This is a genomic window from Vibrio phycocola (assembly GCF_053850235.1).
In genome coordinates this window covers 230,687-346,029 of record NZ_JBSQDJ010000002.1, presented here as the reverse complement: position 1 = coordinate 346,029, position 115,343 = coordinate 230,687, and the positions used below count along the sequence as shown (strand labels likewise).

General features: G+C 40.2%; 105 protein-coding genes and 3 tRNA genes (1 of these 108 cut by a window edge). 54 read left to right on the top strand and 54 right to left on the bottom strand.

Going from position 1 to position 115,343, the window contains the following annotated elements:
- A protein-coding gene (gene rnb, locus ACWU4D_RS04885) for an exoribonuclease II (protein ID WP_456050273.1) crosses the window boundary here: on the top strand, positions 1-1,625 show its 3' portion. Its footprint begins 376 nt before the window's first position; 1,625 of the gene's 2,001 nt are visible here — the last part of the coding sequence; its start codon lies off the left edge, out of view; it ends in the stop codon at positions 1,623-1,625.
- Positions 1,626-1,707: 82 nt separating this feature from the next.
- On the opposite strand, the gene ACWU4D_RS04880 is transcribed toward rnb, so the two are convergent.
- Positions 1,708-2,052, bottom strand: coding sequence for a DUF3024 domain-containing protein (locus ACWU4D_RS04880; RefSeq protein ID WP_456050272.1), 345 nt, complete (start codon positions 2,050-2,052; stop codon positions 1,708-1,710).
- 311 nt (positions 2,053-2,363) lie between these two features.
- On the opposite strand from ACWU4D_RS04880, the gene ACWU4D_RS04875 reads away from it, so the two are divergent.
- A complete protein-coding gene (locus ACWU4D_RS04875) occupies positions 2,364-3,650 on the top strand; it encodes a hypothetical protein (RefSeq protein ID WP_456050271.1) in 1,287 nt (428 codons plus the stop codon).
- A 112-nt stretch (positions 3,651-3,762) separates the two neighbouring features.
- Here ACWU4D_RS04875 and yghU read toward each other — a convergent pair whose 3' ends face one another.
- Together yghU and ACWU4D_RS04865 are read right to left on the bottom strand one after the other, a co-directional pair.
- Positions 3,763-4,623, bottom strand: a complete 861-nt coding sequence (gene yghU, locus ACWU4D_RS04870) for a glutathione-dependent disulfide-bond oxidoreductase (protein ID WP_456050270.1) — start codon at positions 4,621-4,623, stop codon at positions 3,763-3,765.
- A 213-nt stretch (positions 4,624-4,836) separates the two neighbouring features.
- A complete protein-coding gene (locus ACWU4D_RS04865) occupies positions 4,837-5,517 on the bottom strand; it encodes a MaoC family dehydratase (RefSeq protein ID WP_456050269.1) in 681 nt (226 codons plus the stop codon).
- Between the two features lie 330 nt (positions 5,518-5,847).
- Here ACWU4D_RS04865 and ACWU4D_RS04860 point away from each other — a divergent pair.
- The 8 genes from ACWU4D_RS04860 (at position 5,848) to ACWU4D_RS04825 (ending at position 11,962) form a co-directional block, all read left to right on the top strand.
- A tRNA-Ser gene (locus ACWU4D_RS04860) sits at positions 5,848-5,935 on the top strand.
- Positions 5,936-6,339: 404 nt separating this feature from the next.
- Complete coding sequence (locus ACWU4D_RS04855) at positions 6,340-6,627, top strand: hypothetical protein (protein ID WP_456050268.1); 288 nt, start codon at positions 6,340-6,342, stop codon at positions 6,625-6,627.
- A 388-nt stretch (positions 6,628-7,015) separates the two neighbouring features.
- A complete protein-coding gene (locus ACWU4D_RS04850) occupies positions 7,016-7,738 on the top strand; it encodes an NYN domain-containing protein (protein ID WP_456050267.1) in 723 nt (240 codons plus the stop codon).
- A gap of 178 nt (positions 7,739-7,916) precedes the next feature.
- On the top strand, positions 7,917-8,447 hold the full coding sequence (locus tag ACWU4D_RS04845; RefSeq protein WP_456050266.1) for a hypothetical protein: 531 nt from the start codon (positions 7,917-7,919) through the stop codon (positions 8,445-8,447).
- Between the two features lie 39 nt (positions 8,448-8,486).
- Positions 8,487-8,768, top strand: a complete 282-nt coding sequence (locus ACWU4D_RS04840; protein WP_456050265.1) for a hypothetical protein — start codon at positions 8,487-8,489, stop codon at positions 8,766-8,768.
- Between the two features lie 306 nt (positions 8,769-9,074).
- Positions 9,075-10,112, top strand: coding sequence for a hypothetical protein (locus tag ACWU4D_RS04835; protein ID WP_456050264.1), 1,038 nt, complete (start codon positions 9,075-9,077; stop codon positions 10,110-10,112).
- The gene (locus ACWU4D_RS04830; RefSeq protein WP_456050263.1) at positions 10,105-11,316 is read left to right on the top strand and encodes a hypothetical protein; all 1,212 of its coding nucleotides are present in this window, start codon (positions 10,105-10,107) and stop codon (positions 11,314-11,316) included. The genes ACWU4D_RS04835 and ACWU4D_RS04830 overlap by 8 nt, the downstream gene beginning before the upstream one ends.
- Entirely contained in the window at positions 11,309-11,962 is a 654-nt protein-coding gene (locus ACWU4D_RS04825; protein WP_456050262.1) for a hypothetical protein, read from the top strand. The genes ACWU4D_RS04830 and ACWU4D_RS04825 overlap by 8 nt, the downstream gene beginning before the upstream one ends.
- A gap of 315 nt (positions 11,963-12,277) precedes the next feature.
- Here ACWU4D_RS04825 and ACWU4D_RS04820 read toward each other — a convergent pair whose 3' ends face one another.
- From ACWU4D_RS04820 to ACWU4D_RS04810, 3 genes are all read right to left on the bottom strand, one after another.
- The gene (locus tag ACWU4D_RS04820; RefSeq protein ID WP_456050261.1) at positions 12,278-12,898 is read right to left on the bottom strand and encodes an NADAR family protein; all 621 of its coding nucleotides are present in this window, start codon (positions 12,896-12,898) and stop codon (positions 12,278-12,280) included.
- 2 nt (positions 12,899-12,900) lie between these two features.
- On the bottom strand, positions 12,901-13,911 hold the full coding sequence (locus ACWU4D_RS04815) for a phosphoribosyltransferase-like protein (protein WP_456050260.1): 1,011 nt from the start codon (positions 13,909-13,911) through the stop codon (positions 12,901-12,903).
- Between the two features lie 1,064 nt (positions 13,912-14,975).
- Positions 14,976-15,719: a DUF4931 domain-containing protein gene (locus ACWU4D_RS04810; protein ID WP_456050259.1), complete on the bottom strand. Its 744-nt coding sequence runs from the start codon at positions 15,717-15,719 to the stop codon at positions 14,976-14,978.
- A gap of 207 nt (positions 15,720-15,926) precedes the next feature.
- Between ACWU4D_RS04810 and ACWU4D_RS04805 the strand changes: the two genes are divergently transcribed.
- Genes ACWU4D_RS04805 through ACWU4D_RS04795 form a run of 3 tightly spaced genes read left to right on the top strand, consistent with a single transcriptional unit; the run spans position 15,927 to position 17,371 of the window.
- On the top strand, positions 15,927-16,328 hold the full coding sequence (locus ACWU4D_RS04805) for an MbcA/ParS/Xre antitoxin family protein (RefSeq protein WP_456050258.1): 402 nt from the start codon (positions 15,927-15,929) through the stop codon (positions 16,326-16,328).
- A gap of 5 nt (positions 16,329-16,333) precedes the next feature.
- Positions 16,334-16,990, top strand: coding sequence for an RES family NAD+ phosphorylase (locus ACWU4D_RS04800; protein ID WP_456050257.1), 657 nt, complete (start codon positions 16,334-16,336; stop codon positions 16,988-16,990).
- Positions 16,991-17,020: 30 nt separating this feature from the next.
- A complete protein-coding gene (locus ACWU4D_RS04795; RefSeq protein WP_456050256.1) occupies positions 17,021-17,371 on the top strand; it encodes a hypothetical protein in 351 nt (116 codons plus the stop codon).
- A 110-nt stretch (positions 17,372-17,481) separates the two neighbouring features.
- Here ACWU4D_RS04795 and ACWU4D_RS04790 read toward each other — a convergent pair whose 3' ends face one another.
- Together ACWU4D_RS04790 and hisC are read right to left on the bottom strand one after the other, a co-directional pair.
- Complete coding sequence (locus ACWU4D_RS04790; protein WP_456050255.1) at positions 17,482-18,465, bottom strand: NAD(P)-dependent oxidoreductase; 984 nt, start codon at positions 18,463-18,465, stop codon at positions 17,482-17,484.
- Positions 18,462-19,538, bottom strand: coding sequence for a histidinol-phosphate transaminase (gene hisC, locus ACWU4D_RS04785; protein ID WP_456050254.1), 1,077 nt, complete (start codon positions 19,536-19,538; stop codon positions 18,462-18,464). Before hisC ends, ACWU4D_RS04790 begins: the two co-directional genes overlap by 4 nt.
- 607 nt (positions 19,539-20,145) lie before the next feature.
- Here hisC and ACWU4D_RS04780 point away from each other — a divergent pair.
- The 6 genes from ACWU4D_RS04780 (at position 20,146) to ACWU4D_RS04755 (ending at position 26,141) form a co-directional block, all read left to right on the top strand.
- Positions 20,146-20,643, top strand: coding sequence for a MarR family winged helix-turn-helix transcriptional regulator (locus tag ACWU4D_RS04780; RefSeq protein ID WP_456050253.1), 498 nt, complete (start codon positions 20,146-20,148; stop codon positions 20,641-20,643).
- A 62-nt stretch (positions 20,644-20,705) separates the two neighbouring features.
- Complete coding sequence (locus ACWU4D_RS04775) at positions 20,706-21,653, top strand: tripartite tricarboxylate transporter substrate binding protein (protein WP_456050252.1); 948 nt, start codon at positions 20,706-20,708, stop codon at positions 21,651-21,653.
- A 62-nt stretch (positions 21,654-21,715) separates the two neighbouring features.
- Entirely contained in the window at positions 21,716-22,135 is a 420-nt protein-coding gene (locus ACWU4D_RS04770; protein WP_456050251.1) for a tripartite tricarboxylate transporter TctB family protein, read from the top strand.
- 9 nt (positions 22,136-22,144) lie between these two features.
- Positions 22,145-23,638, top strand: coding sequence for a tripartite tricarboxylate transporter permease (locus ACWU4D_RS04765; protein ID WP_456050250.1), 1,494 nt, complete (start codon positions 22,145-22,147; stop codon positions 23,636-23,638).
- 13 nt (positions 23,639-23,651) lie between these two features.
- Positions 23,652-24,794 (top strand): acetylornithine deacetylase, encoded by a 1,143-nt coding sequence (gene argE, locus ACWU4D_RS04760; protein WP_456050249.1) that lies wholly within the window; start codon positions 23,652-23,654, stop codon positions 24,792-24,794.
- A 153-nt stretch (positions 24,795-24,947) separates the two neighbouring features.
- Positions 24,948-26,141, top strand: coding sequence for a multidrug effflux MFS transporter (locus ACWU4D_RS04755; RefSeq protein ID WP_456050248.1), 1,194 nt, complete (start codon positions 24,948-24,950; stop codon positions 26,139-26,141).
- Positions 26,142-26,164: 23 nt separating this feature from the next.
- Here ACWU4D_RS04755 and pdxR read toward each other — a convergent pair whose 3' ends face one another.
- A complete protein-coding gene (gene pdxR / locus ACWU4D_RS04750; protein ID WP_456050247.1) occupies positions 26,165-27,586 on the bottom strand; it encodes a MocR-like pyridoxine biosynthesis transcription factor PdxR in 1,422 nt (473 codons plus the stop codon).
- 126 nt (positions 27,587-27,712) lie between these two features.
- Between pdxR and ACWU4D_RS04745 the strand changes: the two genes are divergently transcribed.
- Together ACWU4D_RS04745 and ACWU4D_RS04740 are read left to right on the top strand one after the other, a co-directional pair.
- Positions 27,713-28,372 carry a pyridoxamine 5'-phosphate oxidase family protein gene (locus tag ACWU4D_RS04745; RefSeq protein WP_456050246.1) on the top strand — a complete coding sequence of 220 codons (660 nt, stop codon included), beginning with the start codon at positions 27,713-27,715 and terminating at the stop codon, positions 28,370-28,372.
- A 332-nt stretch (positions 28,373-28,704) separates the two neighbouring features.
- Positions 28,705-30,564, top strand: a complete 1,860-nt coding sequence (locus tag ACWU4D_RS04740) for a methyl-accepting chemotaxis protein (protein ID WP_456050245.1) — start codon at positions 28,705-28,707, stop codon at positions 30,562-30,564.
- Positions 30,565-30,968: 404 nt separating this feature from the next.
- Here the strand turns inward: ACWU4D_RS04740 and ACWU4D_RS04735 are convergent, their stop codons facing one another.
- Together ACWU4D_RS04735 and ACWU4D_RS04730 are read right to left on the bottom strand one after the other, a co-directional pair.
- The gene (locus ACWU4D_RS04735) at positions 30,969-33,797 is read right to left on the bottom strand and encodes a bifunctional diguanylate cyclase/phosphodiesterase (RefSeq protein WP_456050244.1); all 2,829 of its coding nucleotides are present in this window, start codon (positions 33,795-33,797) and stop codon (positions 30,969-30,971) included.
- Positions 33,798-33,811: 14 nt separating this feature from the next.
- Entirely contained in the window at positions 33,812-34,834 is a 1,023-nt protein-coding gene (locus ACWU4D_RS04730; RefSeq protein ID WP_456050243.1) for a polyamine ABC transporter substrate-binding protein, read from the bottom strand.
- Positions 34,835-35,059: 225 nt separating this feature from the next.
- Here ACWU4D_RS04730 and ACWU4D_RS04725 point away from each other — a divergent pair, with 225 nt between their 5' ends.
- Positions 35,060-36,214, top strand: a complete 1,155-nt coding sequence (locus ACWU4D_RS04725) for a winged helix-turn-helix domain-containing protein (protein ID WP_456050242.1) — start codon at positions 35,060-35,062, stop codon at positions 36,212-36,214.
- Positions 36,215-36,281: 67 nt separating this feature from the next.
- Here ACWU4D_RS04725 and ACWU4D_RS04720 read toward each other — a convergent pair whose 3' ends face one another.
- From ACWU4D_RS04720 to ACWU4D_RS04680, 9 genes are all read right to left on the bottom strand, one after another.
- A complete protein-coding gene (locus ACWU4D_RS04720) occupies positions 36,282-36,773 on the bottom strand; it encodes a cupin domain-containing protein (protein WP_456050241.1) in 492 nt (163 codons plus the stop codon).
- Between the two features lie 224 nt (positions 36,774-36,997).
- Complete coding sequence (locus tag ACWU4D_RS04715; RefSeq protein WP_456050240.1) at positions 36,998-38,533, bottom strand: methyl-accepting chemotaxis protein; 1,536 nt, start codon at positions 38,531-38,533, stop codon at positions 36,998-37,000.
- 191 nt (positions 38,534-38,724) lie between these two features.
- Positions 38,725-38,910 carry a hypothetical protein gene (locus ACWU4D_RS04710; protein ID WP_456050239.1) on the bottom strand — a complete coding sequence of 62 codons (186 nt, stop codon included), beginning with the start codon at positions 38,908-38,910 and terminating at the stop codon, positions 38,725-38,727.
- A 32-nt stretch (positions 38,911-38,942) separates the two neighbouring features.
- Entirely contained in the window at positions 38,943-39,311 is a 369-nt protein-coding gene (locus ACWU4D_RS04705; RefSeq protein WP_456050238.1) for a DUF1304 domain-containing protein, read from the bottom strand.
- Positions 39,312-39,354: 43 nt separating this feature from the next.
- On the bottom strand, positions 39,355-40,074 hold the full coding sequence (locus ACWU4D_RS04700; RefSeq protein WP_456050237.1) for a hypothetical protein: 720 nt from the start codon (positions 40,072-40,074) through the stop codon (positions 39,355-39,357).
- Positions 40,075-40,113: 39 nt separating this feature from the next.
- Positions 40,114-40,569 (bottom strand): BLUF domain-containing protein, encoded by a 456-nt coding sequence (locus ACWU4D_RS04695; RefSeq protein ID WP_456050236.1) that lies wholly within the window; start codon positions 40,567-40,569, stop codon positions 40,114-40,116.
- 281 nt (positions 40,570-40,850) lie between these two features.
- On the bottom strand, positions 40,851-41,024 hold the full coding sequence (locus ACWU4D_RS04690; RefSeq protein WP_456050235.1) for a FeoB-associated Cys-rich membrane protein: 174 nt from the start codon (positions 41,022-41,024) through the stop codon (positions 40,851-40,853).
- Positions 41,025-41,033: 9 nt separating this feature from the next.
- Complete coding sequence (gene feoB / locus ACWU4D_RS04685) at positions 41,034-43,040, bottom strand: ferrous iron transporter B (RefSeq protein WP_456050234.1); 2,007 nt, start codon at positions 43,038-43,040, stop codon at positions 41,034-41,036.
- 63 nt (positions 43,041-43,103) lie between these two features.
- Positions 43,104-43,409 (bottom strand): FeoA family protein, encoded by a 306-nt coding sequence (locus tag ACWU4D_RS04680; protein WP_456050233.1) that lies wholly within the window; start codon positions 43,407-43,409, stop codon positions 43,104-43,106.
- A 372-nt stretch (positions 43,410-43,781) separates the two neighbouring features.
- Between ACWU4D_RS04680 and ACWU4D_RS04675 the strand changes: the two genes are divergently transcribed.
- Together ACWU4D_RS04675 and ACWU4D_RS04670 are read left to right on the top strand one after the other, a co-directional pair.
- On the top strand, positions 43,782-44,051 hold the full coding sequence (locus tag ACWU4D_RS04675; protein ID WP_456050232.1) for a hypothetical protein: 270 nt from the start codon (positions 43,782-43,784) through the stop codon (positions 44,049-44,051).
- Between the two features lie 565 nt (positions 44,052-44,616).
- Positions 44,617-46,296 (top strand): diguanylate cyclase domain-containing protein, encoded by a 1,680-nt coding sequence (locus ACWU4D_RS04670; protein WP_456050231.1) that lies wholly within the window; start codon positions 44,617-44,619, stop codon positions 46,294-46,296.
- A 134-nt stretch (positions 46,297-46,430) separates the two neighbouring features.
- On the opposite strand, the gene ACWU4D_RS04665 is transcribed toward ACWU4D_RS04670, so the two are convergent.
- The 6 genes from ACWU4D_RS04665 to ACWU4D_RS04640 form a co-directional block, all read right to left on the bottom strand.
- Positions 46,431-48,107 (bottom strand): methyl-accepting chemotaxis protein, encoded by a 1,677-nt coding sequence (locus ACWU4D_RS04665; protein ID WP_456050230.1) that lies wholly within the window; start codon positions 48,105-48,107, stop codon positions 46,431-46,433.
- 411 nt (positions 48,108-48,518) lie between these two features.
- The gene (locus ACWU4D_RS04660) at positions 48,519-49,196 is read right to left on the bottom strand and encodes a GntR family transcriptional regulator (protein ID WP_456050229.1); all 678 of its coding nucleotides are present in this window, start codon (positions 49,194-49,196) and stop codon (positions 48,519-48,521) included.
- Positions 49,197-49,361: 165 nt separating this feature from the next.
- A complete protein-coding gene (locus tag ACWU4D_RS04655) occupies positions 49,362-50,894 on the bottom strand; it encodes a malonate--CoA ligase (RefSeq protein WP_456050228.1) in 1,533 nt (510 codons plus the stop codon).
- A 5-nt stretch (positions 50,895-50,899) separates the two neighbouring features.
- A complete protein-coding gene (locus tag ACWU4D_RS04650; RefSeq protein ID WP_456050227.1) occupies positions 50,900-52,207 on the bottom strand; it encodes a malonyl-CoA decarboxylase domain-containing protein in 1,308 nt (435 codons plus the stop codon).
- Between the two features lie 244 nt (positions 52,208-52,451).
- Positions 52,452-54,212, bottom strand: a complete 1,761-nt coding sequence (locus tag ACWU4D_RS04645; protein ID WP_456050226.1) for a sensor domain-containing diguanylate cyclase — start codon at positions 54,210-54,212, stop codon at positions 52,452-52,454.
- A 159-nt stretch (positions 54,213-54,371) separates the two neighbouring features.
- On the bottom strand, positions 54,372-56,279 hold the full coding sequence (locus tag ACWU4D_RS04640) for a methyl-accepting chemotaxis protein (RefSeq protein ID WP_456050225.1): 1,908 nt from the start codon (positions 56,277-56,279) through the stop codon (positions 54,372-54,374).
- A gap of 450 nt (positions 56,280-56,729) precedes the next feature.
- Between ACWU4D_RS04640 and ACWU4D_RS04635 the strand changes: the two genes are divergently transcribed.
- Positions 56,730-57,932 carry a putative manganese transporter gene (locus ACWU4D_RS04635; protein WP_456050224.1) on the top strand — a complete coding sequence of 401 codons (1,203 nt, stop codon included), beginning with the start codon at positions 56,730-56,732 and terminating at the stop codon, positions 57,930-57,932.
- A gap of 61 nt (positions 57,933-57,993) precedes the next feature.
- Here ACWU4D_RS04635 and ACWU4D_RS04630 read toward each other — a convergent pair whose 3' ends face one another.
- From ACWU4D_RS04630 to ACWU4D_RS04610, 5 genes are all read right to left on the bottom strand, one after another.
- Positions 57,994-59,592 carry a diguanylate cyclase domain-containing protein gene (locus ACWU4D_RS04630; protein ID WP_456050223.1) on the bottom strand — a complete coding sequence of 533 codons (1,599 nt, stop codon included), beginning with the start codon at positions 59,590-59,592 and terminating at the stop codon, positions 57,994-57,996.
- 212 nt (positions 59,593-59,804) lie between these two features.
- The gene (locus ACWU4D_RS04625) at positions 59,805-60,599 is read right to left on the bottom strand and encodes a sterol desaturase family protein (RefSeq protein ID WP_456050222.1); all 795 of its coding nucleotides are present in this window, start codon (positions 60,597-60,599) and stop codon (positions 59,805-59,807) included.
- Complete coding sequence (locus ACWU4D_RS04620) at positions 60,596-61,219, bottom strand: CDP-alcohol phosphatidyltransferase family protein (RefSeq protein WP_456050221.1); 624 nt, start codon at positions 61,217-61,219, stop codon at positions 60,596-60,598. The genes ACWU4D_RS04625 and ACWU4D_RS04620 overlap by 4 nt, the downstream gene beginning before the upstream one ends.
- Before the next feature lie 201 nt (positions 61,220-61,420).
- The gene (locus ACWU4D_RS04615) at positions 61,421-62,188 is read right to left on the bottom strand and encodes a DUF547 domain-containing protein (protein WP_456050220.1); all 768 of its coding nucleotides are present in this window, start codon (positions 62,186-62,188) and stop codon (positions 61,421-61,423) included.
- Positions 62,189-62,190: 2 nt separating this feature from the next.
- A complete protein-coding gene (locus ACWU4D_RS04610) occupies positions 62,191-64,344 on the bottom strand; it encodes an FAD-dependent oxidoreductase (protein ID WP_456050219.1) in 2,154 nt (717 codons plus the stop codon).
- Positions 64,345-64,694: 350 nt separating this feature from the next.
- Between ACWU4D_RS04610 and ACWU4D_RS04605 the strand changes: the two genes are divergently transcribed.
- The 5 genes from ACWU4D_RS04605 (at position 64,695) to ACWU4D_RS04585 (ending at position 71,428) form a co-directional block, all read left to right on the top strand.
- Positions 64,695-65,846, top strand: a complete 1,152-nt coding sequence (locus tag ACWU4D_RS04605; protein WP_456050218.1) for an alanine racemase — start codon at positions 64,695-64,697, stop codon at positions 65,844-65,846.
- Positions 65,847-66,142: 296 nt separating this feature from the next.
- Entirely contained in the window at positions 66,143-67,324 is a 1,182-nt protein-coding gene (locus ACWU4D_RS04600) for an efflux RND transporter periplasmic adaptor subunit (protein ID WP_456050217.1), read from the top strand.
- 3 nt (positions 67,325-67,327) lie between these two features.
- Positions 67,328-69,274 carry a MacB family efflux pump subunit gene (locus ACWU4D_RS04595; protein WP_456050216.1) on the top strand — a complete coding sequence of 649 codons (1,947 nt, stop codon included), beginning with the start codon at positions 67,328-67,330 and terminating at the stop codon, positions 69,272-69,274.
- Between the two features lie 3 nt (positions 69,275-69,277).
- Positions 69,278-70,675, top strand: coding sequence for an efflux transporter outer membrane subunit (locus tag ACWU4D_RS04590; protein WP_456050215.1), 1,398 nt, complete (start codon positions 69,278-69,280; stop codon positions 70,673-70,675).
- Positions 70,676-70,795: 120 nt separating this feature from the next.
- The gene (locus ACWU4D_RS04585) at positions 70,796-71,428 is read left to right on the top strand and encodes a LysE family translocator (RefSeq protein ID WP_456050214.1); all 633 of its coding nucleotides are present in this window, start codon (positions 70,796-70,798) and stop codon (positions 71,426-71,428) included.
- A gap of 99 nt (positions 71,429-71,527) precedes the next feature.
- Here ACWU4D_RS04585 and ACWU4D_RS04580 read toward each other — a convergent pair whose 3' ends face one another.
- Positions 71,528-72,208, bottom strand: a complete 681-nt coding sequence (locus ACWU4D_RS04580; RefSeq protein WP_456050213.1) for a hypothetical protein — start codon at positions 72,206-72,208, stop codon at positions 71,528-71,530.
- A gap of 405 nt (positions 72,209-72,613) precedes the next feature.
- On the opposite strand from ACWU4D_RS04580, the gene glgC reads away from it, so the two are divergent.
- Positions 72,614-73,828, top strand: coding sequence for a glucose-1-phosphate adenylyltransferase (glgC, locus tag ACWU4D_RS04575; protein ID WP_456050212.1), 1,215 nt, complete (start codon positions 72,614-72,616; stop codon positions 73,826-73,828).
- Positions 73,829-73,999: 171 nt separating this feature from the next.
- A complete protein-coding gene (locus ACWU4D_RS04570) occupies positions 74,000-74,455 on the top strand; it encodes a methylglyoxal synthase (protein WP_456050211.1) in 456 nt (151 codons plus the stop codon).
- Between the two features lie 6 nt (positions 74,456-74,461).
- Here ACWU4D_RS04570 and helD read toward each other — a convergent pair whose 3' ends face one another.
- Positions 74,462-76,525 carry a DNA helicase IV gene (gene helD / locus ACWU4D_RS04565; RefSeq protein ID WP_456050210.1) on the bottom strand — a complete coding sequence of 688 codons (2,064 nt, stop codon included), beginning with the start codon at positions 76,523-76,525 and terminating at the stop codon, positions 74,462-74,464.
- Between the two features lie 177 nt (positions 76,526-76,702).
- On the opposite strand from helD, the gene yccS reads away from it, so the two are divergent.
- A complete protein-coding gene (yccS, locus tag ACWU4D_RS04560) occupies positions 76,703-78,868 on the top strand; it encodes a YccS family putative transporter (RefSeq protein ID WP_456050209.1) in 2,166 nt (721 codons plus the stop codon).
- Between the two features lie 161 nt (positions 78,869-79,029).
- Positions 79,030-80,280 (top strand): hydroxymethylglutaryl-CoA reductase, encoded by a 1,251-nt coding sequence (locus ACWU4D_RS04555; protein ID WP_456050208.1) that lies wholly within the window; start codon positions 79,030-79,032, stop codon positions 80,278-80,280.
- A 71-nt stretch (positions 80,281-80,351) separates the two neighbouring features.
- Here ACWU4D_RS04555 and ACWU4D_RS04550 read toward each other — a convergent pair whose 3' ends face one another.
- Positions 80,352-81,830 (bottom strand): cobyric acid synthase, encoded by a 1,479-nt coding sequence (locus ACWU4D_RS04550; protein WP_456050207.1) that lies wholly within the window; start codon positions 81,828-81,830, stop codon positions 80,352-80,354.
- 202 nt (positions 81,831-82,032) lie between these two features.
- Here ACWU4D_RS04550 and ACWU4D_RS04545 point away from each other — a divergent pair, with 202 nt between their 5' ends.
- A complete protein-coding gene (locus ACWU4D_RS04545) occupies positions 82,033-82,554 on the top strand; it encodes a hypothetical protein (protein WP_456050206.1) in 522 nt (173 codons plus the stop codon).
- 8 nt (positions 82,555-82,562) lie between these two features.
- Positions 82,563-83,258 carry a flagellar brake domain-containing protein gene (locus ACWU4D_RS04540; protein WP_456050205.1) on the top strand — a complete coding sequence of 232 codons (696 nt, stop codon included), beginning with the start codon at positions 82,563-82,565 and terminating at the stop codon, positions 83,256-83,258.
- A gap of 115 nt (positions 83,259-83,373) precedes the next feature.
- Here the strand turns inward: ACWU4D_RS04540 and ACWU4D_RS04535 are convergent, their stop codons facing one another.
- The 4 genes from ACWU4D_RS04535 to ACWU4D_RS04520 are packed head-to-tail and all read right to left on the bottom strand — an operon-like array spanning position 83,374 to position 85,776.
- Positions 83,374-84,546 (bottom strand): conjugal transfer protein TraF, encoded by a 1,173-nt coding sequence (locus tag ACWU4D_RS04535; protein ID WP_456050204.1) that lies wholly within the window; start codon positions 84,544-84,546, stop codon positions 83,374-83,376.
- 57 nt (positions 84,547-84,603) lie between these two features.
- Entirely contained in the window at positions 84,604-84,903 is a 300-nt protein-coding gene (locus ACWU4D_RS04530; protein WP_456050203.1) for a GIY-YIG nuclease family protein, read from the bottom strand.
- A gap of 3 nt (positions 84,904-84,906) precedes the next feature.
- Positions 84,907-85,554 carry a YceH family protein gene (locus tag ACWU4D_RS04525; RefSeq protein ID WP_456050202.1) on the bottom strand — a complete coding sequence of 216 codons (648 nt, stop codon included), beginning with the start codon at positions 85,552-85,554 and terminating at the stop codon, positions 84,907-84,909.
- A 21-nt stretch (positions 85,555-85,575) separates the two neighbouring features.
- Positions 85,576-85,776 carry a hypothetical protein gene (locus tag ACWU4D_RS04520; RefSeq protein ID WP_456050201.1) on the bottom strand — a complete coding sequence of 67 codons (201 nt, stop codon included), beginning with the start codon at positions 85,774-85,776 and terminating at the stop codon, positions 85,576-85,578.
- Positions 85,777-85,963: 187 nt separating this feature from the next.
- Here ACWU4D_RS04520 and ACWU4D_RS04515 point away from each other — a divergent pair, with 187 nt between their 5' ends.
- Both ACWU4D_RS04515 and trxC read left to right on the top strand, forming a co-directional pair.
- The gene (locus ACWU4D_RS04515; RefSeq protein WP_456050200.1) at positions 85,964-86,281 is read left to right on the top strand and encodes a DUF496 family protein; all 318 of its coding nucleotides are present in this window, start codon (positions 85,964-85,966) and stop codon (positions 86,279-86,281) included.
- A gap of 89 nt (positions 86,282-86,370) precedes the next feature.
- Positions 86,371-86,814: a thioredoxin TrxC gene (gene trxC / locus ACWU4D_RS04510; protein WP_456050199.1), complete on the top strand. Its 444-nt coding sequence runs from the start codon at positions 86,371-86,373 to the stop codon at positions 86,812-86,814.
- A 122-nt stretch (positions 86,815-86,936) separates the two neighbouring features.
- On the opposite strand, the gene ACWU4D_RS04505 is transcribed toward trxC, so the two are convergent.
- From ACWU4D_RS04505 to ACWU4D_RS04485, 5 genes are all read right to left on the bottom strand, one after another.
- Entirely contained in the window at positions 86,937-88,475 is a 1,539-nt protein-coding gene (locus ACWU4D_RS04505) for a methyl-accepting chemotaxis protein (protein ID WP_456050198.1), read from the bottom strand.
- A gap of 336 nt (positions 88,476-88,811) precedes the next feature.
- Positions 88,812-88,885, bottom strand: a tRNA-Cys gene (locus ACWU4D_RS04500).
- Between the two features lie 14 nt (positions 88,886-88,899).
- Positions 88,900-88,986, bottom strand: a tRNA-Leu gene (locus tag ACWU4D_RS04495).
- 238 nt (positions 88,987-89,224) lie between these two features.
- Positions 89,225-90,670: an ATPase RavA stimulator ViaA gene (viaA, locus tag ACWU4D_RS04490; protein ID WP_456050197.1), complete on the bottom strand. Its 1,446-nt coding sequence runs from the start codon at positions 90,668-90,670 to the stop codon at positions 89,225-89,227.
- An 11-nt stretch (positions 90,671-90,681) separates the two neighbouring features.
- Positions 90,682-92,349 carry an ATPase RavA domain-containing protein gene (locus tag ACWU4D_RS04485; protein WP_456050196.1) on the bottom strand — a complete coding sequence of 556 codons (1,668 nt, stop codon included), beginning with the start codon at positions 92,347-92,349 and terminating at the stop codon, positions 90,682-90,684.
- 245 nt (positions 92,350-92,594) lie between these two features.
- On the opposite strand from ACWU4D_RS04485, the gene ACWU4D_RS04480 reads away from it, so the two are divergent.
- Complete coding sequence (locus ACWU4D_RS04480) at positions 92,595-93,113, top strand: NUDIX hydrolase (protein WP_456050195.1); 519 nt, start codon at positions 92,595-92,597, stop codon at positions 93,111-93,113.
- 77 nt (positions 93,114-93,190) lie between these two features.
- Positions 93,191-93,928 carry a TetR/AcrR family transcriptional regulator gene (locus ACWU4D_RS04475; protein WP_456050194.1) on the top strand — a complete coding sequence of 246 codons (738 nt, stop codon included), beginning with the start codon at positions 93,191-93,193 and terminating at the stop codon, positions 93,926-93,928.
- Here the strand turns inward: ACWU4D_RS04475 and ACWU4D_RS04470 are convergent.
- The 4 genes from ACWU4D_RS04470 to ACWU4D_RS04455 form a co-directional block, all read right to left on the bottom strand.
- Positions 93,907-94,503, bottom strand: coding sequence for an acyl carrier protein phosphodiesterase (locus ACWU4D_RS04470; protein WP_456050193.1), 597 nt, complete (start codon positions 94,501-94,503; stop codon positions 93,907-93,909). The genes ACWU4D_RS04475 and ACWU4D_RS04470 overlap by 22 nt on opposite strands.
- Before the next feature lie 46 nt (positions 94,504-94,549).
- Positions 94,550-95,566 (bottom strand): UDP-glucose 4-epimerase GalE, encoded by a 1,017-nt coding sequence (gene galE, locus ACWU4D_RS04465; protein WP_456050192.1) that lies wholly within the window; start codon positions 95,564-95,566, stop codon positions 94,550-94,552.
- Positions 95,567-95,686: 120 nt separating this feature from the next.
- On the bottom strand, positions 95,687-96,520 hold the full coding sequence (locus tag ACWU4D_RS04460; protein ID WP_456050191.1) for an HAD family hydrolase: 834 nt from the start codon (positions 96,518-96,520) through the stop codon (positions 95,687-95,689).
- Positions 96,521-96,601: 81 nt separating this feature from the next.
- On the bottom strand, positions 96,602-98,053 hold the full coding sequence (locus ACWU4D_RS04455; protein WP_456050190.1) for an FAD-dependent oxidoreductase: 1,452 nt from the start codon (positions 98,051-98,053) through the stop codon (positions 96,602-96,604).
- A gap of 498 nt (positions 98,054-98,551) precedes the next feature.
- On the opposite strand from ACWU4D_RS04455, the gene ACWU4D_RS04450 reads away from it, so the two are divergent.
- From ACWU4D_RS04450 to ACWU4D_RS04435, 4 genes are all read left to right on the top strand, one after another.
- The gene (locus ACWU4D_RS04450; RefSeq protein ID WP_456050189.1) at positions 98,552-100,159 is read left to right on the top strand and encodes a tyrosine-type recombinase/integrase; all 1,608 of its coding nucleotides are present in this window, start codon (positions 98,552-98,554) and stop codon (positions 100,157-100,159) included.
- Between the two features lie 291 nt (positions 100,160-100,450).
- Complete coding sequence (locus ACWU4D_RS04445; RefSeq protein WP_456050188.1) at positions 100,451-100,669, top strand: hypothetical protein; 219 nt, start codon at positions 100,451-100,453, stop codon at positions 100,667-100,669.
- A 153-nt stretch (positions 100,670-100,822) separates the two neighbouring features.
- Positions 100,823-101,632 (top strand): hypothetical protein, encoded by an 810-nt coding sequence (locus ACWU4D_RS04440; protein WP_456050187.1) that lies wholly within the window; start codon positions 100,823-100,825, stop codon positions 101,630-101,632.
- The gene (locus ACWU4D_RS04435) at positions 101,632-102,732 is read left to right on the top strand and encodes a S49 family peptidase (protein WP_456050186.1); all 1,101 of its coding nucleotides are present in this window, start codon (positions 101,632-101,634) and stop codon (positions 102,730-102,732) included. The genes ACWU4D_RS04440 and ACWU4D_RS04435 overlap by 1 nt, the downstream gene beginning before the upstream one ends.
- Positions 102,733-102,792: 60 nt before the next feature.
- Here ACWU4D_RS04435 and ACWU4D_RS04430 read toward each other — a convergent pair whose 3' ends face one another.
- The 5 genes from ACWU4D_RS04430 to ACWU4D_RS04410 form a co-directional block, all read right to left on the bottom strand.
- A complete protein-coding gene (locus tag ACWU4D_RS04430) occupies positions 102,793-103,188 on the bottom strand; it encodes a hypothetical protein (RefSeq protein WP_456050185.1) in 396 nt (131 codons plus the stop codon).
- 2 nt (positions 103,189-103,190) lie between these two features.
- The gene (locus ACWU4D_RS04425) at positions 103,191-103,379 is read right to left on the bottom strand and encodes a hypothetical protein (protein WP_456050184.1); all 189 of its coding nucleotides are present in this window, start codon (positions 103,377-103,379) and stop codon (positions 103,191-103,193) included.
- 158 nt (positions 103,380-103,537) lie between these two features.
- Positions 103,538-103,882, bottom strand: a complete 345-nt coding sequence (locus ACWU4D_RS04420) for a hypothetical protein (RefSeq protein WP_456050183.1) — start codon at positions 103,880-103,882, stop codon at positions 103,538-103,540.
- Positions 103,879-104,250 (bottom strand): hypothetical protein, encoded by a 372-nt coding sequence (locus ACWU4D_RS04415; protein ID WP_456050182.1) that lies wholly within the window; start codon positions 104,248-104,250, stop codon positions 103,879-103,881. The genes ACWU4D_RS04420 and ACWU4D_RS04415 overlap by 4 nt, the downstream gene beginning before the upstream one ends.
- Positions 104,240-104,461: a hypothetical protein gene (locus tag ACWU4D_RS04410; protein WP_456050181.1), complete on the bottom strand. Its 222-nt coding sequence runs from the start codon at positions 104,459-104,461 to the stop codon at positions 104,240-104,242. Before ACWU4D_RS04410 ends, ACWU4D_RS04415 begins: the two co-directional genes overlap by 11 nt.
- A gap of 1,145 nt (positions 104,462-105,606) precedes the next feature.
- On the opposite strand from ACWU4D_RS04410, the gene ACWU4D_RS04405 reads away from it, so the two are divergent.
- The 6 genes from ACWU4D_RS04405 to ACWU4D_RS04380 all read left to right on the top strand — a co-directional run bounded on the left by ACWU4D_RS04405 (position 105,607) and on the right by ACWU4D_RS04380 (position 110,089).
- Positions 105,607-106,173, top strand: a complete 567-nt coding sequence (locus ACWU4D_RS04405; RefSeq protein WP_456050180.1) for a tyrosine-type recombinase/integrase — start codon at positions 105,607-105,609, stop codon at positions 106,171-106,173.
- 1,277 nt (positions 106,174-107,450) lie between these two features.
- The gene (locus ACWU4D_RS04400; RefSeq protein ID WP_456050179.1) at positions 107,451-107,693 is read left to right on the top strand and encodes a hypothetical protein; all 243 of its coding nucleotides are present in this window, start codon (positions 107,451-107,453) and stop codon (positions 107,691-107,693) included.
- An 11-nt stretch (positions 107,694-107,704) separates the two neighbouring features.
- The gene (locus ACWU4D_RS04395) at positions 107,705-108,127 is read left to right on the top strand and encodes a PD-(D/E)XK nuclease superfamily protein (RefSeq protein WP_456050178.1); all 423 of its coding nucleotides are present in this window, start codon (positions 107,705-107,707) and stop codon (positions 108,125-108,127) included.
- A 184-nt stretch (positions 108,128-108,311) separates the two neighbouring features.
- Complete coding sequence (locus ACWU4D_RS04390; RefSeq protein WP_456050177.1) at positions 108,312-108,473, top strand: hypothetical protein; 162 nt, start codon at positions 108,312-108,314, stop codon at positions 108,471-108,473.
- A gap of 223 nt (positions 108,474-108,696) precedes the next feature.
- Complete coding sequence (locus ACWU4D_RS04385) at positions 108,697-108,975, top strand: hypothetical protein (protein WP_456050176.1); 279 nt, start codon at positions 108,697-108,699, stop codon at positions 108,973-108,975.
- Between the two features lie 241 nt (positions 108,976-109,216).
- Positions 109,217-110,089 (top strand): bacteriophage abortive infection AbiH family protein, encoded by an 873-nt coding sequence (locus ACWU4D_RS04380; RefSeq protein ID WP_456050175.1) that lies wholly within the window; start codon positions 109,217-109,219, stop codon positions 110,087-110,089.
- Positions 110,090-110,265: 176 nt separating this feature from the next.
- Here the strand turns inward: ACWU4D_RS04380 and ACWU4D_RS04375 are convergent, their stop codons facing one another.
- Together ACWU4D_RS04375 and ACWU4D_RS04370 are read right to left on the bottom strand one after the other, a co-directional pair.
- Entirely contained in the window at positions 110,266-110,676 is a 411-nt protein-coding gene (locus ACWU4D_RS04375; RefSeq protein WP_456050174.1) for a hypothetical protein, read from the bottom strand.
- A gap of 1 nt (position 110,677) precedes the next feature.
- Positions 110,678-111,622, bottom strand: a complete 945-nt coding sequence (locus ACWU4D_RS04370; protein ID WP_456050173.1) for a putative phage abortive infection protein — start codon at positions 111,620-111,622, stop codon at positions 110,678-110,680.
- A 105-nt stretch (positions 111,623-111,727) separates the two neighbouring features.
- On the opposite strand from ACWU4D_RS04370, the gene ACWU4D_RS04365 reads away from it, so the two are divergent.
- The 4 genes from ACWU4D_RS04365 to ACWU4D_RS04350 all read left to right on the top strand — a co-directional run bounded on the left by ACWU4D_RS04365 (position 111,728) and on the right by ACWU4D_RS04350 (position 115,248).
- Positions 111,728-112,018, top strand: a complete 291-nt coding sequence (locus ACWU4D_RS04365; RefSeq protein ID WP_456050172.1) for a hypothetical protein — start codon at positions 111,728-111,730, stop codon at positions 112,016-112,018.
- Positions 112,019-113,611: 1,593 nt separating this feature from the next.
- On the top strand, positions 113,612-113,767 hold the full coding sequence (locus ACWU4D_RS04360) for a hypothetical protein (protein WP_456050171.1): 156 nt from the start codon (positions 113,612-113,614) through the stop codon (positions 113,765-113,767).
- Complete coding sequence (locus ACWU4D_RS04355; RefSeq protein ID WP_456050170.1) at positions 113,745-114,812, top strand: helix-turn-helix domain-containing protein; 1,068 nt, start codon at positions 113,745-113,747, stop codon at positions 114,810-114,812. Before ACWU4D_RS04360 ends, ACWU4D_RS04355 begins: the two co-directional genes overlap by 23 nt.
- A gap of 115 nt (positions 114,813-114,927) precedes the next feature.
- Entirely contained in the window at positions 114,928-115,248 is a 321-nt protein-coding gene (locus ACWU4D_RS04350; RefSeq protein ID WP_456050169.1) for a hypothetical protein, read from the top strand.
- Positions 115,249-115,343 lie beyond the last annotated feature (95 nt).

Sequence of the window (115,343 nt, the reverse complement as noted above, 5' to 3'; positions counted from 1 at the left end):
ATAATGACTGGATTGTTGGTCAATTGATTCGTCACCCTCTCAAAAAAGAGGATGATCATTTCTTTGTCGAAATCACGGAAAAAATCACCGATGCCGACGATAAGATTGCGCCTTGGTGGGTAACATTGGCACAAAACGACTTGCCAAATAAAGAACCAGAAGGCATCGATGATTGGCAACTCAAAGATGATGATGCTCTGGTTCGCGAAGACCTAACTCATATTCCCTTTGTCACCATCGATGGCGCATCAACCAAAGATATGGACGACGCTCTCTATGCTAAGAAACTCGATTCTGGTGATTACGAACTGACGATCGCGATAGCCGATCCAACTGCGTATATCACTCCAGATGATGCTATGGATAAAGTTGCGCGCGAACGTGGCTACACCATTTATCTACCCGGTCGAAATATTCCGATGCTGCCTAGAGATTTAGCCGATGAGCTTTGTTCTCTTATCGAAGACACGTTGCGTCCAACACTATGCTGCACTGTTACCATCGCCAAAGATGGTGTGATTGGTGATGATATTCGCTTTTTTGCTGCGAACATAAAGTCTCATGCACGCTTGGTTTACGATCACGTCTCCGATTATTTAGAAAACGGAAAATGTGAACACTGGGCACCAAGTGAAGATATTGCAGATGTTGTTAACGATCTGTATGACCTATCACTGGCACGAGCGCAATGGCGAGAAACCAATGCGGTTGTGTTCCCTGATCGCCCTGATTATCGTTTTGAGCTCAGTGAAGACAATGATGTCGTCGCCATCCATGCCGATCTTCGCCGCAGTGCTAATCGTTTGGTTGAAGAAGCGATGGTAACCGCGAATATTTGTGCTGGCCGAATCCTAAAACAGAGCTTTGATTTAGGTGTATTTAATACTCATGCCGGCGTTAAAACAGAAAAGATGGCGGACTTACTTACTATGCTGTCCGACAATGGCGTAGAAGGTCACACCGAAGAGTCATTAGTGACAGTAGACGGTTTTGCCAAGCTTCGCCGCAGTTTATCCAAGCAAGAGACAAGCTACTTGGATAATCGCATTCGTAAGTACCAAGCCTACAGTGAGGTCGGAAATCAACCGCTACCCCATTTTGCGATGGGCTTAGATGTGTATGCCACTTGGACTTCTCCGATTCGTAAATACGGTGACATGATCAATCATCGAATGCTGAAAGCACACATTTTAGGTAAAGAGCCAGTCCAAGTACCTGATGAAACCGTGGGTGAAGAGCTAGCTTTACACCGTAAACATCACAGAATGGCTGAACGCAATGTGAGTGATTGGTTATACGCTCGTACTCTTGCCGAAGAGCCAGCTAATGAAACACGATATACCGCTGAAATCTTTGATATCAATCGAGCAGGTATGCGCGTACGACTTCTCGAAAATGGTGCGGCAGCCTTTATTCCTGGCTCTCTCATTGTGGACAACAAGAAGAGAATCGAATGCAACAACGAAATTGGCACTATATCCATAGATAAAGAGGTCGTGTATAAGCTAGGCGGGACACTTGAGGTGGTACTAACCGAAGTGAACCAAGAGAACCGAAATCTCGTTGCCAAACCAACGCAAGCTTTCCCAGAACCAGTAGTCGCGACAGAAACACCAGCCGACTAAATTTAGAACGCTAAGATCAATAAAGGAGGCTTACTTGCCTCCTTTTTTATTTTGTTTTCTTTTATTCCAATTTATCTAACAATCACGACCAAAAATAGGACTTAGGGTCTTTTTCCACTTCACGAATCACTGCGGTAAGATCACCACTGCGCTGAAGATAAGGATATGGCATCCACTCATTTTCTTGGTCGGCAACAAACAGCGCCCACATGCCTTCATCACTATCCCATTCGATTTTTGCCACAGGGCTTAAGTATTCAACATGATGTGAATCGAGCTTATAACACTGCTTATTAAACTGGACTCCATTTGATAAAGGTTCGAAGCAAGACTTACCAAGGGCAACCGGCATGCCTTTATTTCGGCTATGACATAACAATTCAGCACGTCGTTCAACTTGACGTTGTAGCAAATTCACAACTGACATTTACACCTCGACCACAAAGAATCACAATGAACTCTAACGAGGATGCCATAATCATGAATGAAAAAACCTCGTCTGTACCTCGATTAGATAATAGCTAGCCTCACATTTCAACATCTTATTTGTGAAATACAGATAATTCGCCACTCCAAGCCTCTTTGTTAAAATACACCGAATTTAATCAACCTTGATGATAAGTGATCGATCTTATTGTCATACTAATAGGATTACATTACGCTATCGCCATGGTAGACGTGATATCGCGACATCTTCCAACACTTTATGACCTTTTATCTGAACAATAGGCACTTTTAATGAGCACAGCCCTTCCCCAGCCGAGCAAACAACGAATGATTGTTGGCTGGTTAATATTAACAAGCGCCATCTTATTTCTCGTCAGTCAATGGCTTCCAGTTTCACCCGTGATTCCCGCTCTATTTTCGTGGCTCAGTGTTGGTCTATTTTGGACTGCGCTCGGACGTTCGGCTCAGCGCCAAGCTGCAATATTGTTGATCATCGGCATTTTGCTCATCGTCTGGTCGCTTGGTTTAGGTGCGAGCCCAGATTGGGTCAAGCTTGCCTCTAGAAATATGCCTCTACTTACCATGTTTGTGGCGGTTTCATTGCTTTCATTAGCAAACCCTACCGAGGAAGCCAAACAACTGCCTAGGGGGAAGTCTGGGTTCTGGTCAACACTATTAAGCAGCCACATACTCGGCGCAGTCATCAACCTCTCGATCGTTTTCGTTGTCGGCGACAGATTGTTGCGAAATGGACGCCTTAGCGATAGCCAAATTCAAGTGTTGATGCGCAGTTTTTGTGCCGCGGCTTTCTGGTCTCCCTTTTTTGTCGCCACCGGTGTTGCGTTAACCTACGCTCCAGGTGCCGAGTGGAAGCAAGCGTTCATTCCGGGACTGTTAATGGTTATCCCGATGATGTTGATAAACTATCGTGATACTCGGTTAGCAAAGTTTAGCGAGTTTGAAGGCTACCCACTGAAAAAAGACAGTTTGATCATGCCCCTAGTCTTAGCCGTTGGCGTACTTGTCACCCATGAAATTTATCCTGACATCAGTATTCTGACGATTATTACTGTGCTCGCGCCAATGGGAGCCTTGATATTTATGAAAGGGCGGCCACGTAAAGAGATATTGCTTAACTACTTCAATGAGAAGCAAGCCAATGTAAGCAGTCAATTTGCCCTATTTCTCGCAGCAGGCGTCTTTTCGACCGGTATTAGTACTGTGATTAGCTGTTACCCAGAGTTAATGCAGCTTGAGATCGCGTCGTTCTCACCATTAATGTTTATCATCTGCAGTGCCATTATGATTGGCTTTGCACTAGTCGGCGTACACCCGGTCGTCACCGTTGCGATTGCAAGTCCGTTCTTGATTCCACTCGGCGCAAATCCAAATCAACTCGCGTTTCTATTCTTAACCGTTTGGGGAATCGCCACCGCTTCAAGTCCACTTTCGGGTGTTGGCCTTGCGATGATTAGCCGCTATCAAGCAACGCCGAAGCAAATTTTAAAACTGCAATGGCATTACATGGTACTGATGTGGCTGAGTTCTGGATTGATCAATTGGTTGTGGTTCGCTTAGATCGAGTCGTTATTAACTCAGTGATAGCGACCCTCTGATAACAAAAAACGCCCTGCTTTCCACGATGCTATTTATACATCTAGGGAAACAGGGCGTTTCTGTATGATTGAGGTTACTCAGGACGTAACTTCAAAACCTCATCAATATCCGCGGCTGAATGGCGTTCGAGCAGTTTTTCCCACTCTTCACCAAACGGTTTATTCACAATTCGTCCACGCTGTACCGCTTCACGAGCTTCGATCTGTTTCGCCCAGCGAACGACATTGGTGTACGTATCGACTTGCAAAAACTCTCCTGCATCATACGCTCTACCCAGTACTAAATTTCCGTACCATGGCCACATCGCGATATCGGCGATCGTATACTCTTCACCGGCAATATAAGTATTGTCGGCAAGTTGTTTGTCGAGTACATCGAGCTGACGTTTTACTTCCATCGCAAAACGGTTGATTGGGTATTCATACTTGGTATCAGCATAAGCATAAAAGTGACCAAATCCACCGCCTAAGAATGGTGCTGAGCCTTGAACCCAAAACAGCCAGTTAAAGGTTTGGATGCGAGCATTTCCTTCTTTTGGCATGAAATGACCGAACTTCTCTGCCAAATGAAGCAAAATCGAAGCAGATTCGAACACGTTCACATCTTCATCACCGGATTTATCGACCAATGCTGGAATCTTAGAGTTAGGGTTCACGCCAACAAACCCCGAAGAGAACTGATCGGATTCGCCAATCTTAATAATAAACGCATCGTATTCGGCTTCTTTAATGCCTAACGCTAACAGTTCTTCCAAAAGGATTGTCACTTTTTGACCATTTGGCGTGCCAAGTGAATAAAGCTGTAATGGATGCTCACCGACTGGCAGATCTCGCTCAAATCGAGCGCCCGCTTCTGGACTATTGATATTTGCCCACTGATTGCCGCCCGCGGTATCGTTGACCCAAACTTTTGGTGGTACATATTCTTTGCTCATCGTCTTTCCTCGGATTTAGTCACTGACTGAAATAAACGTTGATAATGATAGTGATACTATTTTGAATGGATTACAACGAATCTTGGAGAGAATCATTGATACGTATTGTTATAAGAAAGAATTAGAAATGATTAATAAAGCTAGGAAAGTGAGTAAAACAGGCTACTTGATCTGAACCGCAGTCACCAGATCAAGTAACGAAATAGCAAACCATTAGAAATGTAGCTGGATAACCGATTCCACTACGCATCCAGCACGGCGCACACCTTCAATTTCGACGCGAATTTCACGAACCACTTCGAGACCTTTTCTAATCGGCGTGACGCTGACTAAACGACTTCGAGCACGAACGTTATCACCTGCTTTAATTGGATAAGGGAAACGCACTTGATTCAAACCAATGTTGACCACGAGCTTTGCGGTTGGAAACAATGGATTCTCTGGGTTAACCGACTCCGTCAATCTCGGCAATAGCGCAAGCGTTAAGAAACCGTGAGCGATGGTCGATTTATAAGGCGATTCAACTTTGGCTCTTTCTGGATCAGTGTGAATCCATTGTGTGTCTTCTGTAACCGAGCCAAATTGATTGATTCTGCCCTGCTCTACTTCTAACCAATCACCGATATGAATTTCTTCACCAATTTGACTTTGTAGTTGGTCGAACAACGCCTGAGCTGCTGGTTTAAGCTCGATAGCCGGTTTAACTTTAATAGTGGTTTCGTGAATCACTGGGCTATGAGTATCTTTCAACCATGTAAAGAGGTGGAAGTTGTTGGTCTTCGTTAAAAGCTCTTCCCAATATTCCTTTACTGCAGGCGGCATCCGTTGCATCAACACATCATGCTGCTTGCTAAGAACTTCACTACGCTGTTTTAAAAGATCCACGACACTCATAATTAACTCCAGTCTCATGATTAAGAATTATCTATTCATAATTTTGAAGCAGTTCACACCAAGACGCAAACACTTTATGGCTTACAAGCGTTAACTGAAACCTTTCTTATCCTTTAAAATCATACAATTAGAAATAAAACACTATTTTATTAAAAATCTATCAATTAGAGTTTTTAATCTAATTTATTTGCCTGTTATGTGAATATCTATCTGCCCAATTAAAACTCTATAGCCCTGAATACAAAGTTGGCGATAAAATGTGCAAACAATTCAAAACAATGAAAAAATGACTTTACAACGAATCCCGAACTAAAATATTATACCGCTCACGGAGAGATGGCTGAGTGGCCGAAAGCACCTGACTTGAAATCAGGCGAGGGGCGACCCTCCTAGGGTTCAAATCCCTATCTCTCCGCCACATTCTAAAAAAACCGCTGATTATTCAGCGGTTTTTTTGTTTCTGAACATTGCAAATCCCTATCTAGTCCGATAAGGAGATACAATGCACCTATTAAAATCTACAAACGGCCTATATTGTTCCCGTGTATGCACTCCTAAAACACTTATAAAACAAAGTATGAGTAGCAAGGGAAATTGCGGGAATAACGCCTTTGTTGGAAGCTTGCTCCACTAATTAAAAGTAGGCGCTGTCTAATTCGAGCTAAAATGACGAGAGAAGAAATGCACTAAGCATTTTTTAAATACACCAAAGTAATAAACATAACTTAAGAGTGTGTCGTCAATAGAAAACTTAATATTATCATCTTTCTAATGCATATTTTCCGAGCTAAACTCTATCTAAAGCACTAAGGGTAAGCACGTATGAAACAAATATTAAAACTCAGTACGTATCACTGGACAGTCGTATTCTTTCTTTGTGGTCTCTTTTTTATTGGCTTTGTATTACTGTCTGTTAATCTTTTCCAGATGTCGATGGCAAATATCGAATTCATACAAGAACATGGCTTCACGGCGATCATGGCTGGCGCTCTGATTCAAACTATTGAGCTTGCTGCTGTCGGCATCATGTCACTTTTCCTATACCTTGGTTTTAAATGCTGCGAGGGTGATTTGATTTCACGCTACAATACATGGAACAACAAGGCTTGACCGTTACAATTAACTCAACCTGATTGCTAAACTCAACAAGCTAAAGCGGTATTACGCCATCTAGTCCTCCCCCGCTTTAGTGGACACCTCTTCATCACAATGAGGAGGTTAAAATGCTCAAATATACCCAACCAAAAAAACAGGGTTCTATCCTGTTAAGTTCAAGATTAAAGCCGAATGCTTGAAGGTGTGCTAGTTAGAAAAGAAGTCAGAGGTTGATTTCTTTTCTACTTGAGCTTATTCATCATGCTTAAGTCCTTAGCTCATTTAAGTCCCATTTCTGTTTAGAGTTGTTACTCATAACATTTCCGAGTCCCTCCATTTGAACAAATATTACTAATTCCTATATAGTGCAACTAACTACATAAATAATGGTCATGCACGGATTATGGGCAATAGAAAAATCGCTGTATTAATTGATTCAGAAAACACTCCACACTCAAAGCTAAACCTGATTATTGAAGAATTATCTAGTTTTGGGCAGATCATCGTTAAACGCGCATATGGCGATTTTTCTGCTGAACAACTAAAAAACTGGAAGAAACCTCTAAATGAGCTAGCAATTCAAGCTAAGCAGCAATTCGCCTATACATCTGGAAAAAACTCGACAGACTCTTTAATGATTATTGACGCAATGGATCTCTTGTACAGTCAAAGGTTTGATGCTTTTGCTTTGATATCCAGTGATAGTGACTTTACAAGTCTTGCCACGAGATTAAGAGAGTCGGAGATACACGTTATCGGTGTCGGAAAAGCGATGACTCCGACTTCATTTAAAAACGCTTGTGACGACTTTGTAGCTATAGAAAACTTAAACGCTGATGTTGATCTTGGGGAGGCACAATCGAGCTCTAGTCAAGACACTGAACGCGAATTATGGCGTTTAATGCATCAAGCTTGGCAGAACTATAGAGATGAATCAGGTTGGGCAAAATTAGGTGAAATTGGCAAATATTTGAAGAGATTGAAGCCAGATTTTGACCCTCGAAACTACGGACTGAAGAAGTTATCTGACTTTTTTGATAAGTATCCAACACGCTATAAAACTCGCAACACTAAGCGTTCTGGTATGGAGTTTCAGTTGATAACAAAGGCTAGTAAGCAAAAATGATGTGCTGTTTACTCTGATGGTTTAAACGAATTTGATGACTAACAATTACCCACAAGTTACTTAGGAACGAAATCGATTTAAACCGAGCAATAACAGTTGGCTTTGCTTCGTGCTTCGATAATTATAGCCAACTATTTTTCCCCGTTTAAATTGAGAGTTAGAGAGCAACAACATACCTATGCAAGAATTTAAATTCGATAAGCAATATATTCCGTTAATGAAAGGCGGTCTAGCAGTTGTAATAGGATTATTAGCTTTAAGTTTTACTCTGCCATTCTTTCTCGATCAAGACCCACGTACTCCGTATCGCACGATCATGGTTACCGTAATATGTATAATCGTTTTTGGGGGCATGTCTATCATTACATGGTTAACTTTAAAAAAGTTGCCATTCGTAGACGTTGCGGCTGATGACGATGGGATTTGGTATATCCATATTGGTAAAGAAAAAGGGCTAATCTCATGGAGGTTAATACATAGGCTAAAAGAGCGGCCGTATATGCAGTGTTTAGATTTACTAGACCGTAATAACAAAGAATTACTACGAGTCGAATATCAATTACTTGGATTTGAGCAGCTTCGAAACGTATTAAACGAAAAAGCATGCACACTAAATCTAGAGCCTCATCAGTCCATGTTTTCTAAAGGGCCGCTACATCATTTATTATATGTGATGTGTATTGTCGGTTTGTCCGCTATGGGTATCTAGTTAGGGGGAAATGGTAATATTCTTTTGGGTTATGGAGGGATGAGCCTTTCAGTGATAGTCATCCTATACGAATACTTACTAACGGTTACAGGTATTCAAATTACCAACGATAGTTTGTTGATTTCTTACCCACTGACTAAAAGCAACATTCTGTTCGCCGATATTAAAGACGTCACCATTTACGATGAGTTCAACAGAGGACACCTAATACCACAAGTATGGGTTGTAACTAATCATACTAAGAAGCCATTTAAGTTAAAGAAACTTGGGGCAGATCCAAATGTAATTTATAAGGCACTTAAGGAAGTTGTGAATTTATGAACCAAGGCGCGCCTGCGAGATCGTTGCTAACACGTTTATGCCCCGAAATGAGTTGCAAGCGGCATCAGAACGAATAATAGAATTCTGATTTTGAAATACGCAAGCTAATGGTGGGCAAAAGGCAAGACCTGATCTTTGTCACTTTGCTGATACTTCCCATACATAATGCTGACTGGTGAAATTCGGGAAAAAAGCTCGGTTTTCGGCAAACTTATAGTGCATATGTGTGCATTGCATCATTGTTGTCTAATGTATGTAGCTATAAAATGACTATATAACTATCAAATAATTACGGACAAATGTTGAATGGGCGGCGAAACTAAGAATATAGATGAAATGGCTCAGCTCATTTCAGATAAGATTTTTACTGAATTGAAGTGGAAATGGAATACAGACTATACAGATATCAATTGGGATTGTTGCGATAAAGCACATGCTAAAAAGACACATCCCACTGATCTTGTATTCTCGTATATTGACCCCTACACAGAACTAACCCAATACATTCAAACAGACCTTAAGTCTTATAAGAAAGAATCTATTAGCACGCAGAAGATTGGCACTGCGATTAAAAGTCTTGCTATGCAAGTTAAGTGCGCTCGTGATAGTACCGAATGGGCAGAATTTTATCGTGAAGGTGAAACCAAATACGGGCTTCATGGAATGCTGTTTATCTACAATAATGATGATAGATATGATGACGATCTTTTGGAGAAGATCGACTCTAATGCTATGCGTGACTTCGCCCTACCAAAAGACTCAACGCTAAACATCTATTCACCTCGATTGATTCGCTTCCTAATGACTGTTGTTGAAAATATAAAAGAACGTCGAAACATAGAAGAAGATGAATCAGAAGCAAATGTTTGGAAGATGATGCCGAAGCGTAGCAAATGCGGATTCTACTATCCTGATAAGCATAACAAATGCTCTTCTGACTCGGTAAAGCATCCAGCAACAAATGAAATGGTCACTTCTGGTATGTTGTTGTATTCGTATGAACATCCAATTCATAAAAAGAAAGTCCTGAACATCTACTGGGATGAAGATATTCTTTCAGACAATTACTTTATCTACTTGTTTGAATACATTTTCAATTATCAGATGCTTAACATGTTCGAAAAGGTCTACATCATCACCCCTTTTTCAGGGAAAGCCCCTGTGTATTTCAAGACTGCTCAGCGTTTGTATCGTGCACAGTATGCGGTTACAGAAACACAACGTGATAAGTTGGAACGAATTGAACTGATCGGAATGGATACGATTAAGACATCACTTTTCCCACTTCCTATTATTCTTGAAGGTGCTTGGCGTAACTTAGTTAAGGGGACTGCAAATGCTTAAGTTTAAATCTACGATTTTCTCTGATGAAAATGATATCTATATCGCGTTGCAATCCAATAAAGCGAAACTTTCAGCAAACGCTTTACGTAAGTTAGCCTTTAAACGTGGAACAATTTATCCAGCATCGTTGGATCGTGATGAATTGATCGGACACATATCAGACTTGCCGTTTTCATATTCACATTTAACAGAATTGATCAATCGCCTGACCCCTAAGATTAACCGTGATCAGTACTCAGTCAAGCGTATTGCAGGTAAGTTCGACCTTTCAGCTCTGAATGACGTTGTAGAAAAGGTAAAAGAAAGTCGCCCACGCTTTGTCGGTGCTGAACACATCACACCTTCACGTTCTATCCAATCATTTTATGTTGAAATTGACTACACGGAATTTGATTTTGGTCGCGGTAAGTACCAACAGAAGAAGCGACATGGTGGATATATTCAATTCTTAGAAAAGAAAAACTACATCTCAATTCAGTACACATACACAAAACGTATTCAAGAAATACTGAACGATATTATTAAGATGTATCGTGATACTGTCAATAAAGACTTCATTGTTCAAAATGTTGATTTATCAGCAGTATTAGATGCTGATCTAAGAAATCAATTTATGCTTGGGTTGTATGATACGGTTAAGCCCCTTAAGTTCTTAGAACTGGAAAAGGTTCGCGTCAGTAAAGTGCATTCAATTCTTGATGCTTCATTGGAAGGTGTAAGTGAAGCCGATGCAAGTTTAGATGAAGATCTACTGGAAGATGATTTAGACAGTGATCTACTTGATGGCGATAGTGATGACGCATCTGAAACGTTAATTGACCCCAAAGATGAACGCGAATGCAGTATCGATAATGCTCAGTTTGATGGTCAATTATTGAATGACGCAGATGAAGTCACAGAATTCTGTAATAATAATTTCTATCGAAGTCGTATCAAATGGTCATCTAAAGCATTGTCATTAAAAGACAAACCGATAGTGACATTTGAACTTACTTTTGATGATAAGCATCAGGCAAAAGATTTAAAATTCAGAATTATTGGTAAAGAAGCAGTTGATGGGAAAGGTGGCAAAGAACCAGTGGATGGTGCTGACTTTGACATCATTATTCGTGAACTTGAAGATGCAATATTCGAGTCATTGGATGATGTTCTTGCACTGCATGGAAGTAGTACAACTGACCAAAAGGAAGTAAGTAATGCTTAAAGTTAAACTGTATCAATCAGGAATACATGCAAACAAAGGTGACTTCTATGACCGCTTAAGTCAGAACTTATATTCTGATCAAGAAGATTTTGGATTTGAACTGCTTGATGACAGTGATGACAACTTTATTATGCAGTTCATTGAACGGGTAATAAGTAAGCAAGAATTTGAATTACCAGATGGTGAAGTTTCTGAAATAGAAACTGTTTCTTACATCAAGGTGAAGTTCGGTGTTCGGTTCGGAACTAAGCATGCTTTGTATGTGATAAACCCACCACGTAGCATGAAGTACCCATTTGAAATGATACGAACGTTGTTTGGAACAAGTAGCGGGTTAAAACCCGTAGATCTTGATTTGAAGAAATTATTGAATGTGTTTGACGCTAAGTATGACAATGTAATCAAATCTATGTCATTGTCTAACATTCAGTGCGATCCTAATACTGTTGCTAAGACAAAGATCGCCAGTTCTAAAGACTTGAAGCCGTTCTATCTGGAAAATTACAGTGAAACACCCGCTGTGATTGATACCGTTCACATGGTCGTGAACGGCATAGACACAGAATTATCTCGAACAGGACGTTTCCGTGTCCATGAAGCAAATCTACAGACTTTCATGCTAATGCTTGATCATTCGTTCCAATAAAACCTGAAAGCCGTTAGAAATCAATCTGACGGTTTTTCATTCTAGTTTTTTATGCTGTATTTTTTGTATTAGCGCTAGTAGCAGGGTCAGGTCTTGCCTTTTGCCTGTCGGAGTTTTCCATATCTGAAGTAATTCATGAAGTACTAATCTACGATTCCATGTCTACGATTCCATGAAACACGAAAATTCCCCGAGATGAGTTAATGCGACCTAAAAAAACTAGTTCTTGAATATCAATATTTGCGATACTTAAACTAATCGAGGCAAAAAGAAAGACCTGACTCTCCAGATTTATTTTATTCCTCGAGTGCGAACTCAGTCAAAAAGGTCTATTTGCGTTTTGTCTTGGTTATATGTTTGAGATGAGTATACAAAGTCAATTGGGGTGCCATACAAAAGGAAATCATTGATTTTCAAAGGCGCTACAGATAGAAACGTTTCTTCACCGTAAGTAAATAGTTGCTGTCTTAGCTCCATTAATAGACGTCCCAAAGCATTGACTCCAACATAAACTTCATCACCAATCGGTTTAGCTCCCCAAAAGTCATCTTTGTTAGATAGCTCAACAATTGGATTGTCTTGAGTTTCTTTCAAAACGTTAGAAAAACGCTCCATGTTTTGAGCTAGCTTGACTCTGAGCACCCACTTCATAACTAGAATCCTAACTTCGTCCCAGTCTCTCCTAGTTTTGTCTAGGTGAGGTTTACTTACCATTTTTGCTGTCATAGGACTACTTTGTACTAAGATTTTTTCTTGTATATCAGGATGATAGGGGAACCTACATGCTTGATATAACGCTTCAACACTTTTAATAGGAACGTTATTGACAACAACAGGGAAGCCAGCGCACATATTTGATAGCTCTCCCCACTGTTCTGTTGTCTTTTTAAAAGCAGCTGCATTTTTGATGTCATACTGCTTTAGCTCTTTTGCCATTACTACTCTCTATACGTGGTTCTTTGCAATAAAGGATACCATTGGCTGAATGGATGATGTGCGGGGGCTTCAGGATCACCCCACCAGAACGCTAATGGATTGTTATTTGGACAGTTTCTGAATGTAAATACAGCTGAGCCAAAACCAAAAGTCCGATAAGTATCATACCCTAGAGGCTTAACTACAGCGCTATTAGTTCTTGGTAGGCCTACAATCCTAATGCCATATTTTAACATGATTTTTTCGTATTGCTCGCGTCTATCAGAAGAGAACACTTTGTTTTTATGGGGGACAACTTCTCTATAAGTAAAGTTTGGGTCTTTTTGTGCCACATAAGCTTGAACAGTAGCGTCATCTAGTACGTTTGCTGTTGGCCAGAACCTTTCGGAAGAGTTTCTGTATCTAAGGCGATTTTCAAGGATACATTCGTCGTAACGATAGAATTTCAGCTTAATATTCCTCTCTCCAAATAGTTCATTTAATTTGCATTGCGTTGAGTATTGCCCTGCAGAATAGTAACCGATAGTCATGATGTTCAGTTTGCAGTTCTCAGGGTTCTCTTGTTGAACCCATTGACTTATATCATTGTAAAGTCGGTTTCCAGAGAAGATAAAGTCATCAATATAAAAATAATTTAATGACCGATTGTTGATAATATCGCCTACTTGATACTTAGTTTGTAGGGCGTTAGAAAAGATTTCGTTGAGCTCATTTTGGCTACTTCCATGGAGTTGGATTTGTAAAAGTGACGCATTTCCCCAGAATTGACGAGGGTTTCCGCCATGGATCTTATCAAAGTCAATTACAGTGGATACAAGCTCAGTAAATCTCTCTCTTGTGATGTAATGGTTTTGCAGTATGTGAAGCGTCTCTTCTAGAACTAATTGGCGCTCATTCTCGTCAAACTGTACAATCCAACGATTAACGTGTGCTGTATCATAAATTCCATATCGATTACCAGCATAACCCAGAATTATTTTAGAAATAGCCTCACAAAGCTGAGTTTGGTCCATTTTATTACCTCATACTGTACTAAGTGCGTAATGAATAAGTAACACCTAACATAATACAGCGCATAGATATAAGTCACACATCGATGAAATAGTCTGTCCAAAAGGGAAAACTTTAATTTGATGAGCCGTATCAGCAATTATAGAAACAGAGTTTCGTGAATTTTTATACTTGAAGTTACCCGTACTTTACTAAATTAGTAAAGTAACTGACTCACTTTTGTCCAAATATGTGTTAGATCTCAAGTTGTCACAAGCTTAAACTACCGTTAACTGAGCGATTAAGAATAAAAACCCAACCTCTATCCCTCCAATAATTAAATTGATAAAACTATTAATTATCAGTTAATTAGACAGATTTTTTGCGAATAAAACAGACATTATAAATGTGGAAAGCCACTGCAACTGGGTTTTGTGTGAGATGAGTAGTGGTCTTCAAATTCATATGCTTTTGTTTTTATATGGCTGTGTTAGTTTGTTAACCATTAAGCGAATACAAAATCAAATGAACAAACCTTTTTATATGGACTAAATTCTTAACCAAAATTCCAGATGACCGAAAAATAGCTCATCAATTTAGTTACCTTGATTTTGGCGTAAGACTTTAAGATCAATTTTTATACAACTTAAGGTTGGGTAAATAATGGAAAAAATTGAAGCTACATGGGGTAACTCCCTAACAATATGATGGAGCTTTTATTGGAGAGCGACTCTATATGGAATTTTAGCTGGGGTGATTTTTGGCTTTATCAGTGGGGCAGTAGTTGGGGTTATGGGGATGCCTGAACTTGGGGCTACAGTGGGATCAATCGCCGGTTATGCTGCAGGTGTGCCTATTTCTATATGGTGCATTAAATTAATCCTCAATAAGAAATTTAAAGGTTACTCTATTTGTCTTATCAAAGATGAGGAACCAACATACGAAAAGTAACGTAGCCAGAGTATTACTGATTGCTACTCACAACACTGATGAACGCAACGAATCGATGTGAAAGTAGATACTTAATCAACTTAACTTGCCAAATTTAATACTAAAAGCACAAACAAAGGTGAAGAGAAAACGGCGGTTACTTGTAATAGCCACTTTTCACCTTCTCTACCACCTGCTCAACACTGTTGGTCACTTGGGAGATAGAAAATCCGATCAAAAATGGAGAGGTGACGTATCTCGGTACCACTTTACAGACGATACCCCCATTCCACTGATAAAAGAACAAGTTATAACTGTTGCAATAGCTGGTGACATAGCGAACCAGTTTTTGGATATGAGTCGCAAGAAAACGATCATTGCGTTGATCGGTAATAACATTGAATTCTGCCGCGCTCGCGTTGGGCTTGGTCGACATATTCACAACGCAGTTACCCTCTCTGTATATCTCAACGCCATCAAAACTCTCTTCACAGATTAACTGTTGGTAATCCACATCTTGTAACCCCACAATTTGCATATGAGCGTGATCGACACTGCCGCCAGAGAGTGGCCCATGATTCTTGTAAAATAAGACGGAAGCAAATCGGTCGTTCTCTAACATGCTAAACCAATGATTAATGCCAAAGGTGATCAGCTTATGCATATGGCTCGCACTGTAGCTTGAGATATCTTCCCCACATTGATCGGTCTCAATCAATACCGTTTGATAGGTGTGCTCGATAGTCGGAAACTTGTTCTCAACCAATAGGATCGAGCCAGCGGTATCAATAATCGTCGCGAGCTGATCTCGGCTGCAAAATGGGCAGTTAACCTCGCCTTTTTGATGTTCAAACTTCTTTCTACCGATGTCGCTACGAAAATGAAGGTGCTTGTTGATCATAACTATTCCTATCTATCAATTATAATTATTCTAAGTTTTTCATATGGATATTAATAGCGATTTGTTCAATAGTGCGTTCAGCGACCTAACCCACTGCTCATATCACATATGACTTCAGGCCATTAACGCCATCCCGGCGCACACCTAATCTTTACAATAGTCTCTATAGGGAATATTATTAACAAATACTCCTCATGAGGATTTATTATGAAATTAGCGAACGACAGCCAAATTGACCATAAAACCATGTCTATTGCTGGCTTCAAAGCCGCCGATAATATCCTTTCTAAATGGGGCTGCTCCGCTCAGCAAGCACAAACAATTCTAAAGGTATCAAAGTCTTCGTATCATAAATTTAAATCATCGCCTGACACCGCTAATCTAACCGACGATCAGTTGGAACGCATCAGCTATATTCTCAACATACATCAAGGGCTTCGGATTGTATTTAGCAACCCAGCGAACGTCAGTGGCTTTATGAGTATGGAAAATCACAACGATTACTTTGCCGGTAAAACACCCCTAGAGATTATTTGCTCTGGCAAGTTTGGGGATTTGTATGAGGTGGCGAAAAGAGTCGATGCTCTAAGAGGCGGATTGTGGGGATAACGAAAGTGATAAAGGGATTCCGGCTGATCAATACGCAATACCCTGCCATCGCCATTTTCGACGATGTTGCCGACAAAGAAGAGTTTGACGCGCTTTATGCCATCCAAGCAATCACAAATCCGCGTCTCAAAGACCAAGTTGGAGATATTTCTCTCATCGATAAACAAGAGATTCCGTTTCACTGTAAACGCAATCGAAGCTATGCCGTTGCACCATTTACGCACATTAATCCCGTCGGTGGTCGCTTTAATGATGGTCTGTTTGGCGCGCTCTATTTTGCTTCCAATGACGAAACCGCCGTTGTAGAAGTAAGGCACCACCAACAGCAATATTGGTCTGGTGTGGTAGGGCTAAAATATGACCGATTTTTGTTTCGTGGCTTGCGAATTGAGTCTGAGCCAGAATCAGTGCATATTGTTCAGGACTCCGATACCTCTATCTTAGACCCCGACTTTTACGCTGCGTCGCAACAACTGGCTCGTGAACTAAAGACCAGCAAAGTACAATGCATCCAATACCCATCAGTTAGGTCAAACCATGGTATTTGCTGGGCATTATTAACGCCTAAGCCCGTTACTGATATTGTGCAAAGTTACTTACTGGAAATGATTTGGGACGGGGAAAAAATCTCCGAGGTCAATAAAGTGAGTAAGATTAACTAACCTTACCCGTGTAAAAGACTTGGAGAAAGTATGAGTTTCGAACAGATGTCAGATGAGAAGATTTTATCAATTGCAAATCCAATCATGGATAACCTAATGCAAGCATCGACCGAGATTGATCATCAAAAGCACGTCGTCGACTTTACAGATCGTTTGAAAGCCATTGTCACAGCGGAACATCTCCAAATGGTGTGTGAGCATTACCAGTCGGAGAAAGGTTACTTTTCCCAGCGAGAGGTAGTCGCAGTATTTAAACGACCAGACTCAGCAGCCATTATTTGGAAGCAGTATTTCACTAAAGCCAAAGGTGAGTTTGTCGCCGAAATGGTATTAGTGAACATCGATGGTCAGTATAAATGTGACCACGTAATGGTGTTTTAATCGGGCACGATGTTCATTTATTCTTGTCTATTAAAAGCGTGAAGTGATGGGGTTAAGAGCTCAATTTATCGACCTGAAGATTGTCATCGAGCTCTAGTTTCCGCTAGATACTAACAAATTTCATTTGTAGCATACCCTTCTGTTTTAAATTCTTGCAGTGACTTAATTGCCGAATTCACCATATCGTATTCCGCTTGTCGCGTATTAAAGGAATGATGAGTGGTAATTTGAACATTATCCATACTTAACAAAGTATTGAGATTTTTATTTGTGATCTCTTTGTCACTAAAATCATACCTATAGTAGTCCTGTTCACCCTCTACAACATCCAATGCAGCAGCGGAAACTTTTCCACTTTTCAGTGCGCTAATTAATGCCTCAGTATCAATTAATTCTCCTCGCGCATTATTAACAATGCATACATCCTCTTTCATTAATTGAAACGCGTGTTCATCAAGTAAATGGTAACTTGATTCAAGCAATGGAGCATGCAACGTTATCACGTCAGACTGTTTGAATACCTCTTCCAGTGGCAGGTATTCCACCTTCGTGTTTATCTCTTTGTTTTCATAGATATCATGAGCAATGATTCTACAGCCAAATCCGGAAAGCCCTTTGATCACGCTCTGCCCAATTCTGCCAGTGCCAATTACGCCGATAGTTTGATTATGTAACTCTCTTCCCTGCAAACCCAACAAGGTAAAGTCCTTTTTTCTTAACTTACTTTGAGAATACGACAACTTTCTTAAACAAGTTAAAATCGACATTATTGTAAATTCGCCAACCGAATGAGGAGAATAAGAAGAATTACTAAACTTAAGGCCTAGTTCCTGACAAGCCTCAAGATCCAAATTTTCATACCCGATGGCTTTCGTTGAAATATGTTTAACTCCAATTGCTTTTAACTGAGTTAACACTTCCCTGTTCAGCGTACATTTTCCGGCACATGATATTGCTTCGTATCCTTTAGCAAGGTGTACATTCTCCATACTAAGAGGTTGATTCACGATAACGACATCAACACCGCGTTCAGCTGAAACACTTTCCACGCCGGCGACTTGGTTTTTAAATACACTATAAAAAAGGATTTTCATTTCAACCCCTTTAGTGCCGTGATTAACGTTCTATTTTCACTTTCGGTGCCAATCGTAACACGCACAAATTTACCCATAGGTCTTATAATGCAGCCACTTTTTAGCAACTCTTCGTAAATATATTTAGTGTCCATTTTCATATCGACGAAAAGGAAATTGGCCTCCGAGGGAACAACATCAAATCCCATCTTGGTAAATTCTTCAAATAGATATTCTTTTCCAATTTGGTTGTTACTTTTTACTGTTTCTAAAAAAGCATCATCATCAATTGCAGCCTCAGCCGCAGCTAAAGCAGGTGAACTGGTCACAAATGTTTGATGAGCCTTGTTAAGTACGTCGATGATCTCTTCTGAAGCAATACCGTAACCAATACGCAACCCAGCAAGACCATAGATTTTAGAAAATGTTCGGACAATCATAAGATTAGGATGCTTATTTAGGCCTTGGAGTGAATCTGCTTGATCTCTATTTTCTACAAATTCAATATAGGCTTCGTCAACAATGACCAAAATATCATCAGGAACCTGAGCTAAAAATGTAGCGATCTCCTGATAGGACAAAATCGTTCCCGTTGGATTATTGGGGTTACAGATAATCATTAATTTAGTTTTGTCGCTTATCGCTTCGAGCATCCCATCTAAATTATATTTGTAGCCATCCGCCAACGGAACTTCAACAGGGACACCACCATGCCTAACGGTATTATTGTAATAGGCAGGAAACGTTGGCTTGCTGTAGATCACTTCGTCACCCTCTTCGATCAGGATTTCTGTTACCAGCCTTAAAACCCCACTAGCTCCATTCGAAACGATAAGCTGCTCCATCGATATTCCGAGTTTGCAAGCAATGGCTTTTCGTAACGATATCGCACTCGGATCTGGATAAATATTAACTGAAATTGAGGCTGCGTTTAATGCTTCTATTCCCTTTGGAGAAACGCCCAATGGATTTTCATTTGATGCCAATTTAATTAGCGTATCGATACCATATTCGTCTTGCATTTCTTCAATATTGGCACCCGGTATATACGGACGAACTTTACTAAAAGCACGGTTGGTTTTATTTGAAATCATACTGACTTGTCCCTTTATTTTGTGGCTGCTTCACAGTCCGTTTTTTATTAGATCAGATTTATCATCGAGTCTTTAACAACAATACGAATAATTCGGTTTTCTTTCATTTTACTTTGTATGTCTAAACATATATTTTCAATGGAAGATGGAAAAATCGTGCCAATTTAAATAAGTGATAAATATCAATGATTTATTATTGATGTAAATACGATACCCGTGTTGCTTTGGTGCGTTTGATCTTTCTTGGGGCGATAAACGGCTATAAACTTATTAGTGGACTAAAACAGATTTGGCCGGAGAAAAATGTAATTAAAGCCACGATAAACAGGTAGAAGACGGTATAGAGACATGAAATATTTCCGATGGTGTTCGCATGCTACTCCCTCGCATTAATGGAGGACTTTGAGCGTAAGATTATTTGATTAACGGTGCACCAAAGTTGCTCTATTTGCATCAAAATCTACTAATTTGTGAGTAACTTCTCGAAGGTTTGGATTGAGAATTATCATTAACTATTTGTTTTTAAACTAATTTAATATTTTGGCATGAGTTTCGCAAGAATGTCATAACATTATATGTCTAGTCATGTACTTATGCGAAGCTACTTATGAACGAATCCACCAAACACATTCTGCAAGAGACCCCATCGATTGGCGAAGGTTACACATCGGGAAGCAGCATCGTTGCGCATGTTTCTCGTAAATTATCGAGTCTATTGTTGGTAGAACTTGAACGGGTTATCAAAGAAAATTCCAGTTTAAATCTTGCCAGCTGGCGAGCTCTACGAGGACTGTCAGAAATAGACAGTTCCTCTCAAAAAGAGTTAGTTAAATTTGCCAATATCGATCAAGGTCAAATGAGTCGAGCGCTCACTGATTTAGAGAAGAAAGGTTTTGTATCACTACAACGATCTAAAGAAGACAAACGCAGTTGGCGTTTCTCTATTACTACCGAGGGTAAGTCTTATTATCAACAACTTAGCCCTTTGGTCGACAACTTCCATCAAGAATTAACTGACTCGCTCACTGACTCGGAGCTTGAAACATTCGTTCGTTTGAGCGCAAGAGTCGCTGATATTGTAACGGAAAAATACTCAGATAATTAAAAGTCGTGATTTTGGCACAAGGCAGTGCCCATTAGCCATCTAAAGAAATGAAGGAATACAAGATGAAAATTAATCGTTTTATAAAGAACGTGGTTCTAACCACATCACTTTTGATTTCGACCACCACAATGGCCAGTGATTGGGAACCTAATGGTCCAATTACATTAAAAATTGGCTTTGGCCCTGGTGGGGCAACAGATGTGATGGGTCGAGCCATTGCAACTGCCATTGAGGAAAACGAAGGCTGGAACGTAATTGTTCAAAACAAACCTGGTGGCGGTGGTGTTGCAATGCTATCTGGCTTGGCACACGACGATCCAGACGGCACCAATATCGGTCTCGGTGTAACACTGGCCACACTAATGAATATTGCAACTCGAGGAGAGAGTTTGCCATTTAACCTTGATAGCTTCGATTATCTAGGGACGATTGCAGTTGCACCTTTGGCCATTATTGCTCCAACCGATGCTCCTTATAACACTTTCGCTGAATTTGTAGAGCAATCAAAAGCCAATGGCGGATATTTAGTGGGTTTTGATGGTGGCCCTCAGCGCATGATCATCAATGCTATCAATTCTGATACAAATGCCGGCATGGAAACCGTTAGCCATAAAAGTGGCGCAGAGCAAATTCAAGGCCTACTAGGTGGACAATTACAAGCTGGCTTTGGTGCTGGTGCACATATTGAATACATCAATTCAGGTGACTTGAAAATGCTCGCCGTGGTAACAGACACTCGCCAAAATTATTCTCCTGAAACCTCAACGTTGATTGAACAAGGTTTTAACTATTCTCTGAATCCATATTTCTACCTTACAACACCTAAGGGACTATCTACGGAAGCTAAAACTGCCCTCGCATCGGCTTTTGACACAGCACTAAAATCAGAATCAGTGGTAAATCTGGTTGAAAATACAATGAAAACAAGCACTCACAACCTTGGCCCAGACGGAACAGAAGCAAGCCTAAAAAACAATTTAACAGATACGAAAAGCTTGTTGATGAAATAGAGTAGAACCATACGGCTGTGTTTAATTGCGCAGTCGTATCACTTTTCCGGAGGTAGTGTTAAATGTCATTAGAACGATTGCAAACAGGCATACTTATTCTTGGGATGATCTTTTTCTATTTTGTCATCATGCCAGGACAAGTCGACCACATTGAGAATGCTCGTATTGTTCCCACAACGGTCCCAACGATTGCTATTTGGATCATCATTGTTACGGCCGTTTTTCAGTTTATTTCAAACAAAGCGACCATCAACTTTAATCCAACCTTGTGTCTTCGCACAATTGCCTGTGTCGCCTATGTGATTACATCCATCTCAATAATGGGGCATTTTGGATTTGAATTTGGGGCCCCCCTATTAGCGCTTGGTGTCATGTTGTTGATTGGTGAACGAAGGTTACATTGGTTGTTCTTAGGTGCTTTCGTAATCCCTATTGGTGTTTGGCTACTTGTAGAGCAGGTACTAAATCGGTATTTACCTTAGGAGTTCATCATGGTTGATTTATCTACGATTCTCGCTGGGTTTGCCGATGCTTTCACGCTAACCAATCTGTTGTACGTAGTCTCGGGTGTAATTATCGGTCAGTTTGTGGGCGCTATGCCTGGTATTGGACCCGTGATGACAATGGCCATTGCCGTACCGTTTACGTTTGTTTTAAACCCTTTACCGGCGATTGGTCTTTTAATAGGAATAAACAAAGGTGGGCTTGTCGGCGGTGCGATACCCGCTATTTTAATCAACACTCCCGGAACACCAGATGCAGCGGCAACCGCAATTGATGGATACCCTCTGACTAAAAGAGGTAAACCGTTAAAGGCGTTGAAAATGGCGTTGTATTCTTCTGTTACTGGAGACAGTTTTAGCGACATCGTACTCATCACCATCGCTGCTCCATTAGCCATTGTTGCCTTGCAAATGGGGCCAGTAGAGGTCTTTGCATTGATGGTTTTTGCATTCTCGCTGATTTCTGGTTTGATTGGGAGTTCTGTTACACGAGGCATTATTGCAACTGCACTTGGGCTTTTAGTGGCAACAGTTGGATTAGACCCCGAACATTCGACTCCACGATTTCTGTTCGGTTTTTACGACCTTTATGATGGATTTCCGCTACCTGCGATTGCGATTGGTACACTGGCTGTGGCTGAAATCATACGACGTTTGGTTTCAATGACTGGAGAAATTCGTCCTGCGGTGTATTTCCCAAAAATACAACCAAATGAAGATAAAAATATTAGCCTGAAAGAATATTTGAGTTGTAAGTTTGTGCTGCTGCGCGGGGCACTTATTGGCACAGGCATTGGCGCGGTGCCAGGAATGGGCTCGACAGCGGCAGCGTTTATGAGCTATTCAGCGACAAAACAATCATCGAAAAATCCCGAGAAATTTGGCACTGGTGAAATCCGTGGCATTGCGGCGACAGAGAGTGCGAATAGCTCTGTTGCCGGCGCTGATATGATCCCGTTACTGACTCTAGGATTACCTGGTTCAGCCTCATCGGCGATGTTAATTGGTGCGTTTCTTATTCAAGGTATTCAGCCGGGACCATTGTTGTTTGAATCACAGGGGCAGCTTATTTACGGTCTGTTCGGTGCGATGCTGATGGCCAATATATGTAACTTTATCATCGGATTCTTTGGCTTACGCGTTTGGTCAAAACTCATTTCGGCTCCTGAATCTTTGGTGTTTTCCGCCGCTCTCGTGCTCTGCGTAGCTGGGGTTTACCTCTCTACGGGTAGCATGTTTGGTATCTATGTCATGTTTCTCTTCGCTGGACTTGGGCTTATTATGACGGCGTTAAATTACCCAGTAGTTGTCTTTATTATCGCTTTCTTTTTGGCACCACGGTTTGAGCTCTCGCTAGGTCAATCTGCCACTATTTTACGAGGTGACCCGCTTCGCCTAATCCATCACCCTGTAGCACTAGTATTATTTGCAATGTCCATCTTTGTTATTTACTGGCTCAATATACGTAAAAAGAACACCTAATGAGGATATTTAATTGAACAGCATCGAAATTTTGCGCAAGCTTATCGCATTTGATACCGTCAGCAGTCAATCTAATTTGGCACTGGTTTCATGGGTGACAGATCTACTGGATCAACATGATATTCCTTATCGCCTAACGTCAAATGATGAGGGCACAAAGCAGAACATCTTTGCAATGATCGGTCCTCAAGTGGAAGGGGGGATTATTCTTAGTGGCCACACCGATGTCGTTCCTGTAACTGGGCAAGTTTGGGACTCTGACCCGTTCACATTAACTGAACGAGGCAGTCGCCTTTATGGACGTGGCAGTTGCGATATGAAAGGCTTTATCGCCGCCGCACTTGTCGCATTAATCAAGGCCAATTCCGAAAAATTGTCTAAGCCTCTGTATCTCGCTTTGTCGTACGATGAAGAGATTGGCTGTCTTGGGGTGCCACGTTTAATTAATGATATCGTCGATATTGTCCCGCCCCTTCGAGCTGTCATCGTAGGAGAACCCACTGAAATGCGCCCCATAAATCAGCATAAAGGAGCATTTCGCAGCAAGATTAGCTTAACAGGTAAAGTCGGTCACTCTAGCGATCCAAGCCTTGGAGTGAGTGCAATTCATTATGCAGGTAAAGTATTACAGGGGCTTTCTGAATATGCGGATACACAAAAAGCAAATTGTGATCCTCAAAGTGCTCTAAGCCCAAACTATACCGTTATCAATACCGGGTTAATTTCTGGTGGAGTGGCACCAAACATCATAGCACAAGACTGTGAAATGACCTTGTCTACTCGCTTTATGCCTTCGCAAACCGTTGATATGCATTTGGGTTGCTTTAAACATATCGTTGCCGAGGTGGAAGGCCGTATGAAAAAGCATGCGCCTGAATGCTCAGCTAATGTCGTTGTTGAAGGCAGCATTCCCGCCTTTAAACCAGAACCAGACAGCGAGGCGGTAAAGCTTTGTGAAGAGTTACTTGGTCCTAAAACACTAGGCGCAGTTGGTTTTGGTACCGAAGCTGGACACTTTCAACAAGCAGGGTTCCCAACCATTGTTCTTGGTCCAGGAAGTATTAATCAAGCACACCAACCCAACGAGTTTATTGAAATTGACCAAATGAAGCAGATTGACGACTGTTTGAATAAACTGGTCGACTTACAAAGGTAACTTAACGCTGAATTAAAGCAATCTCCCTTTTCAAGCGGAACATAGTTAGGTGAACGTTAGCATTACTCCATAGACTCAACAGTTGACTAATCGGTCGCCACTTTGTTAACACGTACTCATATTGAAAAGTGCTTATCTTCCAAAAGGATATATATGAACAGTCGTCACTCAGTGGCATTTTTAGGATTTTTATTAATTCTGAGTATTTCTGGGCCATTAGCGATTAATTTCTATTTGGCCCTATTACCAAGTATGGCGGATGACCTTTCAACTAGCGCCTCTTTGATTCAGCAAACGGTAACGCTTTATTTAATAGGCTTTGCTGGCGCTCAATTGATTGTCGGACCATTGTCTGATCGCTTCGGCCGTAAAGCCATATTATTGGTATGTTATAGCGTTTTTGTTGTCGCCTCTTTGGTTTGTGCCTTAGCAACAGATGTTACGTTTCTGATTGGCGCAAGATTTGTGCAATCGTTAGGCGGTTGTGCAGGCGTTCTGATCAGTCGCGTGATTGTTAAAGATGTTTACCCTCCTGAGGAAATGGGCAAAGTCATGTCTTATATGACGACAGGCTTTTCAATGGCCCCTTTATTGGCTCCAATGATTGGTGGCTTTGTTGGAGTGGAGTTTGGTTGGCGGAGTTTGTTTTATATTCTGTCACTATTCGGTGCTTTGTTAATTTTATGGACAATATTCGGTTATAAAGAGTCAAATAAAAACCTTAACCCAGACGCGATACGAATAAAGCATTTAGTTGGAAATTATGCCGCCTTAATGAAAGAGCCTTCGTTTGTAGGATATTCGTTAGCCGTGTGTTGTTCTATCGCAGGTGTTTTAACTTACACCTCTGCTTCAAGTTTTGTTCTGATTGAATTGCTAGCGGTACCCGTAACGGCTTATGGTTTGTTATTTAGCGTCAGTGCTTTTGGTATGTTATTAGGCAGTATCATTGCCGCTAGACTTAATAGTCATTTCGGCAGTGCATCTACCGTTTTGTATGGCGCGAAAATACTCGCCCTTGGTGGTATTATAATGGCCGTATTGCCATGGCTAGGAGTGGTATCAGTTGCAACAATCGTTGGTCCCATGTTCATCTACGCGTTGGGTAATGGAATCGTGATGCCAACGGCGATGTCATTGGCCATTATGCCTTTCCCTAAAAAAGCGGGTGCTGCTGCCGCTTGGATAGGATGTTGTCAGGCTGCATTAGGGTCTTTATGTGGCTATGTTGTGGGATTGCTATATAACGCTAGTGCGATCCCCATGACATCGATGATTGGGCTGTTATCAATCATCCCTGTACTCAGCATTGTAGCTATACGATTTAAGTATCGTTACGCTGAATAAATGTTAAAACTGAATAAGAAGGCCTACGCATAAAATAACTCAGCTAGCTGTTCTATCTTGCTGTCTATCTCTTCAAGCGCCGTATTGCCATAGCCGAGTATTATCCCCTGCCACTCTCTTTCTATGTTGTTGGGCTTTTCATAAAATTGGAGTGGTCGCGTGCGAATACCGGCATCCAACGCTCGTTGACTCCAGATCGCCTCATCGATACCGTCCACCCAGCTCAAAGTAATATGCAGCCCAGCCGCCTGACTAATGACTTCTACATCAGAACCAAAATGGCGCTCAATTGCATCAATCATCCGTTGGTGTTTGGTTTTATATAACAGACGCATCTTTCTAATATGACGAAGTAAGTCCCCTTCAACGATAAAATCGGCTAAGGCTGACTGCGTATGAGTCGGAGAATCTCCGCTCAAGGCATCTTTGATCGCCAGACACTTAGGCACTAACGAGTGTGGAACAACCAAATAACCGGTCCGTAATCCATTGAACATCACTTTGCTGAAAGAGCCCACATACATTATCCGATCCGTCACCCCAGTCTGTTCAGCCAGTCCCTGTAGGCTGGTGTATGGGCGGTGAGCAAACTGAAATTCACTGTCGTAATCATCTTCAATAATCCAGCTCTCTTGCTCTGCTGCCCACTCGATCAACTTTAATCGTTGTTCCGTGTTGAGTGTGGTTCCCATGGGATACTGGTTGCTTGGAGTAATGTAGAGTGCTTTGGCATCGCTGGATAATATTTCGCTAAGCTCAACTCCAGAATAGGGTTTAACCTGAACTGTTCGATATTCTAGCCCGAGTAAATCGATGATTTTGCGCATTTGAGAATAACCCGGTTGCTCCATCAAAATCGGATCCGACTGTGTAAGCGTCGCCATCAATGCGATGGTTAAGGCTTGCTGAGCCCCACTGGTAATAATAATTCGGTCGGCGCTACACTGAACCGAACGACTGGTCGCAAGGTAATCGGTCAGTGCCGATCTTAGCTCAATGCTGCCTTGAATATCCTGATTTCCAAGCAGAGAGAGACGAGAGGAATGTCGTTGAATAAGTTTATTCCATTTACTCAAGGGAAACTGAGCAAAATCAGGTACGCCTGCTGCAAATGGGCTGTTAACCGGCAATGTTGTGTTCGGTTTTGGCTTAGAACGTTGCTCAATGTTCACAGGCAAATATTGCTCGGGAAGCTCTATCGCGACATAAAAACCGGAACCTTGGTGACTCTCGATATACCCTTCGGCAACCAACTGTTCATAAGCCCCAATCACGGTATTTCGGCTAATGTGTAATTCTTGCGCCAGCTTTCGTGTTGAGGGCAGTTTTCCACCTTTACGCCACAGACTGAATACGATTTTCTCACGAATCGCATGAAAGAGCCTTTCCTGCCTTGAGCCTTTACCATCAACAAGCGTCAAATCGCCAATGTCTATTTGCTGCATAACCGGATCCATCCTTTAGTTAAAACTGGCTCTAAAAAATGTACCAGTTCAACTTTATATTACCACTCACAAGCTCTTGTCAATAACATCTATCAATAACCACAGTAAATAGGAATTCGAGAAATCATGCTATCCAATTCAAAGAGAACAGAAGTTAAAAAAGGCAGTCATAAAGCGGTCTTTGAAAAAGAAACTCTTTATAAGATCATTGATGAAAGTTTGATAGCGCATATCGCCATAGTCGAAGAGTCTGGTCCTGTTGTCATTCCTATGCTGGCATGGCGGGTCGATGATTTCGTCTACATTCATGGTGCAAACAACAGCCGCCTACTGCGCAAACTAAAAGCCGGAGTGCAAACATGTCTGACATTCACACTTTTTGACGGTTGGGTGTTAGCACGCTCGGCGATGCATCATAGCGCTCACTATCGCTCTGCTGTGGTTTTTGGTGCGTTCGAAGAAGTGAGCGATAAACAAAGCAAAGATACGATTCTCAATCAATTTGTTGAACATATTGCGCCAGGAAGAACACAAGATGTGCGACTCGGCAGTGACAAAGAACTCGCTGCCACCATGCTATTACGCCTTCCTCTCACGGAAGCATCGGTAAAAGTAAGTAACGGACAAGTCAACGATGATGTGGACGATTTAACACTTCCAGTTTGGGCGGGCTATCTCCCCTACCAAACCAAGGTTGGCCCGTTACAATCCGTTGATGACCTAAGTAATGATATCGCAGTGCCAGACTATAGTGCCGCGTATGGTACGCGCTGGCACGAGCAGTAAATTAATTAGGTGTTTCTATTTTCAAGTAACGAGAGAAAGCCGGGTAGGTAGACTGTTTATACGAAGATGCCGCTCAAAAAAGAAAAACAAAAAAAGTCTTTATAATCAAAGACTTTTTATTTTTCCATGAAAGATATACACCAAAGATAATAAAATAAATTGAAGCATTCAGCTCTTCAATGAAAACCACTTTTCAATGGAAAATAGCAAGCTAAATGTGATCAATATCCACTTACTCTCTTTAATGAGATTGTTTTGCAGACCGTTTCTCGCAATTGCGATATTTTCTGCAATAATTGATTTAACTATTAATTATTGGAAAGGTTTTCCGAATGAAATTTGCCCATAAGCTAACACTTGTTGTCGCTGTATTGATAATGATTACAGTCGGCACACTATCAGTTAGGCAATACATGACAGTGAAATCAAACCTGTTTTCTACTATCGATCAAAGCCTCGATGACATTATTGGCAACGTAACAAATAGTATTGTCGGCGAATTGGAAGGTAAGAAACAGCTCGCTAAATTCATTGCTGAACGTGTTAGTAACGAAGGCAGCTCTATTGATTCAATCCAAGAGCTATTAGATTCGCAGGTTGTAAAAACCGCCTTCGTGCAAACGGGGGTTTCCCTAGAATCCACCGGAAAACTTCGTGTTAGTAATGGCGGTACAGAAACAAGTGTGAACAACATTGGTTGGTATCAAAAAGCGAAGACCAACCAAGATTTATTTGTTACCGACCCCTATACCGATCCAATGACCCAGCAAGTGGCCGTATCTATTGTGACACCTCTGTGGACTGAAGGGACCTTTATCGGTGCACTAAATTTTAATATCGACCTTGTACGACTTGCGGAATTAACCAACAGAGTCAATATGTTTGGCGCTGGGTACATTCAATTGGTCACTTCATCAGGTACCATTGTCGTCCATCCAGATAAAGAAATGGACGGCAAAAAGCTCAGTACTAACCACCCAGATATCAAAGTTGCTCAACAGTTGCAGATTAAATTTATTGATGGTGTTGAATTTGGATTTAACTTCTTCCAAATACCAAACGAAGACTGGTATGTCAGTTCTGTGCTCAATCACACCATCGCATTTAAAGCAATCAATGATACAAAAACAGATGCCATCATAATGTCGGTACTCGCATTGATCATCAGTATTGTGATTTTCCTATTCTTAGTTGGTAAGCTAATGAATCCAATAAGATTATTAAATACTGCCATTCAGGATATCTCTTCTGGCCAGGGCGATTTAACCAAAAGGTTGAGCACAAAAACAGATACTGAGTTCGCAGAACTTGCTGGCGGATTTAATACCTTCACTGAAAACCTTCAAGGGGAAGTAACAGAGCTTCGCAGTATTGCAGATAATATACTTGATGGTGCAAATCAAGCTTCACAACGCTCAACAAGCTCAACCCACGCGCTTAATAATCAGGTGGCGGAACTAGAACAACTGGCTACCGCTATGAATGAAATGGCGGCGACGTCTTCAGATGTCGCTGGTAATGCACAAAGTGCCGCGAGCTTAGTAAAAGAAGCGGATGATGCATCTCAAGAAGGTGTGCATGTTGTTTCTTACACTCGAAATTCAATTAATAACTTAGCATCGAGTATCGACGACGCGGTGGCTCAAATCGAAACACTTGAAAACGCGACCAATAGCATTGAGTCTGTGTTACAGGTCATCAATGAGATCGCCGATCAGACAAACTTGCTTGCATTAAATGCTGCAATTGAAGCTGCGAGGGCGGGAGATCACGGCCGAGGATTCGCAGTGGTTGCCGATGAAGTACGAACGTTAGCGCAAAGAACTCAAGTTTCAACAACCGAAATTAAAGAGATGATTGAACAACTTCAATCAGGGGCAAAAACCGTCGCACATGCCATGTCCAGCAGCAAAGAAACCGCAAACGATTCAGTCAATAAGGCGCGAGAAGCCGATGAATCTTTAACTAAAATAAGAGATACAATCCAGCAAATTGCCGATATGAACATCCAGATCGCGTCGGCGGCAGAAGAGCAAAGCTTGGTGGCTGAAGAGATAAACGCCAACACAACTAAGATAAAAGAGCTATCAGAAGAGGTCTCGTCGAGTGCGAATGAAACCAACAACATAATGGCTCAACAGAGTGAAAGATCGATCAAGCAAAACGAAATTCTTAATCGATTTATTGTTTAATTAAAGTCTAAACAGAACAAGGAAACACGCTATGTGTTTCCTTGTTCATTTTTAGTTAAAGAATTCAACCTACAAGCTATATAACCACGCCTTAGAAACTTACCTTACCTTTCCCATTTCTATACATGACATGAGCATCGCTGGCAATAAATACGCGATACTCAGAACTTTCATTCTTGTTTCAACTGCACCGATGAGATGTGAAGGCATCACCTAATACAAACAATGAACATGTATGGCTACAATAAGGAATTTCAGTGCAATACACGTTGGATCAGTTCTGCGCCTTCTTCATTCAGTAACCTGTGCCACGAGTCATTATAAAGCGGTTGAAAAATGCGCTCAAATAGCCGTCCATCACTACCGTTACCGCAATTAACGTGGGCATGGCTCACTTTTCATGTTCAACTATTTTTAATGGCTTGCTTAATATACTCAGCGGCTTTTGCTTGTGAGGCAAAGTTTTTATCATTAAAATCACCGCTTAAATTCAAGCTTCGTCTGAATGACTCAATCTGTTCAATGATCTTCGGTTTCGTCATGACATACGCCCCATCAACACAGCCATGGTCATAACAGTACTGTACAAGCTCGGCGAGCTTATCACGTGTCTCTGCCGACAATTCATATTCATCGTCGGCCACCGTAATAATACCCCATTTACGTTCGCTCAAGCGGTCCATGAATGGCGATAAAGATTGCATAACAAAGTCTAGCAACTCATAGTCAATGATTCCCTTGTATAGTAATGTCACGACTTCGGTTGAGATAATGACTTTAACACTGCCGGTTACACACTTAAATTCTAGTTGGTGATCGTTATCGTAACTTTCCAACCTAAATTTCGCGCTCTCTAAGTCATTTTCAATAAGAAGAGTAAACGCCTCCCAGGAAATAGGTTTTGATAGATAGAAACCCTGTGCCCGATCACACCCTAGCTTTCTCACGTATTCTAATTGTTCTTTGGTTTCGATGCCCTCAGCAACAACATCGAGCGAATACAAAGAGGCAAGTTCAACAATAATATCAATTAAGGGTTTACTGCTTACATTTTTAGTTTCAAAAATCGAACTAATAAATGATCGGTCTACTTTAAGAATATCGACGGTGTATTCGGCAAGCTGATTGAAGGCTGTATAACCCGTACCAAAGTCATCTAGAGACAGCCGTACTCCAACAGCTTTCAATTCTTTTAAGATGGTATTGGCGAGAATATCATCGGCTATCAGACACGTTTCGGTAATCTCTAACTCGATCTGTTCTGCCGGCACTTGGTAATTATCGATAAGCAGTGCGACATGATACGCGAAGTGTTGATTTTTCAGTTGCCACGCTGAAAAGTTAACCGACAATACGCCAGAAAATTCATAGTTATCTATCAATTCTTTAAGTTTAATAATGGCCGATTCAATCACCCAATAGTCGATAGCTTTGATCAAACCCGTTGTTTCGGCAATAGGAATAAACTCACTTGGACCCGCCGCTTTCAAACAGACAGAGTCACATCTCAGTAGTGCTTCTGCTCCGGTTATTTTGCCGCTTCGGCAATCATATATAGGCATCCAGACCAAATAAAAGTTGTCACCTTCGAGTGCTTTCTTAATTTCCTCTTCAATTCGCGCATGTTGATTTATTTGATTCTCCAGTGCTTTCGAATAAAATTGATATCCATTTTTGCCACTGTTTTTGACTTGGTACATCGCCGAATCTGCATGTTTGAGTAATTCATCTGGCAACATCGAATCACTCGGACACATTGCGATACCAATACTAACGTTAATATCAAAATATTGGTCTTTGACTTTAAAACCATGCGAACATAAATCCGTTGTTTTTCTCGCAACCATAGCAACCGCATCACTATTGGGGACGTTACTGATAAGTACGGCGAATTCATCACCTGCTAATCGAGCAATCTCATAATCACTGTCGACCAGCCCTAAATGATGAATTTGTGCAAAAATATCAATCAGGCTCTGAGCAAAGGCTTGCAATAAATCATCGCCGACATGATGGCCATAATGATCATTCACATATTTAAAATTATCTAAATCAATATAAAGTAGCGCACATTGCAATTCATGCCGAATACTACGGCTCACTGTTCGCTTTAAAGCGGAACTGAATAAAACTCGATTCGATAGTCCGGTTAAACTATCAACTTTGGCCAACTTATTTAACTCATCGAAGAGAAGCACATAGTTATTATTCAATAAGGCTATTTCATCTTGCCGATCAATTTTTTTTAGCTGAGAATCATCACCTGTTCGAGCATTCGCTACTTGCTTGGTTAATCGTACAACCGGCGAGATAATCTGTTTTTGAATCAAGAACTTTAGGATTAAAAAAGTCAGTATACTGACACTAAAAATAAGGCTGATTATATTGTTCCAGTAAGGCCTTAAAAGATCTTTTAAATAACTTGCTGGAAGAGATATTTCTAACATAGCCAATTCACTTTTCGAGCGTACCGTTAGAACGGATTCCTTCTCTCGTACTTCATTTAATTGCAATGTATTAGGCAGAACCATGACTCTAGAAACAGGGTCTATTGTGATGTGAATACCTTCGTGGAAACTGATTCGCATCGGATCTTGGTAGCGGGCAACCACATCCAATGTCGTTTCCGTAATCGCTGTGGCAAACTTCATACTCCCTGAAAATGTATTGTCTGCGATAAGATGTTGTGGAGAAAAAGTACGAAAGACAATCAACTTCAAAGTATTACCTTCGCCTTTTCTTATGAGATATGAAGTCGTATCAAGATAAGTAGAACCTGCTGCTTTTAATTGTTTTGTAATAACAGACTGATGTTCCATCAAGTCGTTATCCAACTCAGGACTCGAAAAAGGATCATTGGCATCGAAATGAAAAATAAACCTATTGCTTTCATCCAATAAGCTCACTTTTCTAAACTGCCCATACGAAAGATGAAAACGGCCTAAATACCGAATAAGATGATTTTCTGAAATCATCGCACTGCCATCAGAAACATCACGATTAAGATACCGAGTGAGTTCTGCGCTATTAAGAAACACTTCAGTGAGGCTCAATAACTCTTCAACATTTTTATGGATATCACTAATCGTGTGTTGCCCGGTATATTTCAATTTATCCGCGACAGTGCTGATAATCAGGTTCTTTTGATTAGAATAGGCATACATCCCCGCCACTGAAAAAATAGCGAATATTACGGGTAATAATATGTACGTGATTCTGCGCGATAGCTTCATGCTTTTTCCAGTAATTATTTATTATTCAAAGCAGATATCATTCTAGCTCTCGTTTTAGAAGAAACTTGATCTAAACGTGTGTATTGGAAACTTCGATCAAGGACTTCCGTTTCGGGAAAGAGCTCGCGATCGTTTAAATATTCATCACTAACAAAATTCAAGGCAGATTCATTCGCCGTTGCTATCCAAAGATCTTCCGCATTCATCGCGGCAATTTTCGGCTCATTGATAAAGTTAAGAAACGCAATGGTTGCATCACTCAACGGTTTTTCAGAAGGTACGGCGAAACACTCATACCACATTAACGTGCCTTCTTGTGGAACGACATAGTGCCAATCGTCCTGACCTGTTGCCTCACGGATCGTATACGTTTCGCCGCTATACATCACCGCCATCTCCATCGATGACGTCGCCATCATTTCTAATGAGTATCCTACTGCTGAGCGAAACGCTAAGATGTCTTTTTTGCTATTAGCCAGTAACTTATATGCTTGTCGTAATTCATTCTCATCATTGGTCATAGGGTTTAAACCAAGACTCAGTAGCGCAAAGCCCACCGTATCTAAATCATCAGATGGGATAACAATGTTGGTTCCTTTTTTAGATAAAGAGAACACCTGAGACCAAGAAGTGACTGGTTGCGTTATCAAACTTTCTCGATAACCAATCCCCATCGTTCCCCAAGAGTAAGGGACTCCCCAATCGCCACAGACCGATGACGCAATTTGGTTAATGTGTTTTAAATTGGGAATCGAGACAGAGCTGAGGTTTTTTGCCATTCCAGCCGCGCTATACGCGTTAAGAGTATACCCATCCATAATGAACAAATCATACGCTAACGCTCGGTCGGTGGTGATGACTTCATCTCTAAGTTGTTCATTTTCAAAGTAGATTTGAGTAATGCTATGGCCCGTTTGTTCTTCGAATAACTCAATAACATCTTCGGAAAGATACTCTTCCCACGTATAAATCCGCACGTTATCCGATTTCGCCTGAAAACAGGTTAAAGCAAGCAAACATCCTAAATAGATTCTCAATTTTATATCCCCCAGCGAAAGTACGCACTTCAACGTAATACCGTTACTTTATTTTAAGTTATAAATCGAGATTTCGCGAAGTTGAAACCCTATTAATTTCATGGATTAGTGAGCTGAAAGCCTTTAAATACAAGGCATTTGCATCTGGTTTTAGTAGTCTATTTATGAAACAAAACAAGGTATCTGTTAAAGTTAGACCACTATACCTAGAAGATATGTCTGCACATGGAATCACTCTCATTAGCTCAAGCTCGAAAAGTCACGTTACTGTCGCAAGGATTACATGCGCAGCAACTCACAGGAACCCCGTACCAGCGAACGGTTAAAGCGATGACAGCGTTAGGGTATGTACAAATCGATACCATTTCTGTGGTTCAACGCGCCCACCACCATACCTTATGGAATCGAAATCCTGATTACCAAACCGATCACTTAGATAAAATGGTTAAAGAAAAGCAAGTTTATGAATACTGGTCGCATGCCGCCTCTTATTTAGCGATGAAAGATTTTCGATTTTCTTTGCCACGTAAACTCGCACTTAAATCCGGTCAACAACAGCATTGGTTTCGTAAAGATTTAAAGCTAATGGCCTCGGTACTCGAACGCATTAAAGATGAAGGACCACTGATGGCAAAAGACTTTGCCTCTGATGTCACAAAGAAAACGGGATGGGAGACCAAACCCAGTAAACAAGCTCTAGAAACGCTCTACATGCAGGGCGATCTGATGATTACTGAGCGTAAAAATTTTCATAAGGTTTATGACATCACAGAACGTGTATTACCTGATCACGTTGATACAACACAGCCCACTCCAGAAGAACATGCCAAATTTCTTGTTCAACGTTATCTGGCTGAACACGGTATTGGTCAACTCAATGAGATGGTTTACTTGTTGAAAGGCGTTAAGGCTCACGTAAAAACCGCGCTAAATGAGATGGGTGAACAAGGTCTGATTGAACAGGTTGAAGTCAACGGCGAATTCTATTTTACATCGGCCAACTCATTAGCCCTGTTAAATAAGCAACTAAAGCGCAAACAAGTCAATATCCTTTCCCCTTTCGACAATCTGGTGATCCAGCGAGCAAAAACCAAGCGACTGTTCAACTTTGATTATTTACTTGAATGTTATACGCCTGCGGTCAAAAGAAAATTTGGTTACTTTTGTTTGCCCATTTTATGGGATGGAACCCTAGTCGGCATGATTGACTGTAAAACTCACAAAGCCCGATCTCACCTAGAGGTGATCAATATATTTATCGATCCTTTACTAAAAAATATCGATGAATTTAGAGCCGAATTCGACCTTGAATTAGTGAAATTTGCTGCATTTAATCAGGTTGAAACTGTTTCAAACTACCACATTCGACCACTTCGATAAGGTCAGCTTATCAAACAAAACGCCGAGCCAAAGAAAATTGGTGAGCAACATCTATTAATGTAATGGCCTACTTGTCACTTTTAATGATTGGCCTTTCTTGTACGTCGGAAAATTCGACGACTTTCCAGCTAAGACCTTTGGTTCTAAAAATACGTTTTTCCTGATTTGGGTAATCGACAACATCGCTTTCTAAGCGCTGACCGACGGCAATACATTTAAGAACAGAATTCCCCGTATTAATCAGGGAATGAGGGAATCCACCTTTGCGATATCCTAAGAAATCACCTTCTGAAATTGGGAATTTATCCTGTCCAACGATCGCGACGCCTTCTCCTGAAAGAACGTAAAGGCATTCATCTTCGTTATAGTGGAAATGGTGCTCGGTGGAGTCATGGCCCGGTTGAACTTCCATAATATGAAAACCAAAACCCGTCAATCCAACACGGTCACCCAAAGATTTATTCGTGCATTGAGCATTGGGATTCAAGAAGTGCGTCTTTTTCTGTGCTTCCATTGCATCAATTTCTGCTTTCTTTAGTACATATTTATCATCTGACACGGAAATACCTCTCCATAGGTTTTATTTTGTCTATAAAGAGTACCGCATCTTTTATCCGACTCTTGGTATTGAAGACTAAATTGTGATGCTAAAACGGCTGTTTATTTCTGGTATTTATGGTTCTGAACCGCTAGGTGGTGTTCCTTGGGTAGGAATCACAACCATAGCAGTTTATGCATGTTCCTTGCTCAAATACTCGTTAGAATTGTTGCCCTTTCAGCAAACTATACTTTAAATGTGTTAACAAGCTTGGCGGTTGAATCTACATTATCACTCAATATTAATGCAGATTGCTGCGTTCGCTCTGCTATTGCTTTAGCTGAGTCTGCAGATTGACTTAAAGTATCAACATTACTATTAATATCTTTTAGTACTTCGATTTGGCCTTGTGCTGCAACGGCAACTTGACCGGTGGCTTCAGTGATATCTTTTGAAAGCTCCGTTATCTCGTTAAGGCTGTCTCCTGCCCCTTCGGTAGTCGTCATGGTATCTTCAGCTTGCTGCTGACTTTTAGCCATGGCTGAAATTGCATTTTCAGAGCCCGTTCTTAGTTGTTGAATAATATCGCCAATTTCTTTAGTTGATTCTTGGGTTCTAGTTGCGAGTGTTCTTACTTCATCAGAAACAACTGCGAACCCTCTACCATGCTCGCCAGCTCTCGCCGCCTCTATCGCAGCATTCAGTGCTAATAGATTCGTTTGTTCAGCTATTTGGGTAATCACTTCTAGTGCTTTACTTACTTTCTCACTACTTTCCGCTAAGTCATTTACGACGGTGGTCGCGGTTGATATCTCAGAAACAAGCTCTTGTAGTTTTGCTATTGCAAAACTGACGACTTCTTTCCCTTTTTCCGCAGATTGATTGACATCACCAGCATTTGACGCGACCTGATTAATATTGGCTGAGACCTGATCTAACGCTGAGGTCATGTGTGCGATTGAACTCGATACTTGACTCGTCATTTGAAACTGTTCGCAAACACTTTCATTCGACTGTTCTGAAAGCACTTTTAATTTGGAACTTTCATCAAGCAACAAGTGATTAGATTGAGATAATTGAATAATAATGTGTTGAAATTTTTTAAGTAAACTTTTAAATGATTTACCGACTTGTCCAATTTCATCATCTTTTGTTGATCTAACGGTGTAATCAAGTTGGTTGTGCTTCTCTACTTCATGAATATCTACACGAAGCGTTTTAAGACTAGATTGAATACCTTTTATCGTAAAGATAAATGCAACTATTAACCCTAACGATAATACGATTGTCATGGTTACTATCAGGTTGACCATAAAGGTTCTAATCTCAGGAATTAATACAGAAAATTCCTCAGAATGATTCTTTAAGCGCGCGAAAGGCGACTCTATTTGTGATAAAAACTCACTGAAGGTTAAATTATCTTGTTGAAAAGCGAGCACTAACGACTTAAATTGTTGATTTGTATCAATTGCTTCAGTACATACATCGATGGCTTTGCCAAATCCTAATACCCTAAAAATTATGTCTTCTGCAAAATTTACCGCTCCTAAGCATAATTCAGATTGCAGAGTTGTAGTGTGTAATCCTTGCACAATGCCTTGTTGTCTAAAATTAGTGTTTTTTTTATCAATATAACTTTTAATCTCATTTAAACTTTGATTCGGCACTGACATTCTGTCTAAATTAAGCTGTATCGATTCAACACCTATAAGGTATTCACGCTCTAAATAAGTAAAATAACCCGTTTTAGCGATTTCAAACATACCAAAAATATTAATCATAATAAGGGTTATTAAGCTTATTAATAGAACTGATAGCTTTTTCTTAATGCTCCAAACAAACATAAATACCTCACAAAATATAAATATAAAACTAAAGCGCAGGGAATTAGTTACTTTATTTATTGTAGGGGAAATGTGAATTTATGTAAGAAAATATGTTAATTAGTAAGCATGCATGTGCACTTGGTGATCTAAGATTCAGCGCTGGCCCAGTGTCGCTTACTGTCTGACTGGAAAAATTTATGTTCTACCGCGTGTTCTAAGTCAATATTAAATTCAGACGCTAACGCTGAAAGTAAGACGAAGGTATCGGCGATCTCATTCGCGACTCGCTCTTGTGAAAATGCGTCGTAGTTTTTTGACCAGAGCCGTTTCAATTACGCAATTTACCTATAAAACGACTTTCTAATTACTGCCCCAAAAACAACACAGACAAAATTGCAAGTAAAGCGGGTAACCCTTGGACCACTATAATTGAGCGTTTAACCGAATAGCTTCCATACAATGCAGCGACAACGACGCAACTCAAGAAGAAAAGTTGTATCTGCTCGCCAAAGGCTGTGTTTGAATGAAATAACCCCCAAAGCAAGCCAGCTGATAGAAAGCCATTGTATAAGCCTTGATTTGCCGCAAAAACCGTAGTCTGCTCAGCTTCTTCTTGTGATAAACCAAACACTCGTCGCGTTCTTGGCTTAGTCCAAAGAAACATCTCGAGAACCAATATATAAGCATGTTCAATTGCAACCAACGCAACTAATACTTGAGGCAGTAAACTCATTTAAATAATCCTTGTATCGCCAGAGCCATCGATTTTATTTTCATTAATGACTGGGAGAGTTCATCACATACGCTCTGAAGAAGATGATGGTTGAATAGATCATTGTCACAGACATTAATGCTTCAGACAGCATGCTACAGATTAATTGAGCGAACGGAAAGAAGATTGCTATTAAATCTAAAAGACCAAGTATTACGAACTGAATACAAACAATAATAAACAGTATGAAGAAAAGTTTGAGTGTTAGGCCTTTTGTTTCCTTCCAGCTAACACCAAATGCTTTAATAGGAGATTTACCATTTAACACGATTTCAAATTCTGAAAAAGCGAGGCGAGCGCCATAAATACAGCCAGGAATAATAAAGACAATAAGCCCCACCACCACAACGACCCCATACATAATGTAAGAGATAAATAAGCTATGCCACTCCGATAATGAAACCGTCAATTCTATTTCTCGACCAGATGCAACAGACGCCATAAATTTAATGAAGCGCACCATCAAGTAAGTATGAATCATCCCAGTAATAAAAAAGTATAATAAGCCGTTCCAATACGAAGGATACTGAGAACCGATGTACTCGATAAGAGGGGATCCAGCGCTAGTGATAATAATGAAGGGGCCAAAAATTTTAAAGACAGACCACCAGTTCATCTTTAAAAAATAAAAACTTTCGTTAAACAGTTCTTTCATTTTCGCCAACTGACTCGATTTATTTAGTATCAGTATACTGAATGTACAGATATCGCCTATAAGCGACATCAAATACTGACTCTTTTTGTTTATTTTAAACAGCCGCGCTTACTTCAATGTATTTCTCCAGCGACCATCTTTAAACGCAGCCAAAAGTGTTTTAGCACGACCTTCATCCAATTCGGTAAAACAGCGCTTGGTCGAAAAGAAGTCATTCAATCCTTCTATGTTTCTCAAGTCTTGTCGCGTGACGCCGGAATATCCCATCGTCCACTCAGAGAAATCTCGTTCTTCAACTAATTCCACAATAACCTTTTTGACATTATCATGCAGTGGGTCTTTGGCTATCTTCTCATAAAGCGTTTCGACAACTTGACGATCGCCCTCTAATACTTGGAAAAATGATCCTGCGTCGTAAAGTAACATCCCAGTCACATTGATACTCGCGTTATGCTTACGAGCTTTTTCCAATAACGCGGTAATGTCGTCATGAGTAAATTGTTCGGTTGCAGAGCTAGAATAGATACAACGGATTAACTCTATTCCACTTACACTATCGCTCATATTTAACTCCTCCAAAGCTTATTAATGTGAATATAAATACAGTTCACATAATCACCAAGAACGTATCATAAAATAATAGCTGGGATCTCTATATTCACATTAATGTGACGATCAGAATTTAATAAAAATGAGTTCTACTTCAATGATCTGACAGCAAACCTGCGATTTTATAGGTAGCAATACGATGAAGAACCCTTCAAATTCTAGAGCAACATAAAAGAAAAAAGAGCCGCTAGTTTCTCAACGACTCTTTCTAATTTTTTCATTATCAGTGAGTGATTCTAAATAATTCGTTCACCAACATTGATGGCCGATTTATTTTTTTTACTCGAGGAACAAGCGGCTCCATGTGAACAACCCATACATTTCACCCCTTTCTTCTTATCTAAAACAACTTTTGCTAAAGAAAGCCCTAAAATGAATAAAATTACGAGTGCGACAATGACATTTTCCATAACTCTCTCCTATGATGCACATAAGCTGATTTGTTTTGCTTCTTTCACAGAGCCTTTCTTAACTAAATGCATCACAATGCCAACCAAGACTAAACAAGCAACTAAACCAAATACAAAGCCCTGCCCGACCGCACCAGTCGTTAGATACGTGCCGATTTGATAGGTTAAAAAAGCAGCCACATAGCCAACACCAAACTGGAACGCAATGCCACCAAGCAACCACTTCTTGTTTTCTAGCTCTGCGTTCATCGCACCAATAGCGGCGAAACAAGGTGGTGTAAATAGATTAAACACTAGATATGCAAATGCAGCGACAGAAGAGAGCCCCATAACACTTGCAACATCGGCGCCACCGGATACCAAAGCAAGTTCCTCGGTATCGATGAAGTTCGTAATGCCGTACACAACAGCCAATGTACCAACGACATTTTCTTTCGCAATAAAGCCAGTAATCGCGGCTGCGGCAAGTTGCCATACTCCAAAACCTAATGGAATTAAGATAAAGGCAAACGGAGAAGCAAGGCCGGCCAAAATACTCGTATGCTCGGCACCTTCGGCAACAATTTGAAGCTGCCAATTGAATGTTTGCATAACTTGCACCACAGCGTTGCACAACAAGATAATCGTACCCGCTTTGATAATGAAGGCTTTTGCACGCGAGAAGGTTGACACGATGGCCCGAGAAATACTCGGAAAACGATATTCTGGCAATTCAAGGATAAAGAACGACCGTGTATGTTTTTCACCAGTGATGCGTACGATTAACAAAGCACCCACGATGATGAGCCCTATTCCGGCAAAATACATGCTTGTTCCGACCCATGCTGCATCTTGGAAAAAGACGCCAGCGAAGAGTGCGATGACAGGGAGTTTTGCTCCACAAGGCATAAATGGAGTAAGCATTGCCGTTGTTCTGCGCTGTCTTTCATTTTGAATCGTTCTGGTCGACATGATGCCTGGGATAGCGCACCCAGTCCCGATAACCATTGGAATGATCGATTTTCCAGACAACCCAACTTTCTTAAAAAACCGGTCCATGATGACAGCGACTCGTGCCATATAACCACTGTCTTCTAATAAAGCTAGCAAGAAGAAAAGAACCATAATTAATGGAAGAAACCCAATAACCGCTCCAACACCACCAATGATACCATCCAATAATAGAGCACTGAGTAACGGAGACACGTTGTCCCCTAATAAGCCTTCAACCATGCTATATAACGCATCTATCCAACCGACGAGAAGATCGGCAAGCAACGGGCCAATATGGGTTTGAGATAATGAAAAAACGCACCACATCACAACAGCAAAAATTGGAAGTCCAAACCATTTGTGTGCCAAGATACTGTCTGCGTGATCGTGACGAGTCTTTAGCGAACTTTTTACTTGGCGACTTTCAACGTCTTGAACCAGTGTTTTTACAAAATCGAATCGCTTAGCATCCAATGCTTTCACCGAGTCGACATCTTTTAGCTCCGTCCCTTTATTCCCATCAAAAGGAGCAACCTGTGAATGCCCCCCAATGGAAATTGCGCTTTCAATAACGTTATCCAACCCATTATTGCGGCTCTTTATCGACGCAGTTTCAACGATAGGACAGCCGAGCTTTTCGCTCAATCGAGCAACATCAACGACTGTTTGTCGCGCTTGGTTTAAATCACTTTTGTTTAACGCAACGACAACGGGGATGCCAAGTTCAAGCAATTGTGTTGTAAAGAAAAGGCTGCGACTTAAATTGGTTGAATCAACAATATTTAGAATCACATCGGGTTGTTCATTGAGAATATAGTTTCGAGTGATCGTTTCTTCAGATGTAAAAGGAGACATCGAGTATGCGCCAGGCAAATCGACCACTTTGATCTCGCGGTCAGATTGACTAATCGTAGGTTTAACCAACCCTTCCTTCTTACTAATCGTGACACCGGCCCAGTTGCCGACTCGCTCTATCTTCCCCGTAAGAGCATTAAAGAGTGTCGTTTTGCCGCTGTTGGGGTTACCTGCTAATGCAATTTTCATCGCCTTTCTCTCTCTTTCATTCAATCGCCGAATAAGTAAGCTCTACTTATTCGGTGCGTCGCGTTAAACCAATTGGACCATTCTGGCTAAATCTACATCGATGCTATATCGAGCATCTTTAATGCTGATAACGTAGGTGTCTGAAAGGACCGATACTAGTGTTATCGATTCACCTTTAAAGCAGCCTAAAGTAAACAAAAACTGCACAATTTCTTCGTTATCTTGAATAACCTCTTTTATCTCATATTCCACATTTAACTCAGCATGTGAGAGATTTTTAACCGTGATAACGTCTTCGTTGCTTAGTTGCTTTCCAAATAAAAAGGAGAGTATTTTTTCAGGAAATGGGAACGTCATAGCTTTGTTCAAAATATTATCTCCAAGCAGTTAGAAGTAACATTGGACTTGCGTGTAATCACAGCCTGAGGTCACTCTCATATAAATCTAAATAACAATAATTTTCATTTCATAAGCACGTTAAATGAAAATTATTATCACGACAATAGTCCATGTCATAATTAGGGTTAATGAGAATAAGTGTTTAATGTTTGATTGACATAAATCAAACATTAAACGCCTTTACTACCGTTTTCGTTCTATAAAATGGCCAAAGAATACGACGAATTGAGCAAGTGCCCGACTGACGTTCAGCCGAGCAATCATGCAATGGACATAACTTGGCTGGTTTAGTAATATTGAATACAAATAACAATCAATATCATTACTAAACTAGGTGAGCGTTTGAATTCAGCGAAATTAAAAAAGCAACAGAAGAAGCTGGAAAAGAAGGCCAGTAAAGTTACGACTCTTTCACCAAAGAAAATGAAAGGGTTGAAAAAAGCCCAGCGTAAAGCGAAAACATTAATTGACGACAATATGATAGTGTCGCCTGATATCGCAATGAAGAATATCGCGACGATACCTATCAAAAACCCACCATGTAAAAAGTGCCCAGCATTAAAACTTGGCTTGTGTAAATGTGCGGTTAAGAAATTTAAGATCGCACATTGAATTCATCAATAAACTCTTTCAAAAATAGAATAGATAATCCTTCTCCAATCACAAATTCGATAAATTTGGGAAGTTAACCGCTATTAATGAAACTATAATTAAAGACTAAACAAGTAGTTTAATTCAATAACTTACTATTAACTTAATAATCAATCAGCGTAGAAGTTTCTATTAATGTTATCTAGCTCAACTGGTGAAACTCGATTCATACTGCTACAATTATCAAGGATATTTCAGATAGTTTGAGCTATGTAATAATGGAAGAAATGATGTACATCAAAGAGCGACGAAGAATATTTGGAAAAAATATTATTTTCGGTAAAATTACAACTCTAAAATATATATTAAAAAATTTTCGATTAGTCCGCTATGCTATCTATGCTACTTTATTTATCTCTCTTATAGTCCTCACTATTTATTCAATATCACATCAAAACATTGTTGAAAAAAGAATAGTTCTTCAGACTTCAGAAATTCATACAATGAAAAATAGACTTATGGCTGAATATAAATCCGCCAGTAGCGATTTATTTTATTTTTCTCAGAGTGATATAGCAAAACCGTATTGTTAACGAAAAGCCAACATGAAATACGCCATTTAACATCCTTATTAATAAACATTGGAAGTTTTGAAAATACTTATGACCAAATAAAATTATTAGATGCCCAAGGGCAAGAGGTACTTAGCGTAAGGCAAAACCCAGACCACACATTTTCAACAGTACCCAATCATCAACTTCAAGATCAAAGTGAGCGCTACTTTTTTAAAATAGCGTCTAGTTTAAACCCAGGTGAGATATACATATCAAAATACGATGTTAGTATCGAAACTGGTAAACTTGAAGCTTCTGTAAAACCAATGATTCGCTTCGCAATGGCCATACATAATGAACATGGTCAATTTCTTGGTGTCGGTATTATAAATTATCTTGGATTACGCCTAAACGATATCATTCAATCATTAAATATACATGATGGAGACATCGCCTATCTATTAAATGGTGCAGGTTATTACTTAAACAATGAAAATAAAGATAAAAACTGGACATTTATATTTCCTGAAAAAACACAAACATCTTTTGCGTCTGAGTATCCAGAGGTATGGGCAGAAGTAATACGAAATGGTACAGGAAACATTATACATAATAACGATGAATATTACTTTACCACTTTTAATCTAACTGACTTCCCTTCGAATCATGTTATTAATCATGAAAAATTATTTATTATTATGCATGTCCCTAAAGCTAGTATTTTTAAAGAAGATCAAATATTAAACACCGGGTTGTTCATAGGCATATCTCTCATATACCCATTAATTTTATTTTTAATATATAAACTTGCAATTTCGAGAAATGAACAAGATAAACTGATTGAAAAGCTAAATTTTCAAGCTTATAACGATTCTTTAACTGGTCTCTATAATCGACAAGCTATCTTTGATTTTCTGAGCAAAAATCTCCTAATTAGCCGCCGTAAAAGTACTCCAATCTCTATTGGTTTTGTTGATGTGAATGATTTAAAAAAAATCAATGATATAGAAGGCCATGAAGCTGGTGATGAATTAATAAGAGGCGTATCTAAAGCCATTAATACCTCTATCAGGCAATCCGACTTCGCTGCTCGTATCGGCGGTGATGAGTTTCTCATTATATTTATTGATTGTAATAGAGATAATGCCGAGGCAACGATGCTGCGAATTCAAAAAAATTATCAACAATTAGGAAAAGATATCGGGAAAAGCTGGAGCTTGTGCTACGGTTGCTCGCAAATGCGGGAAGGTGACGACACACCTGAAGCAATGATCGAACGTGCAGATAAGAAAATGTACGCTCAGAAAGAGCAAAGGAAACACGCACAAGATAATGTCAATTTACAAGTAGATAAAAAAGATCTCATTCATATCAGAACTCACAGTATGGACTTAGACAGTGTAACGCAATCTGTGCAGTCCTTAGACCAAAATGGGCATGTGATTGATATCAGCCCAGAATGGTTAATCTTAACGGGTTACACTAGAGAAGAGGCGATAGGAAAGCATTTTACCTATTTTCTTGACCAAGAATCCCAAAATTGTGTTAAAGAAAACTTCCCTCGCATCAAAGGGTATGGCTATGTAAATAATGTTGCCCTGATGATGAGGCGTAAAGATGGAACAATCATTCCAACGACACTAAATGGCACGTCAAAATACGACGACAATGGAGAGTTTACTCAAACGTTTTGCGAGATCACTACTCGTTAACAACCGAGAAAGCCTACTATTATTGGTTTTGATGTCCAACATCTAACTTGGTTGCGCCAACGAGGAATATAAGATTTCGTTATTTGAGCTGAATAGACAGAGGTTCAGCTCCTCTGTCTATTCTAAGAACAAAGCTAAACTTTAAAGTGTCCAGTTAAATCATTCACTTTCGCGCCAGATGCTGCCAAAGAAGCGCTTATTTGACCTGCTTTTTGTAAGTCGTCACTTAAAGTGTTCACCATCTGCTGGATTGTCACCAAATTCTGATTAATGTCTTCTGCAACAGAGCTTTGTTCCTCCGCCGCAGATGCTGTTTGAGTCCCCATATCATAGATAGAACTAACCGCACTTTCTATTCCAGAAAGCCTATCCTGAATAACAGAAGAGTCATCAAGGGTTTGTTCACCTCTTGCTTGGCCAGCCGCCATCGTTGTCACAGCCAATTTAACCCCTGCTTGAAGTGATGACAGCATTTCACCAATCTCTTCCGTGCTTTGTTGAGTCCTACTTGCTAATGAACGCACTTCATCGGCAACAACAGCAAAGCCTCGCCCTTGTTCACCCGCTCGTGCCGCTTCGATGGCCGCATTGAGTGCCAACAAGTTTGTCTGCTCAGCAATACCTCCGATCACTTCGATCACGTTGGTAATTTTGTTGGTTTGATCATTTAGAGATTCAATCGCACCAGATGTGACATTAACTTCATCAACTAACTGATTGATACCGGTCATTGCCGAAGTGACATCTTTTTGTGCTTCGAGAATCAATTGATTGGCTTCATTAATCGCTTCTGACGTGGCGTTGGTGTTGTTCGCAACTTCGCGAGACGTTGCAGCCATTTCTGTCACCGCAGTCACCACACTATCCGTCTCTTGGCTATGATTCTGCATTGTCTGATTTGATTGAGCGGTTTGTTGATCCAAATCTTTAGCCGCTTGCATCACCGCGATCGAGCTGTCTTTCACTTCACTCATTAAAGGCTGCATTTTGTTCATTAAGGTATTAAAAGCCTGACCGAGGGCTGCCAATTCATCATTACCTTTGGTTTCTAAACGGCTGGTTAAATCTCCCCCACCTTGCGCAATATCGTTGAGCTTATCAGACATATTTCTTAATGGAATCAGTGCTCTATTAATAATTACACCAACGATAAAGACGGTAACCAATAAACCAATGGCCGAGATTAACATTGCAAAACGAGCGTCACTTAGAATGGTCTCACTCCGATGATCACGATAAGCATTCACCGCAACATCGACATCATCAATATACACACCGGTCCCTAACACCCAATCCCACTTTGAAAGATGTTCCGCATAACCCAATTTAGGCGCGAGTGCATCGATAGAAGGTTTGTTCCAAGAAAAATAAAGAAAGCCGTCACCTTGTTTAGAAGCATCAATCAAACCTGCAATGATGGGAACACCATTATCGTCTTTAAAACCATATAGGTTTTTGCCTTCAAGTTGCGGTTTAATTGGATGCATCACATTGACACCCTGAGAATCATAAGCAAAGAAATAGCCGTCGTCTGCAAAGCGCATGTTACCTAAGATTTGCTTAGCTTGTGCTATATTTTCTCCGTTCACATCAGCATCATAAAGTGCTTTAATCGCCGTTCGCCCCATTCTCATATGAGCTTTTAATTCTGTTTTTCGCGCTTCAATCAACTCTTCTCGGTATAAAATAGACTGTTGTTCGATGTCTCTTAGTCCATTCCAATAAAATACGCCCGTCACTAACAGTGTGACCACAATAAGTGGAACTATTGTAATAACCAGTAGCTTTCCACGACTTTTTAAGTTCATCATTTTTACTCAGCCTTGTTTCTAACTTAATTTGCAGTTACTTACCCTCTTAAAAACATAGCAGCAAAGACGCTGTTTCACTGACTCAAGACGTGACCTAGAATACGTTTTTAGCAACTAATTGATCAAAGAGGAGTCATAGATTAAATGTGATATAAACATAGTTGCACCTTTTTACTGCAACGGCATTTTGTGTTGTAGGAAGCATGTTACTCGCTCTAAAAAATGAGTATTCTCACAATGTAAAAGGAACAAGTGGCTAAGTTGAAGTGAAGGGAAAAATAAGGAAAGTGTATTCAAGAAGAGTGAGTGAACAACGATAACGCCCCAAATGGATAATAAGTTGTCGTTACCGCAATAACTTTGTTTTGATCTCGAGATTACCGAAAACGTATGAGCCTTTTTAAAGGCTCACTACACGTTAAAGTCGTTTTTATCTAATAGCGATGCTAAAAACTTGCCAGTCGAATGATAATGTTTAACCAAAAGTTGTGAAGCAAGATCGGCATTACGCTCTATTGTCGCATCCAACAATTTTTTATGTTCATCCGATACATTCCTGGACTTATAATTTGTTGTTCTTTCAGCCAAAAATCGATATCGAATATTTTGATCATAGAGCTGCTTAGAATAGCCCAAGAGTATCGGGCTTTGACATTGCCCGATCAACTCAATATGAAAAGACTTGTGTTTAGACTCCCATGAATCAAAGTCTGAAATGTCTGCGCGACTTAGGCGATGATGTAAGATTACAAGGTTTTCTTCCCAATCACTGTCACCAAGTTCGATGCTTTTACGTAGTGCTAAACTATCCAAATCACATCTGAGCATCAGGATTTCATTAAAATTGTCTCTACTCATCGGCGCAACCCGAAAGCCTCGTTGATCGATACGCTCAACTAATCCATCGGATGTCAGCAAACTCAATGCTTCGCGAATCGGAGAAGCACCAATATCCAAAAGCTCTTTGAGCGACTCAATCTTCAACTTTTCACTTGGGGAAAACTCGCATTTTAGAATGCGAATTCTTAGCTGATGATAGACCCGATTAATCGCTGTTTTGCCATTCTGACTGTTCATTTCTTCATTCATAAAATCACTGCTTCAATATCTCGAATAATAATAACGCGGGTTAGCGACGATTCTCAGCACAACACTGATAGCATAGCAAAGCCACCTGTTTGACTTTGCGTAGTGCAATTTTACAAAACATCTTATAGATTCAATAAGTTTGGTTCAATTGTCTCAGTTAGATTATCAACTACTGACAAAGGTATCACTATAATTCTCTCTCAACTGAGCTTTTTGTACCTTACCCATTGTGTTTCTCGGTAGTTCATCTACAAAATACACTCTTTTTGGACGCTTAAATTTAGCAAGCACAGCTTGAGTTTGCCTCGTAATGTCATCAAGTAGTGACGTGGTATCTGTTTCTGCCACGACAACAGCAACGACAGCTTCACCAAAATCTGGGTGAGGTAACCCAATTACCGCCGATTCTTGTACACCGGGAATATCATCAATGACAGCTTCAATCTCTTTAGGGTAAACATTATAACCACCGGAAATAATCAAATCCTTCGAACGACCAACGATTGAAATGTAACCATCATCATCACGTACACCGAGATCACCAGTCAAAAACCATCCTGAATCTCGCAGTTCTTCAGCGGTTTTCTCTGGCATCTTCCAATAGCCAGAAAAGAGGTTCGGCCCTTTCACTTCAATTTGACCAATCTCACCGTTCGCCAACTCTTCACCTGTCGTTGCATCACAGATCTTAATATCAACACCAGGAAGAGGAAAGCCAACCGTTCCAGGTCGTCTATCGCCATCGTAAGGGTTGGACGTATTCATATTGGTTTCCGTCATACCATAACGTTCGAGGATCGCATGTCCAGTTTTCTCTTGCCAAAGCTGATGAGTTTCACTCAACAAAGGAGCGGAACCTGAAACAAAAAGCCGCATTGACGATACCGACTCTTTACTTAAATTCGGCTGTTGCAACAAGCGTACGTAAAAAGTTGGAACACCCATTAATACCGTTGATGTGGACATCTTCTCCATAATTTTATCTGCATCAAAACGAGGTAAGAATTGAAGTTTCGAACCAGCACACAATGTTATATTGATGGCAACAAATAACCCGTGAATATGGAATATTGGCAGAGCATGAATAAGCGTATCCTCGCGAGTAAATTGCCAATAGTCAGCCAGAGTCAATGCATTTGAAGAGAGCGCACCATGAGACAACATCGCGCCTTTGGATCGGCCCGTGGTTCCCGATGTATATAAGATCGCAGCTAAGTCATCTTTATTTCGTTTTACCTCAACATATGCCGACTCAACCGTATTTCGTTGGTCAAATGAAGAGCCTTCGGTGCCGTTGGATGACAAAGTAAGCAATGCGTGCACATTTGCCCTATCGGCAACCGATTTAAGGGTCTTTTCTAAAGTGGGATCACAGACAAATACCGTAGGTTGAGCATCACTCAAAAAATACTCAATTTCGCTCGCCATATAATCCGTATTCAATGGCAAAAAGACACCGCCCGCGAGTATTGTTCCTAAATATAACTCGATGGTCGTAATCGATTTACCCACTTGAACCGCTACTCGATCCCCAGCTTTAACACCATTTTGTTGTAAAACCGCTGCCATTTTCTCAGCGTTATCAAACAATGTCTTGTAACTCACATGGCTGTCGTCGAGCAAGGTTGCAAACAGATTGTCTTCGTACCCTACACTTGCTTTACGCAGGGTATGTGCTAAATAATTTGCATGGTACATGTTTATCATCCTATTGATTTTTTGTGGAATTTCTTAATGGCTGCCGACGTATTTATTTTACCTTCAGACAAAAATTCCTCGTGATTTCGTTCGATTGATTTCAAGTCATATTCATAATTAACCATCAACCCCCAAGAATCGGAAATACCTTTACTTGAAGAGTTCGCCCATAAATTAATCTGCTCAAGATGGGCTCCATTTCCCAAATGGAAACGCGAAACAGGGTCAAATGGGCCACCGTTCTTATGTTTCGCATCGAGTAGGTACTGGCATGCTAATCGATTCAGCTGACTACTGTTTTGAGCTTTAAATTCTTCATCAAATAGAGTGTTACTATCGGTTAAGGATTGGACAAGAGTCGTGCTTGCTTCGTCTAATTCGGGGTTAGTTGCGATCCATTTCCTTAGCCCAGGAACCGGAGACATCGTGATAAAGCGTTTTAAGTTAGGTAACTCACGCTTCAACTCTTCCACGACCTGCTTGATTAAAAAATTCCCGAATGAAATGCCTCTCAACCCGGCTTGGCAATTAGAAATCGAATAGAAAACCGCAGTCGTTGCTTCATTTGGCTCTAATATGTCTCTGTCACCAGATAATATGGATTCGATCGTTATGGGAGTGTGAGTCGTTAACGCAACTTCGACGAAAATTAGCGGCTCTGAGCGCATAGAAGCGTGAAAAAAACCATAAAGTCGACGATCCTGTTCTGCAACTCGCAAACGGAGATCGTCCCAACCCTTGATTTCATGAACCGCTTCGTAAGAGATTATTTTTTCCAGAATTACTGCTGGAGTCGACCAATTGATCACTTCCATGCTTAAAAAGCCACGATTAAACCAGGAATTAAATAAATGGTTTAGATCATGATCCAAACTGGCTAAATTAGGTTCTTGTTTACTTAACCGAATCAAATCCTCACGCAGACTAACAAGCGCTGCCGTGCCGCCTGGTGCTCGATTCAATATCCGAATAAGCTCTTGTGAACGAGGCTCAGAAGCAAAATGAATACTTCGCGCTTCCCTATTGCCCGCCGTTTCTCTCCATTTAGCAAATGCCGCTTCTAACGCTACAACGTCAACACCAAAATCAGAGAAGAGTGCTTGAAAAAAAACGAGCTTTTCTTCATCAGTCAAAGATTGATAATTGTCGAGGATCTCACGTGAAAGCGCCAAACTCGTTGCTTCACCGGTATTATTTAACAACTGTTCACATTTATCCGCGAGAGGAAGTTCAACATTATTTGAGATCATGGTGCTACCTATTTCGGTAACGCGAACCACTAAATCTCCGATCATATTTGTCCAGTTGGGCATAACATACCTCATCTATCAAACGTAATAATATCGATATTATTAGTAATCACACTAAATCATCGCTAAAAACTATGCAAGTGTTAATTTTATGTAAACAGGAATGTAACAAATAAAGCCAATAAAAATGACAAGCGACAAAGTTTACTATTTGAATGAAGAGAGGAAGTAAGCGGCACTTATGACTTCTAAAGTGCCGAGCTTTTTGATTGAAGAGTTATATCGAGGATGTGAGTTATTCACGAGCTTAGGTATCGGAGGCATGCATTGCTTGAGAACGCCCATTTTCTTTGGCTTTATAAAGTGCCGCATCCGCTATTTTCACCATTTCTTTATGTGAAACGTCAATATCTGGATACGTTGAAACACCAGCAGAAATGCCTAGTTGACCAAGAGACAAACCACGAACTTCAAGATGAAGCTCTCTAACACTTTCGATAATTCTATTGGTTAACTCTATCGTTTTCTCTTTAGAAAGATTAGGACAAATAACCGCAAACTCTTCACCACCTAAACGACATACTTCATTTCGTACGTTGCAGATGGATTTAAGCAAGCTTCCCAATTCTTTTAAGACATAATCACCGGCGTCATGACCAAAGTTATCGTTAAACTGCTTAAAATGATCGAGATCGAGCATGATTATCGACAAAGGCATGGAGTCTTGACTTGCAATTAGCCATTCACTTTCGAGCTTATTCTCAAAATAACGTCGATTATATAAACCAGTGAGTGGATCTCGAAGTGCTTGAGAGCGAAGTTTGTCCTGCAAGCGGAGGTTGGAAAGTGCCAACCCTAAATGTTCAGCTAGAGTGTAAGCGAGCTGCTTAATGTCCTCGGATATCAGATTATGTGGGGAGTCAAAATATAAGTGGAATATTCCTACCGTATTGCCATGGGCCGTAAGTGGTATACACAGAGTCATATTTTGTTCATCAGCTTCACACATATGATGGCAGCTAAGACTGTGGTTATCATCTCTTGAAAGGTGAGATTGCCCTTTTCTCATTGCCCAGCAATCATCCGGTGAAAAAGATGTTGCCGCTGGCCAAGGCCCACCCCAATCAATTTCGATTTCCAACAAATTGCGAGACTCTCGCATGATAGAGACACAGCCGTTAATATCTCCCAGTATTCGAGGCACGATATCTTCTACCACCTGCTGAGCCTCACTAATTGTGGTACATGCAGCCAACATATTGGCGAGTTGCCGCAATAGCTCTATTTCTCGAGTGCTCTTGTTAATTCGAACCTCTTGCAGTTTCCTCTCTTCATTAATAACTTGAGTTATCTTTCTCTGGCTATACCAAGATGAGGCTATCAACACTCCCATTGAACAAATCATCAATAGATAAACAATGCCCCGTAAATCCTGAGACATATTATGGATTGACGTCATTGGCATTGCGAGTCTCAGTATATAAACTGAACTGTGCTCTTCATGATGATCGAATTCGGTTAAGCTTGTATTACTTGGCAACACATCTCGATGGGAGCCTTCATGATCATGCCCATGTTTTTCGATTCCAGAATAGTTAATCGTATCATGCTCAGGATCGTCTATTTCTATGCGAGCAGCCACATAAAGAGTCTCTTGGCGACTAATGCTACTAAAACGCTTAGCGATACCTTTCCCGTCTGACAGTGCTAAAACTATCTCAGGACGTTGACCATAATTATCTAAATTGTACACTTCGCGTTTGGTCAATTTTGAATCGCCAAGTACCTTTCCACTTTCGTGGATAATCGTAAATCGGCGCTGGGTAGAGGATTGGGATAGATCACCTAAGAAGCTGTCGACTTCCGCGGGTGTAAGATCATAAAAGTGGTATTTGTGTTCTTTAATCTCGTGATTCACATCATTAAGCAATCCGAGCATATATTCGCTAACAATATCGGTTATCCAGTCGTCAAGCGTCCTATTGTATACATAGCCACCTACCAATATGGAAAGGCCTAACGCTACAACAGGTATATATTGAAACTTGCTAACGGGACGAGCTAGCATACATTCACCTTTTTAACTTACGCTCTTATAAGTCTAGTCTGTAATTAGAAAAACTAAATGGAGACTAAGCTAAACGTTAAAAAGATGCTTATTTTTAAACAGCCACTGAAATGAAAATCTCAGTGGCTGTTGTTTTCGAAAGTCTATTCCCTCTCGATGCTAAAGTTTAAATTTTCCCACAATTTCAACTAATTGATGGTTAACACTCGCAATATTAGTGGCTTCTGAAAGCGCATCTTGGCCATTGCTTTCAAGCTCACTGACCATGTCATTAATTGCTGTCATATTCTTACTGGTTTCAAGCGTAACACTACTTTGTTGCTCAGATGCTGTGGCGATTTGTGAACTCAACTCATTAATATCAACGATTAAACTCGTCATGGTACTTAAGTTACTCGACACCTGAGATATGTCACTAACTGTTTTCTGACAGCGCTCTTTTGTTCCATCCATCGCATTCACCACAGATTGATTTCCTTTAAGCAACGCGCCCAATGAGGTCTCAATCTCCAATGTACTGTCTTTAGTTCGACTCGCTAAGTTTCTCACTTCATCAGCGACAACAGCGAAACCACGCCCATGCTCTCCGGCGCGGGCCGCTTCAATTGCCGCATTTAACGCCAGTAGATTGGTTTGCTCAGCAATAGACTCAATCACACTCAATATTGTGTTGATTCCTTTCGTTTCATCACTCATCGTTTGCACACTTACTGCCGTGCTATCCACATCATCCACGAGCGTGGTGACCGATTGTTGTGCTTGACTCATCGTCTCTTGTGATAACTTACCCGATTCGTTGGCTTTCTCAGTTATATGGGCGGTATTGACGGCGTCGGTTGTCATCGATTCTGCTGTCGAATTCAATTCCTCAATTGCAGTCACAATTTGCTCTGTTTCTCTCGCATGTTTTTGCAAAATATCAGCATTGTGAGTCGATTTAAGATTCAGCTCGTCCACACTTTCCTGAAGAAGGTTAGACGCGGCCTGGATTTCGTGCATCATCGACTGCAGACTTTCGATAAACACATTAATGCCCCCAGCAATCTCACCAAGGTCATCGTTTGTCTCAACATTCAAACGTAACGTTAGGTCACCATCACCACGTGAAAGCCCTAACACCATACGCTTTAACTCTAAAATGGGGCGATAAAGAAGCTGAATAATGAAAAAGGCAACAAGCACACTGATGATACAAGCACTTACTGTAAATATAATGGCGCCATTTCTAGCATCTTCTAATGAAGCAAATGCAACGGATTTATCCAAGCCAACCGTATAGCTCCAAATCTTACCTCCGACCATGATTCTTTTTGAGAACATCAACTTACCGATACCATCAAGTGTATACTCTTGAACGAGTACGTCTTCTTTTAACGTATTCAAGAGCTCAGATTTGATAAGTTCATGTTTCGCTCCAAACTCCCCAACTTTTAAGGAAGGTGAAGAAGAGGCCAATATTTGAGAGTGTTCATCCATAACTAATGATACTGAGCCTGCAAGTGCTTTCGGGTCGTTAACCAACGATGAAAGAAAGTCTAAATTGAGGTCAGCATTAAACACGCCACCTTGAAACTGCTTGGTGATTGAAATAAGCGTGTAATCCTCGCCAGGTGGAGTATGAGGGTTACTAAGCTGAACGTTATTGCTTTTTAGTGCCAATTGATACCAGGGCGCTAACGTCGCGTCACTTGTTGCGCGATGATTTACCCAGGCTGGGTTACTAAATGTCGCGTAACCATCACCATTGCTAAAACCAATCAGAGCCGTTGCCATATTTAGAGACCCACCAATCAGCATGATGCGCTCTATATTGAGTTCAGCGCTTTGTTCTGCGGCATTGTGTGGTAATTCATCGACGATATTACTAACAGAATCGATCTTATCTTGTAAATAAGCCTCTATTTTTTCGCCCTGATTAATCGCGTAGGTTTGTGTGTTCTCGGTTATCATCCGAGTTAATAGCTTCGATTCATTCGAATAGGAAAAGTAGCTATATATTGAGAGAGAAATAGCGACAAGCGCCAAAATGGATATTAGCAAAAGGTTTTTAAAACCAAGATATTTCATTTCAAGTAGTCCTTGTTTACTTCAATCTAACAAGTATTAACATTAATTGAATAGTCACTAACTGCGATGTTGACATGGTTGAGATAGAACAATTAATGCTCTCTCAACGAGTACATCACTCCTTCTGATTTATAAGGCTGACTATTCCAACGTTAACGATAACCAGCTCTCAAATAACCAAGAATTAAAATCATAGTAGGTCTATCTACAGAATGAACAACGCTAGTCACATTTCTGAGATCACTAATTACCCCAGTCAACACTTAAATTGTTCTCGATCAATTTTGAGGTTGATTTTCAGATCTAGATTGCAAATTCTCTTTAAATTCCGTCACCACCACGCTCTTCTCTAGATATGTGTAAATTAATATGAAATAAGTAAAGATAGTACTTGCAGTTCTAACTTCTTACCCTAAAATGATAATAATTATCATTTGCATTGGCGATATTATGATCTCGACATCTTTTTCCGAAGTAACAAAACAATGGGCAAAAAATTCTCAAATACATTTGCGTTATAAACGATCTATTTTGCCCATATTATTGATCGCTCTACTTATCGCTGATCCCACTCGTGACATCATCATAAATACGTTAGCCGATGCATTTTGGGCCGTTTCAGCTTATGTTGCGTTTACTTTGGCGATTTACCACTACCTTTCAGCTTATATCAGCCAAGACAACCGTATCATTCGTCTATATAACCGCTCTCGTCGTTACCAAGTGCTATTCTCCGCACTTTTAGGCGCTCTTCCAGGTTGTGGTGGCGCTATAATAGTGACGACTCAATTTGTTAGCGGCCGAGTTGGGTTTGGCGCTATTGTTGCCGTTCTCACCTCAACCATGGGCGACGCTGCCTTTCTTCTTGTTGCAAGTGAACCTAAAACTGGTCTAGCAGTTATTGCTCTCGGTGTGGTTGTCGGTACTCTTTCTGGTTTTGCTGTTAATGCAATACACCAAGATGACTTTTTAAGACCACTCCAAAAAGTAGATGTCCAGTGCATCAAGACAAATGTTAGCCAGAATGCATTAGAGAAATCAGCAATGAATCTTCAAGGCAAGTTTTGGCAATTCATGCTTGTTCCCGCAACTGTCGTCGCTTTTCTAGGGTCATTTCAAATTGATCTCAATGAAGAATTGCACTTACCCGGGCAAACAATGGAATGGATAGGTGCTATAGCCATTATTATGTGCATGGTTTTTTGGGCGTTAACAAAAGAAATTAAAGATTATGAATCAAGTGTTTCAGAAGATAAAAAAGGGACGTCGTCACACCCGATACAAAAAACAGCTCAAGATACAAATTTTATAAGTGCGTGGGTCATTGGGGCTTTTCTTGCGTTCGAATTAACAACCGCCTTTTTGCACCTTGATCTTGCAGAACTGTTTGCCGGTTGGGGAATGTGGATGCCAATGATTGGATTACTCGTGGGGTTATTACCGGGGTGTGGTCCTCAGATTTTGGTAACCAGTATGTATCTATCTGGTGCTGTACCAATGTCGACACAACTGTCGAATTCAATATCAAATGATGGCGATGCTCTTTTTCCTGCCATTGCTCTTGCACCAAAAGCAGCACTATATGCAACGTTCTACTCTGCGATCCCAGCCTTTATTGTCGGTTATGGGTATTACTTTTTGTTTGAGCTTTAATTTAGAGACGCTCACTATGGTGATTTATCATAGTGAGCATTAATTAACTCAGACAAAATTGTTATTCTATTGATGAAAAATAAATTCTATTTTTGCCTAGCGCTTTGGCTTTATACATCGCCATATCAGCGGACTTCATAATCTCATCCACTTGCATTCCATGAGCAGGGAATATTGCAATCCCAGCACTACCGGTTAACGACAGTTCAACATTACCTTGAAATGAATACGTCGAGAATACCTCATCAAATAGACCTTTAATCATGTCCTCAACATCATTAATACTTGATATGTTCTGTATCAATATAACAAATTCATCACCACCTAACCTTGCAGGAATAATATCAGGTAACGCATTGAAATAACTAAGAAGATCATCATCACTCTGAATAGAAAAATACTCCGACAAGCGCATGGCGAATTTAGACAACAAATCATCACCAATTTTATGACCATAGTTATCATTCACCAGCTTGAAATCATCAAAATCGATAAAAACAAAAGCTCCACTCGACTTCGATTCTGTCATCTTAGAAAGTGCTTGTTCAGAGAGTTGACGGAAGTAATTTCTATTTGGAAGGTTGGTCTGGCCGTCAAAATAGGCCAATTTTGAAATCTCGCGCTCTTTTACCTCAATGTTATTCATCATCAAAATGAAAGAACTTTTTAGATCTCGTATTTCAACTGGCGTGATACTCGATGTATCTACGTTCAGAGCAGTTTTGGAATCGCCTCTCTCGATACGTTTAATCGTTGTGATTAGCTGCTCAAGCGGTTTGATCAATATCATTGAAACAGGGATCGTAATCAATAAAGCAAGACCTAGCCCCAATAGCATCACGAAAATCGCTGTTTCATCAATATTTTGGGCTTTGTTTTCCAATTCCAAGATTGGCTGAGGTACCATCACGCCCCACTTAGCATTCGCGACTGTGGTATATCCGGCTATCATATCGCCCTTTAGAGCAGGAGAATAAAACAACTCCACACCCGTTTTACCTTCCAACATCTTCTGCACTGAGCTGATCATTGAAATGTTCTTGCGTTCTTTTATCCAAGAGTCGAGCGGATGAGCTAATACATTTCCTGCTTGGTCTACAATTGCAGCATGGCCTTTCTCACCAAACGCCACTTTCTTACCCATGGCAACAACGTATTTTGTCGACAAATACGCTAGCATCAATTTATCTTCTTGATGCTTTACTACGAGGAAAATTGGGCCGCTATCAATACTGGGATCTTCTGTAACAGTAGAGACTTTAACCCCTTGTTCTTCAACGGTATTTTGAGCGAGAAGCAGAATGTCATTGCTGATAGTAGCTGGGCATTCAAGGTTGGGATGGAATACACAGTGATCGACTTTTCCTTGGGAATCGACAACCGCAACCATGGTAAACTCAAAACCAGAAAGAAGATTGTTCAAGCCTTCTTTCCCCAGTTTTTCATCTGATTCAGGATCAAGAATTTCAAATACACTTGTCACATCTTGATAATAGCGTTCAAATGCCGTAGAGAGATTTTTCGCGATAACTAAGTGTCGATCTTTAACATCATCTATTTCAGATTCAAGCGCCTTTGAATATGGCCACATCCAAAATAGAGTGGTCGGAACTATGGCAATTAAAATAAAAATAAAAACGAACATGTACCGGAGCTTCATTTTAATTACCTTTCCTAAAAACACATCTCAGCCGATATTATTATTAGCTAATGTCACGCCATCCATATGAAATTGATGGATTATTTGTGCAGAATACTATAATAGTAGACCTTAGTAGTAGAATAGCGAGAAACGGGAACAATTAAAACAAGGAGAACTATTTCAATGTTGAAAGCTTAGTTAAATGAGGGGTCAACCAGTCTTTTTGATTATTACTTTTTAAACGGCATAATCAATAAGTACCATAAGGATGCATGTTCTTTATTATCAGGAATATCTCGTTGACCAATTTCTAGATGCTCATCATCCAGCTCCGCTTTATCACAATAGCTACCAAAAATACGATCCCAAGCACTAATACTGAATCCAAAATTAGAATCACTTTCCTTACGCAGCTGACTATGATGGATGCGATGTACTTTTTGAGTAATGATCAGCCAGCTTAATGGGCGCTCAATCGCAGGCGCTAAGCGAATATTTGCATGATTAAATAAAGCAAAACCATTAAGCATCACTTCAAAGATCAATACGGCTTCCCACGGAATACCAAGCAGTAAAACCAATATCGCTTTATAAAATACACTTAGGGTAATTTCAATTGGATGGAAACGTAACCCTGAACTTACATCGATATGACTGTCCGCATGATGGACTTTATGTAACCGCCATAATACAGGGTTGGTATGGAACACTCTGTGCTGCCAATAGATAGCCATATCTAAAAGAACCACTGAGACTAAGCATATAAACCAAAAAGGTAGAGACATAACATTGAATAGCCCCCACCCATTTTGTGCTGCGAAAAGAGCAGCACCAACCGCACCAGCAGGCAGGGCAAATTTAGCGACAAACGAAGCAACAAAAATAAGTGAAAAGTTTCCCAGCCAACGAGTCGATGCTGAAAGCTTGGATTGGCGTGCTGGTCGCCACGCCTCTATAACCATCATCACTACAAGAACGGTCAAAAACACACCTAAACGTATCGATTGCTGAGACTCTAACATCATTGATTTTCTTGCTCTTTTATCGTGCTAAATCCACCGTAAATACGCGTTACTGTGGTAAATGCACACAACGACGCAAATACATACGCAAAAATGGAAAAATATTGAGGAAATAAACAGCAAAGCACAAACAGCATGATGGTTTCAAATCCTTCCGTCAGCCCTTGCATGTAATAAAAGCTCTTGTGCTTAAACTGAACTTTTTCGATATTAAATTTCTGCGCAACAATCGCAAACGCTAAAAAGCTTGAACCAGTCCCAACAAAACTCACCACAAGAACCAAAGCAGGCAGAGCAAACTGAGCTGGATCTGCCAGAGCAAAACCCAATGGCACAAACGAATAAAACAGAAAATCTAAACAAATATCCAAATAACCCCCTGAAGAGGTAGCGGATTTTTGAGTTCGAGCTAACGCGCCATCTAAACCATCGAATATTCGATTGAGAACGATGAATAGCAGTGCGCCATACCACATTTGCATCGACAACAGCGGAATCGCTATCAACCCAAATGCAAAGCCAACAACCGATACTTGATTTGGGCTGATACCGGCCTTATCGACAGGTTGAACAATCCTAACCAGAAATGGGTTGAGTAACGGCGTTATTCTCGCATCTAACATTGACTAACCTCCATAGAAGCAAAGTTCTCTTCATTTACCCTTAGTCGGTTAAAGTCGATGCCGTAGCAAGCATCGACTTGGTCTCTAAACCATTGAAAGTATTTATTTATACCTGATCTTACTCTCCAGGCATAAAAATGGACAGTATAATTTGCTTGCACAGTAGCGCTAGTAGCTACCATGCAAACAAGTAATAACTGCTTATTCAACGTCATTTAATCCCCAATCATAATCAAGGTATTTTATTTTATACTTTTGCTCGTTGAGTGCCGCTGAATCGGCGCCAAGATCTTTTGCATAATCCGCTAGAAATACCTGTAGCGATCCGCTTTTGTCGGCAAAGTCTTTACCATACCATTTAAAAATTGATGATAGGTGTAAGGTATTTCCATCGAGATAGTTACGGCTGCTGTCCGATAGAAAGGAGTGTGTTTGTTCCTCCAATTGTGCGGACAACTCTTGCTCATTGTATGCTTCATTTCGTAGTGCTGGGCATCCAATACTGGCGCAATTTACCGCAAAATGAATCCGCGGCTCGTCGAAGACCCCAGCTTCGCGAATCAAACCATGTTCAACGTCATCAAGGGAACGCTTTTCTCCAAGTAAAGAAACCACATCTTTACTCCAAGGAGATGAGAATACATTTCCAAGATCTTTGATTGAATCAAGATCAGGGTATTTCGTTAGAATAAATGACACTGTATTGGCGTTATAGCTGTTAATTAAAAATGCCAACTGTTTGTCTTTATTCCAAGCTTGGTATTGTTCTTGACTAACGGCTGCTAACGAGTCGATATAAGAATTTAGCTCAGCTTTGTCATTTGCAAACCCTTTATAATCTACCGCAGTACTCGCACCATTATTTATCTCTTTGATATGTTTATTCAGTAGAGAATCCCACTGTTCGTGCATTGCTTGAGCATTGCTGGCAAAAGCCAGCACGCTCATTACTAAAATTTTCTTCAACATAATTAACCTCGACGCCACGTATGGAACTTCTCAAGCCATTCAAGTACTTTTTCTGGAGCATGTGCGCGTTTCCACTCACCTGCTGCGTATTTTGCACCTTCTGCCCATGTTGGATACGCGTGAATCGTTCCTAATATTTTATTCATTCCAAGACCATGTTTCATGGCTAATACGAACTCAGCAATTAAATCACCAGCGTGTTCTGACACAATCGTAACACCCAAGATTTTATCTTTGCCTTTTGGTGTGATAACTCGGATGAATCCGGTTGTCGCACTTTCAGCAATTGCTCGGTCAAGTTCTTCGAATTGGAATGTCGTCACTTCGTAGTCGATTCCTTTCTCCTTAGCTTCACGCTCATTGATCCCAACACGTGCCACTTCTGGGTCAATAAAGGTTGTCCATGGAATCACTCGGTAATCTACTTTGAACTTTTTGAAGGTTCCAAATAAACCATTTACTGCGGCATACCATGCTTGGTGTGCAGCCACGTGAGTGAACTGATAAGGTCCAACAACATCGCCAGCAGCTAAAATATTCGGGAATTTCGTTTGTAGATATTCATTGGTTTCAAGTGTACGACCCGTTTCAATACCTAACTCTTCAAGACCGTAGCCCGTTAAGCGTGCTGCACGTCCCACTGCACAGATGATTTGGTCATACTCTAATGCTTGTTCAACACCATCCACTTCCACGATCAATTGCTTTTGGTCACCTGCAGTTTCAAAGCGCAATGCTTTAGTGCTCGTACGTACGTTGACACCACTAGCTTGTAACGTCGATAGTGCGAGTGCAGCGACATCATCATCTTCACGCCCCATAATTTGAGGGCCCATTTCAACCATATCTACATTTGAACCTAGACGAGCGAAGCTTTGTGCAAGTTCACACCCGATAGGACCACCACCCAATACCACTAGGCGTTTCGGTGCTTCATCAAGCTTGGCAAATTCATTCCATAAAGTATCAGAGGTAACATAGCCACTGTCTTCGATTCCTTGTAGAGGTGGAACAAATGGACGAGCACCTGTTGCGATAACGATAGTACGAGTCGTTAAACGCTGAACTTCACCCGTATTTAATGTGACTTCTACTGTCCACGGGTCAAGAATTTTCCCGTACCCTTTCAATACTTCAACACCTAAACCTTCATAACGTTCAACACTGTCGTGAGGAGCGATATCTGCAATAACTTGGTGTACTCGAGCAAATACCTTTTTGAAGTTCAGCTTAGGTTCAGTATCTTCCAAACCATAGCGACTGGCGTGGCGAACTTGCTGAGCAACCTTAGCACTCTTAATTAGTGCCTTTGATGGTACGCAACCGTAGTTCAAACAGTCACCGCCCATCTCTCCAGCTTCGAGTAATGTCACCTTTGCTTTTACAGCAGCGGCAATATAACTCGATACTAGACCACCAGCACCACCACCGAGAACAACCATGTCACGGTCAAATTTTTCAGGTTTTGTGTAACCTTGGTATACACGTCTACTTTGAATAGCATCTACAATCATTTTGGCAATCCATGGGAAAATGCCCAGTAGGGCGAATGAGAATAATAGCCCTGGAGATAGAATCCCCGATAGGCTGTCGATTTGAGCAAGTTGTGTCCCTGTGTTAACGAACACGAATGTTCCTGCTAGCATCCCTACTTGGCTAACCCAGTAGAAAGTACGAACTTTGATAGAGGTTAAACCCATCAATAAGTTAATTAGGAAGAATGGAAATATTGGTACTAAACGCAACGTAAAGAGGTAAAACGCACCCTGCTTTTCAATGCCTGCATTAATATTATGGAGTTTGTCACCGAAACGAGTCGTTACCCAGTCACGTAATACATAACGCGCAACCAAGAAAGCAAGTGTAGCGCCGACACTTGAAGCAAAGGACGCCAACAACAGCCCTTTCCATAAACCAAATAACGCTCCAGCGGCTAACGTCAAAATCGCAGCTCCTGGCAAGGAAAGTGCCGTCACAGCGACATAAACCACAAAGAACAACACTGCACTCAAGAATGGAGAATTCTCTATTCCTTGTTCTAACGTACTCATCGAGCCTTTCAGTCCTGATAACGTTAAATAATGGTGAAGATCGAGACCAAAAAACACCGCGATTAACGCGATGGCTAGGCCCAGTATCAATATTTTCTTGTTCATAAAATGACTCTTCTATTAAAAATGGGTTAAAGTGAAACGTAATATAAATTCTCTATTTTTTACGTTGCTTTCAATTAGACGGTGAAGGACGATGTTTATTACAGTTAATTAAAAATTATTTTCACAAATCATATAAATTCAAAACATCATCAACATAAATGCTTTACATTTTGGTACTGTTATAGCGAAAAGTTCCATATAAAGTATAGCTGCAATAGATTGATAATATTGACAATAAGAGTATTTACCGCAAATAAGTAAGATGAATAATTGTAGCCTCATGCTAAATCACATCGAAAACCTCCAATGACAGACCGACTAACACTTAATTGACTTTAAAAGGAAAGTAGATGGATAAGCGCCAAATCGATACACCTAATTTAGATGTAAATCAATTAGATACCCCGTTTCTAGCTCTAAATAAAACTAAATTTTTAGCCAATATACAAAGGCTGGATCTTCGTCTGAAACGTTTTGGTGTAACACTTCGTCCTCATCTAAAAACGGTTCGAAGTATTGATGCCGCAAATTGCATTTTGAAACACAAAACTGACCCCATTACCGTCTCAACTCTCGCAGAAGCAGAAAGTTTTGCGGCATCTGGATACTCTAATCAGGTCTATGCGGTAGGTATTTCTCCAACAAAACTCAATAGAATCGAGGCGTTACGCGCGAAAGGCATTGATATTACATTGTTACTCGATAGCATTGAACAAGCTCAACTTGTTGCCCAATATTGTAACGATCACCATTGCCAACTCCCTTGTCTCATTGAAATTGATAGTGATGATGTTAGAGCTGGCATTCGTCACGATGACCCTGTGTTGCTCTCAATTGCGAATCAACTCAATCAAACTCAGCCATTGCTCCGTGGTGTTCTTACCCATGCCGGTGGATCCTATAAATGCAAATCTGCTGAAGAAATCACGGCCATCGCTCATCAAGAGATTGAAGCCGTTGTCGCCGCCGTCAATATTCTCAAACATTCGGGTTTTTCGTGTGAAATCGTTAGCGTAGGTTCTACCCCAACAGCCTATCTTGCTGAACATTTCGAAGGCGTGAGTGAAGTACGTGCTGGGGTATATCATTTCTTCGACTTAGTCATGGCCGATTTGGGTGTTTGTCAGCTTGATGATATCGCATTAAGCGTAACCACATCGATCATTGGTCACAATCAACGAAAAGGATGGCTGATCGTCGATGCTGGTTGGACTGCATTATCTTCTGATGCTGGAAGTTCCGACATTCAAGGCTTTGGCGTCGTTGTTGATCAGCTCGGTCATATATACCCCGACTTAAGAGTAACAAAATTAAGTCAAGAACATGGCATCGTTACCAATATTCATGGTGATGCTATCTCATTCAGTGATTTTCCAATTGGAAGCCAGCTGTCTATTTTACCCAATCATGCTTGCTCAATGGCAACCATGCACACTCATTACATAGTCACAGATCATAACTCAACCCAATTTGAGGTATGGCCTCGCATACAAGGTTGGTGATATTGACTTGCTGACAAATAAAGAACAACCCTGGTCACATGAAACATTCAGGCGATATCTTGAAAACCAGCAAGGAGATGATGAATACATAACCTTCGTAAAGATAAGTAAATTGCTCAAGTGAGCCTTGTGTCGATCACTATTTAATCGCATGCTGTTTTTATGAATTCTCACTTATGATATAGGTTTCAAAATGAAGACGTTGCTGCTATTAACCCAACTTGGCAGAAGCATTCATTTTCATGCCCTAATTTGGTGTCATTGACTCGCAAAAAAATTCGGAAAAAAAACTGACCATGAAAAAAACAACTAAACGTATTCTTACCGTTGCCATTGTCGTCGCTCTTCTCGGAGGCGGAGGAGCTTATTGGTACAGTTCAAAATCCGAACCGCCTATTTCATTCGCCACCGATATCGTACGAAAAGACGATATACAAAACACGGTGCTGGCTAATGGCATGTTGCAAGCGTCCAAACTCGTAAGCGTTGGCTCCCAAGTGTCGGGTCAAATTCTAAAAATTAACCCTTCATTAGGAGATGGGGTCAAGAAAGGAGACATTCTTGCTCAAATCGATAGTCTGACCCAAGAAAATGAACTCAAAGAAGCTCAAGCCTCACTTGCCAGTTTGCGAGCGCAATATGAAGCAAAACAAGCTGAGATTCACCAGTATCAACAAACCTTCAATCGTCAAAAAGCCATGTTTGCGGATAATGCGAGCTCTCTATCCGATTATGAATCTGCCCAGTCTAATTTGGCGATATCTAAAGCTGAACTCAAGCAACTTGCCGCCCAAATCGACCAAGCAATAATCAGTGTTGACTCGGCCAAATTAGATCTGAGCTACACCACTATCATTGCTCCGATGGATGGTACTGTCGTCTATATTGCTGTCGAAGCTGGTCAAACCGTAAACGCCAGTCAAAACACTCCAACAATTGTTGAACTCGCTGAGCTTAATATGATGACCGTAAAGTCTGAAATCTCCGAAGCGGATGTAATCAATGTCGAACCCGGTCAACCCGTCGAGTTTACAATTCTGGGGCAACCGAATCACAATTACAAAGCGACGCTTCGTGCCATTGAGCCTGGCCCTACCTCGATGGATGGGGACGACAGTGATATGACATCCGATGATTCAGATGCCATTTATTACAATGGATTATTCGATATTGAGAACCCAAGAGGAAAGCTGCGTATTGGCATGACTGCTCAAGTCTCGATCATCGTTGACCAATCAAAAGATGCATTAGTCATCCCAGCACAAGTTCTTCAAAAAATTCCTAAGCGTGGGTACTACCGTGTACCGATCCTCGTCAACGACCAAGTCGAATATAAAGAGGTAAAAGTCGGAATCAACAACAAAGTGAATGCTGAAATTATCGAAGGCTTGTCCGAAGGTGACGAAATTGTTCTTGGTGATTCGAATGGAAGTACCACCGTGCCTAGACGTTTCAAACGTTCACCGATGGGAATCTAACCCATGTCTGACACGCTATTAGAACTCAAAGGTGTATGCCGTTCATTCCTCGCCGGAGACCAAGAACTTACGGTATTGAATGACGTAGATCTCTCAATTAGACGCGGCGAAATGGTTGCCATCATTGGTACATCAGGGTCAGGAAAGTCGACACTGATGAACATTCTAGGCTGCCTCGATAAACCGTCTAAAGGGCGCTACTTTATCAATGGTCAAGATACGTCCACGATGGAAAACGATGCACTCGCCAAACTACGTCGTGAATACTTCGGCTTTATATTTCAACGTTATCACCTGCTGAGCGATCTCGATGCAATTGGTAATGTCGAAGTTCCTGCCATTTATACCGGCGAAGACAGTGCCAGTCGAAGGGAAAGATCCAAGCACTTACTAAGTCGCCTTGGGTTAGCCGATCGCTTAGACCATCGCCCTAGTGAACTTAGTGGTGGTCAACAGCAACGAGTCAGTGTCGCACGCGCACTTATCAATGGCGGCGATGTAATCCTTGCTGATGAACCAACAGGAGCATTAGACAGCAAGAGCGGCGAAGAAATGCTGCAATTGCTTCAAGAACTCAATAATGAAGGTCACACCATTATTATCGTCACGCACGATAAACACGTGGCCGAATTTGCTGACCGAGTCATCGAAATCAAAGATGGGTTAATCATTAGTGACACCCAAAAAGAAGAGAGCCAACCTACGAGCATTCCCAGCCCCAACAACCAGATCGTAACCAATAAAAGCAGGTTTGGATGGGATCGCTACCTAGAAGCACTAAAAATGGCGCTGTTAGCCATGTCCAGCCATCGGTTGCGAACATTTCTCACCATGTTAGGCATTATCATTGGTATTGCGTCGGTGGTGTCTGTAGTGGCTTTGGGTGAAGGATCGCAGCAAGCAATTTTAAAAAACATCAGTTCTATGGGCACCAACACCATTGATATACGACCGGGGAAAGGGTTTGGTGATCGGCGCTCTGGACGGGTAAAAACGTTATTACCCAGTGACGCAACGGCTCTCACATCACTGCCCTTCGTCGATAGTGTCACTCCGTCAGTGAGTACCAATGTGACTATCCGTTATACCAATCAAGCGGTTACCGCAGGTGTGAATGGCGTCGGCCCTGACTACTTCCGGGTTAAGGGTTATACGTTAGCCAGTGGACAATATTTTGATGATTCCAGCGTCGAAACACTAGCCCAGCAAGTTGTGATTGACTACAACACCAATAAAGAGCTCTTTCCAAAAAGTAACGCGATTGGTGAAATCATTTTCCTTGGCGACCTACCTGTACGTATTATCGGCGTGACAAATAAGTATGAAAGTACCTTTGGCAGTAACGATTCTTTGCGGGTTTGGGTGCCCTATACTACGGTATCGGGACGTATGATGGGGCAACACTATCTCGATAGCATTACCGTTCGTGTCGATGACCAATCATCAAGTAGCGCCTCGGAACAAGCCCTTGTTAACTTGCTCAAAATGCGTCATGGCATACAAGATTTCTTTACCATCAATACCGATACTATCCGCCAAAATATTGAAAAAACCACCGCAACGATGACGCTGCTTATCTCTGCAATTGCGGTAATTTCTTTGATTGTCGGCGGGATTGGTGTAATGAATATTATGTTGGTATCAGTAACAGAACGCACCAAAGAAATTGGCGTGCGAATGGCAGTGGGTGCGAGACAAAGTGACATCTTACGTCAATTTCTCATCGAAGCCGTTTTAGTCTGTTTATGCGGAGGAGTATTGGGCATCGGCCTTGCGTACCTCATTGGCATGATATTCCAATATACCGGTGGCAGTTTCCAAATGATTTACTCAACCACTTCTATCGTTGTGGCATTCTTATGTTCGACGCTTATTGGTGTTCTATTTGGCTTCTTACCTGCACGAAGCGCCGCTCGACTCGATCCGGTAGAAGCATTATCAAGAGATTAACCCATGAATAAAAATAACAAGCTTACGGTAAAGTTAGGTTTAGTCGGCTTAAGTTCGATTCTCATGATTGGGTGCAGCTCAACTCCCGAACACATGACAGTGGAAGAAGTCACGACAATACCAGAGCATTGGGCCGTTGAAAGTAACCCTGTAACACATATCGATCCTTGGTGGTTGAAGTTCAATGATCCCAAATTAACAGAATTGATTAACACAGTACTCAAGGAAAATGATGACCTTGCCCTTGCGACACTGACATTGCGAATAGCACGATTGAATGCCGGTTTAACCTCGAGTGATAAATACCCGCAGATTTCATCCAGCATCGATGGGTCCAAAAGCATCGGATTAAGTTCTGGCAATACATCAAATCGCTATGCCGCCGATGTATCACTGAGCTATGAACTCGATCTTTGGGGACGAGTGTCCTCAGAAATAGAAGCCGATCAATGGTTAGCAATGGCAAGTGCCGAGGATAGAGAAAGTACCGCTCAATCACTCGTTGCAACCAGTGCATCTCTGTACTGGCAAATTGGCTATTTAAACACTCGAATTACACTGAGCGATAAAAGCTTAGATTACGCACGTCAAACGCTCGCTCTCACGGAAAAACAATACCGCTCGGGTGCCGTTTCCCAACTTAATGTATTGGAGTCCAAACGTAATCTAGCGGGACAAGAAGCCAACCATAGTGAACTGCTTCAACAACGTGTTGAAGCCTCTAACTCATTGGCTTTCCTACTTAAACAGACGCCAGAAAACACATTACAGTTTGTCGATACTTTGTCGACGGCTGAGTTACCCGAAATAACAGCTGGATTACCCGCGGATATTCTAGCTCGTCGCCCGGATGTAAAAGCGGCACTTTACGAATTAAAGTCGGCACTTTCCGATGAAAAAGCGACAACAACCGCCTATTTCCCAACCCTGACATTGACGGGCTCAATCAGTGATAGCAGCACAAGTCTTAGTGAACTGTTGACGGATCCACTCGGAACATTAGGGGCCAGCTTGGCGTTGCCATTCTTACAATGGAATGAACTGAAGCTCAATCAAGAAGTCAGCCAGTTAGAAACTCAAGCGGCTTTGATCATTTATCGTCAAACGCTCTACAGTGCCTTTGAAGATGTGAATAATGCATTGTCTGCTCGTTCACACTATCAATATCAAGGGATAAAACTTGATGAACAATACCAAGCTGCGCAGGCCACCGAGCGGATCTACGCAAGTCAATATCGGCACGGGGCAGTCAGTATTCAAGATTGGTTAGATGCCCAAGAAACATTACGTGAAGCGGAAGAAAGCCTACTTGAAAACCACTATAATCAATACAATGTTCAAGCAACTTTGTATCAAGCCCTTGGCGGAAGGGATATCGCTCCACAAGTCTCCACCGAGTAAACGATCGCCTCAGCCGAACACCACTTTCGGCTTCCTTTTTATCTTATTTTTCGAATTCACAATTAAGTGCTTGATTTAGATCACACTTTGTACGTATAAATAGAGTTCGGTTTTCACACGATGAACGTATATATGGATATATCTGTTTTATTGGTCTTTATACCAACCTTTTTCTTTGTTTCTGCCACTCCAGGAATGTGCATGACTCTTGCTCTCACACTAGGGATGACCATTGGTGTGCGTAAAAGTATGTATATGATGGCCGGTGAGCTTATTGGTGTTGGACTCGTCGCAAGTGCTGCCATTATTGGCGTTGCCGCTATTTTGTTAAACCACCCGCAAATATTTCTGCTATTAAAAACGGCTGGCGCAGCGTATCTATTTTACCTTGGCACTCAAATGTGGCGTTCACGAGGAAAACTGGCGATCCCAGAAGATTTAGACGCAAAACTCGAGCCCTCTTTCTATAGCTTAGCGAATCAAGGTTTTATTACTGCGATTGCAAACCCGAAAGGGTGGGCATTTTTTATTGCACTATTACCTCCCTTTATCCAAACAGATCGTGCGTTACTACCTCAAGCCAGCATATTAATTAGTATTATTCTGTTGTTTGAATTCATCTGTTTAATGCTTTATGCCACAGGTGGACAAACCTTACGAAAAGCACTTCTCAACAAAAATAACGTTGTATTGATGAATCGAATTTCAGGAACGTTAATGATGGGCGTTGGTGTGTGGCTGGCATTAGGGTAAGTCTTAGGGAACTATAGACTAACGCAGCTAGAAAATACCCTATGGTCATATTTCTAGCTGCTTTTGGAAGCTAGCATCTGCATCTGGACAAGAAAGGCCTCAGTAAAACATTTCTCCACTATCGACATCAAAATAGATCTTATCGCTGACGCGCAATCCTCCACAATAAACAAAATACACATTTCGTTCCTTGTAGTTTATCGAACGCATCCACCCTTGTACCTCTTCAAAGTCTTCTGGAGTGCATATTTTCTCTTTGATCAAACTGTCTGTGATCGTAAAGAATTTTTCTTTATACATATGAAAATTATCGGATTTTCCTATGTAACTGGTGAGCATTTCATCTCGTTCTTCTTTGGTTATTATCGGCACCCAATCAACAACACCATCCATTTTGATCCATTCGGCGTACTCTTTATCCCCATCATTTAAGGTGTAGTAACCCGAAATTCGCCCCCAACCATCTTTAATTTCGATGACATTGATTGATTCACTCTTATAGAGATAACGGTCTGGGTAAACTTTGTCATCAGGCTGATTTCGCACTGGCAAACGCCTCTGATTGACAAAATAATACGTATTTACACGTGTTGAAACAGCAGGCTCTTGCGGAGCTTGGTTCGCTTGAGCGTTAGCTTCTTCTAGTTTTTGAGCCTCTTTCGCTGCCAATTCTGCTGCCGCTATAGCCTCTTGCTGGGGTTTCTTCACAAACAAATAATAACCGGCACCAGCAGCTCCTAACCCTAATAAGAGCAACACAACCATCAATACCTTTTTCATATTTCATCCTTATAGCTTCATGGCTTTATATCGGCAGCGAAAGAAAAAGCTTAACCTATTCTCAAAACCCTCAAATCTCATGGCCATGCTCTCGCCCCTTAGAGAAGTCGACACAAAGTCTCATCCTATTATCGATGTTATTTTTCAAAACGAATTCTAAAAAACTATCCCTATAGAAATAGAGGCTATTCCACCTTGTTTATATACACTGTAGGATGATGAATCATATTGTGCCATCTGCCGCACCAATAAAACGCATTATACGACTCGATGCACAAGTGTAGTGCTAATACGGTGTTGTCACGGTAGCAATGCCAGTCGTGGTGGGGAATGCGAACTTGGCTTGAAACTTGTAGTTCCAAAGTAACCCTCGCTGAAATATCGGACATTTAGGAGATTGAATAGATGCAAGACACATTAACTATTGTGTTAGCTGGAGGTATGGGATCTCGTCTCGCACCATTAACTGATGATAGAGCAAAACCCGCGGTTCCTTTCGGGGGCAAGTATCGAATTATCGATTTCACTCTTACTAACTGCCTTCATTCGGGTTTACGAAAAATATTAGTGCTAACGCAATACAAATCACACTCGCTCCAAAAACACCTCCGTGATGGGTGGTCCATTTTCAACCCTGAATTAGGCGAATATGTCACTGTCGTACCCCCACAAATGCGCAAAGGTGGTGCATGGTATGAAGGCACTGCAGATGCTATATATCACAACCTATGGTTACTAGAACGTAGTGACGCAAACTACGTGGTGGTACTGTCCGGCGATCATATCTATAAGATGGATTACGCCGCGATGTTAGAAGAACACAAACAAAGCAATGCATTGTTAACCGTTGCCTGTATGACAGTCCCTAGGAATGAGGCATCGGCATTTGGCATCGTCGGAGTTGATGGCGATGAACGCATTACTTCTTTTGTCGAAAAGCCTATCGATCCATCTTCCATCCCTGGCGATCCCGATAAAAGTCTCGCGTCAATGGGAATCTATATTTTCAATATGGAAATCTTAAAACAAGCCTTGGAAAAAGATTCTCTGGACGAAGGGTCAAATCACGACTTTGGTAAAGATATTATCCCTCAGTTGATTGATACTCAGTCTGTTTTTGCCTACAACTTCTGCGGCGATAAGGGGCGTGTAGCAAAAGATAATTACTGGCGTGATGTCGGCACTATCGACTCTTTCTATGATGCCAATATGGATCTTCTAGAACCTGTTCCACCGATGAACCTTTATCAACGCGATTGGGCAATTCGCACTTATGAACCGCAGTTTCCACCCGCTCGTACGGTTTCGTCTGTTACAGGAAACGAGGGCATTTTCATTAATTCAATCATCGCTAACGGTGTCATTAATTCGGGTGGTTCGGTTCAGCATAGTATTATTTCGTCAAACGTCGTCATCAAAGACAGCGCCACCTTGATGAATTGTATTATTTTCGATGATGTCGAAATAAACGAAGGGTGTCAGTTGATCAACTGTATTATTGATAAACACGTTCGCGTCCCCGCTCACACTCAGATTGGAATCGATAACGCAGAAGACGCGAAACGCTTTCATATTTCTGAAAAAGGCATCGTCGTCATTCCAGAAGGTTACGAATTCTAAATACCTTTCTCAGCAAACACCGTATGATGTTGTTACGGTGTTTCACTGGCATTTATCAGACATTCGCAATGATTTCAAAACGGCGTCTCAAATAATTGGGCTAATTATTTGATTACCGTCCTACATATCGTATATAACGTTGAGTACGTCATCAATCTAGGAAATTGAACAATGCAAAAAACAACACGAATCCTTCCTGCAAACAAACACGTTGCACTGGTTGCACACGATCACTGCAAAAAGGATTTACTCCGCTGGGTTGGCAACAATAAAAGCGAACTGCAAAAGCATTTTCTTTATGCCACTGGAACAACTGGACATATTTTAAGCCAAAAAATGGGTCTCGCTATAAAATCGTTAATCAGCGGACCAATGGGGGGAGATCAGCAGCTTGGCGCTCTTATTGCAGAGGGGAAAATAGATATCCTTATCTTCTTTTGGGATCCCCTAAATGCCGTTCCGCATGATCCGGATGTTAAAGCACTATTACGTATTGCCAGTGTTTGGAATATTCCAATTGCAACGAATGAAGCCTCTGCAGACTTTATGTTCGCGTCTGATTTACTAGACCAAGAAGTTACCATTGAAATTCCCGATTATCAGGCTTATCTCGAAGAGAGAAAATAACGCACATTACTTCGATTTTGAGACATCATAATCACCGGATAATAGCTCTTTAACAAAGCTTGAGCCTCCGGTGGTATGAGTCACCCACACCTTCTCTCGAGCTCGAGTGAGTGCGACATAGAATAACCGCCTCTCTTCAGAGTCGGGATAGTCGTCACCATTATCCACCAAAACAGCGTCTAAAGATTGAGTCTTGTTTCGCAGTGGAAACTGCCCTTCATCGACATTAACAACAATAACATAGTCAGCTTCAGCGCCTTTGCTTCCATGGCATGTCATAAAGCTCAGGTTCAATTGTCGATATGTCTCTTCCCAATCAGAGAGTAACTCCGGACGCTGACTATTGGTGCGAGCTAAAAACAGGACTGACTTTCTGACATCAGCACCTCGATTAATTTGATCAAGTATTTTTTCAATGCTCGTTTGCGGCGCAACAAAGACACTGTTACGTTTACGCTCAACCACACTGTTTAATGTCTTGATTAATTGATTCGGATTTCGCTGCACAAACTGATTAGCCACTTCACCAATCTTGTTATTAAAGCGATACGTCGTATCGAGCTCACTGATCGTTGAATTAGCAAAACGCTCTTTAAACTCAGTGGTCAAAGAAACATTTGAGCCCGCGAATTGGTAAATCGATTGCCAGTCATCACCAACGGCAAAAAGCGTTGCTTTTCCTTTGTCTTGACGGCATAAGGCATCAATAAGCTCGAGTCTAGCCGGAGAGATATCTTGATATTCATCCACCATAATAAAGCGCCAAGGAGATTTAAATTTTCCTTTTTTAATATAACGAGTCGCTTTACTGATCATGCTGTCAAAATCTAACTCACCACTTTCCTCTAGCATCTCTTTCCAAGCTTTATAACAAGGCCAGCATAGAGCCAATTCGCTGTTTAAACGAGTATAATCAGCATGGTCAATGATCTGCTCTTGCAGCGCCTTTTTGCCTTTACCTAGCATCGCCAATTGCTCTAACTGCCTAAGCAGCCACTGGATTAGCTTCGGGTCTTCAACATGACTTCCTAGCTCTTCATCGCCTTTAATATACGCAATCGGCCACTGCCCAAGGTGTTTCTGCCAGCGTTTAAAATTAGTCGGTGTCATCCAATGCTTCTTAAGCCATTCTGCACACCATTTCGTTTTTTTCTTTGCATCCGTAGCAATTGAAGAGATCTGTACACGCTGCTCTTCGACCTGATTAATAATCGCCAGCCCTAACTGATGAAAGGTATTAATTTGCACATGATTCGCAGCTGGTCCCACTTTCCCACGAATACGAGTTTCCATCTCTTTTGCCGCATCTCGCCCAAATGCGAGCAATAAAATATCATCGCCAGTGGCGAGATCGGATTCCAGTAAATACGCAACTCGAGCAGTCAACACACTGGTTTTTCCCGAGCCAGCCCCAGCCAATATCAAGTTGTGATCGTCATTCATCAAAATTGCTTTCTGTTGAGAAGTATTTAATGGAGAACTCTCAAACTCTGAAAACAACGTACTCCATTTTGGGCTCTCTTGGACTAACCAATCTTGGTTTCGTACATCTAATTTCGATGCTGAGTGATCAAACCATTCACTAATGTTACCCATTAAATCGGGAATGCGTTGCTGGATTTCTTCCATCGACATCTCAAGTGACTCGAGGTCCTTGGCAACTGATACACACCATTCCATCAGCATTGAGTGACGTAAAAAGCCTGAATTGAATTCAAGTTGATGTAACTGCTTACGCCAGCGAGGATAAAATTCGCGTAATTTTTGGCATTGATCTTCGTGCCACTGTTCGTAAGACGTAATTGCGTTTTTTGCAAATTCTCGACATTTTGACCAAGGTAAGCCTTGCACTACCCATGCATATCGGCTCCCATCTTTAGGCTGAGAATAAAAGACCAACTGCCCCCAAAAAATGCCACGTTGAATATGAATGGAACCATCCCACACGCTGAATGGAATTTGCTCTTCTATCAAGGCTGAACTGACAATGACCGTGTCATTGTCGAGTTCAACCTGACAATATTCATCATTAATAAAATATTTTGCAGTCTGATTTGCCTGTAGCTGCATGCTGAAAACTCTCTTCTGTATTTGGGGGTATGTTAACTCAAACGAAAAAAACGACCAAAAAATGTGATTGTTTTCTTGGGACAATTCTCATGTAAATAGTCTTGCTGCGCTATTTCAATCCGACCTATCTTGTTTTATTCTAATATACTATTGTTCTTTCTTAACTGTTGACTTCCAGTGTCTCTCCTAAATTCATTCACACATCATCTACGAAGCTATTTGAACAACAAAACCATTAACTACGCACTAATGATTTTAGTTGCTCTATTGGGTGTCGTCATCCCCACTTGGTTTTATCAAGCTCATGTTTGGATTACACCGCTAATCTTAGGCGTTATTGCCGCAGCGCTGGCAGAACAAGATGATGGCCTGATTGGGCGATTTAAAGCAATTTCATTCACACTTCCCTGCTTTGCCATTGCGACCTATTCCATTGAAATATTGTTCGACTATCCAGTTTATTTTGCCATTGGGTTATTTATTTCCACTTTTGGCTTCACCATGCTTGGCGCGATCGGCAGTCGTTATGCCAGCATCTCCTTCGGATCATTGTTGATCGCAATCTACACCATGATTGGAGCCAACCAAAATGGCAGCGATTGGCTTCAGCCTATATTGCTGCTTACAGGCGCTATTTGGTATTTCATTGTCTCGACGATTTGGGCTGTGGTCGCACCTCGCCAGCCTATGCGCCACAGTCTATCGTTGGTTTTCGAAAATATCGCCAATTACCTCGATCTCAAAGCTGAGTTATTTCACCCATCGGATGATTTTTCACCTCAACCTTATCGCATCAAAGAAGCAAACCTTAATGCTACCACTGTAATTGCATTAAATAACTGTAAAACAACGTTTTTAACGCGTTCCAAACGTGGCAATATCCACACCAGTCAAAACCGCTTTCTCAATATTTATTTTCTCGCACAAGATATTCATGAACGTGTAAGCTCCACTCATTACCGCTATCAAGATCTCGCCGCTCAATTTGAACGCAGTGATGTGCTATTTCGCTTTAAATATGTCATTGAATCCCTCGCCAGTTCTTGCCGAGACGTAAGCAAATCCATCAAACTCGATCACGCTTACCAACATGATGCTAACGTAACGAAAGCACTGACTGAATTGCAGCGTTCTCTCGACCATTTAAAACAACAGTCAAATCCTGAGTGGCATTCTCTACTTAACCAGCTGGGCTATTTATTCGACAATTTAGCGACCGTCGCGAAGCAACTCGACAATATTAGTCAACCTACAATTGAAGCATTGGATGAAAGAGATTTAGATGATCACAATGTCCACAACTTAGAAAATATGTGGCGACGCGTTAAAAGCAACTTAACGCGTGAGTCACTATTATTTCGACATGCAATAAGAATGTCCGTTGCCTTGACCGCTGGATACGGGGTAATTCAAGGATTAGACTTATCACTCGGGTATTGGATATTACTCACTACATTATTTGTATGCCAACCGAACTATGCCGCGACAAAGCAGCGTATTACGCTGCGCATAATTGGGACAATTTCCGGGCTGATTATCGGAAGCGTGTTGCTTTCTCTGTTTCCTTCACAAGAAAGCCAGGTTACTTTTATTGTCGTGTCTGGCGTACTTTTCTTTTCATTTAGAATTAACAACTACGCTTTTGCAACGGGATTTATCACCATTTTAGTCCTGTTTTGCTTTAGCCAGCTTGGAGCGGGTTTCAATATTATTATCCCGCGATTATTTGACACCGTTATTGGCTGTGTTCTCGCCGTACTTGCGGTCGCGTTTATTTTACCCGATTGGCATGCACGAAGGTTACACATCGTAATGGCAGAAGCGATAGAAAAAAATAGAGTGTATCTTGCACAGATCATTGGTCAGTATCGCATTGGAAAAAAAGACAGCTTATCCTATCGAATTGCCCGACGCGAAGCACACAATCAAGATGCGGCGTTAACGGCCGCAATCAATAACATGCTTGCAGAACCGGGACGTTACCATACTGCGACTGACGAGAGCTTTCGCTTTCTAACTCTCAATCATGCCTTACTTAGTTATATCTCCGCCCTAGGAGCACACAGAGACCGTCTGGAAGATGAATCTGTCCACAAGCTAATTTTGGACTCGCATCGAGTTATTCATCAACATTTAGCTCTTGTGCACCAGCAGCTACAACAGCAATCTCCCACCTGCGACACGAGAGAGATTGACAGTAAAGGACTGCAACAACGACTTGCCAGTTGGCGTGATGACGATGACAGCTCCGCTAAGTTAGTGTTACAACAATTGCACCTTATTTATCAAGCACTGCCTGAGCTTCACTCTCTTGCATCTAAGTTGGCGGCTCGTACACGCTAATACCAGCGATTAGGGAATTCCAAATTGACTTTCAGAAGATTGACACTTTGTGGACAAGACCAAACCTCGTTACAAATTCGCAATTCCCAAATGCTTATTAACATTGTGTTTGGTGAATGAATCAGTAAAATGCCAGCTTCAATTTGATTCTGGTTTAATTCATGCCTCACCATTTAAAGAAAAATAACTTAGTAAATGAGCAAGAAACTTGCGCGTCGAGCCCTTCGTCGAGTCAGGTCGCGGCATCATTGCCAAAAAGTGGATCACTTAACGAAAAACTCGTGGATAAGCGCTGGAATTCAATTGATGATGAGGCAATCAAAAACGCTCTATTCGATTCCTATACCCAAAATAACATGGCGTGTTATCGGCAAAATATTGAGCACTTTATCGGCACTGCAAACCTGCCGATAGGCTTAGCCGGACCACTACTCGTGAATGGTCAGTATGCTTCTGGAGAATACCTTGTCCCACTAGCGACCACAGAAGCGGCATTGGTCGCCTCCTATGATCGTGGCGCAAGCCTTATCCATGCCGCGGGCGGAGTTCAATGTATTATCGTAGATGAAGGTGTCTCCCGCACTCCTTGTTTTGTGTTCAACGACGTTATCGAAGCAGCGCATTTCGTCACTTGGGCAAGTAGCGAGTTTAATCGCTTCACTTTAATTGCAGAACAAACTACGTCACACGGTAAAGTTAAAAAGATCGATGTTCAAATTGAGGGAAACTATGTCTTCTTAGTATTTGAATATTTAACCGGTGATGCATCTGGACAAAATATGGTGACCATCGCCACCAACGCGGTCTTCGATTACATTAAACAGAACTCACCTGTTGCCATAAAACATGCGTATCTAGACGGCAACCTTTCAGGAGACAAAAAGTCCAACACCAATACCCTTCTTAAGGTGCGTGGAAAGAAAGTGATTTCTGATATCTCCATTCCTCGAGCACTTGTCGAGAAATACCTTCATACCACACCTGAGGAAATGGTTAAGTTTGCTGAGATCTCAACCTTAGGAGCGATGCTCAATGGCTCTGTTGGGGTGAATGCACATTATGCAAACGGCCTTGCTGCACTGTATATCGCGTGTGGCCAAGATGCGGCATGTGTTGCTGAGTCAGCGATTGGTGTCACTCGAATGGTTTTAAATGAACAAGGTGATCTGTATGTCACCATTACCATGCCGAACATTATGGTGGGTACCGTTGGCGGTGGAACCGGACTGCCAACACAAAAAGCGTGTCTCGACATTCTGGGCGTATATGGCTCAGGCGGAGCAAAAGCGTTGGCAGAAATTACTGCAGCGACATGTTTAGCTGGCGAATTATCGATTGTCGGAGCATTTTGCGCGGGGCATTTTTCAAGGGCACATCAAAAGCTAGCTCGTGGAAAAAACACCCACATCTAATACGTAGCGTTCAATACCTAGCCCTAAAGCTTATAAAGCCAAACGACACAAGGCCGTTTGGCACATTACTTTTAATCCATCGCTAAATCGGGCCATAGCGTTTTAAAATCCATACACTCTTCTAGGGCATCAGCTAAACGATCAATCGCCTCAAGCTGTTTGTTCTTGTGGTTATAACCGGTCAATGTCGTTCCATTTACCCAATTGGCGATCAAACCGATTACGTCAGGGTTATCTAACACTCCATGCAAATAGGTTCCCGCTATCTGGCCACATTCGCTGATATATCCATCGTGTTGCCCATTTGATAAGGTAATCAAATGTTGAAGTGAGCTTTGCTCATGGGCACAACTGACACCAGAATGAATTTCATACCCCGAAACCAAGGCCTCTGATGTACCAATGACGAGCGTACCCGATACATTCGCCAATTGTTTTTGCTCGGTCAGTTCAGTATCCATATCCAATAAGGATAAACCTGAACTGCTTCCCGCGGCACTTTCTACACCGCTAGGATCATCAACCTTATGCCCCAACATCTGAAACCCACCACAGATACCGAGTACTTTTCCGCCATAGCGAAGATGACGTTTAATATCGCGATCCCAACCTTGTTGAAAAAGGTATTCAAGATCTGCGCGAGTCGATTTACTGCCTGGCAATATAATCAAATCGGCATTATCTAATCGCTCGCCCTTACCAACGTACCGCAGTGATACTTGAGGGTGATTGCGGAGCACATCAAAATCGGTATGGTTGCTAATACGAGTAAACACTGGCACGACAACATTAAGTTTTGCTTCACCTTCCAAGTTTTGACTGGAGTTGATGGCATCTTCTGCTTCGATATCCAACCCATGTAAAAAGGGAATCACACCCAACACTGGCTTGTTGGTCTTTTCTTCCAACCAATCTAAACCCGATTGCAATAACGCGATATCTCCCCTAAAACGGTTTATCACGAAGCCAACCACACGATTTTGCTCGGAAGGTGATAACAATTCTAGCGTGCCATATAAATGAGCAAAAACGCCACCTCGATCTATATCTGCTACGATAATAACCGGAATATCAGCTCGCTCAGCAAACCCCATATTGGCGATATCATTGGCTCTTAGGTTAATTTCCGCGGGGCTTCCGGCACCTTCAATCATAATACTGTCAAATTGTTCAGAGAGTTGCGAAAACGAATCTATCACCGTTTCCATCGCAACCTTTTTATAATCGTGATAACTGGTCGCTTCCATATTACTCAATGCTCGACCTTGTAGGATCACTTGCGCACCAGTATCACTGTTAGGCTTTAGCAGCACCGGATTCATATGCACATTCGGTTCAATACCACAGGCTAATGCTTGTACCGCCTGTGCTCGACCAATTTCTCCACCATCTGCTGTCACTGCACTATTTAAAGCCATATTCTGTGGCTTGAAGGGGGCAACCTTAATATTTCGACGTGCTAATACACGACACAAACCCGCGACTAAGACGCTTTTCCCAGCATCGGAAGTTGTACCTTGAACCATTAAGGCTTTAGAGCTTTGTTCCATATGAAAATCCTTACGAACCCACTCAATATTCGTTGTTACCAGCCTCAATAGACGGCACATTTTGGATGGATTTAACACTAAATCGATGAATATTTATAAATATTGGGCCTAATCCTAAACGTTTCGTGTATTTGTGGCTATCCTATAATGTATAAACCAATGTTTTATCAAATTAATACTGTTATAGAAAATAGGAATAAAGATGACTTGTCGCGCGTGGAATATCGCTTTCTCCGGAATGTTATGTCTGTTTTCATCAACAGCGTTTGCGAACAATTTTAACTACAACTTTTTCGAATTCCGAGCCTCTTCGGGACCACAATCTATTGGCGCAGAGTTTACTACTTACATTCAAGAAAACTTTCATACCGTCGGTCGACTTGATAAGCGCTTTAACGAAGCATTCGATCTCGCAGGAGGAATCGGGTTTAATGGACCAGCCGGTCCCTTTGTGGATGTTAATGGGCAACTTCTTGTTCACTATACCAAAGCAAATAAAAACGACCATGACGATGGCATGATGCTAGAACTCAATGTCGGCGCGCGAGCTTGGTTAACACAAACTCTTGAAATTCATGGAAAGTTAGGCCAAATAAATGAAGGCGGATTGATCGAAGGTGGGGTTCGTTTCCACTCAACATCGCAACTTACCTTTGGCGCACAAATTAGAAATAATGGGTTATGGGGCCCACAAACAACACTCGGTGTTCGTTTCGAATTTTAAGGATAAAAATGGCAGCTACACCAATCAACAAAAGCAAGGATATCTGTCGGTATTTATCCTCTGAAATGAAGCTTCGCGTAAAAATAGAGTTTGGTCCACATGACACTTATCAATTCACTACGCGTTTAATCGGTTACAAAGCCCATCAATATTTAGCGCTCGATTACCCTCGTTCAGTACACGAAGCACTGCTGGTTCGTACGCTCAGTAATAGTACAGTTGTGCTTCGTGGTATGTGTGATACTGAACTCGGTCATATTGTCGCTTTTGAGACTTCGATTCTGCAAAGTACATTACAACCTTTTCCAATGCTTTTTGTCCGCATGCCTCATCATTTCGTGACTAAGCCCATTCGTCAGCATAAACGAATTAAACTATCGCTACCGGCAACCATTAATCACCAAGATGGATATCGAAAGATCGACGGTACGCTGGTCGATTTCTCCGTGTCAGGGTGTGGCGTACTAGTGAGCGGCGATGATGCAGTAACAAGCGATAATTTTTTACAGAAAGATCTTTCAGTATCAATACACAGTCCTCTCACGACCGTTTTAGGTGCTCACATCGATACACGTGTAGCCAATATGGTAAAACAGCCTAACGGCCACTTTGTGGGACTTCGTTTCTTCCCTCCATTGACCATCAATGAAGAGCTTAAAGACGTACTATTTGAACACACTGTTTTGGATAACCTAACGCATTAATCGCTGTAGTTGATTCCTTCAATATACCTGTTCAATGAACTCAAATAGTTAGAGCCCAAATCAACAACTGTTAATTTGGGCTCTATTTATTGCTTATTAAATTAGGACTCGTTATTTAGAACTTAACTTCTAAATTAGTTGAAGCGCCGAATTGATTCTCACCGGCATACGATGCGCCAAGATCAAAACTAACGACATTAAACGGACTAAATCCTATGCCGGCAGTAACACTATTTTCCATCGATCCAACCATATCGATTTCGTAGCCAGCTCGTAGCTGTGCCCAACCCCATGCATTTCCTTCAATACCAAAACGAGCAAATTGTGTATCGTCTTCACTCATAGAGAAGCGCTCTTGCTCAGTAAGGTCTAAATCAACAGCCGCAGTAAAAAAGTCTGACACATACGCACCTGACACCACGACCTGAGGATCTAAGGTGTAGTTATCTTGGTTGTCGTAGGTCTTAATTTCTTGCTTAAACATATCTTTAACTGCAAGCCCAACACGATAGTCACCTTTTAACCACACAGCACCTAAATCAAGGTTAAATGCACTCTTTGACACTTCACTTTCATCGAAATCTTCAACATCAAACTCTTCAACTGTGACGGTTTGTTTATAGGTTCTTAAACTCTGAATTTTAGGGCTAACACCGAATGAGAAACGTTCGCCATTAATCATAGCCATTTTCGCTAACGCAAGACCCACTTCACTGTAGCCGAATGCAACAAGATCGACAGAAGAAGCATTTATTCGGTTATCTAACGTTTCGGCATCATTTGCACCTGTCGCGTAATTGCTTTCATTCACATCAGCGACCAATTCCATATAGGCGCGAGCAAAAAGATTTACCGAGACAGATTTAACTGGTAACGCGACTGCCAAGCCAGCACCAGCTGTGACTCCGATTGCGCTATTATCAACCAGATCATCAAGTTGAGTGTTCAACTCAGAAACTGTATTCGCATCGATACTCGCAAAGTTTGAATTGTCTACAGCTTCGTTAAAGTCATCGATAAGAGTTTGAATATCATCAATATTAGATAAAGATTCATCGGGATCGTTAGCATTTACGTTCAAGCCAAGAAGTACGCCAATGTTTTGATCATCACGATACACTGCTGTCAATGCAGGGTTATAGAAAGGAGCAACAACGAAATCGGCGCTGGTTACCCCAGTATTACCCATTGCGTTACCACGCGCATCAGCAACCCATGTCGCTGAGTACACTGAAGAACTTGCAATAAACCCAGCAACCAGCACTGCTATTTTTGTGTATTGATTCATACTTTTTAACCTTATTTGCTGAAATATCATCTCAAGGTTAAGAATAGTACAAATTATCTAATTGCTAATGTTTATATATTCAAATAGCCGCTTTTTTGAATATTCATCTCTTACAATTGCTTCTTTTTTGATCTTCGGCAACTTTTTCAGACGATACTCAACCTGTAAGGCCACAGAATGATCCCCTATCTCCATCGTCCAAACGAGTTCAAGGGGTGTTTTTCCTCGTAGTGCTTTCGCGCCAGTTCCATTTTGATGTTGCCGAAGGCGTCGTGCAACATCAACACTGATCCCACAGTACAAACGTTGATCTGGCGTTCGAATAAAATATACCGACCATATCGATTGGTTCGGCATAGGTTAGATAAGTTGGTCTAGCTGTTCAGTTAATCGCGCTACCTGAATTTTTAGTTCCGCGACATCTTGTTCAAGTGCGAATACTCGATCAGAGTCTTTTGTATCCAATAGCGCTCCACTCACATTTTCCGATTGGTAATGTGATATATCGTCATCAGAAAAGCATTGCATAAAACGAGATTCACGCTTTCCAGGCTCACGCTCTAATTTCACCACATACTCTTTTGTAAGCAGCTCTTCGAGCACAGACTCTGTTTCCTTAACATCGGCAAACTGGCACATCCGATTCGTTCGAGTACGCAGTTCCCCGGGAGTCTGTGGGCCACGTAGCAATAAACAACTCACAACCCCTAGCTCTTGTTCACTGAGTTGTAAGTCGCCAAATTCGGTATTGCAAAAACGGTGTTGGTACTTACTGGTACGACTATTAAAACTGCTCTCATCACTGACAAGTCGACGAGAAATTAAGCCTTGTAGGGCATCTAATACTTCTGCATCTGACAAGTCCATAACAGGATCACGGTTGCTTTTTTGATTGCATGCCGATGTCAAACTATTGAGAGTAAGAGGATAGTAATCTGGCGTTGTGACTTCCTTTTCTAATAGACAACCAATAACTCTTGATTCTATTTTGGTTAACGCTTGCGGCATACTTCGCTCCTTTCAGCTATATTAATGTTCTTGTTGCAGTTTAATCTTAATCACATTACCTGCATTATCCATAACAATAACATTTGATCGTTGTAATTCAATATCAGTGATTAACTCTTGCTCTCGAGCAGTAAGATACGCTTTAGCAAGCATATTTTTTTTGGGTAATGCTTTTGGTAAGTCTTTTACTTTAGGAAAAATGATGTTGGAAGGCTTCATCATCAATACACCGTGTCCAGCCGAAATTTTAGTGGGCACAGTATAAAACTTTTATAACGATAAATAGAAGTATTGATGTGAAGCCCATTTCCTAGACAAGCAACATTTTGATTGATGTAAAGACTATTCGTGACGCCAATGATGTGATTTAATCAAGATAATCTCTTTAAATAACAACTAGGAATAGTTTATGAATAGCGTATTTGAAATAGTGTCACTCGCACGTCGTAAGAACAGATTAAAGCGCGAGCTTATTGATAATGAAAAGAAAGTTCGTGATAACAACAAGCGTGTTGACTTACTTGATAACCTTTTAGATTACATCAAACCAGAAATGACGCTCGAACAAGTGAATGCCATCATAAAAAATATGAAATCTGATTACGAAGACCGTGTCGATGATCATATTATAAAAAGTGCAGAAATATCTAAAGAACGCCGTGATATCAGTCGCCGCATTGCTCAACTAACAGAGCAAGACAAGCAACAAACTCACCCTAAAAAATAGTGAGCAATAAATTCTAACAAGCGGAATACATAAAGTGCCCAAATTCTGGGCATTTTTATTGCACACAAACCGCAAAAAAGAGATGGATTATGTGTACCTTTACAACACGCTGCCCGAACTGTAAGGGCATGAATCGCTTGCCTATAGAACGTTTAGAAAATCGCCCTTTGTGTGGAAAGTGTCAACATCCATTGATTGATGGTGATGCATTCGAAGGAACAGAGAACAACCTATCGGCGATACTATCTGGACATCTTCCTGTTGTTATCGATTTTTGGGCACCATGGTGTAATCCTTGTATTGGCTTTGCTCCTGTATTTCAAGATATGGCAAAAGAAATGGAAGATAAGGCCCGCTTCGTCAAAATAGATACCGAAGCTCAGCAGGCGCTTGGAGCTCGTTACCAAATTCGAAGTATTCCCACCATAATGGTCTTCAAAAATGGAAAGCAACTTGACATGATTAATGGTGCTTTACCGAAATCTCAGTTTTCTCAGTGGCTTGTTCAGGCCTTATCTAAACAGCCAATCTAAATTAATTCGCCACGCAGAAGACGGCTCTTCATAAAACATATAGAAATAAAATGCGCCTTCACGTAAAGCAACGTGAAGGCGCATTTTTATCAATCAACACTCTCTTTTAGGAAATGGTCGACTTACTTAAAACCAACCACCAGACGTTGCAAACTTTCAAGCCGACTCACCAGTCCATCTGTACGCGAAACTGAACTTTCAGACAAAGATTGAGTCGCATCTAAAGCAGTTTTCATTCGGTGAACATGATCCACCATTCCCTGAGTTACTTGAACTTGATCTGAAATAGCTTTATAGGTTTCGTTGCTTTGCTCACCCATCTTCTTCAAGTCATCTACGATCGCCTCGCATACAGCTTTACCTTCTTGGGACTTAAGAACGCTGCTTCCCGATGCTTCTTGTGCCGATTTCATTAGATTTCCGGTAGAATTGACCGTTGTTTGCAACACTTCAATTTTATCTCGAATATCTCCAACCGATGAACTGGTTTTCTCAGACAATGCTCGCACTTCATCTGCAACGACCGCAAAGCCTCTTCCTGTTTCACCCGCTCTAGCAGCCTCTATTGCGGCATTTAATGCCAATAAATTCGTTTGCTCAGCAATACCTTGGATCATCCCCAAAATAGCTTCAATACCACCAACGTCGGCATACAGTTGCTCAAGTGCTTGCTGAGACTCTGAAAGCTCTGCACTTAAATCTTCTACAGTTTTCACTGCATCGTTGATCGTTTCAACGCCTGATATGCCCATTTGACGAGCTTTACTCGCGAATTCAGAGCTTTGACGAGCTTGCTCAGCAACCTCATCTATCGCCTGTAACATTTGGTCAGAAGATTCTGCAATCGCTTCTGTAGCATGATATTGTTCTGCTAATTCACGTTCTATTGATTTGCTGCTCGCTGATTCATCTTCGGCAGAAGTCAAAAGATAACTCGTCGTATCGTGTGCTCGTGCAGTTACAGCTCGTAGCTCCGCTTTCTTCATAATCAAGGCGAGTTCGATAGACGAAACGTCGTCACAATACCCAGTATAGGGATACTCCATTAGAGGGTTATCATACCCCTCTGAAGCGATAGATTGGACGGCTTTAAATCGTGAATGTAAATTAAACAAAGTGAATAGCTGCCCAACAAAAGCTAAAGACAATAACGAGAATCCGACTTGGTTGGAAATAATGTTGGTCAATAACAATGCCATTGCGGCCATCTGTACACCGACAAGTATCATGGTCCAAGTTAACCAATTTTTTCGTCGTACCGTCACTGTGCCAGACTTCATCTTCTTATACAGCGCGGTTGCACGGTTGATCTGTTCGTCGGTAGGTTTTGTCCTTACTGACTGATACTCATGAATTGAGCCATCTGCGCCCTTGATTGGCGTCACAAATGCCGAAACCCAATAGTGTCCACTCCCTTTACATCGATTCTTAACAAGACCCATCCAGCTATTGCCTGCCTGAAGATATTGCCATAACTGAGCAAATGCTTCTTTCGGCATATCACTGTGACGAATCACGTTGTGTGGATGATCGAGTAACTCTTCTTCTTCATACCCTGAAACCTGACAAAAGTCTTCATTGCAGGAAGTAATATGACTACTTGGCGTCGTCGTCGAAATTAAGCTATCACTATCTGAATATTGTGCACGTTCATCGCTCATAGGGAGTCCTTGCAGACTATATAAACTTTGGTTGTTTACATAGTATGTCGATTGTTTTGATTGGCTATTTTTTACTGAAAGCTCAATAAAGATAGTCCATAGCTTAGGAGTGTGCATGTTATGCAATGAGGTATCGTTTAACATCAGCGTATTCTGTTAACTGTGTCAAATTGTTCTGAAGGTTTGGTATATGTTGCACATTGGAATTTACGACTGAAGGTTACACGGCAACTAAATGATGACGACAATAACGTTAGCGTTCTAAATCAGAAACATGAGACGTGATGCTCAGAGTCGATTTGATAATAGAGAATAGAGGGGAAGTGAGATACTTAATGGAGGCGCGTCCCGGAGTCGAACCGAGGTCCACGGATTTGCAATCCGCTGCATGGCCACTCTGCCAACACGCCTAATCATTCTCAAATGGTGCCCCGGGCCGGACTTGAACCGGCACAGCGCGAACGCCGAGGGATTTTAAATCCCTTGTGTCTACCAATTCCACCACCAGGGCAACGCAATATTGCGATGGAGACACCATCAACGAAGAATTTCTTCGTGAGAACGAGGCGTACTTTAACCGATTTACCCAATAGATCAATAATAAAATTTGCTTTTTTATTCAAATGATTAAAAAGCATGCGTCTATGTCGATAACTTATCTAATTTGTTGATTAATTGCACAATGAAGAATGACAAAAATAGCATTGAGCACGTTAGTAAGCTCTAACCGACACCTCGCATTGATACGCCTAACACTTTTTAACCAGCCTTCCCATCAAACTTGGGTTATAAGACCAGCAGTGATCAAACATTGCCATAAGCTGTGGATTTCCATATTTCGATAAACTCACCGCATGAAAACGATTATTTTTCTGCTTCAAGCTCTTCACCTCTGCAAGAACCTCCGGCGACTGTTTAGGTGCTATAAAATCAGAAATAACCACGAGATCCGCATTTGCATAGCGATCATGTTTCATTAATTCTACTGAATGGCTAAGTGCAGGCTCTAAATCGGTTCCGCCTTTAAAGGTGTAACTTAAGAAATCACTCGCCTCGCGTAGGCCGTCTTGTTTGGTTAATTGGTAAGCGATAATTTGAGTAGAAAAGATCATCACATAACAATCTCTGTTTTCTGCTAGCGCTATTTGCATCAATGCATAAGCCGTCGCTTTTGCACATTGCTCAGGAAAGCCTCGCATAGAACCAGACGCATCAATGCAAACAATGAAAGGGCCTTTATCCAATTCATTCTGCTTAGAAGCCACTTTCGTCGTGGTTACTTTTCTCACACGTCTCGACTTACCTTGCATATGATAATTCATTAACTGCTTATCAATTAAGTGCTTGTAAAATACAACTTCTAGCTCTGGGTGAGAAAGAAACAAGGTCTCATTTGGCAGCATCTTATTGAGGTCGTCACCTTCTTCAACTCCAACAATATCATCGGTAGCAAATTGTGAATGCTCCTCTACTAGCTGCAATTCTTCAACCTGAGATTGATGATCATCATCACAATCAAGGTTTTGAGCCATGCGGCCAAGCTGCTCAGCAATATCTTGAATCCCTTTATGCTTCTTTAAGAATTCCGCGTGCTTCTTCATTACTGAAACATCGCCTTTGCTTAACTTTGCCGAAGCCATGTTCCACAATCGCAGGACACTCTGAGCATCATCACTGTTGGTAACGGTATCCATGGTCTGCATGGTCTCAATACGCTGATACAAATCTTCTAGAATCTTCTCTTTGTTTGATTCCAACTCACTTAATTGCGCTTCCTGAACGGCTTTCAATAAACTTTGATACCACTGCTCACAGAAATAATGTGGAAACATGGGGTTGAGGCGACTTTTTTCATTATCAAGCAAACATCTTGCTTCAAGATAAAAAGCTGAATGCCATTCAAGTGGCTTTAAGACATTATCGATCTGCGCATGAAATGTGGCTTCGTTCCAATGTATCACCTCTTGATACAACGCAAGTTCCTGCTTAAATCTGTCAGTTTCTGACACTTTGGTCATTTTCATTTTTACTTGACCTTGCCACTTGAGCAACTGCTGTCGGACAGAACGATTCACATTTTGATTTTCCGCAATTAACATTAACTGCGGCTTTGACATTAATTCATTGACCGCAGAATCAATGATCCCAGACTCTGCAACCATCATTGCTAAATTTATACCATCAACACCCAACATCGTAACCGTCCTTACTCTGCAAAATAGCTGCTTAAATTATTAAAACGCGTAATCGACGATTCTGCGGAAGCAATGGAGCTTTCAAGCTCATGTTGCAGTTGTTGTATCGTCGTCTCCATCGCAATAGGCAACGAAGGGTCGATAAAATTATGCGGCAACGCATCGTGGAATGTATTTTTGACCAAACGTAAGTGGGCGTCGGCTTCTTTCAATTGCTTCTGCGCGGTTTCAATTCGCTTTTTCCATCCGACAAATGCCACTTCTCCAAAGCTAGTATTGGTAATAGGAGTCACCAATACTGAACGGTTAGCGATATCTCGGATAACTAAACGTTTTGATGAATCAAGATCAAAATGCAGCATACATAATGCTGAATTTTGGTTTACGTAGCCGTATGCATCACCGCCACTTTCTCGGATGATACGCTCAAGATCCGATTTAGAGACAGAAACCCAGCGGCAGAACTTATCCGTGTTTTCAGTATCGGTTACTGTGATTTCACTCTGAAGCAATACTAATCTCACCAGATCGGATGAATTGCCTTTCTTATACAGTTTTACCGTAGATAAATCCGCTTGCATAACCTGCTTTTTAATCAAACCACTCGTCGTCTCTTGTGAGAGCTCTAGCCCGAGATAGGCCTCAAGTTCAACCTGAATTTCAGCTAGCTCTTCTTGGCAAATTTCGACTTGAGTTCGCACTTTTTGTTGGTCAAAAGCCTCATACAATGCGAAATGTCTTATCACCTCTTGCACTATCAACCTCGATTCAGGACTGTTCCAAAGACAATCTTGTAGCAAGAGCAAATCCAACGGATTCATTTCATCACGGCCATTAAAAAAAGCACTCGCTTTTAACAAACGTAGTGCTTTCTTCCAGCGACGATCGGAAACATACAACTCATCAACACGCCCAGGCAATTTGTCTTCCGCAGCCCGTTCCAATTTCATTTTTAAGCCATATAGCTTTTCAAACATTTCACTACTTAACGAGAGTTTATCCAACTGATGTTGCCATGTTTGATACTCTTCGTTAGTGATCGCAAGTCCTTCTGGAATATGAGCCTCTTGCGACGTACCCACTGTTAGCATCGACTTAAAATTTTGTTTATTTTGAATTCGATTTACAAACACTCTAACTAACATACGGTCATATAGTGCATCTAACCCACTATCCTCATCGGGGAGCTCGTTAGATGCAGAAATAAGTAACCGCATCGGCACTGGTTCTTGCTTGTTGCCATTCTTAAACGTCTTTTCGTTTACCACCGTGAGTAGTGTATTTAAAATCGCGGGGCCAGCCTTCCATATTTCGTCAAGAAACACGACTTGTGCCGTCGGCAAGTACCCATCTGTTAGGCGGACGTAGCGACCATTATCTTTAAGCTCTTTGATACTGAGTGGGCCAAACACCTCTTCTGGTGTAGAAAATCGCGTCATTAGGTATTCAAAATAACTACTATTATCAAATGCTTGAATCAATCTCTTGGCAATCATGCTTTTCGCAATTCCCGGAGGACCAAGTAAAAATACACTTTCTCCGGCTAATGCGGATAACAAACATATCTTAATGGTATGTTCACGTTCATATACCCCATCAGCAAGCGCACTCGCTAGGTTATTGATTCGCTCCGACAAAAGTGCTTTGTGAGTGTGGTCTGCAGTTACAGCTGAAATCATTTTTACTCAATACCATTATTTATTAACGACCTAAATGTTGACCAAATGTTTCAACATACTCTGTCTTGTTACTATTTCTTATATCAGATCTCTTCGCTAACTTAACAACTGTAAACTATGATTCCAAGAATGAGATATATATCACCTTTTTATAAATCGGCCATACGGTAAGTTATGGGCAGTACTCTTTCGTTCAAAGTTAAGGTATTGTGATTAATAAATTCGCCTATTAAAAAGAGCTCTCAATGACGACGCTAATCCATCAGTGGAAGAATATTCAATTAGTTGAGAAAAAAGTCACTCTTCCAACCGGTCAGAGCATTAATCACACTACAATTGATCACCCGGGAGCAGCAGTCATATTACCGATCCATGAAAATGGCTCTATTTTGCTTATTCGTCAGTTCAGACCATCGCTAAATAAATGGTTAATAGAACTTCCGGCCGGAACGATTGAAGAGAATGAATCACCAGAAACATGTGCACTTCGGGAACTAGAGGAAGAAACCGGCTATAGCGCAGATCAGCTACTGCCCCTGGGTAAGCTCACGCCATTGGCAGGATTTTGCGATGAAATACAACACCTTTACATTGCAAAAGGAATATCACCAAGCCTCAAACGTCAATGCGATGAAGATGAAGTAATTGAAGTCATTTTCCTTTCACCAAAAGACATTGAACAACAAATAATCGCTGGAGAAATTAACGATGCAAAAACCATTGCATGTTTAAGTAAGGCGAAGTTGTGCGGCCTAATAAGCTAAACTTAAATTACCGATATAACACTTCGTTTTATAGTAAAATAAGACTAATTAGAAAAAGCTAAATATTGATATCAAACATGCAGGCAAAAAAACAAGGTCGTCGCAGCGCTGAAGATGCTGAACAAACACAATTACTGATCCTAAAGGTCGCTCATGATCTTTTTTGCGAGTTCGGTTACGCAGGTGTATCTCTAAGAAATATTAGTGATAAAGCAGGAATCTCTCACAGCCTGATCCGTCACCACTTCGGCAGCAAGGAGCAAATTTGGTTTTCTATTTGCAATATGGCAGACGAATTGATCGGAAAATATGCGATCAAGATTGTTGATAATTTATCCTCTGACTTGCCTCCGACCCACCGTGTTTATCAATTTGTTGCTCGGCTTTTAGCATTTCATCTTGTCTATCCATCTTCTATCCAACTATTATCAGATGTCGCTCGAGAAGAGTCCGAGCGCTTTAATCACTTCATGGAAAAAATGGGATCACGTCAGGCTGAAATCATCTCTATTGTGGATACCGAAAATGAGCTTGGTTTATCTCAAACTGAAATCGCTGAAATAAAATGGCAAACCATAATATTCGCTCAGAGTGCAGCGACAATGCGACCAATGATGAATAGAATCTGGACAGATCAAACCAGCGATGATGAACAGTATTTATTGTTGCACTGGTCCATGTTTAATCAATGGATAAGTCATAAATTTTCTATTCCTGAGAGCGATACTCTAAAACCCAAATCACTTAATGAAATTGTCTACTCAATTGACCCTTACTGTCGTGAGTGCACGTATCATTCATTAAATCGAGATTGATAGGCTTTCGCTTCTTCAAGTACCTCGGGATAAAAATGCGAAAATTGACTATTTAGTTCATCGTAGTGCTGTTCCAAGCCAGAAATACATTGAGTTAACCCTGCCAACCGCGGCCGACGTGTGCTAATTCGCTCAAGGGCATATGTGATATTGTCGAAAGCTTGATAAGACACCAACCATTGTTGTGACCATAACTTTTGACTCACTTGCTGAAAAGAAAGAGGTAATTCTAAATGTTCACTTTCCAGCATTATCGTTTTCTCAGATTGAGCCACGAACCTAAGTAGCTCTGTAGAGTCATATTGCGTCCAATGCTTAGCAAGGCAGTGATCCCAAAACATATCCAATGCTATAGGAACAAAACGCCTTGATGTAGGTTTAAAAAGCAATTTCAGTTCTTTCGAAATCGGATGGCTATCAGTAAACTGATCCACACGACGATGTAAGAAGATACCGCGTTGAACCGAGCTCCCCAATTGCTCTGGTGGAGCACCCTTCACAAAATCGCCAAGCAAGTTACCCAGTAAACTACTGTTAACCTGTTGAGCAATATGAAGGTGGGCAAGATAATTCATAGGTTTCTCTATTAAGAAGCCAACTTTGTTAAGTTGGCTTCTTTAGTTACTCTTCTGGGTATCCATTAGGATTATTTGACTGCCAGCGCCACGTGTCTTGTGTCATCTCTTCTAATGAACGTTTTGCTTTCCAACCTAGCTCGCGTTGAGCTTTCTCTGGATCAGCCCAACATTCAGCTATATCACCAGGACGACGCTCGACCAATTGGTATGGAATCGGTTTATTGCTGGCCTTCGCAAACGCCTCGACCATCTCCAAGACGCTATAGCCATTGCCCGTACCTAAATTATAAACATGTAACCCAGGCTTCAAACCAACTCGATTCAAAGCTGCAATATGACCATCGGCTAAATCAACCACATGTATGTAGTCTCTCACTCCGGTTCCATCTTTGGTTGGATAATCGTTGCCAAACACCGACAAGAACTCACGACGCCCAACAGCAACTTGGGATACAAACGGCATTAAATTATTCGGAATTCCCTGAGGATCTTCACCCAGCTCCCCACTTGGATGTGAACCCACTGGATTAAAGTAACGTAACAGAGTAATACTCCAATCCGGATTCGCGTTTTGAAAGTCGGTAAGACACTCTTCCACCATCAACTTACTGCGACCATATGGGTTGGTTGCACTTGTTGGGAACGACTCGGTAATGGGTACTGATGCAGGATCACCGTACACCGTTGCTGAAGAGCTAAATACTAGAGAGCTCACCCCTGCATCACGCATCGCATCAACTAAAACCAATGTACCGTTTACATTGTTATCATAATATTCCAAAGGCTTAGCGACAGACTCCCCAACGGCTTTTAAACCTGCAAAGTGGATTACTGACTCTATCTGATGTGATTTCATTACTTCAACCAGTGCCGCTTTATCTCGAATATCTGCATTGATAAATTCTGGGCGCTTACCTGAAACCTTCTCAATTCGTGCGATAACTGACGATTTACTGTTATATAAATTATCGAGAATCACAGGGTTCATACCTGCTTCGATCATTTGAATACATGTATGACTGCCGATATAGCCCATGCCGCCAGTAATTAGTACGTTCATTTAACTCTCCTGAAATTTGGCACGAGTGTAAACCTACACAGCTTCCAAACCTATAATTGATAACTCTATATTAATCTCTAAACGCTGAACAATGCTTTTCGTAACTTGTATAATTCAACATTAACTCAAAGAAAAACCATAGCGGTCAGCCAAAAAGTGCGCAATACCATCATCTTTATTTGATCCAATGGTTGCCGTTGCAATGGCTTTAAGCTCGTCTAAACCTTGCCCCATGGCATAACTTTCATCTGCCCGCTCAAACATAGAGATATCATTGTCTGAATCGCCAAAACAAACCATTCTCTTCGCTCCGATTTGCTTTTGAATAATCTTTGCAGCGTCACCTTTGGTTCCACTAGAATGATGGATATCAAGCCAATACCCGCCTTGGTGATACATGTCATGACCCGCAAAAACTTCAACACCTTTTAAATGCGCCAATGCTTCAGCCACTTCCATTACAGCCGGATTGGTCGATGCTGCAAATATATTCAACGTATGGTCAGAAATATTAGTATAGTCTTGTTTTTCTTGAATTCTTACACCTTGAGAAACGAGAAACTCTGCCCACTTCTTCTCTCTTTGCGATGTGATTCCTGAAATAATGGCACTGACGTTGTTTTCATGATCTATCGTGTTTATCCACGCTTTGATCCCTTTTTGATGTAAACAACGACACACTTCTTGCACCTCATCTGGATCCATTGGTAATTTGCTAATTACCGTGTCTTCATTTAGGTCCCACAATAACACCCCATTTTTATATGCTTGAGGATACTTAAAAACGACATCAGGCAGAGCAGCGCGTGCTCCATGTGGCATTCTTCCTGTCGCAACGGTCCAAGCAACACCAAGACGATCCAAGTTTGCCAACGCTTTCAATGTCGCAGGAGATAGCTTTTCATCTTCATTTAATAATGTGCCATCTAAATCAAATACTAATAACTCGTCCAAAAGAATGTCCTTAAACATATGCTCACAAAGAGCGTAAAATATAGGTTCAGAGGCGATACAAGTGACACAATATCTTCCAGGTTAGTCTTGCCCACTCACTTGAGCGAGTTCGATTGGATAATTGCGCTGCTTCGCTAACTGAATTGCGTACTGTTCTATGACTTCTGAGCTAAGACCTATTGAAATCGGGTGAAGTTCTTCAATTGATTTTTGCCCATAATCCTGTTTGGGTACCAGTGACCATTGCTCAACAATTTTCACTGCTGCTTCCAAGGCCGACGAGCCCTTGACCACTTCCATTCGAGCATAATTATTTGCTTCAAATGATACATCTGCAGCACGTAAACTTTCATCATCACCCGGTATTTGTTGTGCTCCAAATAACGGTTTCGATTCTACTACAGCCGAATCAAACTGAGGGATAAATTGGCTTAAATAATCAATCGCTCGCTCTGTGTGCTTTTCAATCGCAATATCTTTCCATCCGTCGCTTAACTTAGCCTGCAAATAATCAGGTAAGACAGGTTGGGATGATTGGTCAGATGAAGCAACCAAACCTTTTTCAAACAGTGTAATTCCATGTGTCATACCATGCAGTTGAAATACCCCGTTTCCATACGGCGTAAACTGAGCCATTCCAGTTGGTGTACCACGTTCACCATGAAAAACAACTTCAGGCCATTCAACACTATGATCAACCCATCGTGCGACATAAGCCGATTTAAATTCAACCATCCGTTTCCGTTTAGCCTTGATATGATCATCGATGTTACCGGTTTCGTACCCACAAGCATTAATCAAATACTGAGACCGAAGATGGCAAACCTCTCCTTCGGCATTTTCATACTCAATATCCCATTCAGAGTGTTCGTTATTAAATTTTGTATCAATAACATTAGAATTCACCAATACTTGGCAATTACTAAATTCTTCTAATGCAAGACCAATGGAAGCCGCTAATCGAAATACACTCCAACCATATTCTTGAACGATAACAACCGGATACTTGATCTTCTCCAAATCCGTAAACTTGGCGAAAGGGATCATCCACTCATCAAGTGTCGATGGTGAAGTGCAAAGTTCTTGACTCAAAAACTTTTCAATATCATTACGATAGTAGACTTTATAGTAATCGTCAGCATCACCAAGCACATTATTTTTTTCATCATTCGCGACTAATTCTCGATACGCCGCGACGATCGTTTCAAGACGTTCAATGATAGAATTGGGAGAACCGGGATCGTACTTTGGTATTGCAAGAACCGTTGGACGTTTATTGATAGTATGAGGAAACAGTCGGACTGAATCGATCGACTGCTTGAGTAATTTAATACATTGCTGAGGCGATATATCACGATACAAATTTCCACCAGCATGTAAGTGACAAATTGGTGGCCCATCCACTAAGCCAGAACCTCGCTCTAAAAGTGTCACATCAACGCCAATCGCACTAAGGTGCACCGCAGCTGTCGCACCAGCAACTCCACCACCAACAATAGCGACATTAGTAACGCTTGTATTCTTGGTTTTCAATAGCTTAACCTTCAACTTCGTTAACGATAATCACACTAGTATAGTGTCTAAAACGTGGGAGCTGAATCACATTTTATACTTATCTTTATCGAACACTATAATCCCATTTCTGAGAAGATAATTTTTTAAAAAAAACCTTGACTAGGGGTAGATAAAACAGCGAATTTAACCTTCCTTAAGATACTAACAAGTCGCAAAGCGTTACCCTGCTTAGCCTATCTGAATTCTGGATCTTTTCACTGCTTCAGTTATCCCAAACTTTATCCACTGATTTTGTGGATAACTGAGAAAAGATCCAGAACGATTAGATCGAAGGCTGTTGATATCTTGATGAAACCATCTTATAAATACTATTTTTAACTACTAAAATCAATAAGATAAATGTTATTACAGGTGTTATAAGCCAAAGATCAATATGCCATTGAGGATCACTGTCAAACACTTGTAGCATAATCAATCTATATGATTTTCTGTGTCAGATGATACAGGGAACCCGTTATGAGATACAAACTAGCATACAAACCTACATACATAATACAAGTGGGAGATGTATTCTATTTCTCTATGAGAATACCAACTACGAGAAAACTCTTTCGTAAATCGTTAAGAACGAAAGATAGTTATCAAGCTCAGAATATTGTTAGAAGAGTTAAAGAAAAAATAGAGGGTGTTAGAGTGAGTGCAGAAATACTGAAATTACTAATTGATGACGAAGTGGAAAGACTAATCAATGTTGCAACTGCAATGCTATTGCCGCGCTCAGAACAAGGACGCGAAGCTATCCAACTTCATCAAAAAGTAACGGAGGAATCTGAATATTATAATTTGAATGTGACTGATTCTCACGTTGGGGAACCATCGTACACACGAAAAATTCCTACGCTTAAAGAATTTTTGCTAGACAAAGTAAATACAAAGCACCAAGTACCACAACTTTCTGAAGATGATCTTAGTTTTGATCCAGTTTATGCTCAATCAAATGCGGAATGCGATTTACTAAATACATATGCTGAAAAGTTAAAAAAGTGTCTTCAAAATGATGATTTTAACCAAGCTTTCAATGCTCTATCAGCACTTAAACAGAGCTTTAATATTGATCATTTACCTCAAGCACAAATAGAATCTAAAACCCCTCTATTTGAAGAAGCTTTAAATCAATATATCGAAGATAAAGACGGGATGTTGTACAAAGACGCTAAAGGAAAGAGTATTGCTTCTAAAGCCAGTAACGAACAAATACGTCACTTAGAAGACTTTTTCTTACATCTTTTCAAAGGTAAACATATTGATTTGATTACTTCAAATGATATAGATGACGCTTTTTATCTGCTTACTCAGTATCCACAGCGTAAATATTCTCCCTACAAGAAAATGTCTATTGAAGAATGTATAAAAGCCGCTCACGAACAATCTGTACCTGATGATCGAAAAACGTCAAGCGGACTTATACGGGGTAAAACTGCTATTAGTAAAATGTTCCAATATTTTTATAAAAGACACATTATCAACAGCAATCCAGTGGAAAATATGAGGTTTGATAACTTCAAAGAAGGTAAAAGTAAAGGTGCTTATAGCTGTGATGATATTAAGAAGTTAACTAAATATTGTACTTGCAAGCCTTTAGACAACTTCACGAGTTCAATAATGATAATGGCGTACGGTGGTCTTAGAAATGGTGAGATAGTTAAATTAACTCAAGATTCGATTAGACAACTTGATGGAATATATTACTTTGAAGTCGATGGTACGAAGACAGACAATGCATTTAGATATGTACCAATTCATCAAAAATTGTTAGATATCGGAATTCTTGATTACTTTAAAAATAAGACTGAATTTATCTCGTCTCAGCAGCTTACAAATTGGTTTACTAGAAGAACTGAAAAACTTGGTCTCCCTGCATTTTCCGACAGAGGTGAGTTATTAACATTCTATTCATTAAGACATAGTTTCATGACGGCTCTTGCTACTCACAATATATCTTCTCTACACATTGAACAATTAGTTGGACATGCTCACCAAGGTACTAAAGCTAGGTATATAGATAAAATAAGTATCAAGGTTCTAAATGATTCACTTCAAAAATTGTCTTATGATTACCAATAAAATCTAAATAATAATGATTATCATTTGCATTTAAGAAAGAAAGTTGGTATAATATATTTATAGTAGCAAGAAAAACTTCCTTCTTTATTTTTGCCGTCTTCTTTACGTTATGAGATATCCCCTAGTTTTTGTAGTTTCCTGCTAGGGGTTTATTTCGCCTAGTACATTCTTTAATTTTCATTACATCAATTAACAAATTACCCCTTAGAGGCTGATATAAGAATCAGTCTCTTTTAAAGCTATTCCTCTTCTTTAGCAACAAACACATATACGGTTAACAAAGGCTTTCCTATGACAAATAAATCACGGGCGGCTGTTCTATACACACAGCTAAACCCAAGCAGTAACAATGCATTAAAAATCATCGAACTTATTCTTCAAGATTTCACATTAGACGACATCATCCGCAATTCTCGTAAGTACAACATCAACCTTGGTTCCGCTGGTATATCAAGTGCTTACTACAAGTATAAACGCGCCGCTCAAGAGTTGGTTATCCATGACCAGTAATTCACGCAGACGCTTATGGTTCCACCTTTCTAATAAGAATAAACATATGCCTTCTTATCGAAGGTGATGTAAACATTATCCGTTTAGCGGACAACATAATTTCCTAAAAACAATTAATCCCACTCGGGAACATAACTAAAAAGGCTAATAACAATGACAGATCAACAAATAACCCTACCTCAAACAGTTAACGAATTAATCACTGAGTATTACAACGGTATTAAACTCAAATCACTTCAAGATTCAGACGTTCAATTAGAGTTAGAAAAACACATTGAAAACAATCTCATTAGATTTGAATCAAATTCGAATCATCGAGTTTCGTCACCAAGTCCAGATTGTTCTATTGATTCTCGTATGACTCAGTTTGTAGTTCACAACAACCTATCAAAAATCAAAGTCTACACGGCTAATAGTAAAAGTGTTCAAACCATGATTAACGATGTCGCGAAGGACTTAAACCTTGGATATCGCCCTATTGAAGACCACAAATATAGTTACTTATTTAAGTTATCAAATAGTCAAAAATCATACGCATTACTCCGACCAGAGGAAGAAATTGCAAAGGGTAAGCAATCCATTAGAGAAGGTTTAACTAGTTTGATGAAATTGAAACTTGAAGAAGAAAATAAAGAACTTCTTGATATTAAATCAGCAACAACCTTCGCAACCCTAAAACATCAAGAACAAGTTAAAAATTATAATTTATCTATGCAACAACAAGCGAAAGAAGCAGCATTAGCCGCTCAAACTGCCGCATTAGAAGCCGTCCCCACGGTAGTAAATGATCTGTTTGATTCTTTCCTCAAAGACAATAAAGAATTCAGTCTTTCTGTGTTAAAAGCTGTATGTCAAGACCTTGGTACTGATGCAGAAATCACAACCAAACTAAGCGAGCTAGGATATGAAAGTTCGAGAAAGTCTGTGGATGGCACCCGTAAAACGGTATGGAGTAAATCATAATGGCTCACGAACTATTAAGATTCACTAAAGCTAGTCTTGAAAATACTCCCCTGATGATCACTGAATCACAATTCAAAGCTATATCAGATTTTCTCGATAATCGTAACGTTGGGCAGTTCACAGAATCCCCTTTGGTGTCCCCTTCTACAAAGTCTTATGTAGTTAAAGATGGTGTTGCCACAATCAATATTCATGGGGCGCTAACGTATCGCCCTAGTCCTTATGCGGCTCTGTGTGGCTCAATGGTTAGTTACGAAGGTTTATTGAAAGACATTGATTCACTCTGTGCTGATAGCACTGTTAATACTATTGTTTTGGACGTGGCAAGTTCAGGCGGTGAAGCCCTGAGTTGTATGTATACAGCATCAGAACTAAAGAAACGTACAAATAAAGCAGGTAAAAAACTTATTGCTTATGTATCTGAACAAAGCTGTTCAGCAGGGTATGCCTTAACTTCAGCAGCAAGTGAAATTTACATGGCTCAAGATGCTGTTGTGGGTTCAATTGGTTGTGTTGTTTCATTGACTAATGATAGTGAACATCTCAAGAAAGAAGGTTATCAACGCCAATTTATTACCTCAGCAGAAGGTAAAGTTCCATTTGATAAAAACGGGGCATTTCGTGAAGGCTTTATCTCTGACTTACACGATAGAGTGATGGAGTTAGCAGATAACTTTTACGCACTTGTGAGCGATCATCGTGGGATTTCAGTTGATGATATTAAAGCGATGAATGCAGGCGTTTTTAGTTCAAATAAGGCTATTTCGCTTAATTTAGTGGACGGCGTTAAAAGTCCTGTTGAGTTCGAGAACTATCTAAAAACTTCTGCTACTAAAGCTCAAGCAAGCCGCTCAGGTAGTGCCCTTTCACGTACTAGCCTAGAAGCTCCTGTACAGCCCTCACAGTCTCTTAATGCTGCTAAAGAGTCATTGCTCAATAGTAAGAACAACAAGAGTTCAGCGTCTTCTCAGGAGGTTGTAAAAGAGCTTTCTCGTACTGAACAATTGAAGGCTTATGTTGATAAGCATCGTGTAAAAACTGATGCAGAAATCAAGAAAGAAGAATTAGAAGCTAAGGTTCGTAAACAACTCGGACGTTAGTTCTAATGTAGAGTTACAACACAATTCTATTTGCAAAGAACTGATATGAAAAAAAAACCCTCAGCCAATTAAGGTTGAGGGGTTTTCTTTATTCGAAGAGCTTGGACTTTTTTCAATCATAGCCGCTTTAGGAACTAATCCAGTGAAGCCCACAATAATACCAGTGAGAACTGATAATATAAGCGGTATCAAAACAGCATCATTATTAAATAATGGATGTTCCTTAAACCCTGTAACTAACATTATCCCTAGCAGAGCGGAGCTAGATACAGTAGCGGCTGCATACAACTCTGAAACTTTATTCTTTAAGTTCTTCCAACTATCTGTGGAAGAGGTAGGGCTGTATTTATCCCAACAAACATGGACGACAAATAATAAAAGTATCCAGACAAAATAAAATCTAATCAATTCAAGTGTATTTTGAGGGTTGATCAAAAAAGTAAAATCTTGAGCCAAAATTAACCTTGTGCTTTTTGGTAGGTATAACACGAAAAAATTAAAGCTGTTACACTGGCAATAGAAATAACTATAGGTGTAGTTAATGAAAGCAAAGGCATAAAAAAGGACGCGCCTCCCATAGCAGCGATACCTAAACCAGCACCACCAACCCCTGCTTTTAATGTATATTCTAGCTTTTCTGTACTCATTATAATTCACCTTTCGGTTGAGGATGCATTACTCTCATGCACCTACCACTAATAATATTAATGGCTCTTATATTGTAATTACTTTACACAATTTATGTGTGATATTCATCACATTTTTATCGTGATATGCACTTCACTTGTTATAAATCTTGTCAAGACTAAACATTTTCCATCAGCACAGAACCGAAAGTTTTACCAAAATCAATATCCTTCCTTTTTCCGTCTTCCCACTTAAAACCTAGCCCGTATTGCTCCTTAACTTCAACAAGAATTGGAGTAATAAAGGTATAGAATGATTCAGGTTGCATTGAATCAAACAAGGTTTGAAGGATTGGCATATGCGGCTTCAACGCTTCCCTGATTTCGTTGTCTGATTCTTCACTAGATAAGCTAATCAACCTCTTATCAACATACTCACAACTAAGTAAATCTAATAAGATACATAGCCAATCAGATTCTTGATGACGTAGGTTTTTGTTATATACAATAGGTAACTCAATCACTGGAAATACTCCGGCATAGTGGCTCTCAATTTATTTTTAGCTGCCTCAATATCTGATTGGCTATCAACACTAACTAAAACACGTTCTTCTTCTAACGCTTTCTTTGCTTCGACCGATGCCACATTTTTAATTTCATCTACTTGGGACAGCAGTTTAGCGTCTAGCTTGTCTTTATGATCTAGAAGCATTTTTACTGCCGCCATGCGTTGACTAGCCTTAAGAGTAGAATCTCCTGCCACTTCTAAAAGAAAGCGGATTAGATTAGGGATTTCGTTTGTAATAGCTACATTCGATTTGGTTTCATTTTGGGTAGTTGCATGAACAATACTCTGTAATGAATTTGTTTTAGCCTTGATATTATTCGCCATTATTGCAGCCCTCCAATAGTTCCGTAGTTTGTTTCAACATGTCTTTATATTTAAATTTAAGCTGTCGAATATGCTCATTCGATAAGCCTGTGATGATAGAAATATGAGAAGTTTGTTCATTCAGTAGTAATAGTTGGAGAGCATGACGTACTCGTGAAGATAAAGTCTTTTCATAGTAGGTGGCAGCAAGAGCCGCCTCATGGATGTTCATAAGGTAATATTTCCTGTTAAATGTAATGTAAATACCCTCTCCTGCCAGTGGCAGAAACGCTGGTAAGCCCCGTCATATAAGGGATTCGCAGAAAAAGAGGATTTTACAAGGTAAAAATAGAGTAAATTGGTTACTTTTTAACCACACCATTGGCAGCAAGGCGATTGGCAGGGCTAAAAGTTAGAGGTGATAGAGAGTGTTAAAAAGTATCAAGTAGGATAGCGGTCGAGGAGCAAGTCAGTAAAATATATATAAATCATATACTTACTATCAATCTGCCACTGGCAGGGTATATTTTGATTAAAAAACGTACAATTGCCAATCTAGTGGCAGGATTGAGTAATTCCCTTAGTTATATTATATCACAAATGAGAACTGTTATCAATTGGATAACTAAAACAATAGGTAAAGAAAGGGCAATATTGATAGATAAAACCTATTAAATAATATTCAATCTAGGCTCAAAGTTAAGAGGAACGTTGGTATATATAGAATTGACTATAGTAACGTTACTAGATGACTAACTTTTTAAATTATTACTCTTAAAAATTTTCTGAGTGACATTTAAAATTAAATTTGGGGTTGGATTATTCAGAAGTAAAATATCTGTACTGAGAATGAAAATATCTGAGGGGGAATAATTCCGCAGGGAACACTAATTACACAAAATAGTAGAAATGAGAGACTGAGCCATCAAGCCCAGTAACCCACCCCCCGAATATAAATTCACGATGCGTGTAAAATATCGTGTGTCCTCTTGGGATGATATTCATATCACTTATGATAATAAGCATCGTGTGTCCTCTTGGGATGATGTATAACACCACCTCTCATAATAAGCCCTACAAGCCACTCTAAGCACCTTACCTATACAATCATACTAATGCTACCTTAAAACGCCCCACAGGAGCTTACAGGGGCTATTATACTGTTATAGTCAAGTCCCATATAACCAACACATGTTAGTGGTGATACTTGAGAATAGTTCTCATAAGAGGCACTTCTAGTTTACTCAATCGGATTGTGTCAATTAGAAATCCCTTATTACATATAGACTTTATGTAAATATACCTTTCCTAGTTGACACAAATGTATTATATTGAAGGAAGTGAAACCAATTATTAGGGATATTAAAGGGGCTAGTTATGAATACTGTTCAAGCGATAAAAGATAAAAATGATGTAGTTCTATTATTGAAGTTTATAGAGAAAAATTACTCTTCTGTTGTGTATGACGTTGTAAGGTTAGGCTTCAATATTCCATTGCGTATATCTGACCTCTTGAACCTGCATAAAGACAATATTAGCGAATGTGGTTGTTATATAGAGTTCACCGCAAAGAAGACGAATAAGACTGACCGTTTTCCATTGAATGAGAGTGCTCAAAACGTTATACAGCGTAGATTAAAGCAGATGCCTCTTAGTAGTGATACATTCCTATTCATTGGTGATTCAAACCGTTCAAGAAGCTCTCAGAAGCCTGTATCAAGACAGTATATCTCTAGGGTGTTGAAGGAGGCAGGAGAAGTAATCAATGTTGAAGTGGGTACACATAGTTTCCGTAAGACTTGGGGTTATCACTACTACACGACTAATAACGATTTGGCTATGGTACAGCGTGTATTGCAGCATAGATCTAGTGCAGAGACTTTACGTTATATTGGTATTGAACAAGATGATATTGACGAAGCTATAACGTCTATTAGTTTTTGAGTAATAGTACTATTAGCTTTTAATTTTATATAGATTCCCCTACCCCCTGTAGCCGTCCATCGTGACGGTTTTTTGTTGCCTGCCTCCTATCATGCCTCCTATCAGGAGTGAATAAACGTTTACCCTAAAGTGGATAACAACAACCTTCCTGATAGCTTTAGTGTCACTCTTTTTATACTTGTATTAAACAAGCCCCTGAAAGCCCTCTTAGATGTGCTACGCCTTTGTTATACACTGACTTAACTATCCAACTAAAACCCCTCACACGAGGGTGCCTGCTTGCAGGTGAACGTAGTTCATCCCTAAAGGGACATAGAGCTTACAAAGGCTTTCTGTTCCAGTATCAATTATTAATTCGTCAGTTGTTATACACCCACCAATAAAACACTGTTCATAGTTAATCAGATGTTCAGTGCATGTATTCCCTTTGCGATTTATTTATTCATTTTAAGTGAATTATTAGTCATTACAAAATTATCTAGTAAATGCGGCAGTAATATTAAAAATTTGGTGGGGTGTTGATGTGGTGAGCGTGCGGATTTTGTTAAGCACTATTGCTAACAGTCACCTTGCAGCCAGTGGCGCTAAAATCTCTGATCAATTTAAATTGATCCCATAAATTTTACGGTTTTCTCAAAACCACTTGTTATTCTAGCTGACTCGAGGCGTATGCTATTCAAGTCTTTACTCAGCCGAGTAGTAATGCTTTTCTGATAAACCATCACGCGAGTCTTGAAATATAGATTCAGGAACGATTTTTTTGTAGTGGTTAAAAATATACCAAAATTAAGCTGTACATTTTTTGAGCTCAATTTCTTTATGTAATAGCTCGTAAGTAGCTACTAACGTTTTTCATTCCTCTCTCAAGATAGCAAAAAACTGTTACTTGATATCTACCAAATGACGATATATTCTATCTTCATTAACAAAAAACACTATATATTGTGTTTACTCTGAATGTATGGAGTTTTAAACCTCCATAAATTGTTCAATTATAGACACTAGGTAAAATTAATTGATCTAAATCAAAATGCAGCGCTTAACCCTAAGCTTTAATTGAATAGAAAGTTTAAATTTCAACCTGAAACAAAAGAGAGGAAATATGAATATGACGTGAGAAAAACCCCTAACAAAATTAGGGGAAAGAGTGTAAAAGTGATTGCGAAGACAACCAGCTTTGTATACTACATTTTTTGAGTCGTGTCTTAAGATGGTATACATAGTGAAACACCTTCGCAACCTGAATTTTCATACAGTGTTAACCAAAAGGAAAAGTTATGAACACTAAGAAAACTTCAAATCAGGTTGCCTCTTTAGCGGCAGCAACGTTGCAGGATTCATCTGCATCAAAAACAGCTAAGTCTCTTGCAGGATTTGTGTTGGCTCAGTCTTCAACTAAGAAGCAAACTGGTACAGAGCTTGAAGATAAAGCTTCTCAAGTACTCAAAAGCAATAAATATAGTCGTAAAACTAAGACTCTTGCTGGCTCGGTACTTTCACAATCCGTTAAAAAAAGATGAGGGTTATTACTATGAGTAGGACTGATTTATTAAAAGATACTCAACGTATCGTTGAAGGACTAGGCTTTAAAGAAAATGATTCTGAAAAACCATCCACTTACCAACGAAATGTAAAGTATCCAAGTATTTTTTCGGAAAAGAACGATTACGCAAATTTTCTTCTCTATACACCTAACGGCACTATTCAGATTTTGGCGAGGTTTCAAGAAGTTTCTGGAACAGCTATTGATAAGCTTGCCTATATTCCTTTTGATGCAGCTCGAACAAACCATGATCACTATATTGTTGTTTGTGGTGGCGTAGAGTTATTAAAAATGAATCGGGCTGTGTGTTTCCTGAATGAGCACAAAAAAAGTGCTCCGGTGCTCCATGCTTTAGATATCGATAAGTTAGCGAGCTATCTTGAACGATGTCTGAATGATAAAGCAGCATAACTAGATAGACTACTAAATCAACCTGTCAGTTCTGGATAAGTTTCGTACTGGCAGGTTTTTCGATGGAGTCGTTCGACAAAATTCCCAAAAAATAATAGGTAAGCTTACTTTTCACAGCATCAAGCGTTCGCTGTTACTTTAAGTGAAGCTAAAGATGTATAAATCGTTGATAGGGGTATACAGAATGAATAATGTATTTTCAATTATCTGGCTAAATGTTAGAGACGCATTTAAACGCTTAAGCGAAAATCCCAAGGAGCCGTTTGTTCAAGAAAATTACGACAATATGTTGGAAACCGCTAAGAAACATGAACCTGAGACTTACAAAGAATTTAAAAACAGGTAAAGCACTTTGAACCAACATTAGTGATATGCCCTCTTTTGTCATCAGAGATAATCTGTACAAATACCCATGAAATATGTTTTTTGAGAAAGTTATAGCCTCTAGAGAATTAAGATACCGTTGAAAATACCATTAATAAGAAGGTGACAAAATGAACGAGAGTTCAACAGTTAGATAAAATTCCCGTATCAATAATATGTACTCACTTTAAAGTAAAAGGTTAGCGATGAACTATAAATTAGGTCTTAGAGAAATTACTGAATCTGATATAAGAGCAGATTGCCCATTTATGCCTGAAAAAGAGGACTTTCCAATGTACGTTGCCTCTTTCGTTGATGATCTTAATAATCTCGATATAGTCGAAAGTGCTACTGAACATAATAATATAATTAGCATAAATCTAAATAATGGCGCTGATATCGAACAACTCCGACAAGTAAGCATTTCAATACACCAGAAATATTGGGATAAATTGCGAACAACTGGTTTTCTGTCACTTACCTAACAAAAGCATAAGATTTCAACATATATTGCTAATATAGGGCTAATGATTTGACAATGAGCCAAACTCGTTTTTGTCCGGAAATGACTTGATTCAGTAGTTCGAGTTAAAGGGTTCTCCCCCCATTTTCGTTACAACTCGCTTTGATTTATCGTTTATAACCGCTTTATTTACCTGTTGTGTATGAATGTTTGATTCTCTACCTTTCAATAAGCTACATATGAATATAACCAGAGGAACTTCCGTGAGATTAAATCATTTATTTATCATCGGTAATGGCTTTGACTTGTGGCATAAAATACCCACCAGTTACCAAGATTTTTATAAGCAACATAGTGGATACCTCGATCAAATCGAGCACTACTTCTCAAGTGGTTTGCAAAAAGAAGATCTTTGGAGTGACTTTGAAAATGTACTAGGTCAGTTTGATGTATCTATTTTGATAGCAGAAAATAATTTTATAGATTTCTCTGGGGATGATTTTCCAACGAAACAAATGTATGGTTTAGAAGACGCTGTTGAGAATTTTAGTCACGATACTGTCCAATATATAACCAGTAGCTTTACTGAATGGATCAATGGAATAAACTTAACAAGCTCAGGACAGAAAATAACGTTCCCAGAGGCAACTCAATTCATTAGCTTCAACTATACATCTACATTACAACAGATTTACGAAATCCCTGAGGAGAATGTTTATCATATTCACGGTAGCGTACGGCAAACAAATTCTTTGATTTTTGGACACTCAGAAGAAGTAATTTATCCAAATGCCGAGGAAGCCTCCTACGAAACTGTAGCAATTAATAATGGTTTGCAAATATTAGAAGCTTTTCAAAAACCTGTTAATGATATTGTAAGAAGCGAGCTTAACCCTTGGTTGACGAATTATAACGACATATCAGTGATTACCGTGATTGGCCATTCACTCAATAAAATAGACCTTCCTTATTTTTCGAGTATTGTAAACCAGTTTCCAGATGCTATCTGGCAGTGCTACTCATACACCCCAACCGAGGCTATTAAACACAGATCTATACTCGAAGGCATCGGCGTTCCAACAAACAATTTAAGCGTAGGAATCTATGAGAAGCTCGTTCAACAATATCCACTTTAGAAAGCTGTTGTGAATTAGAATATTTAGCTGTCATTCTTGAAATAATGTAAAAAGTTAGAGTGTAGCTAGATCGTAAATCATAAATATCCCAAAATGAGTTGTTTAGATATCGGGAGGACGACCAAAAACGTTCAAATCGAATATGAGTCAGTACACCTCAATATACAACTTTCATTTTACTCAATCTTATAGATCTCTACCCTACCCACCTTTTTACCTTCTGCTTTACCCCCGTGATGGTGGTATGGCCTCTGGAAGAAAAACTCTACTTCTGTATTACGATTAATACATGCAAATTCAATCTTAGCTCTCTTAAATGTTGTAACAGCCGCTTTAATTGCGCCTATGTGTGAATCGAATATCTGGTCTTCTTTTTGCAAGTTCCCACTTTGACGTAATAGGCGAACCAAGTATTTACCATTAGGTTGAAGGGTTGATACATGAGTGAGATCATCTAGATCGATTACTGTATTATCATTTGGATCTGATAGTTTCTTCTCATTTTCTGATCGAGCAATCCACGAGACAACAACTAAAACTAGACCGATTAGTATCACCCATACCACATTATCTTGACCGCCTGACATGCTAATTCCTCGCACTAAATTTAGTGAATCCGTCATTTTTACCGAACGCTTTTGAATCATACAACGAATAAACTCCTTCCATCCAATCTGCTTCAAAATGAACATGTTCTAACATTTCATATCGTTCTAGTAACTGGCGATATTTATAGAAATCAGAGTCTTCTTCACAGATACAATTTATTGCTAATAGTTGAATAGTTTCGTTATCTAAAAAAGATCTTACAATGTTTGAATAGAATTTTTCTTCTTCTGTTAAGTCTCTTTTTAGTGCTTGTTCAAAAGCTACTGAATGTCCAGATTCAAAGTTGATGAGTATGAATTTTAAAAGATGATAAATAACCCGAAAATAATGGTTACAGAACTTAGATTTTTTTAGCATATGTTTATTGGTATTCTTTAGATGCTGTTCGATAGTTATATCGTCGTTAACCAAAAGTTTAGCCAAGATACTGGAATGTAATATCTTGAGCTTTGACTTACGATCACTACGACGTTCGTCATTAGCTTTAAGCTCAGAAGCAACATTATTCATTTGCTCTAACAATGAGTAAAAAGAGTTCTCAAACCTTTGCTTTTCCAAGGTTCTTGCTTGTGCTGCAGTCGCTATTTCTGTCTGTGCTAATACTTTCTGTGTTTCTGATAGCTCTTTCTTCTGGATCAGAACAGACCGTGTTAACCAATAGAAAGCTAGGAATGCAATCACTGGGTTTAGTATCCCACCAACAAAGTCACCGAATGCACCCCATACGGTACTATCAACAGATAACTCTTGTTTGTTAATCACCCAGAACCAGAAAATAAAGCCAACAACAACAAATGTAATAAAACCTGCTGCAAAACGAATTGACCTGTTTACGTCATCTTCAACACTATCTGATTCTATAGATGTGCTTAGAACTCGATTGATCGATGTTTTACATGCTTTGAACTTCTTAGATATAGGCATATATAATCACTAGCCTGTAGATTAATATTTGAACGTCATTATATACTTACATATGCAAGAGGTTTAATCTATTGATTCATTTTGAGTTATGAGGATATAAAGAAAATGGAACCGAAATTAGAATTTTTTTACATAATTAATGGGAACGAGCAATCAACGAGACCGATATTAGATCTATCAAAAAGAGAGCATATCTTAGGCGCTCTCGAAGAAGAAGAAGAAGCTACAAAGAATTTATGGTTGATAGATGCTTTCATTAACATAGTTGAACCCAACGCCAATACTTTCCCAAGATCAGATAAAAGAAAACCTGCAGAGCTTTTGATTAAATCAAAAATTAATGTTACTGATATATGGTTGATGAAAGATGATGAAAGTATTTTCGTATTTCCGTAGACCCAAGTAGCAAACCTTCTTTCGGAAAGAATACAGTTAAGAAGAATGGCTATGTTCTCTCCGAATAGAGGGTATATTCTTTCCGGAAGCCTAACAAAGTAAATAGGTCTCCGTACCTATAGTACTCCACCAAAACACACCATTATAGTAAAGATAAAAAACATATAGATCTTAAAAGAGAAAAAGAAAATAGATTTTATATTAATATTTATTAAGTAGTCTAAAACAATAATAGTTCTTAAATAATTAATAGAGGTCTTACTTAAACACTATATTACTATTAAACTACTCGTTCATTCTTCACTCATAAGAGCAAGGTCAAGAGCTAAAACCTTTTTCTTTTTAGATCTTATTATATATTAAGTTCTTTAAAGGCATTCGCTCACGCTCACTATAATAGTTTTACACTAATACATTCTCTCAATGCTTACGCATTATTATATAAACATTGTTTAAGTCACTGTATAACCGCTTCGCTTAAAATAGTAACTTCTATTATTATTGTGTTGTTGTGTTTATTGTATAACATATCTATTTTGTGACTGACGTCACCAGTGTGTTTACTCTTTACTATAATACATACTAATAAGATTCACATGACAAGACTAAGCTCGTACCTCACTTAATACTTGTGTTCATCTAACTATTATTGTGTTGGAACTATTATTGTTATTACTATATAAATCTCTCATGATCTCTTCAGGATGATATTTACATCACCTGTAATACAGGTAGCTCTCTATGCTTCTCTGAGAGGTGTTGTAACTATACTAGTGTATTTGCTTAGGTGTATTAACCTAGTAGCTCTCAGAGGGGCTTAGGGGTGAACGTGGTTAACGAAACTTAACTATATTTTATATTATGCTAATAATCAAAACATAAACAGAATTAACCTTAACATTCTCTTATTAAAACCTCTTTATATTAAAATTAATATCCGTTATAAAACTCTTTAGAGGTATAAACTCTGAAGGTATAGAACCTACCCCCTACCAGCTGCTATAATGGCAACAGTAACCACAGTTAAACTACAAAAGCAACAATTAATTGCTCAAAACAACAAATAAACCTTGACTTGGTTCACATAAAATGAGATAATATAAGTATAGGGTAAGGAAAGTTACGAATACCTTCTTCTACTCTGCAATCTCTTCTTAAATGCCTCTTCATACAATCCATTGCATTGCCACTTTCACTATCTGCCTTTTTAAAAGGAATAACAGATCGGTGGTTATTTGCTGTGGATGAAACAAATACCCGTTATTACAGGTGGTGTAAAACATCATCCCCACGGAGACAATAAAAACAAATAAAAGGAACACTAATGCTCAATGAAATAAACATAACTAAATACCCACCTCTTACACAATTAACTTTTTCCAAGTTGGTTAATGGTGGGGCAAATATAAAATCTGTATTAATGACTAAGTACAGACGACAGAAAGTAAAAAATTGGTCAGAAGTTATTGACCTCTCGATTGCAATCGAACTTTATAGAATTTACTTAAATATTCAGGAGAATAAATAGTGTTTGAACTGCTTGTAATAATCCTCAGAGACATTTTGAACTCATAACTACATGGGAAATATAATATGAAAATGACATTAGACGCTGAAATTAAAGACTTGTTGTTTCCTGACTGTAGAGACAATGACATCAAACCAACTAAATTAGTAAAAGCAATTCTACTAGCCCACTACAACCAGATCCCAAAGGATAAAATTTATGAAGAATCAAAAATCAAATAAAACTCAGTTCGATATTACTAACGAAATTATTCAATCTACTAACCCTGAATTGAAAGGTACTGAGAAAGCTGTATTGGTAACCTTATCATCTTATTTAAATGACGAAGGTAATAAAGGCGTATTTAAAGCATCACCTTCTAGAGCAACATTATCTAGTAAAAGTTCATTTGGTCTCAGCGCCATCGACCGCGCACTTAAAAAATTAGAAGACCTAAATTACATCTCTTCTGAACAACGTATGGATAACTCAAAGGTATATACATGGAAAGGGTTCGAGGCTGAGAAGACACCAGAAGTATTAGCTTTTGAAAAAGCTCTTGTACGTAAACGTGAAGCTAAGAAAGAGTTTGATCGTGTTAGGGGTGCCAACCTTGGACGTAATAATGCAGAAGTTAAAAAACTTGAAGGGCTTCTTGAAATTAACTCTTGTGAGAAACTAGAGGAAGAACTCAAGCTCGTTAAAGAAGCTAGAAGTAAGAACGTTTACTTTAGAGAATATGAACCTTACACAACCTTTAAGACTGACACACGTAAAAAGTACTTCACAGCAGCAGATCAACCAACCCATGTTGAGACTCCGAAGCTGATATTCTCTAAGAAAGCTAATTCAACACAAAATGAAGACTTCACAGAAGAACGTCAGGAAGTTGTTTTCTCAGAAGTTGAACAAGTACAAGAGGTACAACAAGAACCACAAGGTGATAAAACTCTACTACAACCTTTTATCAATCCATTTATAAATATTAATGATTTAGGTATCACTTCAATCGGTTATTATGCTGCCCCTATCGCCCGAGGTGAGCTTGATAAAGAAACATTAAACGAATATATCTCTATTATATATAAACTTGATTGGGAGGCTTACAACCCCTCACAAGAGGTTATAGATTCAATCTTAAATATACTAACAAAGGTTGAAGAAAAAGAATTACCACTTGCAACACCAACTAAAAATACTTGTAGTGAATGTGGTTTAGAAATAGATTCTCACGGATTTTGTTTTAATGACGATTGTTTAAACGGGTCTAATAACATTCCATTCTAAATAATACATAACCTTGGTGTATTTCAACACCAATAATAAATAAAACTCATAACATAGCAATCACACTATTTCTAATGTGGGATTGAGCACATCTAAACAAACAGGAAGGAAATTAATGACAACATATACTACAAAAAACCTGCAACAACTTTATCTAGTCCAAAGACGAATCCGAAAAATAGAATACATATTAAACAAAAGATTAACCCCCGAATGGTGGAATGAAACGACTAACGAAATTGGTCTGTTCTATGACGATAATACAAGCTACTGGAATGAAGAGCATAGGGCTATCTTTGTTGAATATTATCAGCAGCGCCACATTGAGAAGACTGAAAAAATTCAAGAGGACTTAAATTCAATCCATGAAGAATATATACAGTTAGAATTAAAAAATCCTGATTTATTTATATATTCTACTCAATTCGACTTGTAATAGTTTCATTTAAAACTGTCTATATCATTACTCAATTTTTATTATATAGATATCACCTAACCCTACAGAAAATATAAGTAAACATTACTATTTAG

Coding starts and splice junctions, on each gene's coding strand:
- ACWU4D_RS04555 (WP_456050208.1), top strand. CDS start 79,030: ATGCCTCACCATTTAAAGAAAAATAACTTAGTAAATGAGCAAGAAACT.
- ACWU4D_RS04400 (WP_456050179.1), top strand. CDS start 107,451: ATGAACACTAAGAAAACTTCAAATCAGGTTGCCTCTTTAGCGGCAGCA.
- ACWU4D_RS04740 (WP_456050245.1), top strand. CDS start 28,705: ATGAAATTTGCCCATAAGCTAACACTTGTTGTCGCTGTATTGATAATG.
- galE (WP_456050192.1), bottom strand. CDS start 95,566: ATGAACGTACTAATTACTGGCGGCATGGGCTATATCGGCAGTCATACA.
- ACWU4D_RS04540 (WP_456050205.1), top strand. CDS start 82,563: ATGGCAGCTACACCAATCAACAAAAGCAAGGATATCTGTCGGTATTTA.
- ACWU4D_RS04475 (WP_456050194.1), top strand. CDS start 93,191: ATGCAGGCAAAAAAACAAGGTCGTCGCAGCGCTGAAGATGCTGAACAA.
- ACWU4D_RS04765 (WP_456050250.1), top strand. CDS start 22,145: ATGGTTGATTTATCTACGATTCTCGCTGGGTTTGCCGATGCTTTCACG.
- ACWU4D_RS04650 (WP_456050227.1), bottom strand. CDS start 52,207: ATGCCCAACTGGACAAATATGATCGGAGATTTAGTGGTTCGCGTTACC.
- ACWU4D_RS04610 (WP_456050219.1), bottom strand. CDS start 64,344: ATGAACAAGAAAATATTGATACTGGGCCTAGCCATCGCGTTAATCGCG.
- ACWU4D_RS04550 (WP_456050207.1), bottom strand. CDS start 81,830: ATGGAACAAAGCTCTAAAGCCTTAATGGTTCAAGGTACAACTTCCGAT.
- ACWU4D_RS04705 (WP_456050238.1), bottom strand. CDS start 39,311: ATGAGTTTACTGCCTCAAGTATTAGTTGCGTTGGTTGCAATTGAACAT.
- ACWU4D_RS04620 (WP_456050221.1), bottom strand. CDS start 61,219: ATGTTAGATGCGAGAATAACGCCGTTACTCAACCCATTTCTGGTTAGG.
- ACWU4D_RS04450 (WP_456050189.1), top strand. CDS start 98,552: ATGAGATACAAACTAGCATACAAACCTACATACATAATACAAGTGGGA.
- ACWU4D_RS04385 (WP_456050176.1), top strand. CDS start 108,697: ATGAACTATAAATTAGGTCTTAGAGAAATTACTGAATCTGATATAAGA.
- ACWU4D_RS04535 (WP_456050204.1), bottom strand. CDS start 84,546: ATGAATCAATACACAAAAATAGCAGTGCTGGTTGCTGGGTTTATTGCA.
- ACWU4D_RS04820 (WP_456050261.1), bottom strand. CDS start 12,898: ATGGCAAAAGAGCTAAAGCAGTATGACATCAAAAATGCAGCTGCTTTT.
- ACWU4D_RS04375 (WP_456050174.1), bottom strand. CDS start 110,676: ATGTCAGGCGGTCAAGATAATGTGGTATGGGTGATACTAATCGGTCTA.
- ACWU4D_RS04690 (WP_456050235.1), bottom strand. CDS start 41,024: ATGGAAAATGTCATTGTCGCACTCGTAATTTTATTCATTTTAGGGCTT.
- ACWU4D_RS04530 (WP_456050203.1), bottom strand. CDS start 84,903: ATGCCGAACCAATCGATATGGTCGGTATATTTTATTCGAACGCCAGAT.
- ACWU4D_RS04825 (WP_456050262.1), top strand. CDS start 11,309: ATGCTTAAAGTTAAACTGTATCAATCAGGAATACATGCAAACAAAGGT.
- ACWU4D_RS04865 (WP_456050269.1), bottom strand. CDS start 5,517: ATGAGTGTCGTGGATCTTTTAAAACAGCGTAGTGAAGTTCTTAGCAAG.
- ACWU4D_RS04635 (WP_456050224.1), top strand. CDS start 56,730: ATGATCTCGACATCTTTTTCCGAAGTAACAAAACAATGGGCAAAAAAT.
- ACWU4D_RS04845 (WP_456050266.1), top strand. CDS start 7,917: ATGCAAGAATTTAAATTCGATAAGCAATATATTCCGTTAATGAAAGGC.
- ACWU4D_RS04360 (WP_456050171.1), top strand. CDS start 113,612: ATGAAAATGACATTAGACGCTGAAATTAAAGACTTGTTGTTTCCTGAC.
- ACWU4D_RS04545 (WP_456050206.1), top strand. CDS start 82,033: ATGACTTGTCGCGCGTGGAATATCGCTTTCTCCGGAATGTTATGTCTG.
- ACWU4D_RS04775 (WP_456050252.1), top strand. CDS start 20,706: ATGAAAATTAATCGTTTTATAAAGAACGTGGTTCTAACCACATCACTT.
- ACWU4D_RS04515 (WP_456050200.1), top strand. CDS start 85,964: ATGAATAGCGTATTTGAAATAGTGTCACTCGCACGTCGTAAGAACAGA.
- ACWU4D_RS04640 (WP_456050225.1), bottom strand. CDS start 56,279: ATGAAATATCTTGGTTTTAAAAACCTTTTGCTAATATCCATTTTGGCG.
- ACWU4D_RS04570 (WP_456050211.1), top strand. CDS start 74,000: ATGCAAAAAACAACACGAATCCTTCCTGCAAACAAACACGTTGCACTG.
- ACWU4D_RS04365 (WP_456050172.1), top strand. CDS start 111,728: ATGGAACCGAAATTAGAATTTTTTTACATAATTAATGGGAACGAGCAA.
- ACWU4D_RS04445 (WP_456050188.1), top strand. CDS start 100,451: ATGACAAATAAATCACGGGCGGCTGTTCTATACACACAGCTAAACCCA.
- ACWU4D_RS04830 (WP_456050263.1), top strand. CDS start 10,105: ATGCTTAAGTTTAAATCTACGATTTTCTCTGATGAAAATGATATCTAT.
- ACWU4D_RS04520 (WP_456050201.1), bottom strand. CDS start 85,776: ATGATGAAGCCTTCCAACATCATTTTTCCTAAAGTAAAAGACTTACCA.
- ACWU4D_RS04425 (WP_456050184.1), bottom strand. CDS start 103,379: ATGAGTACAGAAAAGCTAGAATATACATTAAAAGCAGGGGTTGGTGGT.
- ACWU4D_RS04880 (WP_456050272.1), bottom strand. CDS start 2,052: ATGTCAGTTGTGAATTTGCTACAACGTCAAGTTGAACGACGTGCTGAA.
- ACWU4D_RS04350 (WP_456050169.1), top strand. CDS start 114,928: ATGACAACATATACTACAAAAAACCTGCAACAACTTTATCTAGTCCAA.
- ACWU4D_RS04590 (WP_456050215.1), top strand. CDS start 69,278: ATGAATAAAAATAACAAGCTTACGGTAAAGTTAGGTTTAGTCGGCTTA.
- ACWU4D_RS04840 (WP_456050265.1), top strand. CDS start 8,487: ATGAGCCTTTCAGTGATAGTCATCCTATACGAATACTTACTAACGGTT.
- ACWU4D_RS04405 (WP_456050180.1), top strand. CDS start 105,607: ATGAATACTGTTCAAGCGATAAAAGATAAAAATGATGTAGTTCTATTA.
- ACWU4D_RS04835 (WP_456050264.1), top strand. CDS start 9,075: ATGGGCGGCGAAACTAAGAATATAGATGAAATGGCTCAGCTCATTTCA.
- ACWU4D_RS04745 (WP_456050246.1), top strand. CDS start 27,713: ATGCTATCCAATTCAAAGAGAACAGAAGTTAAAAAAGGCAGTCATAAA.
- hisC (WP_456050254.1), bottom strand. CDS start 19,538: ATGATTTCAAATAAAACCAACCGTGCTTTTAGTAAAGTTCGTCCGTAT.
- ACWU4D_RS04525 (WP_456050202.1), bottom strand. CDS start 85,554: ATGCCGCAAGCGTTAACCAAAATAGAATCAAGAGTTATTGGTTGTCTA.
- viaA (WP_456050197.1), bottom strand. CDS start 90,670: ATGTTGGGTGTTGATGGTATAAATTTAGCAATGATGGTTGCAGAGTCT.
- ACWU4D_RS04810 (WP_456050259.1), bottom strand. CDS start 15,719: ATGATCAACAAGCACCTTCATTTTCGTAGCGACATCGGTAGAAAGAAG.
- ACWU4D_RS04630 (WP_456050223.1), bottom strand. CDS start 59,592: ATGAAGCTCCGGTACATGTTCGTTTTTATTTTTATTTTAATTGCCATA.
- ACWU4D_RS04725 (WP_456050242.1), top strand. CDS start 35,060: ATGGAATCACTCTCATTAGCTCAAGCTCGAAAAGTCACGTTACTGTCG.
- ACWU4D_RS04480 (WP_456050195.1), top strand. CDS start 92,595: ATGACGACGCTAATCCATCAGTGGAAGAATATTCAATTAGTTGAGAAA.
- ACWU4D_RS04855 (WP_456050268.1), top strand. CDS start 6,340: ATGAAACAAATATTAAAACTCAGTACGTATCACTGGACAGTCGTATTC.
- ACWU4D_RS04390 (WP_456050177.1), top strand. CDS start 108,312: ATGAATAATGTATTTTCAATTATCTGGCTAAATGTTAGAGACGCATTT.
- ACWU4D_RS04790 (WP_456050255.1), bottom strand. CDS start 18,465: ATGAAAATCCTTTTTTATAGTGTATTTAAAAACCAAGTCGCCGGCGTG.
- ACWU4D_RS04700 (WP_456050237.1), bottom strand. CDS start 40,074: ATGTCGCTTATAGGCGATATCTGTACATTCAGTATACTGATACTAAAT.
- ACWU4D_RS04770 (WP_456050251.1), top strand. CDS start 21,716: ATGTCATTAGAACGATTGCAAACAGGCATACTTATTCTTGGGATGATC.
- trxC (WP_456050199.1), top strand. CDS start 86,371: ATGTGTACCTTTACAACACGCTGCCCGAACTGTAAGGGCATGAATCGC.
- ACWU4D_RS04755 (WP_456050248.1), top strand. CDS start 24,948: ATGAACAGTCGTCACTCAGTGGCATTTTTAGGATTTTTATTAATTCTG.
- ACWU4D_RS04735 (WP_456050244.1), bottom strand. CDS start 33,797: ATGAAGCTATCGCGCAGAATCACGTACATATTATTACCCGTAATATTC.
- ACWU4D_RS04470 (WP_456050193.1), bottom strand. CDS start 94,503: ATGAATTATCTTGCCCACCTTCATATTGCTCAACAGGTTAACAGTAGT.
- ACWU4D_RS04435 (WP_456050186.1), top strand. CDS start 101,632: ATGGCTCACGAACTATTAAGATTCACTAAAGCTAGTCTTGAAAATACT.
- ACWU4D_RS04585 (WP_456050214.1), top strand. CDS start 70,796: ATGAACGTATATATGGATATATCTGTTTTATTGGTCTTTATACCAACC.
- ACWU4D_RS04660 (WP_456050229.1), bottom strand. CDS start 49,196: ATGAATGAAGAAATGAACAGTCAGAATGGCAAAACAGCGATTAATCGG.
- ACWU4D_RS04625 (WP_456050222.1), bottom strand. CDS start 60,599: ATGATGTTAGAGTCTCAGCAATCGATACGTTTAGGTGTGTTTTTGACC.
- ACWU4D_RS04795 (WP_456050256.1), top strand. CDS start 17,021: ATGAGTTTCGAACAGATGTCAGATGAGAAGATTTTATCAATTGCAAAT.
- ACWU4D_RS04595 (WP_456050216.1), top strand. CDS start 67,328: ATGTCTGACACGCTATTAGAACTCAAAGGTGTATGCCGTTCATTCCTC.
- ACWU4D_RS04695 (WP_456050236.1), bottom strand. CDS start 40,569: ATGAGCGATAGTGTAAGTGGAATAGAGTTAATCCGTTGTATCTATTCT.
- ACWU4D_RS04605 (WP_456050218.1), top strand. CDS start 64,695: ATGGATAAGCGCCAAATCGATACACCTAATTTAGATGTAAATCAATTA.
- feoB (WP_456050234.1), bottom strand. CDS start 43,040: ATGAAAATTGCATTAGCAGGTAACCCCAACAGCGGCAAAACGACACTC.
- ACWU4D_RS04645 (WP_456050226.1), bottom strand. CDS start 54,212: ATGCTAGCTCGTCCCGTTAGCAAGTTTCAATATATACCTGTTGTAGCG.
- ACWU4D_RS04875 (WP_456050271.1), top strand. CDS start 2,364: ATGAGCACAGCCCTTCCCCAGCCGAGCAAACAACGAATGATTGTTGGC.
- ACWU4D_RS04415 (WP_456050182.1), bottom strand. CDS start 104,250: ATGGCGAATAATATCAAGGCTAAAACAAATTCATTACAGAGTATTGTT.
- ACWU4D_RS04615 (WP_456050220.1), bottom strand. CDS start 62,188: ATGTTGAAGAAAATTTTAGTAATGAGCGTGCTGGCTTTTGCCAGCAAT.
- ACWU4D_RS04355 (WP_456050170.1), top strand. CDS start 113,745: ATGAAGAATCAAAAATCAAATAAAACTCAGTTCGATATTACTAACGAA.
- pdxR (WP_456050247.1), bottom strand. CDS start 27,586: ATGCAGCAAATAGACATTGGCGATTTGACGCTTGTTGATGGTAAAGGC.
- ACWU4D_RS04780 (WP_456050253.1), top strand. CDS start 20,146: ATGAACGAATCCACCAAACACATTCTGCAAGAGACCCCATCGATTGGC.
- ACWU4D_RS04580 (WP_456050213.1), bottom strand. CDS start 72,208: ATGAAAAAGGTATTGATGGTTGTGTTGCTCTTATTAGGGTTAGGAGCT.
- helD (WP_456050210.1), bottom strand. CDS start 76,525: ATGCAGCTACAGGCAAATCAGACTGCAAAATATTTTATTAATGATGAA.
- ACWU4D_RS04850 (WP_456050267.1), top strand. CDS start 7,016: ATGGGCAATAGAAAAATCGCTGTATTAATTGATTCAGAAAACACTCCA.
- ACWU4D_RS04410 (WP_456050181.1), bottom strand. CDS start 104,461: ATGAACATCCATGAGGCGGCTCTTGCTGCCACCTACTATGAAAAGACT.
- ACWU4D_RS04805 (WP_456050258.1), top strand. CDS start 15,927: ATGAAATTAGCGAACGACAGCCAAATTGACCATAAAACCATGTCTATT.
- ACWU4D_RS04665 (WP_456050230.1), bottom strand. CDS start 48,107: ATGATGAACTTAAAAAGTCGTGGAAAGCTACTGGTTATTACAATAGTT.
- ACWU4D_RS04440 (WP_456050187.1), top strand. CDS start 100,823: ATGACAGATCAACAAATAACCCTACCTCAAACAGTTAACGAATTAATC.
- ACWU4D_RS04655 (WP_456050228.1), bottom strand. CDS start 50,894: ATGTACCATGCAAATTATTTAGCACATACCCTGCGTAAAGCAAGTGTA.
- ACWU4D_RS04505 (WP_456050198.1), bottom strand. CDS start 88,475: ATGAGCGATGAACGTGCACAATATTCAGATAGTGATAGCTTAATTTCG.
- glgC (WP_456050212.1), top strand. CDS start 72,614: ATGCAAGACACATTAACTATTGTGTTAGCTGGAGGTATGGGATCTCGT.
- ACWU4D_RS04715 (WP_456050240.1), bottom strand. CDS start 38,533: ATGATTAATATTTTTGGTATGTTTGAAATCGCTAAAACGGGTTATTTT.
- ACWU4D_RS04395 (WP_456050178.1), top strand. CDS start 107,705: ATGAGTAGGACTGATTTATTAAAAGATACTCAACGTATCGTTGAAGGA.
- yghU (WP_456050270.1), bottom strand. CDS start 4,623: ATGAGCAAAGAATATGTACCACCAAAAGTTTGGGTCAACGATACCGCG.
- ACWU4D_RS04370 (WP_456050173.1), bottom strand. CDS start 111,622: ATGCCTATATCTAAGAAGTTCAAAGCATGTAAAACATCGATCAATCGA.
- ACWU4D_RS04600 (WP_456050217.1), top strand. CDS start 66,143: ATGAAAAAAACAACTAAACGTATTCTTACCGTTGCCATTGTCGTCGCT.
- ACWU4D_RS04815 (WP_456050260.1), bottom strand. CDS start 13,911: ATGGACCAAACTCAGCTTTGTGAGGCTATTTCTAAAATAATTCTGGGT.
- ACWU4D_RS04485 (WP_456050196.1), bottom strand. CDS start 92,349: ATGATTTCAGCTGTAACTGCAGACCACACTCACAAAGCACTTTTGTCG.